107 protein-coding genes and 2 pseudogenes (2 of these 109 only partly in view) are annotated in these 111922 nt (G+C 72.7%); 56 read left to right on the forward strand and 53 right to left on the reverse strand.

Annotated elements, in window-relative coordinates:
- The 3 genes from HD595_RS44040 to HD595_RS44050 form a co-directional block, all read left to right on the forward strand.
- Positions 1-467, forward strand: partial view of a hypothetical protein gene (locus HD595_RS44040; RefSeq protein ID WP_253780379.1) — the 3' portion only. It extends 25 nt beyond the left edge of the window; the window shows 467 of its 492 coding nt (coding positions 26-492); the start codon falls outside the window, past its left edge; its stop codon occupies positions 465-467.
- Positions 468-487: 20 nt separating this feature from the next.
- A complete protein-coding gene (locus HD595_RS44045; protein ID WP_253780381.1) occupies positions 488-1411 on the forward strand; it encodes a hypothetical protein in 924 nt (307 codons plus the stop codon).
- Positions 1412-1859: 448 nt separating this feature from the next.
- Positions 1860-3485: a YfjI family protein gene (locus HD595_RS44050; protein ID WP_253780384.1), complete on the forward strand. Its 1626-nt coding sequence runs from the start codon at positions 1860-1862 to the stop codon at positions 3483-3485.
- Between the two features lie 99 nt (positions 3486-3584).
- On the opposite strand, the gene HD595_RS44055 is transcribed toward HD595_RS44050, so the two are convergent.
- The 8 genes from HD595_RS44055 to HD595_RS44090 all read right to left on the reverse strand — a co-directional run bounded on the left by HD595_RS44055 (position 3585) and on the right by HD595_RS44090 (position 9406).
- Positions 3585-3896, reverse strand: a complete 312-nt coding sequence (locus HD595_RS44055) for a hypothetical protein (protein WP_253780387.1) — start codon at positions 3894-3896, stop codon at positions 3585-3587.
- Positions 3897-4018: 122 nt separating this feature from the next.
- The gene (locus HD595_RS44060; protein ID WP_253780390.1) at positions 4019-4660 is read right to left on the reverse strand and encodes a hypothetical protein; all 642 of its coding nucleotides are present in this window, start codon (positions 4658-4660) and stop codon (positions 4019-4021) included.
- Positions 4657-5220 carry a hypothetical protein gene (locus HD595_RS44065; RefSeq protein WP_253780393.1) on the reverse strand — a complete coding sequence of 188 codons (564 nt, stop codon included), beginning with the start codon at positions 5218-5220 and terminating at the stop codon, positions 4657-4659. Before HD595_RS44065 ends, HD595_RS44060 begins: the two co-directional genes overlap by 4 nt.
- Before the next feature lie 96 nt (positions 5221-5316).
- Positions 5317-6225: a helix-turn-helix domain-containing protein gene (locus HD595_RS44070; protein WP_301309756.1), complete on the reverse strand. Its 909-nt coding sequence runs from the start codon at positions 6223-6225 to the stop codon at positions 5317-5319.
- The gene (locus HD595_RS44075) at positions 6162-6680 is read right to left on the reverse strand and encodes a DUF6879 family protein (protein WP_253780400.1); all 519 of its coding nucleotides are present in this window, start codon (positions 6678-6680) and stop codon (positions 6162-6164) included. Before HD595_RS44075 ends, HD595_RS44070 begins: the two co-directional genes overlap by 64 nt.
- Complete coding sequence (locus HD595_RS44080) at positions 6655-6885, reverse strand: hypothetical protein (protein ID WP_253780403.1); 231 nt, start codon at positions 6883-6885, stop codon at positions 6655-6657. Before HD595_RS44080 ends, HD595_RS44075 begins: the two co-directional genes overlap by 26 nt.
- 293 nt (positions 6886-7178) lie before the next feature.
- The gene (locus HD595_RS44085; protein ID WP_253780406.1) at positions 7179-7664 is read right to left on the reverse strand and encodes a nucleotidyl cyclase domain-containing protein; all 486 of its coding nucleotides are present in this window, start codon (positions 7662-7664) and stop codon (positions 7179-7181) included.
- 2 nt (positions 7665-7666) lie between these two features.
- Complete coding sequence (locus HD595_RS44090; RefSeq protein ID WP_301309757.1) at positions 7667-9406, reverse strand: ExeM/NucH family extracellular endonuclease; 1740 nt, start codon at positions 9404-9406, stop codon at positions 7667-7669.
- A 105-nt stretch (positions 9407-9511) separates the two neighbouring features.
- Here HD595_RS44090 and HD595_RS44095 point away from each other — a divergent pair, with 105 nt between their 5' ends.
- From HD595_RS44095 to HD595_RS44120, 6 genes are all read left to right on the forward strand, one after another.
- Positions 9512-10921, forward strand: coding sequence for a pentapeptide repeat-containing protein (locus HD595_RS44095; protein WP_253780408.1), 1410 nt, complete (start codon positions 9512-9514; stop codon positions 10919-10921).
- Positions 10922-11055: 134 nt separating this feature from the next.
- Entirely contained in the window at positions 11056-11838 is a 783-nt protein-coding gene (locus HD595_RS44100) for a class II aldolase/adducin family protein (protein WP_253780411.1), read from the forward strand.
- A 120-nt stretch (positions 11839-11958) separates the two neighbouring features.
- Positions 11959-12207: an SCO4226 family nickel-binding protein gene (locus tag HD595_RS44105; RefSeq protein ID WP_175591527.1), complete on the forward strand. Its 249-nt coding sequence runs from the start codon at positions 11959-11961 to the stop codon at positions 12205-12207.
- A gap of 123 nt (positions 12208-12330) precedes the next feature.
- Positions 12331-13200 carry a TIGR03619 family F420-dependent LLM class oxidoreductase gene (locus HD595_RS44110; protein WP_253780414.1) on the forward strand — a complete coding sequence of 290 codons (870 nt, stop codon included), beginning with the start codon at positions 12331-12333 and terminating at the stop codon, positions 13198-13200.
- 61 nt (positions 13201-13261) lie between these two features.
- On the forward strand, positions 13262-13591 hold the full coding sequence (locus HD595_RS44115) for a hypothetical protein (RefSeq protein ID WP_253780417.1): 330 nt from the start codon (positions 13262-13264) through the stop codon (positions 13589-13591).
- A gap of 156 nt (positions 13592-13747) precedes the next feature.
- Positions 13748-14854 (forward strand): threonine aldolase family protein, encoded by a 1107-nt coding sequence (locus HD595_RS44120; protein WP_253780420.1) that lies wholly within the window; start codon positions 13748-13750, stop codon positions 14852-14854.
- On the opposite strand, the gene HD595_RS44125 is transcribed toward HD595_RS44120, so the two are convergent.
- Positions 14829-15410 (reverse strand): NUDIX domain-containing protein, encoded by a 582-nt coding sequence (locus HD595_RS44125; RefSeq protein WP_253780422.1) that lies wholly within the window; start codon positions 15408-15410, stop codon positions 14829-14831. The two genes, HD595_RS44120 and HD595_RS44125, sit on opposite strands and share 26 nt — an antisense overlap.
- 408 nt (positions 15411-15818) lie before the next feature.
- Between HD595_RS44125 and HD595_RS44130 the strand changes: the two genes are divergently transcribed.
- The 4 genes from HD595_RS44130 (at position 15819) to HD595_RS44140 (ending at position 18974) form a co-directional block, all read left to right on the forward strand.
- On the forward strand, positions 15819-16694 hold the full coding sequence (locus tag HD595_RS44130; protein ID WP_253780424.1) for a universal stress protein: 876 nt from the start codon (positions 15819-15821) through the stop codon (positions 16692-16694).
- A 106-nt stretch (positions 16695-16800) separates the two neighbouring features.
- Positions 16801-16935, forward strand: coding sequence for a P-loop NTPase family protein (locus HD595_RS46500; protein WP_301309758.1), 135 nt, complete (start codon positions 16801-16803; stop codon positions 16933-16935).
- Between the two features lie 146 nt (positions 16936-17081).
- On the forward strand, positions 17082-18110 hold the full coding sequence (locus HD595_RS44135; RefSeq protein ID WP_420540741.1) for a fatty acid desaturase family protein: 1029 nt from the start codon (positions 17082-17084) through the stop codon (positions 18108-18110).
- 36 nt (positions 18111-18146) lie between these two features.
- Entirely contained in the window at positions 18147-18974 is an 828-nt protein-coding gene (locus tag HD595_RS44140) for a class I SAM-dependent methyltransferase (protein WP_253780427.1), read from the forward strand.
- A 335-nt stretch (positions 18975-19309) separates the two neighbouring features.
- Here HD595_RS44140 and HD595_RS44145 read toward each other — a convergent pair whose 3' ends face one another.
- Complete coding sequence (locus HD595_RS44145) at positions 19310-19690, reverse strand: hypothetical protein (protein WP_253780430.1); 381 nt, start codon at positions 19688-19690, stop codon at positions 19310-19312.
- Positions 19691-19884: 194 nt separating this feature from the next.
- Here HD595_RS44145 and HD595_RS44150 point away from each other — a divergent pair.
- Together HD595_RS44150 and HD595_RS44155 are read left to right on the forward strand one after the other, a co-directional pair.
- A pseudogene (locus HD595_RS44150) lies at positions 19885-19929 on the forward strand (hypothetical protein); the annotation flags it as partial.
- A 51-nt stretch (positions 19930-19980) separates the two neighbouring features.
- The gene (locus HD595_RS44155; RefSeq protein WP_253781469.1) at positions 19981-20550 is read left to right on the forward strand and encodes a UTRA domain-containing protein; all 570 of its coding nucleotides are present in this window, start codon (positions 19981-19983) and stop codon (positions 20548-20550) included.
- A 319-nt stretch (positions 20551-20869) separates the two neighbouring features.
- Here the strand turns inward: HD595_RS44155 and HD595_RS44160 are convergent, their stop codons facing one another.
- The gene (locus HD595_RS44160) at positions 20870-21490 is read right to left on the reverse strand and encodes a TetR family transcriptional regulator (protein WP_253780433.1); all 621 of its coding nucleotides are present in this window, start codon (positions 21488-21490) and stop codon (positions 20870-20872) included.
- 117 nt (positions 21491-21607) lie between these two features.
- Between HD595_RS44160 and HD595_RS44165 the strand changes: the two genes are divergently transcribed.
- The 5 genes and pseudogenes from HD595_RS44165 to HD595_RS44185 all read left to right on the forward strand — a co-directional run bounded on the left by HD595_RS44165 (position 21608) and on the right by HD595_RS44185 (position 29579).
- Entirely contained in the window at positions 21608-23116 is a 1509-nt protein-coding gene (locus HD595_RS44165) for an MFS transporter (protein WP_253780436.1), read from the forward strand.
- A gap of 94 nt (positions 23117-23210) precedes the next feature.
- Positions 23211-23519 carry a DUF7677 family protein gene (locus HD595_RS44170; RefSeq protein ID WP_253780439.1) on the forward strand — a complete coding sequence of 103 codons (309 nt, stop codon included), beginning with the start codon at positions 23211-23213 and terminating at the stop codon, positions 23517-23519.
- A gap of 148 nt (positions 23520-23667) precedes the next feature.
- Positions 23668-24650 (forward strand): annotated as a pseudogene (locus HD595_RS44175) (IS5 family transposase).
- 220 nt (positions 24651-24870) lie between these two features.
- Positions 24871-26646, forward strand: coding sequence for an RNA ligase family protein (locus tag HD595_RS44180; protein WP_253780442.1), 1776 nt, complete (start codon positions 24871-24873; stop codon positions 26644-26646).
- Positions 26646-29579 (forward strand): poly(A) polymerase, encoded by a 2934-nt coding sequence (locus HD595_RS44185; RefSeq protein ID WP_253780445.1) that lies wholly within the window; start codon positions 26646-26648, stop codon positions 29577-29579. The genes HD595_RS44180 and HD595_RS44185 overlap by 1 nt, the downstream gene beginning before the upstream one ends.
- Positions 29580-29618: 39 nt before the next feature.
- Here HD595_RS44185 and HD595_RS44190 read toward each other — a convergent pair whose 3' ends face one another.
- Positions 29619-30023 (reverse strand): hypothetical protein, encoded by a 405-nt coding sequence (locus tag HD595_RS44190; RefSeq protein ID WP_253780448.1) that lies wholly within the window; start codon positions 30021-30023, stop codon positions 29619-29621.
- A gap of 209 nt (positions 30024-30232) precedes the next feature.
- Between HD595_RS44190 and HD595_RS44195 the strand changes: the two genes are divergently transcribed.
- On the forward strand, positions 30233-30526 hold the full coding sequence (locus HD595_RS44195; RefSeq protein WP_253780450.1) for a YciI family protein: 294 nt from the start codon (positions 30233-30235) through the stop codon (positions 30524-30526).
- Between the two features lie 44 nt (positions 30527-30570).
- On the opposite strand, the gene HD595_RS44200 is transcribed toward HD595_RS44195, so the two are convergent.
- From HD595_RS44200 to HD595_RS44215, 4 genes are all read right to left on the reverse strand, one after another.
- On the reverse strand, positions 30571-30759 hold the full coding sequence (locus tag HD595_RS44200; protein ID WP_253780452.1) for a hypothetical protein: 189 nt from the start codon (positions 30757-30759) through the stop codon (positions 30571-30573).
- Positions 30760-31308: 549 nt separating this feature from the next.
- Complete coding sequence (locus HD595_RS44205) at positions 31309-31785, reverse strand: SRPBCC family protein (protein ID WP_253780455.1); 477 nt, start codon at positions 31783-31785, stop codon at positions 31309-31311.
- Positions 31778-32158, reverse strand: coding sequence for an ArsR/SmtB family transcription factor (locus tag HD595_RS44210; protein ID WP_253780458.1), 381 nt, complete (start codon positions 32156-32158; stop codon positions 31778-31780). The genes HD595_RS44205 and HD595_RS44210 overlap by 8 nt, the downstream gene beginning before the upstream one ends.
- Positions 32155-32508, reverse strand: coding sequence for a VOC family protein (locus tag HD595_RS44215; protein WP_253780461.1), 354 nt, complete (start codon positions 32506-32508; stop codon positions 32155-32157). The genes HD595_RS44210 and HD595_RS44215 overlap by 4 nt, the downstream gene beginning before the upstream one ends.
- Positions 32509-32608: 100 nt before the next feature.
- On the opposite strand from HD595_RS44215, the gene HD595_RS44220 reads away from it, so the two are divergent.
- The gene (locus HD595_RS44220) at positions 32609-33268 is read left to right on the forward strand and encodes a permease prefix domain 1-containing protein (protein WP_253780464.1); all 660 of its coding nucleotides are present in this window, start codon (positions 32609-32611) and stop codon (positions 33266-33268) included.
- Between the two features lie 33 nt (positions 33269-33301).
- Here the strand turns inward: HD595_RS44220 and HD595_RS44225 are convergent, their stop codons facing one another.
- Positions 33302-33634 carry a helix-turn-helix transcriptional regulator gene (locus HD595_RS44225; protein WP_253780467.1) on the reverse strand — a complete coding sequence of 111 codons (333 nt, stop codon included), beginning with the start codon at positions 33632-33634 and terminating at the stop codon, positions 33302-33304.
- 90 nt (positions 33635-33724) lie between these two features.
- Here HD595_RS44225 and HD595_RS44230 point away from each other — a divergent pair, with 90 nt between their 5' ends.
- From HD595_RS44230 to HD595_RS44270, 9 genes are all read left to right on the forward strand, one after another.
- Positions 33725-34888, forward strand: a complete 1164-nt coding sequence (locus HD595_RS44230; RefSeq protein ID WP_253781470.1) for a cytochrome ubiquinol oxidase subunit I — start codon at positions 33725-33727, stop codon at positions 34886-34888.
- A 12-nt stretch (positions 34889-34900) separates the two neighbouring features.
- Complete coding sequence (locus HD595_RS44235; protein ID WP_253780468.1) at positions 34901-35665, forward strand: cytochrome d ubiquinol oxidase subunit II; 765 nt, start codon at positions 34901-34903, stop codon at positions 35663-35665.
- Between the two features lie 6 nt (positions 35666-35671).
- The gene (gene cydD, locus HD595_RS44240; RefSeq protein WP_253780470.1) at positions 35672-37636 is read left to right on the forward strand and encodes a thiol reductant ABC exporter subunit CydD; all 1965 of its coding nucleotides are present in this window, start codon (positions 35672-35674) and stop codon (positions 37634-37636) included.
- Positions 37633-39315 carry a thiol reductant ABC exporter subunit CydC gene (gene cydC / locus HD595_RS44245; RefSeq protein ID WP_253780472.1) on the forward strand — a complete coding sequence of 561 codons (1683 nt, stop codon included), beginning with the start codon at positions 37633-37635 and terminating at the stop codon, positions 39313-39315. The genes cydD and cydC overlap by 4 nt, the downstream gene beginning before the upstream one ends.
- Positions 39316-39354: 39 nt before the next feature.
- Positions 39355-40317, forward strand: coding sequence for a D-2-hydroxyacid dehydrogenase family protein (locus HD595_RS44250; RefSeq protein WP_253780474.1), 963 nt, complete (start codon positions 39355-39357; stop codon positions 40315-40317).
- Between the two features lie 83 nt (positions 40318-40400).
- Positions 40401-41024 carry a hypothetical protein gene (locus tag HD595_RS44255; RefSeq protein ID WP_253780476.1) on the forward strand — a complete coding sequence of 208 codons (624 nt, stop codon included), beginning with the start codon at positions 40401-40403 and terminating at the stop codon, positions 41022-41024.
- Complete coding sequence (locus HD595_RS44260; RefSeq protein WP_253780478.1) at positions 41021-41347, forward strand: transcriptional regulator; 327 nt, start codon at positions 41021-41023, stop codon at positions 41345-41347. Before HD595_RS44255 ends, HD595_RS44260 begins: the two co-directional genes overlap by 4 nt.
- On the forward strand, positions 41344-42225 hold the full coding sequence (locus tag HD595_RS44265; RefSeq protein WP_253780481.1) for an ABC transporter ATP-binding protein: 882 nt from the start codon (positions 41344-41346) through the stop codon (positions 42223-42225). Before HD595_RS44260 ends, HD595_RS44265 begins: the two co-directional genes overlap by 4 nt.
- On the forward strand, positions 42218-42958 hold the full coding sequence (locus tag HD595_RS44270) for an ABC transporter permease (RefSeq protein WP_253780483.1): 741 nt from the start codon (positions 42218-42220) through the stop codon (positions 42956-42958). Before HD595_RS44265 ends, HD595_RS44270 begins: the two co-directional genes overlap by 8 nt.
- A gap of 86 nt (positions 42959-43044) precedes the next feature.
- On the opposite strand, the gene HD595_RS44275 is transcribed toward HD595_RS44270, so the two are convergent.
- The 7 genes from HD595_RS44275 to HD595_RS44305 form a co-directional block, all read right to left on the reverse strand.
- Positions 43045-44292, reverse strand: a complete 1248-nt coding sequence (locus tag HD595_RS44275) for a S1C family serine protease (RefSeq protein ID WP_253780485.1) — start codon at positions 44290-44292, stop codon at positions 43045-43047.
- Between the two features lie 150 nt (positions 44293-44442).
- Complete coding sequence (locus HD595_RS44280; protein ID WP_253780487.1) at positions 44443-45999, reverse strand: AMP-binding protein; 1557 nt, start codon at positions 45997-45999, stop codon at positions 44443-44445.
- A gap of 122 nt (positions 46000-46121) precedes the next feature.
- Entirely contained in the window at positions 46122-46949 is an 828-nt protein-coding gene (locus HD595_RS44285; protein WP_253780489.1) for a MetQ/NlpA family ABC transporter substrate-binding protein, read from the reverse strand.
- 35 nt (positions 46950-46984) lie between these two features.
- The gene (locus HD595_RS44290; RefSeq protein ID WP_253780491.1) at positions 46985-47641 is read right to left on the reverse strand and encodes a methionine ABC transporter permease; all 657 of its coding nucleotides are present in this window, start codon (positions 47639-47641) and stop codon (positions 46985-46987) included.
- Complete coding sequence (locus HD595_RS44295) at positions 47638-48588, reverse strand: methionine ABC transporter ATP-binding protein (protein ID WP_253780493.1); 951 nt, start codon at positions 48586-48588, stop codon at positions 47638-47640. Before HD595_RS44295 ends, HD595_RS44290 begins: the two co-directional genes overlap by 4 nt.
- A 344-nt stretch (positions 48589-48932) precedes the next feature.
- Complete coding sequence (locus tag HD595_RS44300; protein WP_253780496.1) at positions 48933-50195, reverse strand: alpha-amylase family protein; 1263 nt, start codon at positions 50193-50195, stop codon at positions 48933-48935.
- A complete protein-coding gene (locus HD595_RS44305) occupies positions 50179-51288 on the reverse strand; it encodes an FUSC family protein (protein WP_253780497.1) in 1110 nt (369 codons plus the stop codon). The genes HD595_RS44300 and HD595_RS44305 overlap by 17 nt, the downstream gene beginning before the upstream one ends.
- A 72-nt stretch (positions 51289-51360) precedes the next feature.
- Here HD595_RS44305 and HD595_RS44310 point away from each other — a divergent pair, with 72 nt between their 5' ends.
- On the forward strand, positions 51361-51840 hold the full coding sequence (locus tag HD595_RS44310) for a MarR family winged helix-turn-helix transcriptional regulator (protein ID WP_253780499.1): 480 nt from the start codon (positions 51361-51363) through the stop codon (positions 51838-51840).
- Between the two features lie 366 nt (positions 51841-52206).
- Here the strand turns inward: HD595_RS44310 and lon are convergent, their stop codons facing one another.
- Entirely contained in the window at positions 52207-54579 is a 2373-nt protein-coding gene (gene lon / locus HD595_RS44315; protein ID WP_253780502.1) for an endopeptidase La, read from the reverse strand.
- Between the two features lie 175 nt (positions 54580-54754).
- Positions 54755-55303 (reverse strand): YciI family protein, encoded by a 549-nt coding sequence (locus HD595_RS44320; protein WP_253780504.1) that lies wholly within the window; start codon positions 55301-55303, stop codon positions 54755-54757.
- 827 nt (positions 55304-56130) lie between these two features.
- On the opposite strand from HD595_RS44320, the gene HD595_RS44325 reads away from it, so the two are divergent.
- The 4 genes from HD595_RS44325 to HD595_RS44340 all read left to right on the forward strand — a co-directional run bounded on the left by HD595_RS44325 (position 56131) and on the right by HD595_RS44340 (position 59611).
- Complete coding sequence (locus tag HD595_RS44325) at positions 56131-56778, forward strand: biliverdin-producing heme oxygenase (RefSeq protein WP_253780507.1); 648 nt, start codon at positions 56131-56133, stop codon at positions 56776-56778.
- 66 nt (positions 56779-56844) lie between these two features.
- Positions 56845-57450, forward strand: a complete 606-nt coding sequence (locus tag HD595_RS44330) for a TetR/AcrR family transcriptional regulator (protein ID WP_253780508.1) — start codon at positions 56845-56847, stop codon at positions 57448-57450.
- 122 nt (positions 57451-57572) lie between these two features.
- Positions 57573-57884 carry a hypothetical protein gene (locus tag HD595_RS44335; protein ID WP_253780509.1) on the forward strand — a complete coding sequence of 104 codons (312 nt, stop codon included), beginning with the start codon at positions 57573-57575 and terminating at the stop codon, positions 57882-57884.
- Positions 57885-58342: 458 nt separating this feature from the next.
- The gene (locus tag HD595_RS44340) at positions 58343-59611 is read left to right on the forward strand and encodes a DUF6745 domain-containing protein (protein WP_253780510.1); all 1269 of its coding nucleotides are present in this window, start codon (positions 58343-58345) and stop codon (positions 59609-59611) included.
- A gap of 529 nt (positions 59612-60140) precedes the next feature.
- On the opposite strand, the gene HD595_RS44345 is transcribed toward HD595_RS44340, so the two are convergent.
- From HD595_RS44345 to HD595_RS44365, 5 genes are read right to left on the reverse strand one after another with little or no spacing between them, the layout of a single operon-like run.
- Positions 60141-61124 carry an STM4011 family radical SAM protein gene (locus HD595_RS44345; RefSeq protein ID WP_253780511.1) on the reverse strand — a complete coding sequence of 328 codons (984 nt, stop codon included), beginning with the start codon at positions 61122-61124 and terminating at the stop codon, positions 60141-60143.
- A complete protein-coding gene (locus HD595_RS44350; protein ID WP_253780512.1) occupies positions 61111-62502 on the reverse strand; it encodes an STM4012 family radical SAM protein in 1392 nt (463 codons plus the stop codon). The genes HD595_RS44345 and HD595_RS44350 overlap by 14 nt, the downstream gene beginning before the upstream one ends.
- Positions 62499-63296 carry an STM4013/SEN3800 family hydrolase gene (locus HD595_RS44355; protein WP_253781471.1) on the reverse strand — a complete coding sequence of 266 codons (798 nt, stop codon included), beginning with the start codon at positions 63294-63296 and terminating at the stop codon, positions 62499-62501. The genes HD595_RS44350 and HD595_RS44355 overlap by 4 nt, the downstream gene beginning before the upstream one ends.
- 25 nt (positions 63297-63321) lie before the next feature.
- Complete coding sequence (locus tag HD595_RS44360) at positions 63322-64533, reverse strand: STM4014 family protein (protein WP_253780513.1); 1212 nt, start codon at positions 64531-64533, stop codon at positions 63322-63324.
- Complete coding sequence (locus tag HD595_RS44365) at positions 64530-65468, reverse strand: STM4015 family protein (RefSeq protein WP_253780514.1); 939 nt, start codon at positions 65466-65468, stop codon at positions 64530-64532. Before HD595_RS44365 ends, HD595_RS44360 begins: the two co-directional genes overlap by 4 nt.
- A 58-nt stretch (positions 65469-65526) precedes the next feature.
- Between HD595_RS44365 and HD595_RS44370 the strand changes: the two genes are divergently transcribed.
- Positions 65527-66927, forward strand: coding sequence for an MFS transporter (locus HD595_RS44370; RefSeq protein ID WP_253780516.1), 1401 nt, complete (start codon positions 65527-65529; stop codon positions 66925-66927).
- On the opposite strand, the gene HD595_RS44375 is transcribed toward HD595_RS44370, so the two are convergent.
- The gene (locus tag HD595_RS44375; protein WP_253780519.1) at positions 66928-68172 is read right to left on the reverse strand and encodes a cytochrome P450; all 1245 of its coding nucleotides are present in this window, start codon (positions 68170-68172) and stop codon (positions 66928-66930) included. It lies immediately after the preceding gene.
- A 151-nt stretch (positions 68173-68323) separates the two neighbouring features.
- On the opposite strand from HD595_RS44375, the gene HD595_RS44380 reads away from it, so the two are divergent.
- Positions 68324-69778, forward strand: coding sequence for an FG-GAP-like repeat-containing protein (locus HD595_RS44380; protein ID WP_253780522.1), 1455 nt, complete (start codon positions 68324-68326; stop codon positions 69776-69778).
- A gap of 83 nt (positions 69779-69861) precedes the next feature.
- On the opposite strand, the gene HD595_RS44385 is transcribed toward HD595_RS44380, so the two are convergent.
- Genes HD595_RS44385 through HD595_RS44410 form a run of 6 tightly spaced genes read right to left on the reverse strand, consistent with a single transcriptional unit; the run spans position 69862 to position 75828 of the window.
- On the reverse strand, positions 69862-71364 hold the full coding sequence (locus tag HD595_RS44385) for a sensor histidine kinase (protein WP_253780523.1): 1503 nt from the start codon (positions 71362-71364) through the stop codon (positions 69862-69864).
- An 18-nt stretch (positions 71365-71382) separates the two neighbouring features.
- Positions 71383-72075 carry a response regulator transcription factor gene (locus HD595_RS44390; RefSeq protein ID WP_253780525.1) on the reverse strand — a complete coding sequence of 231 codons (693 nt, stop codon included), beginning with the start codon at positions 72073-72075 and terminating at the stop codon, positions 71383-71385.
- Positions 72072-72650 (reverse strand): hypothetical protein, encoded by a 579-nt coding sequence (locus HD595_RS44395; RefSeq protein ID WP_253780528.1) that lies wholly within the window; start codon positions 72648-72650, stop codon positions 72072-72074. Before HD595_RS44395 ends, HD595_RS44390 begins: the two co-directional genes overlap by 4 nt.
- A 36-nt stretch (positions 72651-72686) precedes the next feature.
- Entirely contained in the window at positions 72687-73934 is a 1248-nt protein-coding gene (locus tag HD595_RS44400; RefSeq protein ID WP_253780531.1) for an ABC transporter permease, read from the reverse strand.
- Complete coding sequence (locus HD595_RS44405) at positions 73931-74662, reverse strand: ABC transporter ATP-binding protein (RefSeq protein WP_253780533.1); 732 nt, start codon at positions 74660-74662, stop codon at positions 73931-73933. The genes HD595_RS44400 and HD595_RS44405 overlap by 4 nt, the downstream gene beginning before the upstream one ends.
- Positions 74659-75828, reverse strand: a complete 1170-nt coding sequence (locus HD595_RS44410) for an efflux RND transporter periplasmic adaptor subunit (protein WP_253780534.1) — start codon at positions 75826-75828, stop codon at positions 74659-74661. Before HD595_RS44410 ends, HD595_RS44405 begins: the two co-directional genes overlap by 4 nt.
- Positions 75829-76097: 269 nt before the next feature.
- Between HD595_RS44410 and HD595_RS44415 the strand changes: the two genes are divergently transcribed.
- Entirely contained in the window at positions 76098-77723 is a 1626-nt protein-coding gene (locus HD595_RS44415) for an efflux RND transporter periplasmic adaptor subunit (protein ID WP_253780536.1), read from the forward strand.
- A gap of 71 nt (positions 77724-77794) precedes the next feature.
- Here the strand turns inward: HD595_RS44415 and HD595_RS44420 are convergent, their stop codons facing one another.
- The 7 genes from HD595_RS44420 to HD595_RS44450 all read right to left on the reverse strand — a co-directional run bounded on the left by HD595_RS44420 (position 77795) and on the right by HD595_RS44450 (position 86307).
- Positions 77795-79327 (reverse strand): alkaline phosphatase D family protein, encoded by a 1533-nt coding sequence (locus HD595_RS44420; protein ID WP_253780538.1) that lies wholly within the window; start codon positions 79325-79327, stop codon positions 77795-77797.
- Positions 79328-79577: 250 nt separating this feature from the next.
- Positions 79578-80159, reverse strand: coding sequence for an HAD family hydrolase (locus HD595_RS44425; RefSeq protein WP_253780540.1), 582 nt, complete (start codon positions 80157-80159; stop codon positions 79578-79580).
- Complete coding sequence (locus HD595_RS44430) at positions 80156-80974, reverse strand: hypothetical protein (RefSeq protein ID WP_253780542.1); 819 nt, start codon at positions 80972-80974, stop codon at positions 80156-80158. Before HD595_RS44430 ends, HD595_RS44425 begins: the two co-directional genes overlap by 4 nt.
- A gap of 140 nt (positions 80975-81114) precedes the next feature.
- Positions 81115-81522: an alternative ribosome rescue aminoacyl-tRNA hydrolase ArfB gene (arfB, locus tag HD595_RS44435; RefSeq protein WP_175598835.1), complete on the reverse strand. Its 408-nt coding sequence runs from the start codon at positions 81520-81522 to the stop codon at positions 81115-81117.
- A gap of 147 nt (positions 81523-81669) precedes the next feature.
- Complete coding sequence (locus HD595_RS44440) at positions 81670-82257, reverse strand: NADPH-dependent FMN reductase (protein WP_253780545.1); 588 nt, start codon at positions 82255-82257, stop codon at positions 81670-81672.
- Between the two features lie 230 nt (positions 82258-82487).
- Entirely contained in the window at positions 82488-84674 is a 2187-nt protein-coding gene (locus tag HD595_RS44445; protein WP_253780547.1) for an ABC1 kinase family protein, read from the reverse strand.
- Between the two features lie 703 nt (positions 84675-85377).
- On the reverse strand, positions 85378-86307 hold the full coding sequence (locus tag HD595_RS44450; protein WP_253780550.1) for an acyl-ACP desaturase: 930 nt from the start codon (positions 86305-86307) through the stop codon (positions 85378-85380).
- A 73-nt stretch (positions 86308-86380) separates the two neighbouring features.
- Here HD595_RS44450 and HD595_RS44455 point away from each other — a divergent pair, with 73 nt between their 5' ends.
- Positions 86381-86854, forward strand: a complete 474-nt coding sequence (locus tag HD595_RS44455; RefSeq protein WP_253780553.1) for an NUDIX domain-containing protein — start codon at positions 86381-86383, stop codon at positions 86852-86854.
- Here HD595_RS44455 and HD595_RS44460 read toward each other — a convergent pair.
- Entirely contained in the window at positions 86811-87440 is a 630-nt protein-coding gene (locus HD595_RS44460; RefSeq protein WP_253780556.1) for a hypothetical protein, read from the reverse strand. The genes HD595_RS44455 and HD595_RS44460 overlap by 44 nt on opposite strands.
- Before the next feature lie 45 nt (positions 87441-87485).
- On the reverse strand, positions 87486-88265 hold the full coding sequence (locus tag HD595_RS44465; RefSeq protein WP_253780559.1) for an HAD-IIA family hydrolase: 780 nt from the start codon (positions 88263-88265) through the stop codon (positions 87486-87488).
- Positions 88266-88327: 62 nt separating this feature from the next.
- On the opposite strand from HD595_RS44465, the gene HD595_RS44470 reads away from it, so the two are divergent.
- The 8 genes from HD595_RS44470 to HD595_RS44505 all read left to right on the forward strand — a co-directional run bounded on the left by HD595_RS44470 (position 88328) and on the right by HD595_RS44505 (position 97317).
- Positions 88328-89560: a M20 metallopeptidase family protein gene (locus HD595_RS44470; RefSeq protein WP_253780562.1), complete on the forward strand. Its 1233-nt coding sequence runs from the start codon at positions 88328-88330 to the stop codon at positions 89558-89560.
- 149 nt (positions 89561-89709) lie between these two features.
- Complete coding sequence (locus HD595_RS44475; RefSeq protein ID WP_253780565.1) at positions 89710-90462, forward strand: aminotransferase class IV; 753 nt, start codon at positions 89710-89712, stop codon at positions 90460-90462.
- A 173-nt stretch (positions 90463-90635) separates the two neighbouring features.
- Positions 90636-92462, forward strand: coding sequence for an ABC transporter substrate-binding protein (locus HD595_RS44480; RefSeq protein ID WP_253780567.1), 1827 nt, complete (start codon positions 90636-90638; stop codon positions 92460-92462).
- Positions 92463-92469: 7 nt separating this feature from the next.
- A complete protein-coding gene (locus tag HD595_RS44485; RefSeq protein ID WP_253780570.1) occupies positions 92470-93477 on the forward strand; it encodes an ABC transporter permease in 1008 nt (335 codons plus the stop codon).
- Positions 93474-94391, forward strand: coding sequence for an ABC transporter permease (locus HD595_RS44490; RefSeq protein ID WP_253780573.1), 918 nt, complete (start codon positions 93474-93476; stop codon positions 94389-94391). The genes HD595_RS44485 and HD595_RS44490 overlap by 4 nt, the downstream gene beginning before the upstream one ends.
- Positions 94392-94397: 6 nt before the next feature.
- On the forward strand, positions 94398-95438 hold the full coding sequence (locus HD595_RS44495; RefSeq protein ID WP_253780576.1) for an ABC transporter ATP-binding protein: 1041 nt from the start codon (positions 94398-94400) through the stop codon (positions 95436-95438).
- Positions 95435-96445: an ABC transporter ATP-binding protein gene (locus tag HD595_RS44500; RefSeq protein WP_253780579.1), complete on the forward strand. Its 1011-nt coding sequence runs from the start codon at positions 95435-95437 to the stop codon at positions 96443-96445. Before HD595_RS44495 ends, HD595_RS44500 begins: the two co-directional genes overlap by 4 nt.
- Before the next feature lie 5 nt (positions 96446-96450).
- Positions 96451-97317, forward strand: a complete 867-nt coding sequence (locus tag HD595_RS44505) for a GNAT family N-acetyltransferase (RefSeq protein WP_253780582.1) — start codon at positions 96451-96453, stop codon at positions 97315-97317.
- 2 nt (positions 97318-97319) lie between these two features.
- On the opposite strand, the gene HD595_RS44510 is transcribed toward HD595_RS44505, so the two are convergent.
- Entirely contained in the window at positions 97320-98432 is a 1113-nt protein-coding gene (locus HD595_RS44510) for an exo-beta-N-acetylmuramidase NamZ family protein (RefSeq protein ID WP_253780585.1), read from the reverse strand.
- Positions 98433-98489: 57 nt separating this feature from the next.
- Between HD595_RS44510 and murQ the strand changes: the two genes are divergently transcribed.
- Positions 98490-99458: an N-acetylmuramic acid 6-phosphate etherase gene (gene murQ / locus HD595_RS44515; RefSeq protein WP_253780588.1), complete on the forward strand. Its 969-nt coding sequence runs from the start codon at positions 98490-98492 to the stop codon at positions 99456-99458.
- A 36-nt stretch (positions 99459-99494) separates the two neighbouring features.
- Positions 99495-100550, forward strand: coding sequence for a serine hydrolase domain-containing protein (locus tag HD595_RS44520; RefSeq protein ID WP_253780591.1), 1056 nt, complete (start codon positions 99495-99497; stop codon positions 100548-100550).
- A 68-nt stretch (positions 100551-100618) separates the two neighbouring features.
- Here the strand turns inward: HD595_RS44520 and HD595_RS44525 are convergent, their stop codons facing one another.
- Positions 100619-101521, reverse strand: a complete 903-nt coding sequence (locus tag HD595_RS44525; protein WP_253780594.1) for a TIGR03619 family F420-dependent LLM class oxidoreductase — start codon at positions 101519-101521, stop codon at positions 100619-100621.
- 98 nt (positions 101522-101619) lie between these two features.
- Between HD595_RS44525 and HD595_RS44530 the strand changes: the two genes are divergently transcribed.
- The 3 genes from HD595_RS44530 to HD595_RS44540 all read left to right on the forward strand — a co-directional run bounded on the left by HD595_RS44530 (position 101620) and on the right by HD595_RS44540 (position 103200).
- Positions 101620-101955: a DUF6225 family protein gene (locus tag HD595_RS44530; RefSeq protein ID WP_253780597.1), complete on the forward strand. Its 336-nt coding sequence runs from the start codon at positions 101620-101622 to the stop codon at positions 101953-101955.
- Between the two features lie 76 nt (positions 101956-102031).
- Complete coding sequence (locus HD595_RS44535; RefSeq protein ID WP_253780600.1) at positions 102032-102886, forward strand: phosphotransferase; 855 nt, start codon at positions 102032-102034, stop codon at positions 102884-102886.
- Positions 102887-102945: 59 nt separating this feature from the next.
- Positions 102946-103200 carry a TFIIB-type zinc ribbon-containing protein gene (locus HD595_RS44540; protein ID WP_175591454.1) on the forward strand — a complete coding sequence of 85 codons (255 nt, stop codon included), beginning with the start codon at positions 102946-102948 and terminating at the stop codon, positions 103198-103200.
- A 142-nt stretch (positions 103201-103342) separates the two neighbouring features.
- On the opposite strand, the gene HD595_RS44545 is transcribed toward HD595_RS44540, so the two are convergent.
- Positions 103343-104347 (reverse strand): hypothetical protein, encoded by a 1005-nt coding sequence (locus HD595_RS44545; RefSeq protein ID WP_253780602.1) that lies wholly within the window; start codon positions 104345-104347, stop codon positions 103343-103345.
- A gap of 139 nt (positions 104348-104486) precedes the next feature.
- On the opposite strand from HD595_RS44545, the gene HD595_RS44550 reads away from it, so the two are divergent.
- Positions 104487-106274 carry an AMP-dependent synthetase/ligase gene (locus HD595_RS44550; protein WP_253780604.1) on the forward strand — a complete coding sequence of 596 codons (1788 nt, stop codon included), beginning with the start codon at positions 104487-104489 and terminating at the stop codon, positions 106272-106274.
- Positions 106275-106367: 93 nt separating this feature from the next.
- On the opposite strand, the gene HD595_RS44555 is transcribed toward HD595_RS44550, so the two are convergent.
- The 3 genes from HD595_RS44555 to meaB form a co-directional block, all read right to left on the reverse strand.
- Entirely contained in the window at positions 106368-107459 is a 1092-nt protein-coding gene (locus HD595_RS44555; protein WP_253780606.1) for an acyltransferase family protein, read from the reverse strand.
- Positions 107456-108073, reverse strand: a complete 618-nt coding sequence (locus HD595_RS44560) for a TetR/AcrR family transcriptional regulator (protein ID WP_253780609.1) — start codon at positions 108071-108073, stop codon at positions 107456-107458. Before HD595_RS44560 ends, HD595_RS44555 begins: the two co-directional genes overlap by 4 nt.
- A gap of 113 nt (positions 108074-108186) precedes the next feature.
- Positions 108187-109146, reverse strand: coding sequence for a methylmalonyl Co-A mutase-associated GTPase MeaB (meaB, locus tag HD595_RS44565; RefSeq protein WP_253780611.1), 960 nt, complete (start codon positions 109144-109146; stop codon positions 108187-108189).
- 125 nt (positions 109147-109271) lie between these two features.
- Between meaB and HD595_RS44570 the strand changes: the two genes are divergently transcribed.
- Both HD595_RS44570 and HD595_RS44575 read left to right on the forward strand, forming a co-directional pair.
- Positions 109272-111680 (forward strand): serine/threonine-protein kinase, encoded by a 2409-nt coding sequence (locus tag HD595_RS44570; protein ID WP_253780613.1) that lies wholly within the window; start codon positions 109272-109274, stop codon positions 111678-111680.
- A 138-nt stretch (positions 111681-111818) separates the two neighbouring features.
- Positions 111819-111922, forward strand: the beginning of a protein-coding gene (locus HD595_RS44575) for a hypothetical protein (protein WP_253780615.1). The gene runs 460 nt beyond the window's last position; the window shows 104 of its 564 coding nt (coding positions 1-104); the start codon lies at positions 111819-111821; the stop codon falls past the right edge of the window.

Consider the following 111922-nt stretch of genomic DNA (forward strand, 5'->3'; position numbering starts at 1 on the left):
CCGAGGCCACCACCGAAATGGATCAGGTGGCGGAAGTGCCAACAGAAGGCTCTCAGATCAACTCTGAGACCGATAAGTGGAAGAGCCTCAGCCGGGCTAACGAAGCGCGGTGGAAGGCCGCCAGCGCCGAACTGGAAGCCGCAATGGCCAAGAGCGCGGAGCTGGAGCAGGCCCTTGCCGACACGCGTAGGGATCACGCACTCACGCTCGCCGACACCCATCTCCAGCACGCCGCTCAACAGCGCGGCATGAAACTGCCCCCGGAAGCCGTGTCCAAGCTCAACATGTCGGCCTTCCTCACCGAGGAAGGAACCGCCGACCTCGATTCGATCAACGAGTTTGTTAGTTCCCTGGGGGCTGCCGCCAAGAAGCCTACGTTCGCGCAGAACGTTGGCATCGGCCCGCAGGGCGGCACCGACACCCCTCCTGAGCGGCCCGTTCCCCTGGATGCGCGGGCACGCCGCTAGCCCCATCGAAAGGATTCTCTTTGGCAATCACCCCTATCCCCGCATACGCGCATGCGGGCACGCACACGTTCGTGCCCACCGAGTGGAGCAACGAGCTGCTGACCCAGTTCGATCCGCTGTTGGTGTGGGCCTCGCCCCTGGTGGTGAACCACGACTATGAAGGTCACATCACCGCTCAGGGCGACCGCGTGGTGATCAACGGCCTCATCCGGCCCAACGTCGGCAAGTACAGCGACGTGGCTGGGATGACGATCGAAGACCTCAAGACCGTCGAGCAGTACCTCGACATCTCCCAAGCCGATTACGTGGCCTTTTACGTCCGGGACATCGAGACCGTTCAAGTAGCCGGCGCTCTGGCGTCCCCGGCCTCTCTGGAATCCATCCGCGCTCTGGCGGCCTCCACTGACACGTTCGTCGGCTCCACCATCGCAGCCTCGGCCACCGCTCTGCCTCAGGTGGACGTGAGCGGCCTGGCCGCGAGCGTCGGCAAGGGTGAGGCACTGCTGGAAGCCATCTTCGACATGATGGAGAAGCTCGACACGGGCAAGGTTCCGGCAGACCGGTACGTGGTCGTCTCGCCGAAGGCCAAGCGCTACCTGCTACGCGCTCCTGACATCGCCAACGCCGCCGCTCTCGGCGAGGCCGGAGCTACGGCGAACGGTGTGGTCGCTCGCCTGGCCGGGTTCACGGTGGTGTCCACCACGGCCATGCCCACCGGTGTGGACATCCTTGCCGGGCATCGGACGTACACCACGTTCGCCAGCCAATTCACCAATTTCCGAAGCCAGCCGGTCGAGAAGTTCCGTCGCGACCAGATTGACGCGCTGCACCTGTATGGCGCTCGCGTGCTGTCCTTTCCTGGCGGCAAGCAGCCGACTAAGCCGGATGTTCCTGTGACGGATTCGGAAGGGCTGATCAAGGCCGCCGTGAAGTGGACCACTTAAGTTAATTCCACCGGCTCAAATATCCCCGAACAACTCACTCGGGTTCGGGGATTTTCTTTGTTTGCGGAGCTGTGGGTTTAGTTAATTTGTTCACCCTCGCGAAGGGTGACGCCCCAGTCCAGAGCATCTGTAGCCGCTTCACGAAAAAGTCCCAGACCCGTACTTGGTCGGAGGAAGGTACCCCCTGGCGGGGTCCGTAGGCGAATCGAAAGTGCATTACCCCAGGGTGCGGGTAGCGAACTAACAAACACCGATTTTCCTGCGGTTTCGTAGTTTTGTGTTGACAGACAAAACTCGGATGGCTAGCTTTCTCGGCGCTGGCTCCGATTCAACCGAGTTAACGAACAAACTCGGGACGGAGAAACCAGCTTCAGACATAGGACAGCCCTGAAGCGTCACAACCGCCAAGTCACGCGCTTCAGGGCCACCAAGGGAAGGCTATCAAGCCATGCAGAGCAACGCTCCTGTCATCTCCAACGAGGCGTTCCACGGGCTCTTTGGCCGCATCACCGATGCGCTCGACCCCTACACGGAGGGGTCCAAGGTCGGCGTCATGGTGTCCCTCATGTCGGCTTACAGCGCCTACATCGGCTACGGGCCGACCGTGGAGACGGGCAAGGGTTCCTCCCCGCTGGCCCTGTGGGGCGTCCTCGTGGGGCGCAGCGGTGTCGGCAGGAAGGGCACGGCTACCGGCATCGCCAGGCGCGTGGTCGACGCGGCGTTCGCGTCCTTCGCGGAGGAGAGCGTGGTGGAAGGGCTCCCGGCCACGGGCCTGGGGTTCATCACCGAACTGGCCGACCGCGCAGAGGGCACCCTGGCGAACCCGGTCTGGTTCATCGAAGAGGAGGGGGACGCGCTGCTGTCGAACGCGCGTCGGGATGCCAAGGTGGGCGTCTATCTCCGCAAGGCGTTCGACGCCCAGACCATCGCCCACAAGACCAAGATGGATGACCTAAGGGTGCGGCGTCCGCACCTGGGCCTCACGATGCACGTGCAGCCGAGAAACTGGGCAGCGGTCGCGGGCGGCAAGGACGCGACCGGGGGGACGTGGAACCGCCTCCTGCCCGTGTGGGTCCAGCAGTCCAAGACTCTGCCCGTGTTCGAGTCCTCCGATGCCCACGAGGCCATCCGGCAGGCGGCGCGAGCCCTGCGGCAAGCTGGCGACTACGCCCGTCAGGTGGACACCGTGACCGTGCCGGGCCATGTGGCCCGCGTGTTCGAGGCCAAGCACCGGCCCATCGTGGAAGCCATGATCTCCACCGAGGCCATGAGCCAGTACGCCGAACGCGCGATGGCATACATGATCCGGCTGGCCGGACTGTTCGCCCTGTCGGAGCGGAGAGACGAGATCAGCGAACGCGACTTCGACGCTGCCCTGGCCCTGGTCTGCTACTCCATCGAGACCATCGCCTACGTGCTACCCGAGGCAGAGGCATCGGAGGAAGCCAGCCTTGCAGTCAAGGTTGAGAACTTCGTTCGTGAAGCCGGACCCGAGGGGCGGACGGCCACCGAGATCTATCGAGCGCTGAACATCAAGGCGGCCGACCTTCGGGAGATCGTGGCGCAGCTCGACACGATCGAGGTGGTTAAGGGGCACAGCGCCAAGGGCACCGGGGGCCGTCCGAGCATGCGCTACCTCTACGTTGACGCGCCGACCGCCGAAGAAACGAACGAACTGGTGGAGGAGACTCCGGAGATTCTTACGAAGGAGCCTGCCGAATCACGCAGCCGAGAGGAGGAGGCCGTTCCAGTGGCGGAGACTCCCGCCTTCTTGCCGTTCCTCTCCGATGATGAGTGGGACGAGATCGACGCTGCGGAGAGCAACACGCCTGAGCCTGAGCCGGTGGCCCAGGCCGTCGAAGAGCCCACCGTCTCGGAGGAGGCCGTCAAGGCGTTCCTGTCTTCCCCGGCCGGGGCGGAGATGCTTCAGGAGATCGTGATGTCGATGATGGCCAAGCAGGCGGCTGCCGCCACCCCTGAGGCGGGCACGGCAAGCAAGGCCAGGGCTCCTCGGAGGGGCCGGGCCAAGAGCAGCGCGGAAGCGCTCTTCCAGGCTCCTGAGGTCGCGGCCTAACGTCCGACTGACAGAGGCTCCCGGCTTGCAAGTCGGGAGCCTGCCTCATCCGAACGTCACCTTTCCTGTGCTTCAACTCGGGAAGCAGAGTGGAAGTGTTCATTTGGCTTGGAGGACCCATTTCCCGCCTTTGCAGGCGGGCGGGCCGAAGGTGAAGCGCCGTCCACTGGCCGTCTCCGCCACGATCACGTCTTTGGCTCCGTTACGCAGGCAGGCTCCGGACACGACCGCAATCCGCGACGATTCTCCGGGAGGAACCTGTCGGCCGTAGTTCGTGTCGCCGAGCCATTTCACTGACACGGTCTCGCCCGTGCGGTTCTCGAGTTCGACCCACCGGCTGACCCGTGGTTGGCAGGCGGTAAGGGCGACAATCAACACCGCGAGTGTCGCTGACCACATGATGCTTCTCACAAGGCCCCTTGGTTGGCGGGCTGCTTGTCCCCAGAGAAGCACGTGATCCGCTAGGTGTCACTCGATGCCGCCATCTGACGAATGGACAAGAGTGCAGTTTTCTGATGGGGCGGTGCAGGGCTTCATGGCCGTTGCGCGGCCCAGGGCGCATCACCTTGCGTCACGGCCGGCTGCACGTCATGTAGCCGCACCACCAGCTCCCGTGCCACGCAATGGGTGATGTCATAGTCGGTGAATGGCACCAGCGCGTTGCGCTCGAACGGCACCACGGGCGGCAGGTAGGGCAGGAACACGTCCCCGCGCACGGCGTACGGGTAGTACGCCCCCACCGTGAAGACGGCCGCGTTCTGACGCAGATGCGAACACTGTGAGATCGCCGCCGGTATGCAGGCCCGGCACGTCGGCGGGGCGTTGGTGAAGCCGTCCCCCGCCTCCTCTCCGCTTGATGAAAGGAGCCACCAGATCCGGCTCGTCTCCTGATCCACGGCCGATCCAGCACACACCTGACACAGCCGCTTGTCCATGCACCGCCACTGCCGACGCGTGTTGACCGTCTTGAAGTCCGGACGCCCCGTCATCTTGTGCCCCTGCCGCAAACGCAGGACACCATGGGCGTAGTCGGACGGGCGGGAGGAGGTGTAGGCCAGCTTCTCCCCGCCGCGATGCGGCCTCCACGTCAACGCGTGCTGCTGCACCTCGCCGGACCATCCGATCACGTACGGGTAGCGAAAGCCTGTCTCACTCACCCTCGTGACCAGGCTCATGACTGGCTCCGCCTGTAACCGGGGAGCAGCGAAGCCACCCGTTCGGGACAGTCGCCCGGGATCACCTCAACCTTGTCCAGGCGCGGTTCGTTGTCCTCGCCCCACTGCGCCAGCTCCACCAAGTAGCTACCGGACCGGGGACCGATGCTGATCGTGGCGACCCGCCAGCCGCCATCCGCATAGACGACGAGGTGCGGCGGCTTACCTCTGAGCGGCTCATCGTCAGCGAGGCCGCCCGTGTGGAGCTGAGGCGTCAACTCTGAGCGCAGTAGCGGGACGACCCTGCACAGCGCGATCGTCGCCGCGCTCACCGGTTCGAGGACCGCCGTGTTCGGCCGCTTCTCCAGCAACCCAACCGACTCCGCCAGGTCGAGAAAGCTTTCGATCCCCAGACCACCCTCGACCTCGGTGATCCCGCTCTGAAGCATCCATGCTCGGTACTCGTCACGGGTCCACGACTCAGGCGCCGGCCGCTGCGGTGCGGCGTCAGGGCCGATCTCGTCCAGTTCCTCCGGCGCCAGGTCACCGACGAACACCTTGGGCGCGGCTGCGGTCCTCACGCACGGGAAGCTGGGGGATGTCTGTCCGGGAGGCATGCATTCGACGGTAGGAGCCGTCGCTTGATGCATCCAAGGAGTTTGCCGCTGTTTGCCGCGCTAACTCTGCCTGGTCTTCGCCTTGCTGATGAGCGCCTTGGCCTTCGTGCCGTACACAGCCGATGCCGCCAACTGATCAAAGGCACGCTCGTACAGCGCTACCTCGTGAGATTGGTTCAGAGCGAGGCTGGCGGCGAGGGTCTCGATCTGGACCACCCGGCGATCCAGAATCCAGAAGCCCGTCAGCGGCAGAGCCTTGTGCGGCGCGGTGGTGGGGATGATCCCCAACCTGACCGTGGGCAGATCCATGTCACGGAGGAGTTGGTCAAGTTGGCCCCGTAGCACATCAAAGGGCACCACTCCCGCCCTGAGGGCCACTTCGCAGATCACCGCATGAAAGCGATGGTTCTTACGGAAGAGGATGTGACGCCGCTCCATGCGAGCCTGGACGCCTTGGGCAACGTCATTGGGCACGCGAAGCAGCTCGACGACGCTTGTCATCACAGACGCCGCGTACTCGGGAGTCTGGAACAGACCTGGGACATAGAACGTCTCGAACATACGAAACAAACTCGTCTCGGCCTCCATCGTCAGCCGATCCCGCTGCCGCTTACGCGTTCCGACGCCGAGTTGCCTCCGCCATTCCATGTACATGGTCTCGATGGAGCGGAGAGTGGCCACCAAGTCGGCTAGCTGATCTTCGGCATGGCAGTGCTGGCACCACACCCGTAGGTCGTCCTCGGACGCGTTGCGCTTGCCGTACTCGATTCTGGAGACCTTGGAAGAGTGCCAGCCTGCCAGCATCGCCAACTCGACACCGGACAACCCCGCGTCCTTTCGGATGTCCCTCAGACGCACGCCAAGTGCCTCGCGTGCCTTCTGCGCTGGCGTAGACACCGGAGCGATTACGCGACGTACTGAGCGTAGGGAATGGCCCTCGCCCACACCTGGTCTCGCACCGCGCGGCATTGCTGAAGCAGCCCGGGATCAGCGATCTGTGCGAAGCCCCCCGAGGAGCCGTCCGGCATGAACAAGCTGAGGACCAAGGTGTCCTCGTCAAGCAGCCAGTAGTCCTCTCCGGGCAGGTGGATGTCGGCCGCCTGATGCCGGGGCAGATAGCGGATGTCCTCTCCTGCCTCGATGTTCTGCGGGTCGATGGTCATGGCCCATTTGATGTAGTCACTCAAGGGCTCGGTCACGATCCGGGCCCGCTGGATGGCTGTGCCTCGGCGGGTGGACCTCCGGGCGAAGGACAGCCAGGACTGGTGCCACTGGTAGTCGTCCGGCTCGCCCAGAAGCCACCTGCGAAATGGTCCCTCTTCGTCCTCGACGCCGTAGGAGTCCCTCAGCTCCAGATGGAAGGCCCGCCGACGCCTGAGCCACAGCGCCCGGAAGTCGTCACGGGTTAGGCGCCGCGTCTCCATGTTCGAGCCACTCCTTGGGTAGATGCCGCATCAGTTCCCTGGGAACCTCCAAGAACGTCTCGTGGTCCGGTACGTCCTTGAGCGTTTCGAGAGCCTCGCGATCCGTGATCTTCCATCCTTGCACCACTATGGTGCCTCGGTCGGTGGCGTACAGGGTTGGGGACTGATCTCCCGTGGTCTCCTTGCCGAGGAACGTCAGTTTCATGATCCTTACCTCCGCTGGGACTTTGCCGCCATTTGCTCGACTTCGTGATCGTCAGCCCAGGTCGAGGATGCGTCAACCCCTACCGGCAAAAGCGGTCTTGCTCGGCCGCGAAGCCTGCCATGGGAGTCTCTGCTGGCGCGGTCAAAGCCAGTGCTGCGGACATCCCTAACATCGCCTGGAACAGCAAGAAGCCCCAGCTCCCGGCATGCGCCACGAGCTGGGGCTTCCCTTCGGTTGCCGCTACGATCTCGGCCCTGATCGCCCGTCTGTGCGATCAGCGGGAGGTCTCTGCATCACTTCTCGGCAATGGTCTTCGCGAACTCCACGGCCAGCGAGAAAGCGTTTCGGTCGGCGGCCGGTGCATCTTCCCAGACGGGCCCGTCAACGGGTGCGTCTTGTGCCACGGACAGCACCAGCCGGGCGATCTGCTGGATAGCTTCGTCCGACGCTTCGTGAATCTGCAAGGCGTCCGCTACATCGCATACGCCGTCGAAAGAGAGGTCCGGCCGCACGCTGGCGGCCCGGAGCCCTCTGCGGAGCAGGGCCACGTCCGGCGTGGCGGGGTCGAGGGATAGACGGGCGATCACGTCCGGAGGAAGGTCCAGGACTCTCGCGGCGTGGTCTATGTCGCCGTCCACACACTCTTTCGCTGCGGCCATCAACTCGTCCCCCAACTGATCCACGACGGCGCGCATGGCCCGGTAGATCTGGGAAACTGACCGCAGCCGCTCCGCAGGAGGGAGGGACACGAGGTCCCGAGTGAAGGACTCGATGTCCACGGCTAGGACTTCCCTCCCGGCAGAGTCAGGCCGATGATCACCGGATCGTGGTCCGACGACCTGTAGGCGTTGGGTTCGTACAGGTCAGGGCGGGTGCCTTGACCTATCGCACTTAGGAACCTAGCCTCGTCGGCGTTGATGTGCCAGATCGTGGTGCTGGTGACCCGCTTGAGGAGCTGCTGGCCGGCGAGGGCGTGGTCGAGCTCGCCGGACATCCCGTCGAACAGGTAGCTGTAGCGCAGCGGCGCCGGCACGAACCGCTTGGTGAGGCTGGTCAGGCCGCCCGCCTCCAGCGTGTCGATCGGGTCCTCCTCGCCGTAGGCGTTGAGGTCGCCGAGGACGAGCGGGTTGGGCAGGTCCTCGACGAGCCCGAGCAGGGCCTGCGCCTGCTTGACGCGGGTGGCGTTCCAGCAGCCCTGCCCGTCGCCCTGGTCGGCGTCGGGCCCGCCGCCGGCGGGGCAGCTGCCCTTGGACTTGAGGTGGTTGACGACCATGGTGAACGGCTGGCCGCCGCCCGTGCGGCGGAAGGTCTGGATGAGCGGCGGCCGGCTGAACACCGGGTCCTGCGAGGCGCGCGGCTCGCCGACGGGCTCCAGCTTGGCGGGCTTGTAGATCAGGGCGACCTGGATGGCGTCGGTGCCGGGGTACGGGTGGGTCAGCGCCGCGTACGTGCCGGCGCCGACCTCGGCGTTGACGGCGTCCACGAGCGTCTGGAGGGCGGTCTGGCCGTTGTTCTCGACCTCCATGAGGGCGACGGCGTCGGCGTCGATGCCCTTGAGGGCCGCCACCAGCTTGGCGAGCTGGCGCCGCTGCTCCTCGGCGTTGCTCGCGCCGCGTGAGCCGACGGTGGTGAACCAGTTGAGCGTGTTGAACGAGGCGACCTTGACGTTGCCGACCACCGGGAACGGCTTGGGCAGCCGGGGGTTGGCGTCGAGGTAGGAGACCGGCCGGGTGGGCTGGAGCCGGTAGGTGTCGAAGCCGTAGCCGAGGACGCCGGTGAGGCCGACGGCCACCTCGCCGGTGCGCACGACGGGCGGCAGCGTGGCGGGGTTCTGCCGGGTGGAGCCGTCGTCGATCAGCAGCGTGCGGGCGCGCTGATCGGGGTCCACGCCGGGGCGGTCGGTGGGCTGGAAGAGCCGGCCGCCGGCCGAGACGGTGACCTCGCCGAAGCGGCCGAGGTTGTAGTGGTCCGTGACGGTGAGCGGCTGCGGGAACGTGAGCAGCATGTTCTCGACCCGCTCCAGCCCGTCGCCGGGCAGCGTGTACGGCCGGGCGGGCACGGTCCCGGTGCCGCAGACGTCCACGGCGGTCACCGGCGACAGCTCGGTCCAGCCGTTGTACTCGACGGCCTTGCCGGTGACGAGCACCCGGTCGCCGGGCTTGACGTCCTTGAACGTGTCGCGGGCGAAGGCGAACAGTCCCTCGGAGGTGGCCGGGTCGGCGTCGGGCTTCGGGTCCTGCAGGAAGAAGCCGCTGAGCTGGTCGGAGCGCTGGAAGTCGCCCGTGACGACGCCTTCGACGCGCACGGTCTGCCCGGCGAGCGGGGTGGCGTCGCCGCTGCCCTGGACCTGCGAGATCCGGTGGGTGGCGGGGGTGTCGCAGGAGGCGGCCGCGGCTTCCGGCACGGCGGGGGCGTCCGGCGTGGCGGGTGCGGGGGACGCCGCGACGGCGGGGACGGCCAGGACGGCGGACAGGACGGCCGCTCCGAGGGCGGCGAGAGTGGCCCGGGGTAAAACGCGCATGACCCGCACTTTAGAGGGACAGCGCTTGCATATTTCGACATAAATGTGGAGAGAGGATGAAATTAGTAAATCTTGACACGTGGGCGGCCGGGGTATGACGACTCCATGGACTGGGTCACCTGCGCGCACTCTGCTGCCTGCACGGGCATCGCACGCCGGCCGTACAACCTCTGCCTGGCGCATCTGCCCCCCGACCAGCTCGCCGCCGCGATCGGCGAGATGGCCCCCGGCCGCCTGCTCGACCTGCGCGGGACGGTCGTCGGCGGCGACCTGCTCTCCCGCCTGATCGAGGCCACCGGCGCCCGGCTGGGCCGGGCCCGCCTCGACCGGGTGCGGTTCACCGGTGACGTGCGCCTGTCCGGCGTCACCTTCGCCGGGGACGTGTCGCTCGACGGCGCCGTCTTCGAGCGACTCGCGTCGTTCTTCGGCGCCCGCTTCGAGGGCAACCTCTCCCTCGCCGACGCCCGCTTCTCCCGGGAGCTGTCGATGCACGGCGTGACCGTGCGCGGCCACGTGTCGCTGGACCGGGCCGTCATGGCGCGCGACGCGCTGTTCAGCCAGGCGTCGTTCGGGCGCGGCCTGTCGTGCGAGCGGGCCAGGTTCGACGGGTACGCCACCTTCGACGGGGCGCGGCTCGGCGACGGCGCGACGTTCCGGGGCGCCCGCTTCGGGCGGACGCTGTCGTTCCGCAAGGTCGTCGGCGCCGCCGGGTTCGACGCCGCGCACTTCGCCGCCAACGCCTACCTGTCGGCCACCGGCCGCCTGTCGGCCGCGCGCGCCCGCTCCGACGCCTCGCTCGACGTGTCGGTCACCGGCTGCGGGGTGGACCTGCGGCGTCTGGACGTCGCCGGGGCGACCACGCTGCGGCTGACCGGCTCCCACGCCGACCTGGAGGGCGCGGTGCTGCGCGGCCCGGCGACGGTGACCGGGCGCGGCGGCGCGGCGCTCACCTCCCTGCGGCACGTGGACGCCCGCAGCCTCGCGCTGTACGGGCTGGATCTGTCGGCCTGCCGCTTCGCCGGGCTGGCGCACCCGGCGGGGGTGCGGCTGAAGGACTGCCGGTTCGCGCTCACCGGGCGCGGCGTGCGGGTGAGCATGCGGCGGCCGATGCTGCGCTGGTTCTCGCGGCGCAGCCTCCTCGCCGACGAACGGGCCTTACGCGGCGGCCCCGGCCTGGAGGAGTCCGGCCCCTCGCTGCCGCCCGGTGAGCCGCGCGACGCCGCCGACCTGCGGGCCGGCTGGCTCGCCACCCTGTACGCGGAGCTCGGCCGGCGCGTCGACGACCGCGGCCTGTCCCTGGACTTCGCCTTCGCCGCCACGGAGATGCGCCGCCTGGCGGGCCACCGCTGGTGGGGCTCCGCCTCCTGGCCGCTGGTCACGGCCGGCGTCCGCGTGGGGCGGGCGGCCGGGTGGCTCGTGCTGATGACGGCCATCGCCGCGGGCGCCATGCTGCTGTCCACGGCCCAGCACGCCGCCCACGGCGCGCCGCACCAGCCCCCGGCCGTCCACCACTGACCCGCGCCCGTCCCGTACCTGCCTGCGCCCGCGCCCGTGCCCGCCCGGACCCTTGCTCCCGGCGGGCGCGGGCGACACCCTTGACGGGTCCACGTCCCGCGGGCGGGACACGTCCCCTCAGAGCTGGAGGCACGATGAACCTGGAGCCGATCCCCACCGACCGGCTGACGTTCCGGTTACCGCAGAAGTTCGAGGACGTGGCGGACGAGCGCCGTCACCGCCAGGAGCGGCTGGTGGCCGCGCTGCGCCTGTTCGGCCGGTTCGGCTTCGAGGAGGGCGTGGCCGGGCACATCACCGCCCGCGACCCCGAGCACCCCGACCACTTCTGGGTCAACCCGTTCGGCATGAGCTTCAAGCACATCAGGGTGAGCGACCTCATCCTGGTCAACCACGAGGGCCAGGTGGTCCACGGCTCCTACCACGTCAACCAGGCCGCGTTCGCCATCCACTCGATGGTGCACCAGGCCCGGCCCGAGGTGGTCGCCGCCGCCCACTCCCACTCGGTCCACGGCAAGGCGCTGTCCTCGCTGGGCGTCAGGCTGGAGCCGCTGACCCAGGACGCCTGCGCCTTCTACGAGGACCACGGCCTGTTCGACGACTACACCGGCGTGGTGGTGGACGTCGAGGAGGGCAGGCGCATCGCCCGGGCGCTCGGGTCGTACAAGGCCGTCATCCTGCGCAACCACGGCCTGCTGACCGTGGGCGACTCGGTGGACGCCGCCGCCTGGTGGTTCATCACGATGGAGCGCTCGTGCCAGGCGCAACTGCTGGCCAAGGCCGCGGGCCCGCCCGTGCGCATCGAGCACGAGCAGGCCAAGCTCACCCACGGGCAGGTCGGCAACGACCTGGTCGGCTGGATCAACTTCCAGCCGCTGTACGACCGAATCGTCCGCTCCGATCCGGACCTGTTCGACTGAGGCCGGGACGGCTTCGGCCGAGGGGCCCGGACGGCGTTGATCTTACCTGTTTGGGGATTGTTGGGTGTTTCGCGGCTTATGTCCGCCTTACGCTGGGTGGAGATGGCCCGAGGAGGACCCATGAGCAAGTTCATCGACGTCCATCACGGCATGGTCGGCATCACCGCCGACCAACTGCAGCAGGCGCACGACGCCGATCTCGCGATCCAGGGTGAGGAGAGGGTGACCTTCGAGCACGCCTGGGCCGACCCCGACACGGGCGTCGTCTACTGCCTGTCGGAGGCGCCCAGCGCCGAGGCGGTGCAGCGCATCCACGAACGCGCCGGCCACCCGGCCGACGAGATCCACGCCGTGCCGCTCGACGTCTGACCGGCCGCTCATCGCTCCCCCCGCAGTCCCGGCCTTCCCTGGCGGGCGTTTGCCTTGACGCCGGTGACAGGGTTCTAACCTGTCGCCGTCGTCAACGGCCGGCCCACCCCAGAGGAATGCCCCATGAAGTACGCCATCAGCTACAGCACGCCCCACTGCGGGGTGGACCCGGACGCGATCGCGGCGTTCGCCCGGCACGCGGAGGCGTGCGGCTTCGAGGCGCTGTACGTGCCGGAGCACGTCGTGCTGTACCGCGGCGCCAGGCTCGGACCCTGGGAGATCCCGACGTCGCTGCCGTACGCCGACCCGCTCGACACGCTGACGTTCGTCGCCGCGGCCACCCGGCGGCTCCTGCTGGGGACCGCCGTGCTGCTGCTGCCGTACCACCACCCCGTGACCCTGGCCAAGCGGCTGGCCACCATCGACCTGCTGTCCAAGGGCAGGATGCGGCTGCTGACCGTGGGCGTCGGCGCGCTGCCGGGCGAGGCCCGGGCCGTGGGCGTCGACTTCACCACCCGGGGGCGGCGCGCGGACGAGGCGATCGACGTGCTGCGGCTGCTGTGGGCGGGCGGGGAGGAGGGCGTCTCGTACGACGGCGAGTTCTTCTCCTTCGAGGACCTGTGCAGCTTCCCCAAGCCGGTCGGGGACGCGGGGCTGCCCATCCACGTCGGCGGGTCGAGCGACGCGGCGGCCCGCCGGGCCGGGCGGCGCGGCGAGGGCTGGTTCCCCGGCGGCCGGCTGAACGCGGCCGAGCGCGCCGCCCAGTGGGAGCTCGTCCGCTCCTCCGCCGCCGAGGCGGGCCGCGACCCGGACGCGCTCGACCACACCCGGTGGGGCACGATCGACATGACGCCCGAGCGGGCCGAGGAGCTCGCGGCGGCCGGCGTGACCCGCGTCGTCGTCTCGCCGGCCTCCCTCGACCTGGACGAGCAGTGCGAGCAGATGTCCGACTTCGCCCGCCGATTCGGCCTCGCGGGCACCGAATCCTCCTGAACGGGCATCGGATCCTCCCGAACGCGCCCACCGTCCGCGCTCGTCCGGCTACGGTTCCGGCATGGGCGACAGAAACGAGGACCCGGACCGGGAGGCCTCGATGGCCGGAGCGGACATCTGCCACGGCTGCGCGGGCCGCAAGGTGCAGCGGCTCGGCCGGCTGTTCCTGCTGTGCGTCGTGTGCCGGGGGCGCGGCTGGGTGGGCGGAGAGGACCCCGGGCCGTGGCCGGAGCCGGACAGCCCGCCGCCGGTGTGGGAGGACCCGCGGTGGCTGGACCCGATGGTCGCCGCCGCCTTCGCCTGCCGCTACTGCCTGGGCAACGGCTCGGTGCAGCACGTTGACCGCGGCCGGAAGCTCATGGTGACCATGCCGTGCGCGTGCGGCGCCTGAGGGGCTGACGGACGCAGACGTCCGGCCGGGGCGCGGCACCGGCCAGGAACCGGTCCACGTCGAGGTCCTGCCGGTGGGGGCGGGCGGTGGCGGGTCAGCCATCAAAGCACTTAGCATGCTGATGCAAATCACTCGCAATAGCCGGGCGGAGTTCCCATGCACGATGCGTCTGACGGCGGTGCGCCCGTGCGACGGTCGCTGTTCCTCCACGCGCCCCTCCGGCGCAGGCCGCGCGCGATGCTGGAGCAGATGCTCCGCCTGGTGGACGAGGACACCCCGCCCGACGGCCCCGACGGTCCCGTGGCGGTGCTGGAGCGCCGGCTGGCCGGCCTGCTCGGCAAGGAGAGCGCCCTGTTCTTCCCGAGCGGGACGATGGCGCAGCAGGTCGCGCTCCGCGTCCACGCCGACGCGCGCGGACGCCGCACCTTCGCCGCCCACCCGCAGTCACATCTGGACGTGTGGGAGGAACAGGGCTACAACGCCGTCCACGGCCTGCGGTTCCGCCGCACCGGCGACCCCTTCGAGCTGATGACGGCACGCGACCTCGCGGCGATCGGCGAGCCCCTCGCGGCGGCCGTCTGGGAGCTGCCGCAGCGCGACCTCGGCGGCCTGCTCCCCGAGTGGGACGACCTGTGCGACCAGGTCGCGCTCGTGCGGGCGTCCGGTGCCGCCGCGCACCTGGACGGCGCGCGGCTCTGGGAGGCGCAGACGTACTACCGGCGGCCCCTCGACCAGATCGCCGGCCTGTTCGACACGGTGTACGTCTCGCTCTACAAGAGCCTGCAGGGCGTCCGCGGCGCCGTGCTCGCCGCGGACGCCGACACGGTGCGCGCCGCCGCGGTGTGGCGGCAGCGGCTCGGCGGCGGCATCGCGGACGCCTGGCCGCTCGCCCTGGCCGCCATGGCCGGTCTCGACACGCTGCCGCCCCGCATGGCCGCCTTCCGGGACCACGCGATCGCCATCGCCGCCGCCGTCAACGCCGACGGCGCCGCGCGGGTCCATCCCGATCCGCCGCAGACGCCGATCTTCCACGTCCACCTGCCGGCCCCCAGGGCGGCCGTCGAGCGGGCTGGGGCCGCCATCCTCGCCGAGCAGGGCGTCCAGCTCTGGGGACGGGTACGGTCCGGGCCCGATCCGTCGCGCTGCAGCTTCGAGGTGACGGTCGGCGAGAACGCGATGGACTTCACCCCCGACGAGGTGGCCGCCCTCGTCCGCGACCTGCTGGCCCGGGCGGGGGTCACGGCCGGTCGCGCAGCAACCTGAGGTAGACCGGCGCCAGCAGGTCCGTCGACGTCTCCCTCAACGCCTCCTCCACGGTGACCAGACGGGAGCCCAGCTCGTACCCCTCGGTGTCGACCCACGCCGAGTCCGGCCCGCCCTCCCGCCCGGACGCCTCCGCCTGGCAGACGATCTGCAGGAAGTCGGGGTACGGGGTCGCGGGGTCGGGCGGCTGGGGAAGCAGGTGCGTCAGATGGAGCCAGCCCATGCGCCGGACGCTGCCGCGGTCCACCCACCAGCCGGTCTCCTCGCGCACCTCCCGCACGATGGTGTCCGTGTACGACTCCCCCGGCTGTCGCCGTCCGCCGGGCCAGGGGTGGGAGCCGTCGGCGTTCTCGCAGAAGACGATCGAGTCACCGACCCGGACGACGCACCGCACCGACGTGACCAGGTCGCTCGGCACCTCCGCGTGGGAGGTGTGGGCGCCGACGCGGAGCGGCAGCCGCCCGCCCGCCCACGCGATCTCATGGCTCTCGACCGGGGCATCGACCTCCAGGAGGCGGGCCAGGTCGGGGTGACGCTCACCGAAGCCGGGTCTCATCAGCGGGTCAACTCCTCTTCTCAGTGGGTCGACTCCTCTTCGATCTTGCCCTTCTGGGTCTTCCCGCTCCTGGATCTTCCCGCTCGTGGGTCTCCGCGCTCGTGGGTCTCCGCGCTCGTGGACCTTCGCGCTCGTGGGTCTCCGTGCTCGTGGACCTCCGCTCCCCTTGGGCCGCCCACCCCTTGAGCCTTCGCCCCGGGTGAAGATCGGCAGGCCCGGTGTGTCTCGGCAGGGCCCGGGGTCCGGGGCCGGGAGGCCCCGGCCGGGGGTGCGGGGCGCGAGCCCCGCTCAGGGCGTCCGAGCGGAGTGAGGGCCATGCCTTGGGGGTTCGAAGGGGGCGAAACGGCGATACCCATGACAAGAGCTCCGGCGCGACGGGGGGTCGCGGGAGCGGGTGAGGTGACGACCATGACAGAGCCGATCGTCGTCGGGTTCGACGGATCGCAGTCCTCGCAGCAGGCCCTGGCCTGGGCGGAGCAGGAGGCGGCCGTCCGTGACGCGCCGCTGCGCGTCCTCCACGCCATGGCGCGCTGGTCACCCGACGTCCTGCTGGTCCCCGAGCCGTCCGGCTGGGAGATCGAGGCGGACAAGGCCGCGCGCGAGCAGCTCACGCAGGTGGCGGCCGAGATCCGGTCACGGCGGCCGCGGCTGGAGGTCACCACGGACGTGGTCGGTGACCGGCCGGGGGACGCGCTCGTCCACGCTTCCGAGGCCGCGCAACTGGTGGTGGTGGGGAACAGGGGGCGCGGCGGGTTCGCCGAGCTGCTGCTCGGCTCGGTGAGCCGGCACGTGGCCACCCGCGCGCCGCGTCCCGTGGCGGTCGTCAGGGAGAAGCCGGCCGGCGAGCCCATCGCGCGGTACGGGGTCGTCGTCGTGGGGGTGTCGGGGCTGGCGGGCGAGGACGGCGTGCTGGAGTACGCGTTCCGGGAGGCGGTGCTGCGGGGATCGGTCCTGCGGGCCGTCCACGCCTGGACGCACCCCGGCACGGTCGAGCCCTGGACCGTGGAGCCCGTGGTCTTCGACACCGAGGCGACGGGACGGGACGAGGCGCAGCGGCTGGCGGGGTTCCTCGTCCGGACGGCCGAGAGGTTCCCGGACGTGGAGCTCAGCGCGCAGGTGGTGCGCGGGCATCCGGGCAAGGCGCTGGCCGCCGCCTCGGCGGAGGCCGACGTCGTGATCGTGGGGGCCGCGCACGGCGCGACGGGGGCGCTGCTGGGTCTCGGCGGTACGGCTCACGCGATTTTGCACCACGCGCGGGCGCCGGTCATCGTGGTCCGCGGCTGATCAACCACGACGCTCGTCCGCGCTGCGCCGCCTATTGACGTAGCGGCGCGGGGGCTGGCGCCGGCACGGCACGCGCCCCCAGCGTGACAGGTTCGGCGCCGAGGAGATGCGCCGCTGGTACGTCGAGCGGGACGCGCTGGACGGGGACGACATCGTCATCGGTGAGGACTCCTCGCCGGAGGAGACCGTACGGCGCATCCTGCGCGACACCGGCCTGCCGATCGGCCCGCCCCCGGTCTGAGGGGAGGCGGGCCCGCGGGGTTTCCTCGATGGTAGGGCTGGCACTACCGGAAGGACGGGCGGCAGCGGGGGTCCGCGCCTCCCCTCCCCCACGCGATGCTGACAAGCGATCACCCATGACCGACTTCGTCAGCATCGGAGACAGATGTGACTGTGGTGGAGGCGTCCCGCTCGCAGCGGGGCAGCGACTTCGCGAGGTTGTCGCGCCGTGTCGCGGAGGCGGGGCTGCTGGAGCGGCGGCCCGGCTCCTACGCGGTCCGGATCGGGCTGGTCGCGGCCCTGTTCGCGGGAACCTGGGCGACGTTCGCCGTGGTGGGCGACTCCTGGTGGCAGCTGCCGGTGGCGGCGCTGCTCGCCGTGGCCTTCGCCCAGGTGACGCTGCTGGCCCACGACCTCGCGCACGGCCAGATCTCCCGCTCGCGGCGGACCGCCCGGATCGCGGGACTGCTCGTCGGCAACCTGTCGGTCGGTCTGAGCTACGGCTGGTGGATGGACAAGCACACCCGCCACCACGCCAACCCCAACCACGAGGACCACGATCCCGACGTCGCCCCGGACATCCTCCTCTGGTCGCGCAAGCAGGCCGAGGCCGCGCGCGGGCTGCCGCGGCTGGTCGGGCGCTGGCAGGCGTGGCTGTTCTTCCCGCTGCTCACCCTGGAGGGCGTCAACCTGAAGGTGTCGAGCTTCCGCGCGCTGTGCCGCCCCTCACTGAGGAACCGCCCGGCCGAGGCTCTGCTGCTCGTCGCGCACGTGCTCCTGTACGCCGGTGCGCTGTTCGTGGTGCTGCCGCCCGGCAAGGCGCTGGCCTTCCTGGTCGTCCACCAGGCCTGCTACGGCGTCTACCTGGGCTGCACGTTCGCGCCCAACCACAAGGGCATGCCGGTGCTGACGGCGGAGGACGAGCTGGACTTCCTCCGCCGCCAGGTGCTGACCTCCAGGAACGTCAGCGGCGGACGCCTCATGGACATCGCGCTCGGCGGCTTGAACTACCAGATCGAGCACCACCTGTTCCCCGGCATGCCCAGCGCGAACCTGCGCAGGGCGCGGCCCATCGTGCGCGACTACTGCCGTTCGCTGGGCATCGAGTACGTCGAGTGCGGGCTGATCGCGTCGTGGGGCCAGGCCCTGCGCCACCTGCACGACGTGGGCCGGCCACTGCGCCGCGCCCGAACCTGATCGACGGCCGCGCGACGTCGGCTAGGGTCCCGGTGCGTGAAGGAGTTGTTCGGCGGCGCCGCGCCGTACTACGCCCGACACCGTCCCGGGTACGGGGAGGCGGCGATCGAGCACCTGGCCGGGGCGTTCGGCGCGGACAGCCGGGTGCTGGACCTGGGCTGCGGGCCGGGAACGATCGCCATCCCGCTCGCCCGCCGAGTCCGGGCGGTGCTCGCCGTGGACCCGGCGGAAGAGATGCTGGCGGAAGGCCGGCGCCTGGCGGCAGGCGTCCAGCCCGTTGACCTCGCGCCACGCGAGCCCGCCGTCACGTGGCTGCGCGGCGACTCGACCACGCTTCGGACGCTGCCGCCGTTCGACCACGTGGTGATGGGCCGGTCGTTCCACTGGATGGACCGCGCGGCGGTGCTGGCGGAGCTGGACGAGCTGCTGCCGCCCGGCGGCGCGGTGGCGCTGCTCGGCCCGGCCGGGCAGCCGAGCGAGCCGTGGGAGCAAGGTGAGCCGTGGGAGCCGGACGTCCAGCCGTGGCAGCCGGTCGAGCGGCGGGTTTGTGCCCACTTCGGCCTCGACATAGACGCGGCGGCCCTCTCCTTCCGCGCCACCGGCGAGTCCCACCACGCCGTGCTGGCCGCCTCTCCGTTCCGCCGCCTGGAGTCGCGCACGTTCCGGCGGCGGCTCATCTGGGACGTGGACGGGCTGATCGGGCTCCAGCTCTCCTACTCCTACAGCTCGCCCGCCGCCCTCGGTGATCGCTTGCACGCCTTCGTGGACGCGCTCCGGGAGGCGCTGCTCACCGACAATCCGACCGGACAGTGGGAGCAGAACCTGGCGACCGAGGTACTGATCGCCAGACGGACGGGACGCTGACCGCTCGACGCCATGCACCGGGGCGGCTCCGACCCTTCAAGGCGCCGGCTGGACGTGCGCACAGGTATGGCCCTCGACCAAGTCCTCCCATACCGCGTACGCCCTCGCGTACGCGCCGCGGCATGCCTCCTCGTAACGGACTCGCCTGGGCCGGGGCTCGCGCCCGCGCGAAGGGGCGCGCCGCAGGATGAGGAACTGACCTCCCTCGGCCGCCCATTCGTACGCGCCGCAACAGCACGTCTTGGTGACGCGGGTCCGGCCGCGCGGGACGTGCGGCTCCCAGGCGATCACGGTCGGCGGACCGGCCACGTATCCGTAGTCACAGGCCGGGTCACTCAGCCGCCGCGCGCGGTCGACTCACAGGGCACCCCGGACCACAGCTCGGCGTAGATCATGCGGCCGCCTCGGGTGGGCTTCTCGCCGTACGCGTCGGCCATATTCGAGACCATGCCGTGAACGTTCCGACCATGGGCGACGGTCTGGTCGTTCGGATAGTGCAGCTCGAACCGCACCCTGCCGGTGTTCGCCACCGTGATCAGGTTCAGCTTGCCGCCTGGCGCGGTCCGCTCCAGACCGATGGCGAACAGGCTCTCGACCACGGTGTAGGCGTCGGAAGCCCGCCCCGGCAGGTGCTGGTTGGTCACGGTATACGCGGCTCGGGAAGCGGCATCTGCGGCTTGAGAGAGCGCGGGGTAGTCCTGGATCCAGGTCGTCACGGTCACCACCAGACTGAAGAAGATCCTGTATATGCAGCTCGCTATCTGCACGTACAGCTTGCAAGCTGCATAGGCAGGACGTCAAGCTGTCCTAGTGGATCAGCCGTCATACGTCCGAATCGCGGATGACCTGAGGCGCCGGATTACCACGGGCGAGCTCGGCCCCCGGCACACGCCTGCCCGGCCGACAAGAATTGGCTGAGGAGTACGACGCCGCTCAGGGCGTCGTTACTGAGGCCACGAAGTTGCTCACCCGCGAAGGGTTCCTCGTATCCCGGCCGGGAGCGGGAATGTTCGTGCGACAGCGCCCGCAGCGCCGGTCGCTGGTCCGCAGTTGGTTCCGGGAGCGTCAGGGCGGCTCGCCGTTCCGCCGGCAGATGGCGGAGCAGGGTCGCCACGGCTCATGGGAGTACTCCTCCGACACGACACAGGCCCCGGCGGAGGTCCGGGAGCGGTTGGGTCTGGGCGAGCCGGACGGCGACCGGCACGATGTGATGCGCACCCACTACGTGTTCTCCTCCGACGACGAGGGGCCGTGGATGCTCTCCACGAGCTGGGAACCGCTCGCGCTGACCAAGGGCACGCCGATCGCCTTCCCGGAGGCCGGTCCGCACGCCGGTCAGGGCGTCACGCACCGGATGGCCGCCATCAACATCCAGGTGGACGCCTGGAACGAGGAAGTGTGGGCTCGGGCCGCCACGATCGAGGAAGCGAAGCAACTAGGCATCGGCGCCGGCAGCATCGTCATGGTCGTCGAGCGCTCATACTTCGCCGGCGACCAGGTCGTGGAGACGTGCGACATGGTGGTCCCGGCCGACAGCACGAAGCTGGTCTACAACGGACCGGTCGGCGACATCTGACAGAGCGCTGACCGGGGGCGCGGCGGACGGCAGTGCGGGCCATCACGCCCTCCATGCGCATTTGTCACTGCGCGAATGGCTTGACCAGCAATATCGGCCACAGGATCAGCCAACGCGCCGGCTCGCCGAGATGCCCCCTGCGCGGTGCCTCCGGGATGAGATGCGGGGTCGCCTTTCGAGCGGCAGCGCTCTCAATGAACGCACCAGGCCGGGCCCGGGGTCCGGGGCCGGGAGGCCCCGGTCGGGGGTGCGGGGCGCAAGCCCCGCTCAGGGCGTCCGAGCGGAGCGAGGGCCATGCTTTTTGTTGAAGCATCGCCGGCTAGGCGGGGGAAGTGAGCGCGGCGGGCAGGTCGGCGAAGGTCTCCTCGACCAGTTTCATCAACGTGTCACGCCCGCCGTGGCCGCCCTGCGCCGTCCACCGCAGGGAAGCCGTGCGCCAGGCGGCGACGAAGATCTCCACGGACAGGCGGAGGCGCCACGGGTCGACGTCGGCGCCGGGCCGGCCGCTCACCACCTCGACCAGGGCCCGGGTGGTGTCATGGCAGTAGCCGAGACTGTGCGCCTGTAGTGCGGGGACGGCGTCGGACAACTCGCGGGCGGCCAGGAAGCGGCGCTCCCAGTCGGGGTCCATGGCGCCCAAGGTGATGTCCAGGACCGCACGGAGAGCCTCGATCAGCGGGCCGGTCAGCTCCCGGGCGGCCACGTCGTCCAGATAGGCGGACCACAGGTCGCTGTCGGCGGCGAGCGCGACGTCCTCCTTGGAGCGGTAGTTGCGGAAGAAGGTGCGTCTGGACACCTCCACGGCGTCGCAGAGGTCGTCCAGCGTGGTGGCGTCGTAGCCGCGTTCGGTGAACAGGCGGAGTGCGGTCTCGGCCAGGGCGCGGCGAGTGCGCGCCTTCTTGCGTTCGCGTAGCGGCAGGTCCCGCAGCTCATCACTCACCTCGCCAGGCTACCACTGGGAGGCGGTTGCGCTTTGACAGCTAATGCCACTGAGTGGCATTGTCGCTCCAGTGGCTGATCGCTGCCCCTGTGCCATCCCCTCAAGGAGCCAGAACTCATGGCAAAAGCTCCCTCCAGACGCTCCCGTCCGGCGCTCACGCTGGCCGTGGTGCTGCTGGCCTTCGTCACCGTGCCGATGTCCATCTCCGGAGCAGCCGTGGCGTTGCCCGGCATCGGCGCGGACCTGCACACCGCGGGCGCCCCGCTGCAATGGGTCATGAACGCCTACAACGTGACCTTCGCCTCGTTCATGCTGGTGACCGGGTCCGCGGCCGACATGGTGGGACGCCGCCGGACCTTCGCGGCCGGCGCGGGGCTGTTCGCCATCGGCTCGCTGGCCGCGGCGGTCGCCCCCGGAATCGCCGTGCTCGACCTGGCTCGCGCCCTGTCGGGCGTCGGCGCGGCCGGGGTGTTCGCCAGCGGCGGCGCGATCCTGGCCACCACCTTCGACGGCGCCGCGCGCACCCGCGCGTTCGCGGCGCTCGGCAGTGCCGCCGGGCTCGGTCTGGCAGCCGGGCCGACCCTTGCGGGCTGGCTGGTCGGCGCGCTGGGCTGGCGCGCCACCTTCGGGCTGCATGCCCTCCTGGTGGCCGTCGCGCTGGCCGGGATCGGTCACGTCGCCGAATCGCGGGCCGAGCAGCGTCCCCGGCTGGACGTGACCGGTGCGGTGGTGTTCGTCGCGGGCCTGGGCGCCCTGGTCCTGGGCGCGGTCCAGGGCCCGGAGTGGGGCTGGGCGAGCCCCGGCGTGCCGGCGCTGCTGGTCATCGGCGTGGGGCTGCTGGTGGTCTTCGTCGTCCTGCAGGCGCGATCCGCCGCCCCGCTCCTCGACCTGTCGCTGGTGAAGGACCGCCGGTTCCTGGCGTTGTGCATGGTGCCCGTGGTCTCGACGTTCGGCTTCGTGACGTTGCTGACCTACCTGCCCACCTATCTGGTAGGGGCGAGCGGCTTGTCCCCGCAGCGCGCGGGAGCGGTGCTGCTTCTGATGACCGCACCGGTGCTCCTGGCCCCGCCGCTGGCCGGCGGGCTGGTGAACCGGGGTGTGCCGGCCCGCCTGCTGATCACGGTCTCCTTGGCGTTGTTCGCCGGGGGGAACGCCTGGCTGACGGTGATCACTCCGTCGGCTTCCGTCGCCGCCATCGCCGGGCCGCTGTTGCTGGTCGGGCTGGGCGCGGGGCTGTCGTTCGGCGTGGGCGACGGAGCGGCGATGAGCCTCGTCGAGCCCGAGCGGGCCGGGATGGCCACCGGGTTCCTCAACACCATGCGCATCGGCAGCGAAGCCATCGTCATCGCCGTGTACGGCGCCGTCCTGGTGAGCCTGATCAGCACGCGCGTGGGCTCGCAGGAACTGGCCGCGAAGGTCGCCGCGGGAGACCTGACCGGCGGCGCCCCGGGCGCGCCGGCTGCGGGGTTTACCGACGCCCTGCACATCGTGCTGTACGGGACGGCCGCCGTGTGCGCGGTCGGCACGGTGGCCATCGCGGCGGCGCTGGCCCGGCCACGCCGACGCCGGGACATCGCCGCAACCTCCGTTCCCGGCGATTCTCCACAATCCACCAAAGTGGCCTGACCGGAGATCTCAGGGTGCGTGAGCCGCCCACCGACGTCTCTCGCAGAGGCCGCCCTGCGCAAGGCCGCGGAGAGAGAGCGTGCATGATGGGCCGGTGGGGCAACTTCCTGTCGACGTGCGCGCATCGCTTCGGTTCTTCGCCTTCTATCTGGCGAATGGCACCATCGATGTCGACCTGCTCGACGGTATCGACTACCGTCCGGCTCTTTTCCAGTTCGGTTCGCCTCTGGAACAAGTCTTCGCCATCTACGGCAATGTGCTGCAGGTCGACGCGAGCGGGCAGGTGCTGAACGAAGCGGAGGCGCAGTACCGCGCCGCACAGTGGATTCGCTCCTATTGTGACCCCGGCTACCAGGTCGAGCCGCCGTTCCGAGCATGGGAGACCGAACTTCACGGTCCCTGACAAGCCGGTTCCCTCTTCGAACATCACGCCCACACATCCCCGAGTGACGGCTTTCCGAGTCCTCCTCTTCTGTGAACTAGGGCCTGTACGGAGTTGAGATCAGAGGGATCTGCCTGCCTGCTGTCCGCGATCCTGGTAGGTCTTCGCCATGGCACGTGGAGACCTCACCGACGAGGAATGGTCCTTGATCGAGCCTCACCTGCCCCTGGGTGAGCGAGGCCCGATTCCGGATCTGCGGCGGCAGTTCAACGCGGTGATGTGGCGGTTTCGCACGGGCAGTCCGTGGCGGGACCTGCCCACCGAGTACGGGCCCTGGTCCAGCACCTACGACCGGTTCCGCTCCTGGGCACTGAGCGGCGTATTCGAGCAGCTGATGCAGGCAATGATCGCCGAGGCCGCGGCCCGCGGGCAGACCGAGCTTGGCCTGGTCAGCGTGGATTCCACCACGGCCCGCGCCCACCATCACGCCGCCGGAATGGCACTCGACAGCGAGCTTGTCGAACTGCTGGAACAGGCAGCCGAGCAGGAAAAGGGGCTCCGCCAAAGGGGCAAAACCCCCGCGACGGCAACCCCGATGAAGACGGCCGAGACGAAGGGCGGCGGCTACGACGGCGGCGCAGGTTCCGGCTGACGGCGGCCAAGCTGGGCCGCTCGCGGGGCGGGCTGACCAGCAAGGTGCACCTGTCAGCTGAGCGGCGATGCCGTCCGCTGTCTTTTGTTCTCACCCCTGGCCAGGCGGGAGACAGCCCGCAGTTTCGCGCCGTGCTGGAGCGCATCAAGATTCGCCTGCCCCTCGGACGTCCGCGCACCCGCCCGGACGCGGTGGCCGCCGACAAGGCCTACTCCTCGCGCGGCAACCGCTCCTACTTACGTCGACGCCGGATCAAGGCGGTCATCCCGGAGAAGAGCGACCAGGCGGCCAACCGCAAGAAGCGCGGCTCCCGCGGCGGCCGGCCGGTCAGCCATGATCCCGATCTCTACAAGCAACGCAACACCGCAGAACGATGCATCAATCGGATCAAGGAGTGGCGTGGGCTGGCTTTCCGCTTCGACAAGACCCCCGATAGCTATCTGGCGGGTCTTCATCTACGCGGGGCCATCTTGTGGATCCGAAGCCTTCGACCGACCTGAAGATCCGAACTCCGTACAGGCGCTAACCGGCACCTGAAGCCGTGAGCGCGCCAGGTCGGGCGCGGGGTCCGGGGCCGCGAGGCCCCGGCCGGGGGTGCGGGGGCGCGAGCCCCGCTCAGGGCGTCCGAGCGGAGCGAGGGCCATGCCCTTGGACGTCTGGTTATTCGATGGAGGCGCTGACACGCCGCTTGTACAGTGACTCCCGCCGAGGGGAGGGATCATGCGCGTGCACTATCCGCGTACCCCTCACCTGCCCTGGTCCCCCGGTGTGACCCCGGACGACGTGCGTGCGGGAGATCTGTCCGGGCTGCGCGGGCGCGAGGTCGTGGTCACGGAGAAGCTCGACGGGGAGAACACCACCCTGTACGCGGACGGGCTGCACGCCCGGTCGCTGGACTCGGCGCACCATCCCTCCCGGGCCTGGGTCAAAGGACTGCAGGGGCGGATCGGCGGGCGCATCCCGGCGGGGTGGCGGGTGTGCGGGGAGAACATGTACGCCCGGCACTCCCTCGCGTACCAGGGGCTGGAGAGCTGGTTCTACGGGTTCTCGGTCTGGGACGGCGACCGGTGCCTGGACTGGGACCGCACCGTCGCGTTCCTGCGCGGGCTCGGCATCCCGGTGCCGCCGGTGCTGTGGCGCGGCGTGTTCGACGAGCGGGCGCTGCGGGCGCTGCGGCTGGACGTGGAGCGGCAAGAGGGCTACGTGGTGCGGACCGCCGCCGGGTTCGGGCGGGAGGAGTTCGCGGGACGGGTGGCCAAGTGGGTGCGGCAGGAGCACGTACGGACCGGCACGCACTGGATGCACGCCGCCGTCGTGCCCAACGCGCTCGGCCCGGGAGCGGCGCTGTGGTCGGTGCGCTCGGGCGCGGAACCCGACGTGGGCGCGCTGCTGGCCGCGGTGGGCGTCCCCCGGGCCGAGCCCGGAGCCGCCGTCGAAGCGGGTCCCGGGGTCGGGGAGGCGGCGGCCGAGGTGGCGGTCGCCGAGGTGGCGGCCCGGCTGGACGCGATCGGCCGGGACGGGGACGCCCGCCTGTCCGGCGTCCTGGCCACGGCGCTGCGCTCCATGCCGCGCGCCCGGGTCGCGGCCCGGCTGGCGGGACCGCTGGGCATGCGGGCGGCGCGGCGGATCGCGGATCTCGTGGGCCTGCACGGCGCCCTGCACCGGCCGTACCCGGACGAGGAACGGCGGGCCGGGCTCGGGCGCATGGCGCTGGCCGCCGACCTGGGCGTGCTGCACGCCGTGGCCGCCGCCGTACTCGCCGGGCGCGCGGACGACGCGGCGGGTCAGGGGCGTGAGCAGGTCGAATGGTCGGCCCTGCACGCCGAGGAGGCCGGGCTGCTCGGGCCGGCGCCGCTGGAGCCGTTGCGGACCGGTCTGCGCGAGGCGCTGGCCGGCCTCGGCGCGGAGGCGGCCGACCGGTGCTGGGCGGAGGCGCGCGACTCCTGGGCGAGAGGGCGCGTCGCCACGGTCGAGGAGGCGGTGGCGGCGACCTGGCGGTGGCGGTCCGGGCGGTTCCCCCGGCTGGTGCACCTGGTCGGGCCGTCGGGCAGCGGGAAGAGCACGTTCGGGGCCGGTCTGGCGGGGATCGACGCGTACCTGTCGCTGGACGACCTCCGCGAGGCGCGGGGCTCGCGGGCCGACCAGCGGGCCAACCGGGCGGTGCTCGGCGAGGCGCTGGACCGGCTCGACGCCGCCCTGGCGGCCGGCGGCGCCGTGGCGTGGGACGCCACCTCGCTCAACCAGCACCAGCGCTCCATGGTGAACACGGTGGCGCGCCGCCGCGACGCGCTGACGACGTACGCGGTCGCGCTGGTGGAGGAGGACGAGCTGGGCAGGCGCAACGCCCGCCGCGCCCATCCGGTGCCCGCGCACGTGCTGGCCGCGCAGTCGCGCCGGTTCGTCCCGCCGTATCCCGGTCAGGCCCATCGCCTCTGGTACGTCGGGGCGGACGGAGCCGTCGGCGACGTGGACGGCAGCCTGGAGGGGGAGGCGTGATGCGTACCAGCGAGGAGATCTACCACCGGGTCCGCTGGGATCCGCGGTTCGACCCGTCCCGTTTCGTCCTGGGGGTCGGCCAGCGCGGCGCGGAGCCCAAGCGCGTCCCGCTGCCCGCCTTCACGCCCGGGGGCGACATCCCGTGGCACCGGGTGCTGTTCGTCGAGGCGGACGGGCAGCGGATCTGGGACCGCGCCACGGGCCTGGACCTGGTGGACACCTGCGAGGCGGGCCGGGCGCGTGACCCGCGACTCCTGCGGCCCCCGTTCTTCACGGCCAGGACTCCATACGTCTGGGATGCGGCCGGTGGTGGATGGCGTCCCTCCGCGGGGCGGGCGTCGGCTGGGCACGGAGGCGCGGGAGGCGCCGGGGGTGCGCACGCCCGGCATGCGGCCGTGCGCGTGCTGACGTGGAACACCTTGTGGGACCGCTACGACAGTGACCGCATCGACACCGCCCGGCGCCGTCCCCTGCTGCTGGCGGCCATGGAGGAGGCCGGCGCGGACGTCATCGCCCTGCAGGAGGTCGAGCCCGCGCTGCTGTCGATGCTGCTGACCGCCTCGTGGGTACGGGCCGGTTACACGCTCGGCACCGACCCGTACGGTCCCGACGTCGAGGACGGCGGCCTGCTGCTGCTGAGCCGGCTGCCCGTCCGGGAGGCGGCCCGGCACGAGCTGGGCCCGCACAAGTCGGTGGCCGCCGTCGCCGTGGACACCGCTCGTGGCCCGCTCGTCGTCGCCGTCACCCACCTGACCAGCGACCATTCCCACGACGGCGCGGGAAGGCGGCGCGCCGAGCTGGCCGCGATCGCCGAGGGACTGGCGGGCGTGGACGGCGATCTGGTCCTGATGGGCGACTTCAACGACGGCACGGACACCCCCGCGTCCGCGCTCGGTCTCCGCGACGCCTGGACGGAGAGGCACGGATCCGACCAGACCCCCACGTTCGACCCGGCCGTCAATCCGCTGGCGGCGCTCTCGTCGCGGTCGGGCCGGGCCGCGCGCCTGGATCGGGTGCTGCTGCGGGGCGGGCCCCGGGTGGTGTCGGCGGCGCTGCTCGGCGACACGCCCACCTCCGAGGGGTTGTTCATCTCCGATCACTACGGCGTGGAGGCCGTCCTCGACCTGTCCGGTGACACGGCCGGCGACGCCCTCTCCGGTGACGCGACCGGTGGTGTGCTCGACGTGCCGCCGACGGCGCGGACGGCGGTGGCGTGGATACCGCCCCGGGAGCTGTGGCCGCCGATCCAGGACATGCGGCGCGCGTACGATCCGCAGATCGACCGCTGGCCGCCGCACGTGAACCTGCTCTTCGGCTTCGTGCCGGAGTCGGCGTTCGAGGAGGCGGCGCCGTTGCTGGCCGCGGCGGCCGGCGAGGTCGAGCCGTTCGTCGCCAGGCTGGAGGGGGTGCGGACGTTCCGGCATCGCGACCACGTGACGGCCTGGCTCGACCCGGCCGCCGGCGACCCGGCGCCCTGGGCCCGGCTGCGGCAGGCGCTCGAACGTCGTTTCCCTCGCTGCGCGGGACGACGCCCCGAAGGCTTCACCCCGCACCTGACGCTCGGCCGTACCGGGGATCCGATCCGCATGGCCGGGATGACGGCGCAGGTCGGGGAGCTCGTGATGCTGTCGCGCCGCGCGGACGAGCCCATGCGGCCCCGGGCCCGGATCGTCCTGGGCACCGGCGAGATCCACTGGCTGCCCGATCAGGCGGACGGCGGCGAGCGGTCGAGCGTCCCGGCGGACGGCTTCGAGGAGAAGGGACCGCCGGACCTGGCGGCGCGTGTGGTGCGGCGGGTGGAGGAGGCGCTGGCACCGGGGATCGTGCACCTCGCCGGATCCCGGCGCATGGGCTGCGAGCTCCCGGACGCCGACCTGGACCTCGTGGCCGCGCTACCCGGCCCCAACCTCCCGACGGCGCCGCCCGCCCGCATGGACATGGCCCAGGTCGAGGCCCGGGTACGCGCGGCGCTGCCCGGCGCGGACCGGCTGCGCCAGGTGGTGGGCGCCCGGGTGCCGGGCCTCCGGTTCCGTACGGCCGAGCTCGACGTGGACCTGACCGTGGTCCCCGTCGGCCCCCTCCCGCCCGAACAGGCGGTGGCCCGCCGCGCAGAACTCGGCCAGGCGGCGGCGCTCGCCCTGAGCGCGGTCAGCGACGCGGACGCGATCCGCGCCGCCGTCGGTCACGACCATGCCCGCTTCGCCGTCCTCGCCAGGCGGGTGAAGGCGTGGACGCGGGCACGCGGCCTGGACTCCGCGCCGTTCGGCGGGCTCCCCGGCCTGGCCTGGACGGTCATGGCCGCGCGCACCGTACGGGAGAGCGGCGACCTGCCCGCCGGCGACGACCTGCTGGGCCGCTTCTTCAGCACGTGGGCCGCCTGGGACTGGCGGGACCCGATCACCCTCGACCTCACCCCCGCCCATCCGGAACCGCCGGAAGCGGCCCCCGCGGTGGTGCTGACGCCCAGCTTCCCCGTGCGCAACTGCGCCCGCCAGGTCACGCCCGGCTTCCTGGACCTGCTCGCCCAGGAGCTCTACCGGGCCTGGGAGCTGACGGAGAACGGCCGCTCCGCCGAGCTGCCCGCCCCGCCGCCCCTCCACCGCCGCCACGCGGCCTGGGCGGTGGTGACCGCGCACTCCGAGCGTCCCGAGGAGCTCGACGCGGTGCTCGGCCGCGTCCGAGGACGGATGCTGGAGCTGCTCAGCATCCTGGAGGAGTACGGGATGCCGGACGTCCACGCCTGGCCGCGCCCGTTCGAGAGCAGCCCGTTCGAGAGCGGCCCACGGCAGGTCCGCCACGCGATCGGCCTGGGCCGCACTCCCCCGGGGGCGGCGCGGCTCGGCGAGCTCACCCGCCGGTGGACCAGGGACCTGCCCGGCGTCACGGTGGAACGGGCCGACTGCGGCGCCGTGCCCACCTTGACGTGCCCGTAGAGCGGCATCACCCCTCGGACGGTGGGCGTCCTAGATGCGCTATCTCACCCGGATCCACGTCCACATGCCCCGCTGGCGGTGGTGGTCCACCGGGCACCACAGCAGGTATCGGCCCTTCTTCAGGGACACCGTGAGCGAAGTCCTTCCCCCGGGCGGCATGACCGCGGAGGTGCTGTGGACCCCGGGCCCCGCGACCGACAGCGCGTGCCGGTGCCGGCCCACGTTCTTGATGCTGAAGTGCACGGTGCCCGCCCTGAAGCCATGCCTCGGGAGCGCGATGAAGAAGTTGCCCTCCCTCACCGGGACGACGGCTGCGCCGCTGGTACCGGCGGGGGCCTGAGGCGCCGCCATCGCGGCTGGACCGCCGACCGTCAGCGTCAGCGCGGCGGAGGCCAGCAGCGCCGCCAGACGGGTCGTGGGCCCGGAACTGATCGAAGTGAACATGATCGCCATCCCTTCATCGCTGTACTACCGATGCCGGCCATGGCGGAGGCCGCCTTACGTGCCTCTCCATACGTGGCGGTCACCCCACGAAAGTCTCTCGAAGTCCTCTGGTGTTCACCATTTCGAGCCGTCCTGCGGCCTCGCAGGAGCCGTCCCCGGAGCGGGAAATCGGGTCGCGGCGGTCGCGGGTGTCCCCCTAGGGTCCGATCATGTTCGTTGTCACAGTGACCTACACGGCACCGCTGGATGAAGTCGACCCGTGGCGGCCGGCCCACGGTGACTGGCTGAACGACCTCATCGCACGACGGTTGCTGCTGGTGGCCGGGCGCCAGGTGCCTCTGGTCGGGGGCGTCTACCTCGCCCCTCGGATGCCCGCCGAAGAGCTCGACCGCCTTCTTGCCACCGACCCGTACGTCCTCAACGGCGTCGCCAATCATGCCGTCGTGGAGTTCACGCCGATGCTGGTCGCGAGTGGTCTGGAGATCCTCAAGTCCGAGGAGTGAGCCGGGCGGGGCCCGCTGAATGGAGGGAGGTCCTTGCCGCTGCTTCAGACGGGCCGGGCGATGACGTCGTGACCCGCCCAATCGAGGGCGATCTCGCCGTTGGCCAGGAAGTCCAGCTCGACCTCCCCCTTCATCCTCGCGAAGAAGCGGGTCCGCGACATCGGACGCAGCTCCGTCCTCACCAACCCGCTCACCTCCACCATGAGCCGCTCGCCCTCCCGCGTGACGTCCATCGTGGAGGTACGTCCCGTGAAGGCGGGGTTGTCGCCGCTGGCCGACGCCCTGTTCGACAACGCCGAGGCGCACCTGGCCGCCGACGCGAAGCTCCTGGAGGACGTCCAGCGCCTGCTGGACGACTGAACGCCCGCACGCCGACGCGCTGCGGGCGGAACGAACCGATTGTCGTCTGTCGTGGACGACCACGAGGAACCCCCTCGGGCCGGCGACGAGGTCGAAGCCCGTCGGCGATACCGGCCCTCGTCTCGCTACCCTCGCCGAGCCTCGCCCGCCTGCTGACAGCCCTTGAACGCCGGTCCGCCTGTCGGCATCCTCCTCCGATCCCGACAGCTCCCCTCTGCGCCATGAGCGTGTCGGGCAGGGCCCGGGGTCCGGGGCCGGGAGGCCCCGGTCGGGGGTGCGGGGCGCAAGCCCCGCTCGGGGCGTCCGAGCGGAGCGAGGGCCTTGCCCTTGGGGGTCGAAGGGGGCGGAGCCCCCTGGGGGGCGCTGTCCGAACGTCTGTCGCGCGGAGCGCCCCCCATCGTGAGGGCCTTGCCTTGTGTGGGTCAGTTCGGGAGTTCGTCCAGGATCGTCGCGATGGCGCGGAAGTGGCCCGTACGCCAGCCGCTGCCCATGATGCGGCGCGACAACTGCTGCGTCGCGTCGTCCGGGTCGAAGCCCTCGTGGTCCAGGAAGAGCCGCGTCCCGGTGCCCTCCGGTTCCAGGCGCCAGGTGACCGTCCAGTCGGCGTCGCGGCCGCCCCGCCAGCTGATGCGCAGCAGGCGTTCCCGTACGACCTCCAGCACCTCGCAGCGCACGATCCCGTCGAAGCCGACGGCCTCCATGGGCTTGGTGGTGTAGGTGAAGCGGTGTCCCACCACGGGCTTGAAGTCGTTCGGCATGAGCCAGCGGGCCATCAGGTCCGGGTCGGTGATCGCGCGCCACACCTTGGCGGGCGGGTGGGCGAGGAACTGGTCCAGGTGGATGGAGCTCAGGTCGTCGCCCACGTCGGTGGCGCCGGGTGGCGGCGTCGGATCAGTCATGGGGTTGCTCACCGTTCCTCTCGTTCGGGTCTTCGAAGCCGTCCCGATCCGGGTCGAGGTCGTCCATCTCGTCCAGCAGGGTGCCGAGGGCGGACAGGCGTTCGCGCCAGAACCGCTCGTACGGCGTGAGCCACTCGCGGATCTCCATGAGCGGGGCCGCCTCCAGCCGGTAGTGCCGCTCGCGTCCCATGCGGGTCTCGGCCACGAGGCCCGCGTCCTTGAGGACCTTCAGGTGCTCCGAGACGCTCGGCCGGCTCATGTCGAAGCGTACGGCCAGCCGCCCGGCCGGCTGCGCGCCCTCGTCCAGCAGCAGGCGCAGCAGCCGGCGTCTGACCGGGCTGGCCAGGGCGGCGAAGACGTGGTCCGACGTCACGCCGCCACCACCACGAACCCGTTGCCGTCGGGGTCCTTGAACACGAGCTGCCGCCCCCACGGCTCGTCGACGGGGCCTTCGCAGTCGGCGCCGTGCTCGCGCAGGCGGGCGGCGAGCTCGTCCAGGCCGGGTGAGGCGACCACGAGGCCGCCGAGCGGCGCCATGTCGGGGAACCAGGAGGCGAGCAGCAGGGCGGTCTCGCCGCCCTTGGGGGCCACGGTCAGCCACCGGCCCATGGGGGCCGGGTTGTCGGTGCGGACCTCCATGCCGAGGACGCCGGTGTAGAAGGCGAGGGCGCGCTCCTGGTCGGCCACGGGCACGGTCACGGTGAGGATCGAGGAGATGTCCATGCCGGACACTATACGTAGGAAATTTCCTACATATCAAGCAAGGGCGACATCGGGGAGATCCCGGATGGGCCGCCGGACGCCCCGCCCGTACACTTGGGGCATGCTGATCGACGACTACGTGGCCGATCTGAGCAGGGCGCTGGCCGGGCCGGCCGGGCCCAAGCGCGATCTGGTCGTCGAGGCACGCGACAGCCTGGCCGACGCCGCCGACGCCCTGGAGGCGGAGGGGTTCGACCGCGCCGAGGCCGAGCGGCTGGCCGTCGCGGAGTTCGGCGAGGTGACGGAGATCGCCCCGGGCTTCCAGGACGAGCTGACCACCGCGGCGGGCCGGCGGCTGGCGGCGCTGCTGTTCCTCAGCCTGCCGGTCAGCGTGCTCATCTGGTCGGCGATCTGGCGGCTCTACCCCGACTCCGGCACCCCCTGGCAGGACCGCCCGGTCTGGTACGGAGCGGTCTCGCGCACGCTCGACTACGTGCAGGCGGGAGCGGGCGTGTACGGCGGGATCGCGCTGCTCGCGCTCGGCCGCGGCATGCGCTGGATCCGGCGGCCCCGGACGATCACGCGCTCGCTCGGGATGACCGTCATGATCGCGCTGCCGGTGTGCGGGCTGCTGAGCTCGGCGCTCACCCTGACCTCCGGCCTGCCCGGCGAGTTCGACCAGATGCTGCCGGTCGCGCTGGCCGAGCTGGTGACCTCGGCCTTCTGGGGGCTACTGCTGTACGGGGCCACCCGCTGCCTGCGCCTGACCCGTACGAACTGACCCGTACGAACTGACCCGGCGCGCGAGGCGCGGTCAGGGGGCTTCCGGGCCCGGGCTCAGGACGCTGCCGATGGCGCTGGTGAACTCGCGCCAGGCCGACCGCTCCCCCTCCAGTTGCCTGCGCCCGGAGTCGGTGAGCCGGTAGGTGCGGCGCTTGCGCCCGCCGACCGTGGCCCACTCGCTGGACAGGTGGCCGACGCGCTCCAGCCGGCGCAGCGCCGGGTACACGGTGCCCGTGGGCACGGACAGCGCACCCCCGCTCCGCTCCTGCAGCGCCTCGATGATGGCGTAACCGTGCAGCGGCCCGGCCTCGACCACGGACAGCAGCAAGGCGTCCATGTGACCGCGGAGCGCGTCGGGGTTCATGCCCACGATCCTAGGCAACCGTGCTTCATGTAGACAGTCTACATGTAGGCTCTCTATATGTAGGTAGCCAAGATGAAGGAGTTGACGCGCATGGACGCGCTGGACCTGGCGCGAACGCAGTTCGCGGTGACCGGAAGCCTGCACTTCCTGTTCGTCCTGCTCACCCTGGGGTTGGCGCCGCTGGTGGCGATCATGCACACCCGCTGGACGCTGTCCGGCGCGCCCGAGCACGAGCGGACGGTCCGGTTCTGGGGGCAGGTCTACGTCACCAACTACGCGGTGGGCATCGTGACCGGCCTGGTGATGGAGTTCCAGTTCGGGCTGTCGTGGAGCGGACTGTCCCGCTACGCCGGCGACGTCTTCGGCGCCCCCCTGGCCATGGAGACGCTCGTCGCGTTCTTCCTGGAGTCCACGTTCCTCGGCCTGTGGATCTTCGGCTGGGGCCGGCTGCCGAAGTGGCTCCACCTGGCCTGCATCTGGGCCGTGACGCTCACCGCGTACGCCAGCGCCTGGTTCATCATGACCGCCAACTCCTTCCTGCAGAACCCCGCGGGCGCCGTCGAGCGCGGCGGCCGGCTGGAGCTGGTCGACGCCGCGGCCCTGTTCACCAACAAGACCCTCGTGTTCTCCTTCCCGCACGTGCTCAGCGCGGGGCTGTTCACGGCCGGCATGGTGCTGGTCGGCGCGAGCGCCTACCGGCTGCGCCGCGGCGGCGAGGACGCCGCGTTCTTCACCCGCTCCATGCGCACGGGCATCGTGACGGCCGCCCTCGGCATCACGCTGACCGTCGGCTTCGGCTACGCCCAGTTCGGCGGCATCCAGGAGGGCAAGTTCAAGGGCGACACCGCCGCCACGCCGCTCGCCCTGATGATGGACGTCGGCAACCTGATGTTCTTCGTCGCGGTGTTCCTCATGCTGCCGCTGGTGCGTTTCCTGCCGCGCTGGCGGTGGACGCACCGGCTGCTGATGATCCTCACGCCCGTCCCGTTCGTCCTGGCGATCTGCGGCTGGCTGGCCAGGGAGCTGGGGCGCCAGCCGTGGATGGTCTGGAAGAAGCTGACCGTCGCCGACGCCATGTCCCCGGGCCTCACCCCGGGCATGATCACGGTGTCGCTGGTCGGCTTCACCGCCGTGCTCGGGCTGCTCGCCCTCACCGACTACGCGCTCATCGCCCGGCTGGTCCGCCGGGGCCCGCGCGACCTCGACCTGGGCGCCGCCGCCGAGGAGCGGCCCGCCCCCGCGCTGAGCTACTAGGAGCCACCCGCCATGGAACTGATCTGGTACGCCGTCTTCACGCTGCTCCTGTCCGGCTACTTCGCGCTGGAGGGCTTCGACCTCGGCGTGGGACTGCTCATGCCGGTGATCGGCCGGACCCAGGAGACCCGCGACCGCATGGTCGCGGCCATGGCGCCCTTCGTGCTGGCCAACGAGGTGTGGCTGGTCGCGGTCGCCGGCGCGCTCTTCGGCGTCTACCCGCATCTGGAGGGCGAGGCGCTGTTCGGGCTCTACCCGCTGGTGGTGGCCATGCTGCTGTCGTGGGTCGTCCGTGACGCCGGGCTGTGGTTCCGGCGCCGGATCGACGGACCGGGCTGGCGGCGGTTCTGGGACGCGATGATCACGGCCGGGTCGCTGGGGCTGTCGTTCGGGTGGGGCGTCACGCTGTACGCCGCCGCGACCGGCTTCGGCTCCTCGCTGCTGCACCCGCTGGGGCTGCTCCTGGGCGTGGTGGTCACGCTGCTGTTCGCCTGGCACGGCTGGACGTTCCTCGGCTGGCGCGCGCCCGAGACCGCCGGCATCACCCGCACCGGGCGGGCCCTGGCCCTGTCGGCGCTGGCCGCCGCCCTGCCCGCGCTGGCCGTGCTCGGAGGCTCCCTGCCGTACCTGCTGGACCACAGCGCCCCGGCGTCCACACTGGGTGTGATGGGTGTCATGGCGCTGCCGTTCGCGCCCGTCATGGTGCTCGCGCAAGTATGGGTGTGGCGGTTCTTCCGACCCGGGAGGAGCGCCGTCCGGACCCCCTCGTTCTTCTGAGGACACGTGCATCGAGATCTCCTCCGCCTCATGCGGGCCGAGCGGTCGGTACGCCGCCACCTGGCCGTCACCCTCGCGGCCGCGGTCGTCGCCGGCCTGCTCGTGCTGGTGCAGGCCGAGCTGCTGGCCGGCGTGCTGTCGGGCAGGTTCGCCGCGACGGCGCTGACCGGCCTGGTCGCCGTGGTGGCGCTGCGGGCCCTGCTGGCGTGGACGCAGGGCGCCTTCGCCGGGCGCACCGCCACCGGCGTGAAGTCCGCCCTGCGCCGCCGGCTGCTGGAACGGCTCCAGGAGCTCGGCCCGGCCCGGCTGAGCGATCACCGCTCGGGCGAGCTCGTGACGCTCGCCGGCCGCGGCCTCGACCGGCTCGACGCCTACCTGACCGGCTACCTGCCCGCGGTGGCCGTCGCCGGGGTGGTGCCGGTGGCGGTGCTGGTGCGGCTGTTCGCCGCCGACCTGGCCAGCGCGGTGATCGTGCTGGTCACGCTGCCGCTGATCCCGGTCTTCGGCGCGCTGGTGGGCATGACGACCAAGGCGGTCACCGAGCGGCAGTTCCACGCGCTGTCCCGGCTCGGCGGGCACTTCCTCGACGTGGTGCGCGGCTTGCCGACGCTGCGCGCGTTCGGCCGGGCCCGCTACCAGGCGACGGTCATCCGGCAGGTCGCCGACGCCCACCGCGCGGCCACCATGCGGACGCTGCGGGTGGCGTTCCTGTCGTCGCTGGTGCTGGAGCTGTGCGCGTCGCTGTCGCTGGCGCTGGTGGCGGTGCCGATCGGGCTGCGGCTGCTGGGCGGCACGCTGGACCTGACGACGGCGCTGCTGGTGCTGCTGCTGGCGCCCGAGGCGTACCTGCCGCTGCGCGCGATGGGCACCCGCTTCCACGCCTCGATGGAGGGGGTCGCGGCGGCCGACGCCGCCTTCGCCGTCCTGGACGGGGCCGCCGACCCGGAGCCCGCCACCCCCGCGAAGGCCGCGGCGAGCGCCGGGCCGGGACGCGGGGCGCCGCGGATCGAGCTGGAGAACGTCACCGTGCGCTACCCCGGCCGGGACGACCCGGCCCTGTTCGGCGTGTCCCTGACCATCGAGCCGGGCGAGCGGGTCGCGCTCGTCGGCGAGAGCGGCGGCGGCAAGAGCACGCTGCTCCACCTGCTGCTCCGCTTCGTCGAGCCGGCCGAGGGCCGCGTCCTCGTGGACGGCGCCGACCTGCGCGAGCTCGACCCGCGCGCGTGGCGCGACCGGCTGGCGTTCGTGCCGCAACGGCCCCACCTGTTCGCGACGTCCGTGGCCGGCAACATCCGGCTGGGCGCCCCCGAGGCCACCCCCGACGAGGTACGCCGGGCCGCCGCGGCGGCGCGCGCCGACGAGTTCGTGGAACGGCTCCCCGGCGGCTACGACACCCCGGTGGGCGAGCGCGGCGCCAACCTGTCGGCCGGCCAGCGGCAGCGGGTCGCGCTGGCCCGGGCCTTCTGCCGTCCGCACGCCCCGGTGCTGCTGCTGGACGAGCCGACCGCCCGGCTCGACGGGCGCAGCGAGGCCGCGGTGGTCGCCGCGACGGCCGAGCTGAGCGAGGGGCGCACGGCCGTCATCGTCGCGCACCGGCCCGCGATGATCGAGCTGGCCGACCGCGTCGTCCGCCTCCACGAGGGCCGCGTGGTCTCCGACACCGCCGCCCACCGCCGCGTCCCCTCCCCCGCTCCCCCGCCTCCGGACAACCCCTCTTCGGAGCCGCCCTCCTCGGGCACGCCCGTGGCCACCTCCTCCTCGGGCGCTTCCTCCGCAGGCGTGTCCTTCTCGGACGCCCGCCCCTCCCACTCCCCCTCTTCCGGCACGCCCTCCTCGGGCGCCCGGTCCCCGGACGGGCCGCCGCCGGAGCCGGGAGCGCCGGGAGACCGGACGGCGGACGACGAGCAGGCCAGGTCCGGCCGCGAGGAAACCGTGCGGGCCGGCCGGCAGGACCTCGGAGGTGATCGGTGAACCGGCGGATGGGACTCCGGCTGACCTGGGCCGTCCTGGCCGGGGCGGGCGCCGACCTGGCCGGGCTGGGCCTGATCGCCGCCGCCGCGTGGCTGATCACCCGCGCCGCCGAGCAGCCGCCGCTGGCCGCGCTCAGCGTGGCGATCGTGGCCACGCGAGCGTTCGCCACCGGCAAGGGCGTCCTGCGTTACGCCGAGCGCCTCACCGGCCACGACGTGGCCCTGCGCGCCCAGGCGGCCACCCGCGAGGAGCTGTACGAGGCGCTGATCCCGCCGCGCCCGCCCCGGCACGGCGGCGCCGACCTGCTGAGCCGCATGGTGGACGACACCGAGGCGGTCCAGGACCTGCTCGTGCGCGCCCTGATCCCGGCCGCCGCCGCGGCGCTGACCGGGCTGGCCGCGGTCGTCGTCGGGCTGTTCGTGCTGCCCGTGACGGCGCTGGTGCTGGTCGCCGGGCTCGCCGTGGCCGGCGTGCTGCTGCCGGCCCTCACCGCCGCCGCGGCGCGCCGCTGGTCGGCCCGGATCGCCCCGGCGCGGGCCGCGCTGGCGGGCTCGGTGGCCGACCTGGTGCACGGCTCGGCCGACCTGGCCGCGTACGGGGCGGAGGACAGGGCGCTGACGGCGGCGCTGGCCGCGGACGACGACCTGGCGGCCCTCGAACGGCGCCAGGCCCGCGTCCAGGCCCTCGCCCTGGCCGGCGGCACCCTCGTGCAGGGCCTGACCGTGGCGGCCATCGTGCTGCTCGCCCAGGGCGCCGAGGCCGGTCCGGTGGCCACGGCCGTGCTGGCGCTGACGGCGCTGGTGTCGTTCGAGCCGGTGCTGCCGCTCGCGGCGGCGGGCGAGCGCATGGCGGGCATCACGGCCGCGCTGCGGCGCCTCAAGGAGGTCCGCACGGCCCCGGCGGCCGTCGCCGAGCCGCGCGACCCCGCGCCCGTGCCCGCCCCGCCGTACACGGTGGAGGTCGAGGACCTGGTCGTGCGGCACGCGGACGCCGCCCGGCCCGCGCTCGACGGCATGTCGCTGACGCTGACGCCGGGCCGGCGGGTCGCGCTCGTCGGCCCCAGCGGCGCCGGCAAGAGCAGCCTGCTGTCGGCGCTGATGCGCCTGGTGGAGCCGGAGGCCGGCCGGGTGCTGGTCAACGGCGCCGACCTGCGCGCGTTCGCCTCCGACGACGCGCGGACGCTCATGACGGGCCTGACCCAGGACCCGTACGTCTTCCAGACCACCCTGCGCGACAACCTGCGCCTGGCCGGCCCCGAGGCGGGCGAGGAGGAGCTGGCCCGGGCGGTGCGCGAGGCGCGGCTGGAGCAGTGGGTCGAGCGGACCGGCTGGGACGCCCAGCTCGGCGAGGACGGCCGGACCGTGTCCGGCGGGCAGCTCCAGCGGCTGGCCCTGGCTCGGGCTCTGCTGCACGACCCGCCGGTGCTGCTGCTGGACGAGCCGGCCGAGGCGCTGGACGAGGAGACGGCCGACCGGCTCATGGCCGACCTGCTCGACGCGACCCGGGGCCGCACCACGCTGCTCGTCACCCACCGGCTGCGCGGCCTGGAGGACGTGGACGAGATCGTCGTGCTGGAGGAGGGCCGGGTGATCCAGCGCGGTACCCACGCCGAGCTGGTCGCCGCGCCCGGCTACTACCGTGACCTGTGGGAGTCGGAGGTCCTCACCCGCTCCCGCTGACCACGGAACGCACCATCTGACGAGAACCGGGATCCCCGCATGACCCTCCGCTGCGCTGTGCTGGACGACTACCAGGGCGTCGCCCTGTCCCTCGCCGACTGGAGTCCCCTCGCCGGGAAGGTCGAGGTCCGCGCGCTGCGCGAACACCTCGCGGACCGCGACCAGCTCGTCGCCGCCCTCGCCGACTGCGAGATCGTGGTGGCCATGCGGGAGCGCACGCCGTTCGACGCGGACCTCCTGCGCCGCCTGCCCCGGCTGCGGCTGCTGGTGACCACGGGCATGCGCAACGCCTCGATCGACCTCGCCGCGGCGGCCGCGGCCGGGGTGACGGTCTGCGGCACGGCCAGCGGCTCCACCCCGCCCGTCGAGCTGACCTGGGCGCTCATCCTGGGCCTGGCGCGGCAGGTGCCGGCCGAGAGCCGGGCGCTGCGCGAGGGCGGGTGGCAGTCCACCGTCGGCCAGGACCTCCACGGCCGCACCCTCGGCCTGATCGGCCTCGGCAAGATCGGCGGCCGCGTGGCCCGCGTCGCCACCGCCTTCGGCATGGACGTCCTCGCCTGGAGCCGGAACCTCACCCCCGAGCGGGCCGCCGAGGCCGGGGCCCGGCTGGCCGCCGGCAAGGAGGACCTGCTGCGCCGCAGCGACGTCGTGTCTCTCCACCTCGTCCTGTCCGAGCGCACCCGCGGCCTGCTGGGCGAGGCGGAACTGCGCGCGATGCGGCCGCACGCGTATCTCGTCAACACCTCCCGCGCGGGCCTCGTCGATCAGGCGGCGCTGCTGCGCGCGCTGCGTGAGGGCTGGATCGCGGGGGCCGGGCTCGACGTCTTCGAGACCGAGCCCCTGCCCGCCGGCGACCCCTTGCGCGCCCTGCCCAACGTGCTGGCCACGCCGCACCTCGGCTACGTCACCGAGGGGAACTACCGGACCTACTACACGGAGGCGGTGGAGGACATCGCCGCCTTCCTGTCCGGCTCTCCCGTCCGGGAACTGACCGCCCGCTGACCCACGTCTCCGGGGAGGGGGGTTGAGTTGGCGGCGCCATCTGGTTTACGATTCAAACCAGTTTGATGGTGAGAGAGGTTGAGATGACAGACGACCCTGAGGCCCCGCCCACCCCGGAGGAGACCCTCCGGCTCATCGAGCGGCAGCAGGCGGCCACCGTCCGGCAGCTCAAGGGCGAGCCGCTGCTTCTCTACCTCCCGTGGGGCGTCGCCTGGCTGATCGGCTTCGGCGCGGTCTTCCTGCACTTCGGGCTGGACGGCCGGGGCCTGGCCCCGATCTCGCAGATGCAGGCGGTCGGGGTGCTCCAGGGCGCGCAGGTCCTGGCGGGCGCCTTCGCCGGGTTCGGCATCGCGCGGCGCAGCCGGCTGGTGCGCGGCGACGCCTCGGCGCGCGGCGCCATGACCGGCTACAGCTGGGCGGCCGGGATGGCCCTCATGATCGTCATCTGCGTCCGGCTCTCCGTCGCCCTGCCGGAGGAGGAGGCGCAGATCCTCTGGACGGGCGCGTCGCTGCTCGTCGTCGGCCTGATGTACATGATGTCGTCGGCGGCCTGGCTGGAATGGCCGATGTTCTTTCTCGGCGCCTGGACCATCGCCGTCGACGCGACCGGCGTCATGCTCGGCGCGGGCTGGCAGGCTCTCCTGGTCGCGGTCCTCGTCGGCGGGGGGTTCATCGCGGCCAGCCTGTGGCTCCGGCGGCGCCCATGACCGCCGACGCCACCCCGCCGCCCGAGCTCGACCCCGTCATCCACGCCCAGGCCCGGCTGCGCGTGGTGGCGGCGCTCAACACCCTCGGCGACCGCGACGAGATGGCGTTCCCGGCGCTGAAGGACCTGCTCGGCATGACCGCGGGCAACCTGTCCGTCCACCTCACCAAGCTGGAGGACGCCGGGTACGTCCGGATCACCAAGACGCACAAGGGCCGCACCCCCGTCACCTACGTCGGGCTCACGAAGCGCGGGCGGCTGGCCTTCGACGAGTACACCAGGGCCATCCGCGCCCTCCTCGACCATGCTGGAGGCTCATCATGACCGTCCTCGCCCGCGCGGCGGAGGTGTCCCGCAGGTACGGCGACGTGCTCGCGCTCGACCGGGTGTCCCTCGACATCCGGGCCGGCGAGCTGGTCGGCCTGCTCGGCCCGAACGGGGCCGGCAAGTCCACGCTCATCAACCTGTTCGTCGGCCTGCGCCGGCCGACGTCCGGCACGGTGGAGCTGCTCGGCGGCTCCCCCCAGGACCCCCTGGTACGGCAGGGCATCGGCGTCACCCCGCAGGAGACCGGCCTGCCCGAGGCGCTGAAGGTCGGCGAGATCGTCGACTTCGTCTCGGCCCACTACCCGCGTCGCGCGGACAAGGGCGAGCTGCTCGAACGGTTCGGCCTCCAGGACCTGGCCAGGCGGCAGATCGGCGGCCTGTCGGGCGGGCAGCGGCGGCGGCTGGCCGTGGCGCTGGCCTTCGCCGGCGAGCCCCGCATGGTCTTCCTCGACGAGCCGACCACCGGCCTGGACGTGGAGGCCCGGCGCGCGTTATGGGACGGCGTCAGGAGCTTCCACGAGCAGGGCGGCACGATCCTGCTGACCAGCCACTACCTGGAGGAGATCGAGGCGCTGGCGCAGCGGGTCGTCGTCGTAGGCCACGGACGGGTGCTGGCCGACGACACCGTGACCGCCATCCGCGACGTGGTCGGCACGCGGCGCGTCTCGCTGACCGCGGCCGAGCTGCCCGAGCTGCCCGGCGTCCTCGGCAGCGAGCGCGCGGACGGCCGCGTCCACCTCCTCACCGCCGACCCCGACCGGCTGGTGGTGGAGCTGGTGCGCAGCGGCACGCCGTTCTCGGGGCTGGAGATCCGGCCCACCACGCTGGAGGAGGCGTTCCTCGCCATCACCTCGAAGGAGACCGCCGATGTCTAGTCTCGTCCTCGCCCACACCCGCTACCAGCTCCTGGAGCAGATCCGGGTGCCGCTCGGTCTGGTGGCCAGCGCGTTCTTCCCCGCGGCGTCGATGCTGGCGTTCGTCGTGCCGTTCGCGGGCGACGACCCGGTCGGCGCGACCCGGGCGACCGGGTCGATGATGATGGTCGGCGCGATGTCGGCGGCGGTGATGGGCCTGAGCATCTCGGTCGCGCAGGACCGCGAGCAGCCGTGGAACCCCTACCTGCGCACGCTGCCCGCCGGGCCGTTCCCCCGCTTCGCCGGGCGCATCGTGACCACCATGGCGGTCATGCTCGCGGCGGCCGTGCCGGTGCTGGTCATCGCGGCGCTGCTGACGAAGGCCAGCGTCACGGCGCCGAGGCTGGCGCTCGGGCTGGCGGCGCTGCTCGCGGGATCGCTGCCGTTCATGCTCATCGGGCTGTTCCTGGGGTTCCTGCTGCCGTCGAAGGCGGCCATCGGCGTGTCGCAGGTGGTGTTCTTCCCGATCGCGATCGTGGGCGGGCTGTTCATACCGCCACAGGTCATGCCGGGGTTCCTGCAGGCGCTCTCCCCGTACGTGCCGAGCCGCGGCGCGGCGGAGCTGGTGTGGAGCGCGGCCACCGGCTCGACCCCGAATGCCACCGGGATCGTCATGCTCGTGGTGTGGACGGTCGCGGCGGCGCTGGCCGCCGGCTGGGCCTACCGGCGCGACGAGGGCCGCCGGTTCTCCTGACGGCCCCCGCGCCGGAAACCTGAACGGGGGTGTGCCGCCGAGTCCGCAGCGATCTCGACGGCACACCCGTCCGTGAGGGGGTCCTGTTATTTCTTCTCTGCGAGAGTGACGGTGACGTTACTCGTCTTGCCGTCCCTCATATATGTGATCTGAACCTGTTGGCCCACTTTGAAACCTCTGACCTGGCCAAGTACCGTATCTCCGCCGTCCACCGGCTTGCCGGCGATCTTCGTGATGAGGTCGCCCTCCTGGAGCCCCGCCTTGGCCGCCGGGCTGCCCTCGATCACCTGGCGAACCAGGGCGCCCGAGACGTCGCCGGTGGCGTCGGTGACGCTGACGCCGAGGTAGGCGTGGCTGACCTTGCCGCCCTTGATGAGCTGGTCGGCCACCTGCTTGGCGGTGTTGATGGGGATGGCGAAGCCCACGCCGATGTTGCCGCTGCTGCCGCCGTTGGTGGCGATGGCGCTGTTGATGCCCACGACCTGGCCCGCGGCGTCGACGAGCGCGCCGCCGGAGTTGCCGGGGTTGATGGCCGCGTCGGTCTGGATGGCGCCGCCGATCGTGGTCACCTCGCCCCCCTGGCCGCCGGGCTGCTGGCCCCAGCCCGGCGGGACCTGCTGCTGCTGCTCGCCGCCGACGGTGAGCGTGCGGTCGAGGGCGCTGACGATGCCGGCCGTGACCGAACCCTGGAGCCCGAGCGGGCTGCCGATGGCGAGGACGGGCGCGCCGACCCTGAGCTGGTCGCTGTCGCCGAGCCGGGCGGGGGTCAGCCCCGACACGCCCTCGGCCCTGATCACCGCGAGGTCGGTGGCCGGGTCGGTGCCGACGACCGACGCCTTGGCGCTCTTGCCGTCGCTGAACTTGACCGACATCTGGCCGCCCTGCCCGGCCCCCACGACCACGTGGTTGTTGGTGAGGATGAGGCCGTCGGCGGTCAGCACCACGCCCGACCCCTCACCGGTGCTGCCCTCGATCATGACGACGGACGGCTGCAGCTTCGCGGCGACGTCCGAGACGGTCAAGGTGCTGGACGCCTGCTTGAACGAGGCGGGCGCCGGGGCGGCCGCGGCGATCGTGTCCGGCTGCATCGCGGTGGCGACGGCGGCCCCCGCCGCACCGCCGCCGATGGCCATGGCGGCCAGGGCGAGGCCGGCGATGGCCTTCTGACGGGTGGAGAGGCCCGGCTTGACGGCGGGCGCGGGCGGTGGAGGCGGAGGTACGGGCTGCCCCATGACCGTGGTGTCCCGACGGGGGAAGCCCCCGGCGGAGGGCGGCGTGGCACCGAACTGGCTCCAGCCGCCGTTTCCCTGCTCGCGAGGCTCGTTCGCGTTCATTGTCATCTCCTCAAGTCCCGATGACTCAAGAGTGCCAAGTAGCGCGTAAGTGCACGTTAAGCCGTTGATCGGAGGTTTCTGAGACGTCTGACACGGGCCTTATCGCCGCTGGTGGGGGCTCGGTCACGCGATCCCGGGAGCCGGAAAAATCTATCCGAGCTTTGCCGTCGCGGTGTCGGTGGAGGGCCAGTACTCGTCCCTGAGCAGCCGCTTGTAGAGCTTGCCGGTGGCGTGGCGCGGCAGCTCCGCGCGGAAGTCGACCGAGCGCGGGCACTTGTAGTGTGCCAGCCGCGAGCGGCAGTACGCGATCAGCTCGGCCGCCAGCTCCGGCCCGGCTCGTTCCATGGACGTCGGCTGCACCACGGCCTTGACCTGCTCGCCCATCTCCTCGTCCGGCACGCCGAAGACGGCGACGTCGGCGACCTCGGGGTGCACGGACAGGACGTTCTCCGCCTCCTGCGGGTAGATGTTCACCCCGCCGGAAATGATCATGTACGAGAGCCGGTCGGTGAGGTAGAGGAAGCCGTCGGCGTCGAGGTGGCCGATGTCGCCGAGCGTGGTCCAGCCGCGCCCCTGCGGGTCCTGGACGGAGCGGGTCTTGCCGGGGTCGCCGTGGTACTCGAAGCGGACGCCGCTCTCGAAGTAGATCACGCCGGTCTCCCCCGGCGGCAGCTCCCGGCCCCCCTCGTCGCAGACGTGGACGGGGCCGAGCAGGGAGCGGCCGACCGTGCCCGGGTGCGCCAGCCAGTCCTGGGGCGAGGCGTACAGGAAGCCGTTGCCCTCGGTGCCCGCGTAGTACTCGTGGATGATCGGGCCCCACCACTCCATCATCCGCTCCTTGACCGGGACCGGGCAGGGCGCGGCGGCGTGGACGGCGCAGGTCAGCGACGACAGGTCGTACGCGGCGCGGGTCTCCTCCGGCAGCTTGAGCAGCCGGCTGAACATGGAGGGCACGAGCTGCGTGTGGGTGACCGCGTGCTTCTCGACCAGCCGCAGGTACTCCTCGGGGTCGAAGCGCTCCATCACCACGACGGTCGCGCCGAGCCGCTGGAAGGTCATGCAGTAGCGCAGCGGGGCGGCGTGGTAGAGCGGCGCGGGCGACAGGTACACGCTGTCGGCGGACGGCGCGAACAGGCCGGCCACGAGCTTGTACAGCATGGTCGGCTCGGTGAGCGGGGCCCGCGGCAGGGGCGGTTTGACGCCTTTGGGGCGGCCGGTGGTGCCGGAGGAGTAGAGCATGTCGGCGCCCTGGCGCTCGCCGGGGATCGGCGTGACCGGCATGCCGGCGACCGCCCGCTCGTACGACTCGAACCCCTCGGCCGTGCCGTCCAGCATGAGGCGGCGCTCGACGCGCGGCGTGGCGCCGGTGATCGACGTGGCGACCTCGGCGAGGTCCGCGCCGGCGATGAAGACCCGCGCGCCGCAGTTGTCCACGATGTACGCCACCTCGTCGGCGAGCAACCGGGAGCTGATCGCCGTGTAGTACAGGCCGGAGCGGTGGGCGGCCCAGGCGATGGCCAGGAAGAGGGGGTGGTTGCCGAGCATGAAGGCGACGTGGTCGCCCGGCCGCAGCCCGGCGGCGCGGAACAGGTGGGCCAGCCGGTTGGACTCCTCGTCCAGCCGCCGATAGGTGACGATCTCCCCGGAACCCGCCATCACGACAGCGGGTTTGTCCGGGTTCGTTGCCGCGATCACTCCCGGGTACATGAACCGAACACTATTCGGTCATTGGCCGCCGCGCCAGCACCCAAGATCCGGACATGACGGAGCCGCGGCCTCTCACCGAGGCCGCGGCTCCGTCACGCGCTCACCGGGCGGTCACTGCGCGGTCACTGCGCGGGGATGACCGAGCCCTGGTACTTCTGCTTGATGAACTCCTTGACCTTCGGGTCCTGCAGGAGCTTGCCGAGGGTGACGATCCCGGCGTCCTTCTCGTGCCCGGCCTGCACGACCAGGCCGTTGACGTACGGGTTGCCCTCGCTCTTCTCCAGGGCCAGCGCCTGGGAGGCGGGCTTGAGCCCGGCCTCGATGGCGTAGTTGCCGTTGATGACCGCGGCGTCCACGTCGTCGAGCGAGCGCGGGAGCTGAGCGGCCTCCAGCGGCTTGAAGGCCAGGTTCTTCGGGTTGCCCGTCACGTCGCGCTCGGTGGCGGTGGTGCCGGCGCCCTGCTTGAGGGTGATGACGCCGTTGTCGGCGAGCAGCTTGAGCGCGCGGCCGAGGTTGGTGGCGTCGTTCGGGACGGCGACACTCGCGCCGGAGGGCAGCGCCTGCAGGCTGGTGATCTTCTTGGAGTACAGGCCCAGCGGCTCCAGGTGGACCGGGGTGACGAAGCTCAGCTTCGTGCCCTTGGAGGCGTTGAAGTCGTCCAGGTACGGCTTGTGCTGGAAGAAGTTGGCCGCCAGCTTGCCCTCATTGAGCTGCACGTTCGGCTGCACGTAGTCGGTGAACTCGACCACTTCCAGCTTCAGCCCGGCGGCGGGCGCCAGGTTGTCCTTGACGTACTTGAGGATCTCGCCGTGCGGCACCGGGGAGGCGCCCACCTTGAGCACGGTGTCGGCGGACTCGGTGCCCGCGTTCGTCGTCGCGGTCTGCGACGAGCCGCACGCGGCGAGCAACACCGACAGGGCAGCGACACCTACAATGTTCCGCAATTTCATGATTTTCCTTACTTATTCAGGTTGGTGGAGCTAAGTCAGCGGTGGGAGAGACGGCGGGCCACGGCGTCGCCGAGGCTCTGCACGACCTGCACGATGACGACGAGCAGCACGACCGTGACGATCATGAGCAGGGTCTCGAAGCGCTGGTAGCCGTAGCGGACGGCCAGGTCGCCGAGCCCTCCCCCGCCGATCGTCCCGGCCATGGCCGAGTAGCCGATGAGCGCGACGACCGTGACGGTCAGCCCCGCCACCAGGCCGGGGAACGCCTCGGGCAGCAGCACCTTGCGGACGATCGTCGTCCGGCTCGCGCCCATGGCCTGCGCGGCCTGGACCACGTCGGAGCCGACCTCGCGCAGCGCGGTCTCCACGAGCCGGGCGAAGAACGGGACGGCGCCCACGGTGAGCGGCACGACGACGGCCGCGGTGCCGATCGTGGTGCCGACCACGAGCCGGGTGAACGGGATGATCGCGATCATCAGCACGATGAACGGCAGCGACCTGCCGACGTTCACCAGCACGCCGAGCACCGAGCGCAGCGCGGGCAGCGGCCGCAGCCCGCCGCGGTCGAAGACCACGAGCGCCACGCCCAGCGGCAGCCCGAACAGCAGCGTGAACAGCGTCGACCAGCCGACCATCTGCGCGGTCTGCCCGGCGGCCTCCCACAGCAGCGGGGTCATCTCGTCCCAGGTCATGGGGTCACCTCCACGAGCAGTCCGCGCTCGCGCAGGAAGGCGAGCGCCGGGGCGGTGTCACCGGTGATCGAGACGCGCAGCCTGCCGACCGAGCCGCCGGCCAGCTCCTCGATCGAGCCGCCGAGGATGCTGATCTCGACGTCGAACTTGCGCACCGCCTCCGACACGACCGGGCGCTGCGGGTCGCCGGTGAAGGTGAGCGTGACCGAGCCGGACGGCGCGGGCTCGGGCAGCGGGAAGATCTCGCGGGTCAGGCGGGAGCCGGGCGTGCGGATGAGGTCGGCGATGGCGCCCGACTCCTCGATCCGGCCGCCGGACATGATGGCGACCGAGTCGCAGATGCTCTTGACGACGTTCATCTCGTGCGTGATGAGCAGGATCGTCAGGCCCAGCTCGGCGTTGAGCCGCTTGAGCAGGTCGAGGATCGAGCGGGTGGTCGCCGGGTCGAGCGCCGAGGTGGCCTCGTCCGACAGCAGCACCGACGGGTTGCCGGCCAGGGCGCGGGCGATGCCGACGCGCTGCTTCTGACCGCCGGAGAGCTGGTGCGGGTGGTCGCCGCCACGGCCGGACAGGCCGACGAGGTCGAGCAGCTCGGCGACGCGCCGGGCCCGCTCCGCCCGCGGCACGCCCATGACCTCCAGCGGGAAGGCCACGTTGCCGGCGACGGTGCGCGAGGACAGCAGCGCGAAGTGCTGGTGGATCATGCCGATGCGCTGGCGCGCCCGGTTCAGCTCGCGCGACGGCAGCGCGGTCAGGTCCTGGCCGGCGACCGTCACGGTGCCCGCGGTCGGCCGTTCGAGCAGGTTGACGCAGCGCAGCAGCGTGCTCTTGCCGGCGCCGCTCTGGCCGAGCACGCCGTGGATCTCGCCTTCGCGCACGTGCAGGTCGACACCGTCGAGGGCGACGGTGTCACCGTACAGTTTGCGCAGGCCGGAAACCTGGATCACGAGAAAACCCCACACTGGCAGCGGCCACGCCGCTGGGAACGAACGTCAGGAGAGAGCGGAGCGGGGCGCGGCTCAGCGGGTGCCGGGGTGGAAGGGCAGGTGGCTCAGCCTGCGCAGCACGTAGCTGGGTGCGATCATCGGGGAACCTTCGTGGGTGGGTGGACGGTCAGCGCATTCGCCGGGCGTGCATTCGCCGGGTACGCATGCGACAACAGCGCCCGCCGATGGGGGCGCCTCGGTTGCTCGCGTGTGCCTCGTCCACGATGAGGGCCAACGCCCCTTTTGCTTTCCTATATTCCCGACACTTTTGGTGATCTATATCACGCCGTCCCTGAGGCCGGCCGTCACGCCGGTCTCTCGGCGAGGATCCGCCAGGCGTGCGGGCCGACGACGGCGGGGTCGTGGGCGCGGCGGTCCGGGGCCAGCGGCGTCAGCCGGGAGACGTCGACCGGGAAGCGGTAGGCGCGGTCGTCGAGGTTGAGCAGGGTGACCAGCGCCTGCCCGCCGGCGCTCGACCTGAGCACGGCGGCCCGGTTCGTCAGGTGCTCGACGTCCGTGCGGGCCCGCACCAGCCACGGATGGCGGCGCCGCAGGCCGACGAGGTCCTGGTGCAGGCGGTAGACCGGCAGCCCGTACGGGGCCAGATCGGCGGGCGCGTCCGGGAAGGCGGGGCGGATGGCGTCGTCGCCGCCCTCGCGCTCCTCCTTCAGGCCCTCGAACGCCTGCTCGTCGCCGGAGTACAGGCTCGGGACCCCGCCCACCGTGAGCAGGATCGCCAGGGCGTGCCCGAGGTGGCGCCGGTCGTCGAGCCGGGTCGCGAGCCGGGTGACGTCGTGGTTGCCGGCGAAGGTGAGCGGGGTGAAGGTGGCGAGCAGGTCGTTGTGCCGGTCGAGGGCCCAGGCCAGCTCGAACAGGTTGCGGTCGTTGAGGGAGCTCCAGATCGCCTTCCACAGTTCGTACTGGGTGACGGAGTCGAGCCCGGACTCCTTGACGTACCCGGCGTAGTCGCCGTGGATGACCTCGCCGGCGAACCACGCGTCGGGGTGCCGCTCGCGGACGCCCGGCAGCACCTCGCGCCAGAACGCCGGGGGCACGGCATAGGCGGCGTCGAGCCGCCAGCCGGCCGCGCCGCGGTCGAGCCAGTGGTCGAGCACGGCGGCCACGTGGTCGCGCACCGCCGGCTGGTCGTGGTCGAGGGCGACCAGGCGCTCGTGGCCCTCGAACGTGTCGTAGCCGTCCGGCCCCTTCCTGAACCACGACGGGCCGCCGGTGAACGACCTGCCGACGTGGTTGAAGACGCCGTCGAGCACGATCCGCAGGCCGCGCCCGCGCGCCTCGGCGACCAGGGCGTCGAAGTCGGCGTCGTCGCCCAGGCGCGGGTCGATGCGGAAGTGGTCCACGGTGTCGTAGCCGTGGGTCTCGGAGGCGAAGATCGGGCCGAGGAGGAGGCCGGAGCAGCCCAGCTCGACGGCGTAGTCCAGCCATGGCAGGAGTCGCCGCAGCCGGTGCCGCACCGGCTCGCCGGGCGGCGGGGCGGCGGCCGGGGCCCCGGTGAAGCCGAGGGGGTAGACCTGCCAGAGGATCGCGTGGTCACTCCACGTCGGCACGGGTGCTCCTCACTTTGTCCGGCCGGCTCGCGGCCTGGCCTGCGCGGTGGTCTTCCTGGTCATGCTTGTGGGGGTTCCTTCGGCCGCGTACTGCCCACGGAAGGTAGCCGCAACCCAGGGCGAGCGCGCACCCGACGGCCGTGTCGGCGATCCGGAGGCCCGCCAGGCCGGCGGGGGCGCCTCCGGTGAGCAGCAGGACGAGGGGGGTCATCACGGCGGCGTACAGGGCCGGGCGGCGTTCCTTGAACGCCGGGCGCAGGGCGGCCAGCCCGGCCACGAGGAGCGTGAACGGCCACGCGGTCAGCGCCCACAGCGGCAGCGCGGCCGCCGCGAGGGCGCCCGCGGCGGTCCCGGCGGCCCGCTCGACGGCCCGCCGGGCGGCGCCGGCCAGCTGCCGCCGTACCACGATCACCACGGTGACCGAGATCCAGGACGCGGTCGGGTGCGGCCAGAGCAGGGCGATGACCTGGGCCGCGCCGAGGCAGGCGGTCAGGCACGCGGCGTAACGGCGGCTCGTGGCGCTCCACGCTCCCCGCCGGAGACGTCTCGCGAACGCCACCTTCGCCCGGGGCGACGCGCCGCTCGTCGCGCGCGCCGGGGCTTGGTGCGGCGCGTCACCCGTTCGGCGGGCCAGGGCCAGGGGCAGCGCGAGCACGACTCCCCACGCCACGCCCGCGGCCACGACGGCGGAGACCCCGAGCGGGTGACCGTGCCGGGCGGGGCCGGTCGTGATGACCATGAACGTGACGAAGCGGGTGGTGAGCTCCGCCATGGGCCGGCTGACCCCGCCGGCGAGGGCAGCCACGGCCGCGAGCAGGACGAGCGCGACGGCTCCGCCCCATCCGTGCCCGGTCACGGCGGCGCCCGCGAACCCGGCGGCGGCGACCGCGCACACGGTGCCCGCGGCCCCCCACAGGATGGACGCGGCCGGCACGGAGCCGCCTTCTCGTGGGCCGGGAGGCGAGGAGACGCCGGTGGCGGCCAGCGCCCCGACGGCGGCGAGCGCGCCCAGCGCCGGTCGCCCGGTGGCGACGCCCAGTGCCACCGGCCCGCCCACCCCAAGCGCGCCGACGGCCATCCGCAACCAGATCATACGCAGAGCGTACCAATATTCGCCGTGTGCTGCGGACAGGAGTGCATATTGCTAAGTGATAGCGTAGTAATCATGGAAGACGGAGAGCTGCACGCGACGGCCGCCTCGCTGCGGCGGGCCGCCGTCGGGCTCGCGAGGCGGCTGCGCGACGAGCGCACCGCCGAGGCGCCGGGAAGGCTGGCGCTGTCGTTGCTGGGACACCTGCGCAGGCACGGCGCGATGACGGCGGGCGAGCTGGCGGCGGCCGAGCACCTGCAGCCGCAGTCGATCACGCGGGCGCTCGCGTCCCTGGAGGAGGGCGGCCTGGTCCGTCGTTCCCGCGACACCGGCGACCGCAGGCGTCACCTCATCGTCCTGACCGACCTGGGCGCCGAGGCGCTCACCGACCAGGTGCGAGGCGGCGACGCCCGGCTGGCGGAGGCCATGTCCCGGGCGCTCACGCCGGAGGAGTGCCGCGTCCTCGGCGTGGCGGCCGACCTGATCGAGCGCCTCCTCGCCGACCACCCGGACGGTCCGCAGCCGCGCCGGTCCAGAAAGCCCGACGTCACGTAAGTCCGGGGCCCCAGGAGTCCGAGAACCCGCGACTCCCCAGACCGGCCCTGCTGGTGAGGCGTCCCGCACCTGTAGGCCCCTCCCCTTGGAGGGGCGCTCACCCTTGCGGGGCCGCTCACCCCTGACGGCCGCTCACTCCCTTGCGACCGCTCACCCCTGACGGCCGCTCACCCCCTGGGGGCCGCTCACCCCTCAAGACCCTCACCGCGTCCGGCTTCCCGGCCCCTCCTCCTCCCCCACCGGGGACGCCCGATCAGCGCGACCCACGTAGAACGCCTTGAGGACGTCGGCCCGCGACCGACATGGCGACGCCCGCCGTCCCCTGAGGGATCGGCGGGCGTCGGGCCCAGCCGCGGGAGCCGGGGGTCAGGCGGCGGCCGTGGAGACGACCTTGGCCGGGGTGAGGGCGATGTCCAGCACCTCGCGCACGTCGCTGACCGGGTGGATGGTCAGCTCGTCGCGCACCTCCTTGGGCACGTCGTCCAGGTCGGGCTCGTTGCGGGCCGGGATGAGCACCGTGGTGATGCCCGCCCGGTGCGCCGCGAGCAGCTTCTGCTTGACGCCGCCGATCGGCAGGACCCGCCCGGTGAGCGAGATCTCGCCGGTCATGGCCACGTCGCTGCGGACCTGGCGGCCCGACAGCAGCGAGGCCAGCGCCGTCGTGAGCGTGACACCCGCCGAGGGGCCGTCCTTCGGCACCGCGCCCGCCGGGAAGTGGACGTGGACCGAGCGGTCCTTCAGCGCGGTCACCGGCAGCTCCAGCTCCGCGCCGTGCGAGCGGAGGTAGGACAGGGCGATCCTGGCCGACTCCTTCATCACGTCGCCGAGCTGGCCGGTCAGCGTGAGGCCGGTCTCACCGGTCTCGGGGTCGGCCAGCGACGCCTCCACGTACAGGACGTCGCCGCCGGCGCCCGTGACGGCCAGGCCCGTCGCCACGCCCGGCACCGAGGTGCGCTGCGTGGACTCCGGCAGCGACGACTCCGGCACGAACCGCGGCCGGCCCAGGTAGCCGACCAGGTCGTCGGCGCCGACGGTGACCGGCAGCTCGTCCTTGGCGGCCACCTTGCGCAGGACGCGGGCGACCGACCGCTCCAGGGAGCGGACCCCGGCCTCGCGGGTGTACTCGGCGGCGAGCCTGCGCAGCGCCGGCTCCTCGACCTTGACCTCCTCGGCCGTCAGGCCGGCCAGCTCAAGCTGCTTGGGCAGCAGGTGGTCGCGGGCGATGGCGACCTTCTCGTCCTCGGTGTAGCCGTCGAGGGTGACGACCTCCATGCGGTCGAGCAGCGGCCCGGGGATGGCCTCCAGGACGTTGGCCGTGGCCAGGAACAGCACGTCGCTCAGGTCGAGCTCGACCTCCAGGTAGTGGTCGCGGAACGTGTGGTTCTGCGCCGGGTCGAGCACCTCCAGCAGGGCGGCCGTCGGGTCGCCGCGGTAGTCGGCGCCGACCTTGTCCACCTCGTCGAGCAGGACGACCGGGTTCATGGAGCCGGCCTCGCGGACGGCGCGGACGATGCGACCGGGCAGCGCGCCGACGTACGTGCGCCGGTGGCCGCGGATCTCCGCCTCGTCGCGCACGCCGCCGAGGGCGACGCGGACGAACTTGCGGCCCATCGCGCGGGCCACGGACTCGCCGAGCGAGGTCTTGCCCACGCCGGGAGGGCCGGCCAGGGCGAGGACGGCGCCGCTGCGGCGGCCGCCGACGACCCCGAGGCCCTTGTCCTGGCGGCGCTTGCGCACGGCCAGGTGCTCGATGATGCGGTCCTTGACGTCGTCGAGGCCGGTGTGGTCGGCGTCGAGCACGGCCCGCGCGCCGGTGATGTCGTAGTTGTCCTCGGTCCGCTCGTTCCAGGGGATGTCGAGGACGGTGTCGAGCCAGGTGCGGATCCAGCCGGTCTCGGGGGACTGGTCGGACGTCCGCTCCAGCTTGTCGACCTCCTTCAGCGCGGCCTCGCGCACCTTCTCCGGCAGGTCGGCGGCCTCGACGCGGGCCCGGTAGTCCTCCTCCTCGCTCTCGGAGGTGTCGCCGTTGAGCTCCTTGAGCTCCTTGCGGACGGCGGCGAGCTGCTGGCGCAGCAGGAACTCCCGCTGCTGCTTCTCCATGCCCTCCTGGACGTCCTTGCGGATCGTCTCGGCGACGTCGAGCTCGGCGAGGTGCTCACGGGACCACTCGACCAGCTTGGCCAGCCGGTCGGCCGGGTCGGCCGCCTCCAGCAGCTCGACCTTCTGGGCTGTGGTCAGCCAAGGGGTGTAGCCGGAGCTGTCGGCCAGCACCGACGGGTCGTCGATCTGGTTGACCTGGTCGACCACCTGCCAGGCGCCGCGCTTCTGCAGGATCGTGGTGGCCAGGGCCTTGTACTCCTTGGCCAGGTCCTGGGCGCGCTCGGTGACGGGGACGGGGTCGACCGTGATGGCCTCCACCCACAGCGCGGCACCCGGGCCGGTCGTGCCCGTGCCGACGCGCACACGGTCGACGCCACGCACCACGGCGGCGGGCTCGCCACCGGGCAGCCTGCCGACCTGCTCCACGACGGCCTGCACACCGACGGCGCCGTACCGGCCGTCGATGCGGGGAACGAGGAGGACTCGCGGCTTGTTGCGTCCGGATGCGCGGCTCGACGACTCGGCCGCGTCGATCGCCGCACGCACCTCGGAGTCGGACAGGTCCAGCGGGACCACCATGCCCGGCAGGACGACCTCGTCGTCGAGCGGCAGGACCGGCAGGGTCAAGCTTTCACTCATGCGAACTCCCAAGGGTTGAGTTATACAGACTCAATTCATCAGAGCCCGCTGGTGTTCCCTTCCTTGCCGATGTTCGCTCAGAGCGATCGTAATCATGTAAGCACGCGCGTGGACGGCGCGGTGGACGCCGCCGGGCGGGCCCGCGCCTCACCTCGGCGGCGCCGGCCAGGCGCTCCTACCGCCGCCCGCCGAACTCCCAGTCGTGGACCTCGATGTCGGCGTACCGGTCCGGGGTCAGGACGGCGCGGGCCGCGTCCGCGTCCGGGGCCCGGATCAGCAGCGCCGTGCCCAGCCAGGCGGCGCCGTCGTCGGACAGCAGCGGCCCGTACGCGATCAGCCCCTCACCGTCGGACGGCGGGACGAGGTCGGCGGGCTCCCCGGAGCCGAGACCCAGCACCAGATACCGGTTGCCGCCGTCCCGGCCGCCGGGGAAGTCCCACATGGTGCGCCCCAGCGCGTTGCGCCATCGCCGCAACACCACGTCCCGGTAGACGCCGGCCTGGTAGTTGGGCTCGTCGAAGACGAACGCCCGTGCGGCGGCGACATCCGGCAGGTCGACGATGTGCACGCTGCCGGTGGCCGCGTCGTCGTCACGGGTGAAGGTCGGACCACGGGCGATCAGCTCGGCCGCGAAACCGTCCATGTAGGACCAGTGCGCTTCGAGCAGCTCGTCGCGCAGCGCGCCGGAGCCGGGACGATCACGGTGATAACAGAAGAACTCCATGGCGGGTACCTACCATGGGCGTGGCGACGGCTCATCCCGTTATTTCCGGTCGATTCCTTCCCCATGTCGGTGGACGCGCCCACGCTCGACCGACGCGCAGGCGCCAAGGGAGTGGGGGCGGTCTTCAGGCAGTCGTTCAGCCGCCGGTGGGAGCCCCGCCCTCCTCCCCCTCGGCATCACTCCCCGCCGCAGGTTCGCCGGTTTGGTCCTGCGCCGCGGTTCGGCCGACATGCTGGTGACCGAGCAGATACGCTGAGTAGCTGTTCGCCATCGAGGAGGCGCCGGCCTCATGAGGGGTGACGAACATGGGGAATTGGTGTTGGGTCATGTCGAGTCGCCTTCGTTGTGCGTGACGGGGCGCCGACGGGACGAGGGGGACGACTCCTGCTGCAACAGGAGGCCGCCGTCCCCCTCGCCCCAGCCCGCGCCAGGGCGTGAATATTAATTGCTTTCACGTTCGACTCGGAGAGCGCGGAATCGCCCTGCCGATCGAAGCGTACATAACATCAACACCGCCTCGTGCGCGTACTCGTGAATCAAGCTCGGATCAATTTTCTTCCAGGATCGTACTGGTCCCGGGCCACTTCCTCATCCAACAACGCGCGCACCCGATGGCGAAAAGCGGCGATTATCCACATTCAAAGAAAAGGCGGCTTGCGCGACATCAATGCCGGTTCTCCTGGATCATTTCCGGTTTGAGGGGTCGGTGGCGGGGCAGGCACCAGGCAGTCACACGTTTCACGACACGGTGTCGTCATCCTCTTGACGGGACGGCCGCAGGTTTGTGACACTGTGTCGTGAAAGACTGGTACACGGTGGGGTGAAGTGTGACGTCGTTCTCCGAAGCGCTGAGGAACGCCACGTGGGGAGACCACGAGGCGGCCGAGGGCGAGAGCTATCTCAAGGAGCTCATGGGCGGGCGGCTGAGCGCCGCTGAGTACGGCGAGATGGTCGCGCAGCACCACTTCGCGTACGCGGCCCTGGACAGCGTGTCCCGCGAGCTGGCGGACCACCCGGTGGCGGGCAGGTTCGTGTTCCCCGAGCTGTACCGCGAACCGGCGCTGGAACGCGACCTCGCCACCATCTACGGCGACGGATGGCGCGACCGGATCGCCCCGTCCAAGGCGACCCGCACCCTCGTGGCCCGGATCGAGCAGATGGCCGGCTGGCCCGGCGGGTACGTCGCCCACCACTACACCCGCTACATGGGCGACCTGTCGGGCGGACAGTTCATCCGGATGGAGCTCCAGCGCATCTACGGGTACGCGAAGGGCGGCGGGGTCGACTTCTACGTGTTCGACCAGGTGGGCAGCCTGCCGAGGTTCAAGCAAGAGTACCGGTCGCGGCTGGACGCGTTCGGGGAGACCATCGACGAACGGGAACGGGAGCGCGTCATCCGCGAGGTGAAGCTGGCCTACCAGCTCAACACCGAGGTCCTGGCCGAGCTCCTCGACTCCGTCCGCGCCGTCGCCTGACCGAAGCCCCTCTCCGGCCGTACACACGTCCCCTCCCGGGACGTACCCGCGGCCTACGATGGCCCTATGCCCCGGATCTCCGCCGCCACCATCGGTGAGCACCGCGCCCGCACACGGGAGCGCATCCTCCAGGCGGTCTCCCGGCTGTCGCGTGAACAGGGCATCGACGCGCTCTCGATGACGGACGTCGCGCACGAGGCCGGCATCACCCGGACCGCGCTCTACAACTACTACCCCGACAAGGCGGCGCTGCTGCTCGCCTTCACCGAGCAGGTCACCAGCTACTTCATCGAGAGCTACGAACGAGAGCTGTCCGACGGGGCGACCCCGGCGGAACGGCTGCGCGCGTACGTGCGGCTCCAGCTCGCCGGCCTGGTCGCCCACCCGCACCCCGGCCCCGCCGACCTCAGCGCCGCCCTCGGCCCCGACGCCTACCAGCGGCTGGCCGAGCACGTGGCGCCGATGCAGCGGATCCTCACGGAGATCCTGGAGAGCGGGGCCGCGTCGGGCGAGTTCGAGGTGCCGGACGTGGCGGCGACGGCGCGCATGGTGCTGGCGGTGATCAGCGCGGAGCGGGTGCCGCTGGTCAGCGGGGCGGTCACCGTGGAGCGGGCGGGCGAGCTGGTGTCGGGCTTCATCCTGCGCGCTCTGGGCAGCCGCCCTCCGCGCTGACTCCCGCGCGCACTGGGCAGCCGCCCTCCGCGCTGACTCCCGCGCGCTCCCGTGCTGATCGCGGCCCCGAAAGTGTCGGTCCTTCTCGCTAGCGTGCGGGCAGATCATCGAGGAGGCGTGGCATGTTCCGTCAGGGAGACATCCTGGTCGTACCGGTCGCCGAGGTACCGGAGTGGGTGGAGTCGGCGCCGTCGGCGCCGCGTGACGGCCGGGGGCGTCTGGTGCTGGCGCTGGGCGAGGCGACCGGCCACGCGCACGCGGTCCCGGGGCCCGGCGTGCTCGTCCTCGACCCTCGCGGCGACTACCTCCACCTGCCGCAGGGCGGCCGGTTGGTGCATGAGGAACACGCCGCCATCTCGTTACCGCCAGGGTGGTTCCGGGTGGTCAGGCAACGCGAGTACGTGCCTGGCGCCTATCGTCTGGTCGCCGACTGAGTCCGTGCTTTCTGACCTCGGACGATGTCCTGGGCCCGTTCCGGGCTCCCGCCGGGCCTGAGCATCGGTGTCCCGTTCACGCTCGGGCATCTTCCTGGTGACCGGGTGCTTCGAGCGACCGTCCCGCCCGATCGGTGTGCCTTCAGGCGCCACCCGACCGGCTCTCGATCGCTTGGGGCGCTGTCCCGTCTGGCCTTTCGTGTGCCCCGCGGCCCTGCCGGGTCGACGGTCCTCCCCGGTCTTGGGCGTTCTCCACACCGAGGTCCGGTCGGGTGCATGTTCCGGCCGTGCCGTGCTCTCTTGTGCCTCGCGCCCTGCGTGAGGTCAGGCTCCGTGCCTACGGCTCTGCATTACGCCGTCCGGGCCTGTGCCCCGTGGCCTGCGTGATGTCAGGACCTGTGCCCTGCAGTCCTGCCCGAAGTATCCCCCCCTATCCCCCAGCCCGTCAGGAGCTCTCCATGCACGACCAGCAGCCGCCCACCTGGCGCGAGGTGGCGTTCACGACAGGCCCGGCCGACCGGGCGGAGGCTGAGGCCGGTGTCCGCGCCGCGTATCTGGCCGCCGGGCTCGCTCCGCCCGAGCGGGTCGTGTGGCTGTCCTCACCGGCGCAGGGGGCCGTCGCCGCCGCCCTGCTCGGCGGCGATGCCGGCGCCCGCGGCCTGCTGCGTTCCGCCTTGACCGCGAACGGGCCTGGCACGGGCGACCGCCGGCCGGACGGGCGTGCCGGGGTGGCGCCACAAGCGTTGAGGGACGGCCTGGCGGCACTGTTACGGGAGATGGCGGAGGTGGACGCCGGGGCTTCGGTGCGCGACCTCGTCCGCACGCGACCGTGGGCGCGAGCCCGGGCCGACACCGTGGCGCGATGGGGCGGCGCGGAGTGGGCACGGGTGTGGGCGCTCACCGGCGCGCCGCTCTGGACGGACGTCGAGCGGCTGGTGAGCGACATCCGCCAGGCCATCGGGATCCTCGCCGACTCCTCGGACGAGGCCACCCGGCTGCTGCGGCGCGCCACCCTGGACGCGGTGCACGGCCAGCACGACGCGCCGTGGCTCGCGGCGTTCGACGAGCCTCCGGGCTCGCCCGTCGAGGCAGAACAGTCGGGCTCACCAGCACAGGCCGCCGGGTCGGCGTCGCAGGGAGCATCAGTGGGTTCGCCGGCGCGGGAGCGGCCGAGCGCGGGCGATCATCACCTTGACGGGCTTCGGCGCGTCGCGAGGGCCGCCGGGTGGTGGTGGCCGTACGAGCGGCTGGTGCTGCTGTGCGAGCGGCCCACGCGCCATGACCGGGACGAGCTCGGCCGGCTGCACCGCGCGGACGGACCGGCCCTGGAGTTCCCCGACGGGTTCGCGTTGCACGCCTGGCGCGGCATGCCGGTTCCGGCCGGGTTCAGCGCCGCCATGGCCACGCTCGACGCGGACCGCATCCGACGCGAGGAGAACGCCGAGCTGCGCCGCGTCATGCTGGAGCACTACGGGTACGAGCGCTACGTCGCCGAGTCCGGCGCCCGGCCGGTGCATCGAGACGATACCGGGGTGCTGTGGCGGGTCGATCTTCGGGGCGACGAGCCGCTCACGATGGTGGAGGTGGTCAACTCCACACCGGAGCCGGACGGCACCAGCCGCACGTACTTTCTCCGGGTCCCGCCGTGGGTAAGGCGTGCGCGTGAGGGCGTGGCGTGGACGTTCGGTCTGGCCGAGGCCGAATACCACCCTGAACGCGAGAGCTGATCGTTCGGGGGGCTTGCCGGGCGTGACCGGCCTGAGGGGAACGCACCGCGTCCCTGACCGGCCTGGCGTTGGTTCCGGTCGCGGGCAGGCCCCAGGCTTGGACTGTCTCCAGATCGGGCCCGGTCTGCTCCGGCGTGGGCGCCGTTCGCGTCCGGGCCGCGCCCGGGCCCAAGGCGGGCCCGCGCCGCCCCGGGGCCTGGGCGAGGGCCAGGGGCCGGGCCGGGGCGAGGGCCAGGGTCGGGGTCGGGACCGGGCCAGGGTCGGGGCGAGGGCCAGGGTCGAGGGCCGGGGTCGGGACCGGGCTAGGGTCGGGGCGAGGGCCAGGGTCGAGGGCCGGGGCCAGGGTCGGGACCGAGGCCAGGGTCGGGGTGCGGATCAGCGGCAGGCTGGGCCGGCGCCGGCAAGCCCGGAAGGGCCCGAGCCGGATCCAACCGACTCCGGAGCCCAAGTCGGAGCCCGAGCCGGAGTTGGAGCTGGAGACCGGGCTGGGCCGGGGGCGGGTCGGGATGGTGTTCGGGTCGGATCGTTCTCAGGCCGGGGGCGGGGCTGAGGTCGCGGTCCGCTGCCCGGAGGATTCGGGACCCCGCAAGCGGTGCGGCCATCCCGCGGGGATGCGCTCCAGGATTCCACCCGCGAAGGTGTCGTACAGACCGAGCGGCTCCAGGTGCACGTAGCCGATGTGGCAGTCGCACATCGCCAGCGGGCACGGGCGTGGGCGGAGCGCCGCCAGCGCCGTTCCGTCGTACAGGTTGCCGAGGCGTTGCCGCACGAAGTGGCAGCGCCGCACGTCGCCCTCCCCGTCCACGGAGATGACGGTCTCACCGGTACGGCACGGCAGCCCCAGGCTCGGATGCGGGTCGCGGCTCACCCCGAAGAGAGGGTCCAGCGCGGCCCAGACGGCCGCCTCCTCGTCGGTGTAGAGGTGGCCCTCGGCGGCGTTCACCCACAGGTACACGCCGCCGGGCAGGTCGGCGCGCAGGCGGCGGGCGGCGTCGAGGTGCTCCGGGAGGCCGACCACGCCGACGCTGTAGCGCACCCCTCTGGCGGACAAGTCGTGACATTTCCGGATGAAGCGGTCGTGGGTCACCTGGCCCGGGTGGTAGGTGGCCCACAGGGCGAGCGTGTCGAGATCCGCCTCGTCGAGCCAGGCCGTCCGGCCGCTGAGGTTCGTCTGGATGGCGACCCGGGGCACGTGGGCGAGCCGGCTGAGCCGGACCATGGCACGCCGGTACCACGACCGCACGAGACCTTCGCCCCACGGGGTGAACAGCACGGAGACGGTGAAGTCCCGCTCGGCCACCCACTGGACGAAGCGCTCCAGCGCCACCCGGTCGGCGCGCAGTCGCTCGGGCGTGTCGCGCCGCTTGGCGAACGGGCAGTACGGGCAGTCGTAGTCGCAGCTCGCGAGGGGGCCGCGGTAGAGGATCGTCAGGCGTGCGGGTCCGGCGGCGGCGGAGGAGTGCGCGGGCGGGGCGCCCGGCGGGCGGGGCGGGAGGTGGTCAGCGGTGGTCATAGGTGTCCATCAGCTCCCGTACGCGGGCGGAGAACAGCGCGGGCCCGACGGCGTCGGAGTGGGCGAGCCCGTCGGGGGTGAGCCGGACGCGTTCGGCGTCGTCCTCCAGCCAGCCGCGCGCCGCGTAGCCCGACAGGTCGAAGTCGTCCAGCACGTCGGCGCCGAAGCGCGTCTTGTAGGCGGCACGGTCGAGGCCCGCCGCCTGGAGGAGCGACTGGAGGAGGTGCCTGCGGCGGCGTTCGGCGGCGTCCAGCTCGAAGCCGGCGTTGGCGTGGGCGAACTCCTCGCGCGGCAGCCGCACGTAGTCGTCGATGATGGCGCGGACGTGGCGGACGGCGACGGCGTACTCGAACGAGTAATGCAGCCGCTCGGTGTAGGAGCGGGCGCCGCAGCCGAGCCCGACCATTCCGTCGCGCTGACAGGTGTACTCATCCCCGGGCGGGGCGTCATGCGAGCCTCCGGGCGCGGTCTCATGCGAGCTTCCGGGTGCGATCTCATGCGAGCCCCCGGCCGCCGTGTCGTTCGGGCTTCCCGGCGCACGGGAGGAGGAGGCGCGGCGGCGGAACATGCGCATCGACACCTGCTCGTAGCCCGCCCCCAGCAGGTGGTCGCGGCCCGTCCGGTACAGGCGCAGCCGCTGGTCGTCCCACGCGCCAGGCCGCAGGCCGAGCCCGGTGAGCGGCCGCACGTACAGCGGATACAGGTACAGCTCCTCCGGCCGCCACGCCAGCGCCGCGTCGAGCGAGTACAGCCAGGACGTCTCCGTCTGGCCGTCGATGCCGTAGATCAGGTCGAGGTTGAGCATGGGCGGCCCGGCCGCCCTGATGGCGGCCAGCGCGGTCTCGACCTCGGCGCGCCGCTGGGGGCGCACCGCGGCCCGCGCCTCGGCGTCGAGGAAGCTCTGCACGCCGATCGAGACGCGGGTGACGCCCCGGCCGGTGAGGACGGCCAGCCGGTCGGGGGTCGCGGTGGCGGGCGAGGTCTCCACGCCGAACGGGACGGCCCGCAGGTCGGCCCCCATGACGTCCTCGGCGATGTCGAGGAGCCTGGCCAGCTCGCCCGCCTCCAGGTAGGTGGGCGTGCCGCCGCCGATGGCCGCCGCCGCGAACCGGGCCTCGGGCAGCGCCTCGCGGGTCACGGCCGCCTGGCGTTCGAGCGCGTCGAGGTAGGCCGCCACCAGGTCGGCGGGCGCGCCGGTCCGGGTGAACAGGTTGCAGAATCCGCACCGCATCTCGCAGAACGGCACGTGCAGGTACAGGAAGAGCGCTTGGTCCGGCTCCTGCGCCCACACCTCGCGCAGCGCGGGCCGGGGCTCCAGCGGCCGGTAGGCGGTCTTGTGCGGGTAGGAGTAGACGTATCCCTGGTAGGGCGAGGTCACCGCCAGGATCCCTTCTCGAGGACGAATTCGCCGTAGGGGACGGTCCACACGACCTCGTGGCCGATGCGGTGGCCGGTGTGCCCGTCCTCCCCGTACGCGGTGCCGTGGTCGGAGCAGACGATGGCCAGGCACGGCCGTCGCTCGCTCATCAGGGCGAACAGCCGTCCGATGTGCCGGTCGACGTAGCGCAGGGCGGCGGCGTGCGTGGCCGGGTCGTCGCCGGTGGCGCCCGGCAGGTGGAACCAGTTGGGCTGGTGCAGCGCCGACACGTTCACGAACAGGAACACGGGCCCGGCGGCCCCCCTGACGGCGGTCTCGGCCCGGTCGAGCTGCCGTTCGAAGGAGTCGGGCGCGGTCACGCCGAACCCGGGCTCCCAGTGCGACTCGGCGAACAGCCCCGGCAGCGCCGATCCGAGCGGTGTGAGCTTGTTGAAGAAGCCCACGCCGCCGACGCAGATCGTGTGGTAGCCCGCCTGGGCGAGCCCGGTGGGCAGGTCGGCGGCGTCGAAGCGCCAGGTGCCGGGCGCGGTGGTCTCGCTGCCGGGGAAGGCGGCGGCGAACAGCCTCGGGTGCGGGCCGGGGCTGACCGGCGTGGGCAGGAAACCGGCCAGCATCGCGGCGTGCGCGGCGTAGGTGAAGCTGCCGGGCGTGTGCCGGCGTTCCCACCGGCCGCCGGGCAGCGCCCGGGCCAGGGTGGGCAGCCGGCCGGCGGCCAGCTCACCGGCGGCGACGTCGTACCGCAGGGTGTCGAGTGTGACCAGCAGCAGGTCGTGCGTGCCGATCACCGAGTGCATGTCCCTCATGTCCTTCGCGTCCTGGTCATCGGTGGCCCGCCGTGCGTGCGGCGCCCAGCAGCAGCTCCACCTGCGCCTCGTACGTGTCCAGGCCCTCCGCCCCGCCCCCCGGCAGCCCGGTCAGGCCCGGCAGCAGGTCGCCGAACGCGTTGACCTCGGCCACCGCCGGCTCCCACCGGCCGGCCCCGAGCATGAGGTCCACGCCGACGGCCGGGCTCCCGGGAAAGCAGGCGGCGGCCGCCGCGCAGACGTCCATGGCCCGCACCCAGCCGGGCTCGCCCAGGAGGGCGCGGACCGCGGCGAGGTCGCCCCGCCGTCCCCCGAGGTGGAGGTTCGTCATGGGGACGTGGCTGGTGCGCGCGACCGCGTGGGTGGGCCGGCCGCCGATCACGACGACCCGCAGGTCGAACACGCGACCGCCGACGGACGCCTTGGGGAACCAGCGTTCGACGTGCAGCCCGTCCGGCGCCAGGGCGTCGACGATCGCCGCGACGTCGGCCTCCCGCTCGTACGAGCGCACCCGCAGGGAGTTGTGCAGCGTGCCCGCAGGCCCCAGCTCCACGGAGGTGGTGGCCTTGATCCGCGGGCCGCGCGCCTGCAGCGCCACGACTCCCGAGGCGGACGAGCCGTGGGCCGGTTTGACGAACACCCGGGCCCAGCCCGCCTCGCGCATCGCGGCCCGCAGGCCGGCGTAGCCGCCGACGGGGCCCGGCAGGGCGGGCGGGACCGGCACGCCGGCCGCCGCGAGCCGGGCGTGGCACAGCCGCTTGTCGAACATCACCGCGATCTCGCCGACGTCGTTCGCCAGGCGCGCCCCGGGGGTGCGGCCGACCGCGTCCCGGACCGCCTCCAGAGCGCGGACGAAGCGGGCGTGCCAGGTGGCGCCGCCGCCGACGCGGGTCGGGTCGCCGGGCCCGCGCAGCAGCGCGTCGGCCGCCGCGTCCTCCCCCGGCGACTCGACGCGGACGAGCGCCCCCTCGGGAAAGCCGGGAAAGCCGGGAAAGCCGGGAAAGCCGGAAGGACCTTGATTGCCGGAAGAAGCCGGAATGACGGCGGGGACGGGAACGCGCGGCGCCCGCGTGGCCCCCGTGTCGGCCCCGCCGAGCACGTCGCGCCAGGCGATCACGTGCGGCTCCGGCAGGCCGTGACGGCGCAGCGCGGCGGCGAACAGGGTGACCCGCCGGTCGCCCGGCGTGCCGACGACGGCGACCGGCGGCCCCACCGGGACTCGCGTCACTCGGACACCGCGACGTAGCGCCAGTCGTTGCCGCGGACCTGCTGGATGTCGGACAGGTCGAGCTGCACCCCGGGCAGCGCGGCGCGCAGCCGTTCGATCATCGGCCCGCTCAGGTAGTGGTGGCTCAGGTCGAGGCTGGTCAGGTGGGTGAGCGGCTGGCCGGACAGCAGCGCCTCGGCCCCGGTGTCGGTCAGCACGCCCATCGACAGGTTGAGGGACTCCAGGCGGGCGACGATCGGGGCGGCGGCCACGGCGGCGCAGACCTCGTCCTGGATCTCGCTGTCCTGCAGGCCGAGGTGGCGCAGCGCGGGCAGGCCGGAGCCGTCGAGGACGCCCGCCCAGTCGGCGGGCCGGGAGTCGCCGGAGTAGTTGGTGGTGCCGAGCCAGAGCTCCAGGTGCCGCAGCGCGGGCAGGGAGCTCTCCCCGACGGCCCGCACCACCGACGCCGGCAGGCCGCCCGTCTCGAACCTGAGCACCTCCAGCGCGGCGTGGGTGACGGGCCGCAGGTGCAGCCCGGTGCCGCCGCGCACCTCCAGCCGGCGCAGGCGCGGATAGGCGTCGAGCAGCGGCGTGATGTCGTCCTGCTCGATCCAGGAGATCTCGGACTCCTCCATGACGATGTCGCCGAGGAAGATCGCCTCCAGCGCCGGCAGCCGGCCGGCGGCGTCGGCGAGCATCCGGACCGGGATGTCGCCGCGCATGCCTTCCCAGCCTGGGCCCCACCAGCCGATGACCAGCGCCCGGATCCGCGTGGGGTCGACTCTGCCGAGCAGTTCCTCGAAGCCCTGCTGGAGCGTCGGCTCGTCCTCGTCGTAGGGGGCACCCGCCACGCGCCAGGCCACGGTGTCGGGTGCGGCCGACGACGTCGCCGGGTCGAGGCCGACCCAGCGGACCGGCAGGCCGTGGAAGGTGTCGAGGTGCGCGTGGATGGTCATCGGTTCTCCAGGTAGGGGGAGATCAAGGTCTACCAGAGGGCGGTGACAGGATGGGCCCATGGAAAACGGCCATATCCGGCTCGCGTCCGCCCGGGGGCGGTGGATCCTCGCGGCGACGGTCCTCGGCTCCGGCCTGACGATGCTCGACAGCACCGTCGTCAACGTCGCGCTGCCCTTCCTCGGCAAGGAGCTCGACGCCGACATGTCGGGCCTGCAGTGGACGATCAACGGCTACACGCTGACGCTGGCGGGGCTCATCCTGCTGGGCGGGTCGCTGGGCGACCGGTACGGCCGGCGCAAGGTGTTCCTCATCGGGACGGTGTGGTTCGCGATCGCCTCCGCGATGTGCGGGCTGGCGCCCGACGTCGGTTTCCTCGTGGCGGCGCGGGCGTTGCAGGGCGTCGGCGGTGCGCTGCTCACGCCGGGGTCGCTGGCGATCATCCAGGCGTCGTTCGAGAAGGCCGACCGGCCGCGCGCCGTGGGCGTCTGGTCCGGGCTGGGCGGGGTGTCGGCCGCCGTGGGCCCGCTGCTCGGCGGCTGGCTGGTGGAGTGGGCGGGCTGGCGGTGGGCATTCCTGATCAACCTGCCGTTCGCGGCGCTGGTGGTGCTGGTCGCCCTGCGCCACGTGCCCGAGAGCCGGGACGAGCAGGCCGCCGGCCGCTTCGACGTGCTCGGCTCGGTGCTCGCGGCGCTGGCGCTGGCCGGGATCACGTACGGGCTGATCGACCTGAGCGCCCCCGTGCCGCTGATCGTGGGCGTGGCGCTGGGCGTGGCGTTCGTGCTGGTCGAGCGGCGGCGCTCGCCGGACGCGCTGGTGCCCGTGGGGATCTTCCGCGACCGGGTGTTCACGGCGGTGAACGTGGTGACCCTGATCATGTACGCGGCGATGGGCGTGGTGTTCTTCCTGCTGGTGGTGCAGCTCCAGGTGGTGTCCGGGTTCTCGCCCATCGCGGCGGGCCTGGCGCTGCTGCCGACGACCGTCCTGATGCTGGTGCTGTCGCCCACGGCCGGCGAGATCGCCAAGAGGTACGGGCCGCGCCTGCCGATGACGCTGGGCATCGTCGTGGCGGGGCTGGGCTTCCTGTGGATGAGCACGATCTCCACCGGCGCGTCGTACGCGCTGCAGGTGCTGCCCGCGGTGGCCGTCTTCGGCCTCGGCCTGTCGGCGGCGGTGGCGCCGCTGACGGCGACCGTGCTGGCCAGCGCCGACGAGCGGTACGCGGGCACGGCCAGCGGCGTCAACAACGCGGTGGCGCGGACCGGCAGCCTGCTCGCGGTGGCCGCCGTGCCGCCCCTGGTGGGCCTGGTCGGCGACGCGTTCAAGCGGCCGGTGGTGTTCGACGCGGGTTTCCGGACCGCGATGGTGGTCAGCGCGGTGATGATGTTCGTCTCCGCGGCCATCACGTTCCTGACGATCAGGACGAACGTGCTCGCCGCGGAACGCGCCGGCCAGAGCTAGCTAGAAGGTGAACGCCTGGCTGCGGACGCTGTTGTCGAAGTTGGACAGCAGCAGCTCGGGCTCGCCCACCGCCCGCACGCCGGGCAGCCGCGTGAGCAGCTCGCGGAACATCGTGCGCAGCTCCTGGCGGGCCAGGTTGGCCCCGAGGCAGAAGTGCGGCCCGGGGCCGCCGAAGCCGACGTGCGGCTTGGTGTCGCGGGTGATGTCGAAGGTGTCGGGGTCGGGGAAGACGCTCTCGTCGCGGTTGGCGGAGCCGTAGAAGAGCACGACCTTGTCGCCCTGCTTCAGCTCCAGGCCGCGCAGCGAGTAGTCCTGGGTGACGGTGCGGCGGAACTGCATGATCGGGGAGACGAAGCGGACCATCTCCTCGATCGTGTTGTTGATGTGGCCGTCGAAGTCGCTCGTCAGCAGCTCGCGCTGGGCGGGGTTGTCGGTGAGCAGCTTGATGCCGTGGGCCATCGTGTTGCGGGCGGTCTCGTTGCCGGCGACCAGCAGCAGGGCGAAGAACGAGCCGAGCTCCTTGTCGGTGAGCTTCTCGCCGTCGGGGTTGGCGGTGACCAGCAGCGAGATGAGGTCGCCCCGCGGGTCGGCGGCGCGCTCGTGGCCGAGTTTGATCACCATGCGCTGGAGGGCCAGCAGGGCGAGCATGTTCTGGCCGGCGAGCTGGACGCTGCGGGCCAGGCTGGGCCGCACGCCGGTGTAGGCGGTGGAGACGTCCACGTGCTCGTGGACCTTCTCCCGCTGCTCCTGCGGGATGTCGAGCATGTCGCAGATGACGTGGATGGGCAGCCGGGCGGCGACCTGGTGGACGAAGTCGCGGGGGCCGTCCTTGACCACGTCGTCGACGATCCGGGCGCAGGCCGCCTCGATGTCGCTCTGCAGCCCGGCCAGCATGCGCGGGCTGAAGGAGCGGGTGACGATGCGGCGCAGGCGGGCGTGGCGGGGGTCGTCCATGTTGACCATGGACTCGCCGAACACCTGCTTGACCCAGCCCGGCGGCTCGGGGTTGGTGACGGCCGGCTCGCTGGAGAACACCTTGGCGTTGCGGCTGGCCTCCACCACGTCGGCGTGCCGGACGAGGGCGTAGAAGCCCTTGCCGGAGCGCAGCAGCGGCACCCGCTTCTCCTCGAAGAACACCGGGTGCTCCAGCTGGCGGAGCCGGGCGAACGCCTCGTGCCGTTCCTTGAGGGGCTTGCGCCAGAAGTCCAGGTCCGCGAGATCGATGTCCGCCACGTCGATAGCCACGCGTCTATCCTGGCACGTTCCCGGTGCGGTCCACCCATGGATCCCCGGCGGCGCCGGGGCTGCCGCGTCTCAGCCGATGTGCATCCGGACCTCTCGGGGCATTCCCATCCCGTTCAGGCGCGGTTCGTCCTGGGCGGTCATCACTGGAGGCATGAAAGCGCTGCTCGCCGCCTGTCTGATCCTCCCCCTTTCCTCCGGGGCGTCCCCTGGGACGACCCACGCCGCGGCGCACGCCGCGATCGCCCGGTCGTGCGCCGGCGGGCCGTCCGACTTCGACGGCGACGGCCGTCCCGACCTGGCCGTGGCGGCGCCGTACGACGACCGCCGCGCCGGGTCCGTGACCGTCCTGTACGGGGACGGGCGCAAGGTGCGGCTCACGCAGGACGACGCCGAGCCGGGCGACTCCTTCGGCTCGGCCCTGGCCGTCGGCGACTTCGACGGCGACCGGTGCGCCGACCTGGCCGTGGGCGTGTCGGAGGAGTTCGCCGGCGAGCGGGTGCCGGGCGGCGACGGCAACGGCGTGGTCCAGGTCTTCCACGGCTCGCCGCAGGGGCTGCGCGCGGGCGGGCGGCTCGCGCCGCGCAGGCCGTCCAGCGACCGGTTCGGCGCGGCGCTGGCGGCGGGCGACCTGGACGGCGACGGCCGCGACGAGCTGGCCGTGGGCGCGCCCACGCGGGGGCGGGGCGGTTCGGTGGTCGTCTACTGGATGAAGGGGCGCGGCCCGTACGAGGTCACCCAGCGGACCCGGTGGGTGCGGCAGGCCGCGAACGTCACCGACCAGTGGGGCGCGGCGCTGGCCACGGGCGACTTCGACGGCGACGGCCGCGACGAGCTGGTTGTGGGCGCCCCGGCCGACAGCGTCACCCAGGACGGCCAGGGCTCCGTGACCGTGCTCGACGTCGCGCGCGGCCGGGCCCTGGCCCTGACGCAGAGCAGCGCGGGGATCAAGGGAGCGGCGGAGAAGTGGGACGCGTTCGGCGCGGCGCTGGCCACGGGCGACTTCGACGACGACGGCCGCGACGACCTGGCCGTCGGGGTGCCCGGCGAGGGCCTGGACGCCAACCAGCGGGCGATGGACTACGGCGACGGGGCCGTGCACGTGATCTACGGAGGCCGCTCCGGGCTGCGCGGCGCCCGCAGCGAGATGTGGACGCAGCGGCTGCTGAAGGGCGAGCCGCGCTACTACGACCGGTTCGGCGCGGCGCTGGCGGCCGGTGACTTCAACGGCGACGGCGACGACGAGCTGGCCGTCGGGGTGCCCGGCGAGAACGCGGTGCAGGTGCTGGCCTCGGACCGCTCCGGCGGCCTGACCCGGCACGGGGACGTGCTGGTCAAGGGGCGCGGCGCGGTCCCGGCGGTGCTGCCGGCGGTCCGGCGCGGCCCTGCCCTGGCCGCGCCTCCGGCCAAGGGCGCCACGGGGGCGGTGGCGGCGGACGGGCGTCCGGCGGAGGGCCGGGTGGACGGGCTGGTGGTGGCCGAGCCGGAGAAGGGCGCGGTCTGGCTCGTCCCGGGCGCCCGCAGGCCGGGGCCGTACCCGGGGGTGCGTCCGGGGCGGGCGCGCGAGCTGGGCGAGGGGCCGGGCCTGTACGGCTACGCCCTGGGATAGCCCCGCCGCGCGGTCACTCATGCGGGTACGCGCTCAGCGGGGCGGCGCGGTCACTCGTGCGGGCACGCGCCGGGGCGGCGCGGTCACTCGTGCGAGTACGCGCCCGGCGGGGCGGCGGGCAGGACGACGCGGAACACCGCGCCCTTCCCCGGCTCCGACGAGGCGGTGATCGTGCCCCCGTGCGCCTCCACGAGCGTGGCCGCGATCGACAGGCCGAGCCCCGACCCACCGGCGCCGCGCGCCGGGTCGGCCCGGTAGAACCGCTCGAACACCAGCTCCGCCACCCGGGGCGGGAAGCCCGGCCCCTCGTCGGCCACCTCCAGCTCCGCCCGGTCGCCGGCCAGGCCGACCCCGACGCGGAACGGCGTGCCGGCCGGCGTGTGGGCGAGGGCGTTGCCGACGAGGTTGCCCAGCACCTGGGACAGGCGCGGCTCGTCGCCCACCACCGGCACGGGCCCCTCTCCCCCGTCGAGCCGCACCAGCTCGATGACCCGGTCGGGCGCGAGCGTCTGCGCGTCGATGACGGCCGTCGCCGCCAGGCTCAGCAGGTCGACGGGCCGCCGGTCGAGGGCGCGGCGCTGGTCGAGCCGGGCGAGCAGCAGCATGTCCTCCACGAGCAGCCCCATGCGGGCGGCCTGGCCCTCGATCCGGCCGAGCAGCCGCACCGCCTCGTCCAGGCTCCGCTCCTCGTTCAGCCGGTACAGCTCGGCGAAGCCCCGGATGGAGGTGAGCGGAGTGCGCAGCTCGTGCGAGGCGTCGGCCATGAACCGGCGCATCAGCTCCTCGGAGCGCCGGGCGGCCGTGGCCGAGCGGCGCGCCTCCTCGGCCGCCGCCTCGCGTTCGCGCACCGCGACCTCGATGCGGCCGAGCATGCCGTTGAGCGCCCGGCCGAGCTTGCCGACCTCGGTGGTGGCGGCCCACATCGGCACGCGGCGCGACAGGTCGCCTCCGGCGATGTCGCGGGCGGTGCGGGCGATCTCGCCGAGGGGACGCAGGCTGCGCCGTACCACCCAGTGGCAGGCGACGCCGAGGACGGCCAGCGTGCCGCCGCCGCCCACCACGACGATGAGCATGAGCTGGGTGACGGTGGCGTCCACGTCGCCGAGGTTGATCGCGATGACGCGGCTGGCGCCGTCGCGGGCCGGCACGGCGATCACCCGCCACAGCGGCCCGTCGGCCGGCACCGACTCGACGGTGAACGGCCGGCCGGCCAGGCGGGCGACGTCGGCGCTGGTCAGGCGGGGCAGGTCGGGGGTGTAGGCGTCGGTGGACTCGGAGTAGCGCCGCACGACCGTGCCGCCCGCGTCGACGAGCACGCCGTGGAACAGCCCGTAGAAGCGCTCCGGCGCGCGGCTGCCCGGTGTGGGGTCGGGCGGCGGGGGCACGCGTGGCGGGCGGCTGGCGGAGTGGAGCTGCTGGTCGACCCGCTCGACGAGGTAGCCGCGCAGCAGCCGCACGGCGAACAGCCCGGTCAACGCGATGGCCAGCGTGACCATCAGCAGCGTCGCCGAGACCAGCCGCAGCCACAGCGGGGTGCGGGCGAGCCGCCGCCGCACCTGCCGCACGGCCTCACGCCCGCGCCTCATGCCTCACGCTCCCCCTGGTCAGTCCTTGGGCGGGCGAAGGATATAGCCGACGCCGCGCAGAGTGTGCAGGTGGCGGCGCTCGCCGGTGTCCAGCTTGCGGCGCAGGTAGGAGACGTACGACTCGACGAGCCCGACGTCGGTGCGCCAGTCGCCGTTCCAGACGTGGTCGAGGATCTGCGTCTTCGACAGGACGCGGCCGGTGTTGAGCATGAAGTAGCGCAGCAGCCGGAACTCGGTGGGCGACAGCCGCACGGGCAGGCCGTTGCGCCACACCTCGTGCGTCTCCACGTCGAGCTCCAGGTCGCCGGCGCGCAGCCGGTTGGGCAGCGGCGCGCCGCGCCGGGTGCGGCGCAGCACCGCCCGGATGCGGGCGATGACCTCCTCCAGGCTGAACGGCTTGGTGACGTAGTCCTCGCCGAGCCCCAGCCCGGCCAGCCGGTCCTCCGGGGTGTCCTTGGCGGTGACGAACAGCACCGGGACGCGCCGGCCGCGCGAGCGCAGCCGGGTGGCCACGGTCAGGCCGTCGAGGTCGGGCAGCATCACGTCCAGCATGACGAGGTCGGGGGCGCGCTCCTCGGCCACCCGCAGCGCGCTCCTGCCGTCGGCGGCGGTGAACACCTCGAAGCCGGCCATGCGCAGGCTCGCCGAGAACAGCTCCCTGATGTTGGGCTCGTCGTCGACGACCAGGAGCCTGGCCTCGGGCGCCCTCATCGGGCGCCGCCTCCCTGGCTGATCGACACGGCGGCGACCGAGCCGTCGGCGGCCTTCTGGCCGCGCACCACGACGGTGGAGCCGGTGGCCAGGTCGGCCACCTTGCCGGGCTTGGAGATCTGCACCGTGGTCGAGCCGGTGGTCGTGACGGTGACGGTGGAGCCGTCCATGGCCTTCAGGTATACCTTGCCGTCCTCGACCTTCTCGACGGTGCCCACCGTGCCGCCGCCGAAGCCGCCCGCGCGCTGCCCGGGCTGCCCGCCCGGCTGCCCGTCCCCTGGTTGCCCGCCGTACCCGGGAGGCGTGCCGTTCCCGGGCATGCCGCCCATGCGCCGGCCGTACCCCTGGTAGCCGTCGCCGGACTGCCGGCCGCCCGCGGCGGCGGCCGGCGCGGCCTGGCCGTCCAGCGTCTTGTGCGCCTGGATGCCGATGAGCACGCCGGCCACCAGCACCACGCCGGCGCCGAGCGCCAGCGTCAGCCTGGACGGCCCCTTGCGGGGCTGGACGGCCAGCTCCTCACGCAGGTCGTCGTCGCGGAACGGCGAGGAGTCGAGCGGGTTGTCACGCTCGGCCATGTCGGTCTCCTAGGGGGATACGGGGATGGGGAGGCGTCACTCGTGGCGCAGGGCCTGGATCGGCCGCAGCTTCGCGGCCCGGTTGGCGGGGTAGCCGCCGAAGAACAGCCCGATGCCGACCGACACGCCGAGGGCCAGCGCCACGGACGACGGGACGAGCACCGGCTCGATGCCGGCGATGGTGAACCGGGTGCCGGCGAACGCCACCAGCACCCCCGACAGCCCGCCGACGAGGCTCAGCAGCGTGGCCTCCATCAGGAACTGGCCGAGGATGGCGCCCCGGGGCGCGCCGATGGCCTTGCGGATGCCGATCTCCCTGGTCCGCTCGGTGACGGTGACGAGCATGATGTTGGTGATGCCGATGCCGCCGACCAGCAGCGAGATCGCGGCGACCGCGCCGAGCAGCACGGTGAACGTGCCGGTCGCCGCGCTGACGGTCTCCTGGAGGGTGGCCTGGTTGAGGATGCGGTAGTCGGCGGCGGCGCCGCCGGTGACGCCGTGCCGCTGGTTGAGGATGGCCGTGACCTCGGCCTGCGCGCTCGCGGTGGCGGACGCGCCGGTGGCCCGCACGACGATCGAGCCGAGCGGGCCGAACCCGGTGAGGCTCTGCTGGACGGCCGGCAGCGGCGCGAGGGCCACGTCGTCGGCGTCCTGCATGCCGGTGGAGCCGCTCTCCTTGAGCACGCCGACGACGGTGAACGGCACCCCCGACACGCCGACCTGCCTGCCGATCGGGTCGAGGTCGCCGAACAGCTCCTCGGCCACGGTCGTGCCGAGCACCATGACCTTGCGGGCGGCCAGCACGTCGTCGTTGAAGAAGTACGTGCCGCGGGCCACCTGCTTGTTCATGGCCTCGAAGTAGCTGGGGTAGGTGCCGACGAGCTGGCCGATGTCGTGGCTGGCCGCCTCGTAGGTGGCGGTGGCCGAGCCGGCGGTCACGACGGGCGAGACGGACGCCACCGACGGGGCGGCGGCCCGGTCCGCCAGGGCCTCGGCGTCGGCGAGGGTGAGCTGCCGCGCCTGGGTGCGGGGCCCGGTGTTCTGGCCGCCGCCCGCGGGCCCGCCCCGGCCGCCCCCGCCGGTGAAGGACGGGGAGATGGTCAGGGTGTTGGCGCCGAGCCGCTGGATGTTCTTCTGGATGCTCTGGGAGGAGCCCTCGCCGACGGCGACGAGCAGGATGACCGCGGCGACGCCGATGAGGATGCCGAGCGTGGTCAGGGCGCTGCGCATCTTGTTGGCCAGCAGGCCGCGCAGCGCGAAGCGGAGGATCTCCAGCCGGTTCACCTGGCCGCCTCCGCGAGCCTCGGCGGCGGGCCGTCCACCGGCGCCCGCCTGCGGTCCTCCACGATCGCGCCGTCCACGAGCCGGATGACCCGCTTGGCGTGCGCGGCGACGTCGTCCTCGTGGGTGATGACCACGATCGTGCGGCCGGAGGCGCTCAGCCGGTCGAGGATGTCGAGCACGTCGCGGGTGGAGGCGGTGTCGAGGTTGCCGGTGGGCTCGTCCGCCAGCAGCAGGGCGGGGGCGGTGACGAGCGCGCGGGCGACGGCGACGCGCTGCTGCTGGCCGCCCGAGAGCTGGTTCGGCTCGTGGTGCAGCCGGTCGGACAGGCCCACCTGCTCCAGCGCGGCCAGCGCCCGGGAGCGGCGCTCGGCCTGGCCGACGCCGCCGTACACGAGCGGCAGCTCGACGTTGGCGAGGGCGCTCATGCGCGGGATCAGGTTGAACGACTGGAAGACGAAGCCGACCCGGCGGTTGCGCAGCAGGGCGAGCCGGTGCTCGTCGAGCAGGCCCACGTCGGCGCCGTCGATCTGGTAGCTGCCCGAGGTGGGGACGTCGAGGCAGCCGAGGATGTTCATGAGCGTGGACTTGCCGGAGCCGGAGGCGCCCATGACGGCCACGTAGTCGCCCTTGTCGACGTCGAGGTCCACGCCGCGCAGGGCGCGGACCCGGGCGTCGCCCTCGCCGTACTCCTTGACGAGGCCGCGCACGCGCAGGACGGGGGCGGTCATCGCGCGCCCCCGGGCACCCCGCCGGGGCCGCCGCCCGGGAAGCCGCCGCCGAAGCCGCGCTGCTGCTGGCCGTTGCCCGTGCCCGTCCCGGTGGCGACGGACGGCAGGACGACCACGTCGCCCTCGGACACCCCGGAGGTGATCTCGGAGGTGGCGGTGCCGCGCACGCCCACCTCGACCGCGGTCCTGACCTGGGCGCCGTCGCGCAGGAGGGTGACCGTGCTGCGGCCGCCGGTGGTGGAGATCGCGGCGGTGGGGACGGTGACGGCGTTCTCGGCGCTGCCGACGACGACCTCGACGGTCGCGGTCTGGCCGAGCCGGACCTGCGCCGGCACGCTGCCGAACGTGATCGTCACCGGGTACTGGACGACGTTGTCGCTGGTGGAGGCGACCGGCTGGATCTGGCTGACCTTGCCGGTGGCGGTGACGCCGGGCAGCGCGTCGAAGGTGACGGTGGCGCTCTGGCCGACCTTGAGCCGGCCGGCGTCCGACTCGGTGAACGAGCCGACGAGCTGGAGCTTGCGGGTGTCGGCCAGCTCGACGAACCCGGTCGCGCCCGAGCCGCCCTGCTGGGCCGGCTGGCCGCTCTGCCCGGACTGGCCGCTCTGGGTCTGGCCGGAGCCGGTGCCGGACGAGGAGCCGCCGACGCTGCCGTTCACGGCGGTGACCGTGCCGGCGAAGGGCGCCCTGATGACGGTGCCGTCGACGGCCCGTCTGGCCTCGCGGTAGGCGTTGCGCGCCTTGACGTAGGCGGCGTAGAGCTGCGCGGTCGAGGTGCCGTCGGCGGTGGCGGAGGCGAGCGTGGCCTCGGCCGCCGACAGTGTCTCGCGGGCGGCGGCGTCGTCCACCTCGGCGAGGATGTCGCCCTTGCGTACCTTGTCGCCGGCCTTGACGTTGACGCGCTCGACGGTGCCGCTGGTGCCGAACGTCAGCGCCCTGCTCCTGGCGCTCTCCACGGAGCCCGACGCGGTCACGGACGCGGTCACGGCGCCCCGGCCGGCGGTCGCGGTCCGCGGGGCCGTCTCGCCGGCCGCCTCGTCCGTGCCGAGCTGGGCGTAGGCGAACGCGGCGCCGCCCAGGAGGAGCACGGCGAGCGCTCCGTTGGTCACCAGCGTCCTGCGGCTGGTCGTGGTCGTCAGCGCTCTGCGCCGGGGGGACACCTTCACAGGCGGTGACCCTGGCACACCAGCCTGCGCCCGAGCCGGGAGCTTGCTGAAGGTTCGCTGACAACGGCCGCCGTCCGCGCGGCACACAGCGAACTCGGAGCCGGCTCGCAGGGGGGCGTGAACGTGCCGCGCCAGGATGGGCCGCCATGAGACCGACTTCGCGGCCCCGGCCGTCCTCGCGGCCCTCGCCGTCTTCGCAGCCTGGGCGGCTTTCGCGGCTTTCGCGGGTACCTCGGCTGCCTCGGCTTTCGCGGCCGAAGGCGCTCGCGGTGGGCGCGCTGGCGCTGGCCGTCCTGGCGGCCGGCTCGGGCCTGGCCGTCGCCCTGCGCGACGACGCCCCGGCCACCGTCCGGGTCCGGCTCGCGGCGGCCAGGCGGGGCGTGGTGACCGCCTCGGTCACGGCCGCGGGCAGCACGGTCGACGGCTCACGCCGCGACCTGGCCTTCGGCGGCTCCGGGACGGTGACGCGCGTGTACGTCAAGGTCGGGGCCAAGGTGCGCAAGGGCCAGGTGCTGGCCCGCATCGACGGGCGGGCCGCGAGGGAGCGGTACGAGGCGGCGGAGGCGGACCTGGCGGCGGCGCGGGAGGCGCTGGAGGAGGCGTCGTCGCCCACGACCGCCCCTTCGGCCTGCTCCCCCACCACCTCGGGCAGCACGTCGGCCGCCCTCCAAGGCGCTTCCCCTTCCCCGGGTCTCACGGGCGCCACCGTCCAGGACATGGCCGCCGCGCTCGGGGGCGCCGGGGCGTTCGGTGTGCGGGCGGCCGTCGCGACCCGCGCGCCCGCCTCGCCCGAGGGCGTGGCCTTCTCCCCCACGCCTTCCTCCGGGTCGTGGCCCTCCGGCGACCCCGAGCCGGACCCCACGCTCCCGGAGCCGCGGCCCACGGTCACGGTCACGGTGACGGCCACGGCCACGGTCACCGCGACGGTGACCGCCACTCCCACCAGGCCCTCGACCGCCGAGCCCACGGCGGGACCCACCACGGGCCCCACCACCGGCCCCGCCGACCCCGGGACGAGCCCCGCCCCCACCTCCTCGCCCACCGGCCGCCCCACGACCGCCCCGACCGGCAAGGGCACGCCCACCCCCACCGGCAGGACGACGGGCAAGCCCACGGCCAAGCCGTCCGGGCAGCCCTCCGGCCGTCCGTCCGGCGGGGCCCGTCCGTCCAGCGGAGCGCGTCCCTCCAGCGGGGCCCGTCCCTCTCAGGGCGTGTGCCGGCCGGGCGGCGGCGCGAAGGGCGGCATCAGCGAGGAGCAGGCGCAGGCGAACGTCGACCGCGCCGAGGCCGCGCTGGAGCAGGCCGCCGACGCGGTGCGGGGCACCCGCATCGTGGCGCCCGCCGCCGGCACGGTCCTGTCGGTCGCGGGCCGGGCGGGCGACGCCGCGGGCGGCGGCACGTTCGTCAGCCTCGGCGATCTGGACGAGCAGCAGGTCGAGGCCATGGTCACCGAGTCCGACGTGAACCGGCTCAGGATCGGCCAGAAGGCGCGGATCACGCTGGCCACGCGCCCCGGGCAGCGGTACGCGGGCCGGGTGACCCGCATCGCCCCGACCGCCACCGCGGACGGCAGCCTGGTCCGCTACTCCGTCGCGCTGGCCTTCGACGAGCCGCCCGCGGGCATCATGCTGGGGCAGACGGCGTCGGTGGTGGTGACGACCGGCACGGCGGCGGACGCCGTCTACGTGCCCGTCGCGGCGGTGCGCGGGCGCGCGGACGGCACCTCGGTGGTCACCGTGCGCTCGGACGGCCGGGACGCCACCCGGGTGGTGCGCACGGGCGTGCGCGGCGACCAGTACGTGCAGGTCACCTCCGGGCTGAGCGAGAGCGACCAGGTGGTGCTGGAGGGCGGCTCGGCGGGCGGGTTCCCCGACGGGTCGTGGCCGGGACGCTGAGCGAACCCTCAGTGTCCTCCCAGCGAACGGTCAGGCACGGGCGCACGCGGGAGGACCGGCATGACAGGTGCTCAGGCGCGGGCCTGGGCGGAGGACGGGATGGTGACGCGGTGCGCCGTCTTCGCCCGGGCGCCCCTGCGCGAGATGTAGTCGAGGGTCCGGTAGTCGACCGACAGCTCGTCGCGGCCGAGCCGGGCCATGAGGTAGCCGCGCCGCTGGTCGATGAACGAGATGTGCGGGTTCTCCGCCACCGCCTCGGCGATCCACGTCCTGTCGCGGTAGCCGTCGCCGTCGCTGGCGATCGAGGAGGCGATGAGCTCCTTGGCGATCACGGGCGCGTCGGGGTCGTCGAAGTCGGTCTTGAGGTCGGCGAGGTGGTGCATGTGCGCGTCGCCGGTCAGGACGACGGGGTTGGAGGTGGCGGCGAGCGAGCCGAGCAGCCGCGTGCGCTCGGGGGCGTAGCCGTCCCAGGAGTCGAGGTTGACCTCGCGGCCGGGCCCGACCTTGTAGTCGCGCTGCGTCATCATGATCTGCTGGCCGAGCAGGTTCCAGCGGGCGTCCGAGCCGCGCAGGCCGCTCTCCAGCCAGCTCCACTGGCCGGAGCCGAGCAGGGTCCGCTTCGCCGACAGCCGGTCGTCGCAGCCGGCCCGTACACCGTCGAGGCACGCCTGGTCGTCGCGGAACTGGCGGGTGTCGAGCAGGTGGAAGCGGGCCAGCGGCCCCCAGGAGACGCGCCGGTTGACCCGCAGCACGGCGCCCTGGAGGCTGGCGCGGCGCAGCGGCATGTTCTCGTAGTAGGCGCGGAAGGCGTCGGCGCGGCGGCGGGCGAACCCGGGCGCGCCGGTGCTGGAGACGGGGCCGGCCCAGTTGTTCTCGATCTCGTGGTCGTCGAAGGCGACCAGCCACGGGGCGGTGGCGTGGGCGTGCTGGAGGTCGGGGTCGCTCTTGTACTGGGCGTGGCGCAGCCGGTAGTCGGCCAGCGTCCGGCACTTGCCGGGCGTGTGGGTGCGGACCCGGCCGGCGAGGGCGGTGTAGCCGCTGGGGCCGTACTCGTACATGTAGTCGCCGAGGAAGACGACGAGCTCCGGCTCGTCCTCGGCCAGGCGGCGGTAGGCGGTGTAGTAGCCGTGCTCGTAGTGGGCGCACGCGGCGACGGCGAATCTCAGCGGCCGCTCCACGGCCGGAGTGGTCCTGGTGCGGCCGGCGGGCGACAGGCGGCCCTGGGACCGGAAGCGGTAGAAGTACTCGCGGCCCGCCTCCAGGCCGTCCACCTCGACGTGGACGCTGTGCGCGGCGCCCGCGCGGGCCGTCGCGGTGCCGGTGCGGACGACGGAACGGAAGCGCTCGTCGGTGGCGATCTGCCAGTCGACGTCCACGTCGCGGGCGGGCATGCCGCCGCGGCCGTCGCCGCCGAGCGGGTCGGTGGCCAGGCGGGTCCAGAGCACGAAGCCGCCGGTGGAGGGGTCGCCGGAGGCGACGCCGAGCGTGAACGGGTCGCCCTTGAGCGCCCGGGAGGCGGAGGCCCGGGCCGGGGAGGTGAGAGGGCCGCCGGCCTGGGTGACCAGGCCGGCGGCAGCCGCGGTGAGGAAGGATCTGCGGTTCACGCCTCAGGTATGTCCGGCGCCGCTGACCCGGTCATGACAGCGGCGCCACGTACGAGTGAACAGCTCCGGTCGGAGCGGCGTGTGCGGTGGTCAGAGGCGCCGACGGGCGGCCTGAGGTGAAGACCGCGGTGGTGAGAGGCGCGAACCGGCCGCCTGAGGGGGGACCGCGACGCTCAGAGGCGCGAACCGGCCGCCTGAGGGGGGGACCGCGACGCTCAGAGGCGCGAACCGGTCGCCTGAGGGGCGGGGTTCACAGGCCCAGGTCGGCGCGGAGGGCGGCCGCCGTGGTGAAGGCCAGGGCGGTCATGCCCGCCGCCCGCGCCCCGGCCACGTTGTCCGGTCGGTCGTCCACGAACACCACGTCGGCGGGGTCGGCGTCCAGCTCGCGGGCGAGGTGGTCGTAGATCGCGCGATCCGGCTTCACCAGGCCGATCCGGCCGCTGTAGACGCGGTGCGGGATGGCCGCGATCCAGGGCAGCGCGTCCAGGCCGTCGGCCACGCAGGCGGGGGCGTTGGACAGCAGGCCCACCGGCCGGCCGGCGGCGAGCAGCTCGCCGAGGAGCGCGACCGTCCCCTCGTCCGGGTGCGACCAGCTCGCCAGGTCCAGGGCGTTCAGGCGGGTGACCTGCTCCGCGGCGACGGACCGGCCCAGCGCCGCCGACCAGAACTCCTCCGGCGTCAGCGTGCCCCGGTCGAAGTCGAGGCGGTGCTTCCAGTAGCCGTCCAGGAACGCCTCGGGGTCGGCGCCGGACCCCCTGATCATCGCCTCAACGTCGGCCTCGGGCTGGTCGAGGGACAGGACGTTGCCGTAGTCGAACACGATCCACTTCATACGAGAAAGGGTCGCAGATGCGGGTCGAGCGCGGGGCAGCCCAGATACTTCTCGGCCGTGTGGAAGTCGATCCAGTCGAGGTTGACCAGCTCCTCGACGTCCACCCCGGTGAAGCTGTCACACAGGTCCGGCGGGATGGCCGCGATGTCGTCCTTGTCGGCGATGTTCACCCAGCGCCGCACGCCGGGCGGGCGGCCGCCGCGGCCGTTGACGGGCGCGGGCAGGAGGCGTTCGAAGATGACGTTGCGCATGCCGAGGGGGCTGCCGAGGGTCAGCAGCAGGTCCACCTGGAGCGTGGGGTCGGACCAGAGGGCCTCGTAGGCGACGACGCTGCCGAGCGAATGGGCGACGACGACGCGCGGCCCGTTGCGCCGGATCGTCGCGGCGACGGCCTGCCGCACCCGCTCCCGCCGGACGGCGTCGGTCAGGTACGCGGCCACCTCGGGCGCGAACAGCCCGGCGAACGCCGCCGAGCGGGCGTCGAGCCGGGTCAGCAGCCATCCCGTGAACGTGCGCAGCGCCCCGGTGACGTGCTCGCCCCAGCCGCGCTGCCGGGCCCATTCGGCGAGGACGTGGTGGGCGTCGGCGCCCATGGCGGCGAACGCCGTCGGCCCCTGCTCGGGGGCGCGGTCACGCAGGAGGTGGGAGAAGTAGGCGACCTCGGTGAAGTACGGCCGGGGCTCGCCGCCGAGCGCCGCGTGTAAGTAGCGGTCCCACTTGAGGCGCATCGCCTCGGCCGCGCCGCTCGCCGAGTTCCCGGCGTTGACGTAGTAGTCGTACTTCCCGATTCCGTGCACGCCGACGATGCCCGCCACAGCGCCTCCCCACTAGACCGGCAGATTCCCGGCGATGGTCGCACATGTCGCTTGCATCACACCATCAAGCCGCGAAACGGCCGGGGCGCGGGCGCCTGCGGTCCGCATGACGCGCCCGCGGGATGGGGCAGGCGGGGCGGTCAGGGGTCGCGGCGCAGGCGTTTGAGGTCGGCGCGCTGCTTCTTGGCGGCGATGCGCCGCTCGACCGACCCGCGGCTCGGCTTGGTGGGGCGGCGGCGCTTGGGCGGGGGCGCGATCGCCTCCCTCAGGCGCTGCGCCAGCCGCTGGCAGGCCGCTTCGCGGTTGCGCAGCTGCGAACGGTACTCGGAGGCGGCGATCGTGATGGTCGCCGTGCCCAGCCGGTCGAGGGCGCGCGCCTTGAGGGCCGGCGGGAACGCGGTGCTGGCCGCCAGGTCGAAGCTGAGCTCCACCCGGCTGTCCGTGGTGTTGACGCCCTGGCCGCCCGGGCCGGAGGAGCGCGAGAAGCGCCACACGAGCTCGGCGTCGGGGATGACGACCGCGTCGTTGACGACCAGCGGGCCGGGCATCGTGGTCAGCTCCTGTCGTGGTGTCCGTTCTGTTCCTCAACCGTACCGATCGGACGGGCGCGGCGGCCAACGGCTTTTCGCCCCGTACACGGGTCCGGCCCGACCGGGTGTCGGTCGGGCCGGAGAGGCGGGTGGTGAGCGGGGCCGTCAGGCGGTGAGGGCGGCCTGCCGCTTCAGCGCGGGCGGCCTGAGTGGTACGGGTTCCATGACGGGCACGGGCTCGCCGACCGCGGCCGGGCACAGGCGGCTCACCACGTCCCGCACCTGCTCGCGCAGCCGTCCCACGGTGAGGCGGCCCCGTTCGTCGAAGTGCGGGCTGAGCGGCGAGATCACCAGCTCGGCCCCCATGACCACGGCCCCCGCCTCGGTGAGCTGCCGGTACAGCTCGGCCTGCGCCCACATGGCGCCGCAGGGCCGCGCGCTGGCGCTCATCACCGCGACGTGCTTGCCGGTCAGCGCGCCGGAGGCGGACAACCACCGCAGGGCGTCGCCCAGCTCGACGGGCAGCAGGCTGTGCTCGGGCGCGATCAGCAGCAGCGCGTCGGCGTCGTCGACCAGGCGGAGCAGCCCGGAGGGCGGGTCGGGCACGGGTCCGGCGGTGAACGGCGGCACGGCGGCGAGTTCCGTCCAGGGCGTGAAGTCCACGCCGGACGGGAGCTCGCCGCCGACCGCCGTCAGCAATCTATTGATGAAGGATCCTGCGTGGAGGCTCGCGGCGATCCCGATGATTCTCACCCTCTGCTCCCGAAGGATCTCGATGTGGTGCCCATGGGCGGGAACCTGCCCGATGTCGGGGATGTCCAACACCAGTCGAGGGTCAAGTTGCCGCCGGAGCCGGAGGGCCGCGCGCGCAGGGCTGTGACCTGGGCGAACGGCCGCCGGAGCGAGATCTACAGAATAACATTCTGGTGCTGGTGGGATCAGGGTGACGATCAAGAGATCGCCTGGTCACCCGCCGTGAGCGGCTACGGGCGGGCGTCGCGAGGCCGCCGGAACACGACGATCAGCACCCGCAGCACCAGGATGGCGCTGATCACCAGCAGGTTGTAGCCGATGAGCTGGAAGAGGCTGATCGCCGGGGTGACCTGCGGCCCGCCGTCGAGGCCGAGGAGGATCGCCGCCATCAGCCCGGCCGTCGCCCCGAGGACGGTCAGCAGCACCTGGTGCAGCAGCCCCGTCAGGAAGCGGCGGTCGCGGTCGTCGGCGAGCAGCCGGACGTTCACGCCCAGGCGGCCGTGCTCGGCGGCGCTCGCGATGCGCTCGATCCGGCGCGGCAGGCGCCGCAACATGGGCAGCAGCGTGGCCACCTCCTGGACGACCGTCTCCTTGACCGTGCCGGCGTCGAGCCGCTCGGACAGGTGGCGGCCGGCGAACGCGCGCGCCTCGGCGACGAGGTCGAAGCCCGGCGCCAGCCGCTGCAGCGTCCCCTCCAGCGTGGCGAGGGCGCGGAAGACCGCGGCGACCTCCGGCGGCACGGACAGCCCGTGCCCGGAGACGATCCTGAACAGGTCGGTGAACATCTGGACGCTCGCCGATCCCGGCACCAGGTGCCTGGCCATGAACTGGCCGAGCGCGCGTTCCAGCGCCGGCTCGTCGACGTCCTCCGGCCTCGGCATGACCTCCAGCAGCGCGTCGGTGACGGCCACCGGGTCCTGCCGGTTCATGGCGAGCAGGAAGCGCTGGAGCGCCGAGCGCACGGCGGCGTCCAGACGTCCCACCGAGCCGAAGTCGAGCAGCGCGAGCGTGCCGTCGTCCAGCAGCATGAGGTTGCCCGGGTGCGGGTCGGCGTGGAAGACGCCCTCCACGAGCACCTGCCTGAGCAGGCAGTCCAGCAGGGCGCGGGCGCGTTCGAGACCGCGGGCGCCGTCGTCGGCGGCGGCCAGCGGGCGGCCCGTCAGCCGCTCCATGACGAGCACGCGCTCACCGCACAGGGACGGGACCGGCGCCGGGTACGTGACCGTGACGCCCCCGGCCTCCCCCGGAGCCCCGGGGGCCGAGCCCGGCGCCGGGAACGCGTCGATGAGCGGGAGCGCGCCCGAGGCCGCTGACGCATCGGGGCCCCAGGACCCGCCGTCCGGCACGTCAGATGTGCCGGGTGTGCCGGGTGTGCCGGGTGTGCCGGACGCGCCGGAGTCCCGGGACGCGCTGAACGGGTTGACCGGGCCGGACGATCCGCCGGACGACCGGTATCCGATGACGGCCGCCATGTTGGCCGCCTCGACGCGGAAATCCAGCTCCTCGCGCAGCGCCACCGCGAACCCCTCGGCCAGCTCCCGGACCCCGAGCGAGCGGCCCCAGCGGGTGCGGGTCTCCAGGGTGGCGGCCAGGCGGCGCACGATGTCGAGGTCCCTGGCCACGACCCGGTCGATGCCGGGCCGGCGCACCTTGACCACGACGCTCTCCCCGGTGCGCAGCCGGGCGGCGTGCACCTGGGCGATCGACGCGGCGGCCAGCGGCGTGCGGTCGAACTCCGCGAACACGCTCTCGGGCGGGCCGCCCAGCTCGGCCGTCAGCACCGGCTCGATCTGCTCCCACGGCGCGTGGGCGACCCGGTCCTGCAGCAGGCCGAGCTCCTCCACGAACTCCGCCGGCAGCAGGTCGCGGCGCGTGGACAGCACCTGGCCGAGCTTGACGAACGTGACGCCGCCGTCGTCGAGCGCCTGGCGCAGCGACGCCGCGAGCCGCCGCCTGCCGGGCCGGTCCTCGACCCGCGCCCCACGTCCGCGCAGGTACGGGCCGAGGCCGTGGCGGATCGCGATGCGGGTGATCTGGGAGTACCGCCTGGCCCGGGAGACCCGGCCGCGCATCGAGCGGGCCAGCTCCAGGGGGCCGGGGATGGAGCCGGGCGGGACCAGTGCCTCGGCCAGCACCAGGAGCACCATGGGGATGAGCACGACGCACATGCCGACGAGCAGGAGCACCCAGAGGGCGCCGATGCCGGGATCGACCGGCCTCCCGCCGGTGGTGGGCCGGGGGAAGGAGTTGAGGATCGGCGAGAGCAGCGGGGCGGACAGGGTGAAGGCCAGCAAGCCGGCCAGGAACGTCCGGATCGCCCCGAACCTCACTCCCAGCAGTCGCCGGGCGGCACCCGCCAGCAGGAGGATCATCACCAGGGCGGCGACGGAGACGACCAGCGTCACGGGGAAGTCCATGGCTCTGGATCATCCCAGACAAAACACCCCACACATCTCAGGTAGACGAGGTCACGCCAGGCCCGTAGGGGCGAGCGACCCTTCGGGGAGAGAGGGGACAATCCCCCACACATCTCACGTAGACGAGATCACCCCAGGCCCGTGAGGGCGAGCGACCCTTCGGGGAGAGAGGGGGACGATCCCCCACACATCTCAGGTAGACGAGATCACGCCAGGCCCGTGGGGGCGAGCGATTCTTGAGGGGCGGGACATTCCCTCACACCACCCTAGGTAGAGAGCCACGCCGGGCCCCGACCGGGGCGGGCGACTCCTCGGGGGCGGGCACTCCCATGCACCACGCGCGGTGAAGGCGGGCGGTGCTCCGGGGAAGCCTCAGGGGCGGCCGCGCCAGGCTCCGCGAGAGCGGGCGACATCACAAGAGCGGGACACTCCCCCGCCCCACCCGTGGCGAAGGCGGGCGGTGCTCCGGGGAAGCCTCAGGGGCGGCCGCGCCAGGCTCCGCGAGGGCGGGCGGCATCGCAAGGGCGGGACACTCCCCCGCGCCACCCGTGGCGAGGGCGGGCGCGCTTCGGGGAAGCCTCAAGGACGGCCGCGCCAGGCTCCGCGAGGGCGGGCGGCAGGTCGAGGGAGCGAGAGGGAGGCGGGGGATGCCGGGCCCGGCGGGGGGTGGCCGGGCGGGCGGGGGTGGGTCGTCGCGGTGGGGTCAGCGGGCGGCGGCGGCGCGGGCGCGGCGCTCCTCGCGGCGCTCCACGAAGCGCGCGGCCGTGGCCTCGGTCTTGGCGAGGAACGCCGACAGCTCCTCGCGGGCCTGCTCGCCCTCGGCGTCGAGACCGGTCTTGTCGAAGACCGACCACTGCCGCAGCACCGGCATGAGCACGTCGTCCAGGTGGAGGCGCAGGTCGTAGATGCCCTCGTTGGCGATGATCATCGCCTTGCGGGTGAAGCCCTCGATGCTCGATCCCGGCATCTGGAAGGTGGTGACCACGTCGGTCACGGCCCGCATCGTCTGGTTGGGGTCGAGCTCGAAGGCCGCCTTGAGCAGGTTGCGGTAGAAGAGCATGTGCAGGTTCTCGTCGGCGGCGATGCGGGCGAGCAGCCGCTCGCAGCCCTCGTCGCCCGACGCCCGGCCGGTGTTGCGGTGCGCGATGCGGGTCGCGAGCTCCTGGAAGGAGACGTACGCGAGCTGCTGGAGCATCGTGGTGTACTCGCTGGCGAAGCCGTTCTCCATGTGGGTCATGCGGGCGCGCTCCAGCGCGACCGGGTCGACCGCGCGCGTGACCGTGAGGTAGTCGCGGATGGCGGTGCCGTGGCGGTCCTCCTCGGCGGTCCAGCGGTGGACCCACGTGCCCCACGCGCCGTCGCGGCCGAACGTGGTGGCGATCTCGTGGTGGTAGCTGGGGAGGTTGTCCTCGGTGAGCAGGTTGACGATCAGGGAGACGCGGGCCGCCTCGGGCAGCTTGGAGTCGCTGTCCTGCCAGGCCTCACCACCGTAGACGCCGTCGAAGTCGCGGCCCTCGCTCCACGGTACGTACTCGTGGGGGAACCACTCCTTGGCCATCGTGTGATGGCGGTCGAGCTCTCCCGCGACCACGGGTTCGAGCTCGTGCAGAAGCTGCGTCTGCGTCATCGCCATAAGAACGTTCTCCTTTGTTACGGGACCGTAGGTTAGGGTACCCGAAGCCCGCTCCCGTCCCGTAAGGAGAGTCATGCGTCCCAGCGTGCGTGGCCTGCTGCTCGACCGCGAGGAGCGGCTGCTGTTGTTCCGGCGGACGGTCCCGGGGCGCGAGGTCTACTGGTCGGTGCCCGGCGGCCACGTGGAGCCGGGCGACGCCACGCTGGAGCACACGCTGCACCGGGAGCTGCTGGAGGAGCTGGGCGCCACGGTCTCGGCCGTGACGCCGCTGACCACGGTGCGCTATCCGTGGCAGGGCGGGGTGAAGGTGCAGCACGTGTACGGCTGCCGGCTGGTCGCCATGGACTGGGCGCTGCGCCACGGCCCGGAGGTGGACGACGCGGCGCGCGGCCGCTACGAGGTGGAGCGGGTGCCGCTGCGCCGCTCGGAGATCACCTCCCGGCACGTGGTGCCGGAGGCGGTCGCCGGCTACCTGTCGGAGCACATCGCCGCCCTGCCCCGGCTCATCCCTCGCGACGGTCCTCGATCTCCCACAGGTGGTCGATGACGTGCCAGGCCAGCCGGCGGGTGGCGTAGCGCGGCGTCCAGCGCGTGCCGCCCGGCGGCTCCCAGGGCCGGGCCAGCACCTCGGCGAGCTCCTCGCGCATCGCGTCGCGGTCCTCGCGCGAGCGGTACGGCTTGTGCCGGACGTCGAGCTGGCGGGCGTAGGAGCGCTCGGCCTCGACGACGTGGTCGTAGATCCTGGACGTGTCGCGCCCCCCTCCCCTGGGCCCCTTGCGCAGCTCCTCCGGCGAAACCGCCACGGTCTCGTCGAACAGCTCCCACGCGGCGCGCAGCAGCGCCACCTGCCTGCGCGCCTCCTCGGCGTCCAGCGGCTCCAGGTCCAGCTCGGGCATGGTCGAGGGCGCGCCGAAGTCGGTGGTCGCGTCGCCGGGCACCCGCTCGGCGACGACGGGATCGCCCGGCTCGAACGCGAGACCGGCCCGCTCGGCGATCACCCGGTAGCGGGGCACGTAGTCCATGAGCAGGTCGAGGGCCGCCTCCTCGCCCTTGGTGACGCGGCACCAGCCGGGCCACTCCAGCGAGCAGGCGAAGACCTTCTTGGAGCCGAGCTCCAGGTAGACACGGGTCATGGCGCCCAGCCTGCCACGCGTACCTGTCAGCCCGCGTCAGGTACGTCAGACGAGGTCGACGAGATCCGCGACCGACTCGACCACGAGCGAGGGACGGTAGGGGAAGCGGTCGATCTGCTGGGGCTGGGTGACGCCGGTCAGCACGAGGATCGTGTAGAGACCGGCCTCCATGCCGCACACCACGTCGGTGTCCATGCGGTCGCCGATCATCGCGGTCGTCTCGCTGTGGCCCTCGATGGCGTTGAGCGCGCTGCGCATCATCCGGGGGTTGGGCTTGCCGACGAAGTAGGGGTCGACGCCCGTCGCCTTGGTGATCATCGCGGCGACCGCGCCGCAGGCCGGCAGGGAGCCCTCGGTGGAGGGGCCGATCGGGTCGGGGTTGGTGGCGATGAAGCGGGCGCCGTTCTCGATGAGCCGGATCGCGCGGGTGATCTGGGTGAAGCTGTAGGTGCGGGTCTCGCCGAGCACGACGTAGTCGGGGTCGAGGTCGGTGAGGATGTAGCCGACCTCGTGCAGGGCCGTGGTCAGGCCGGCCTCGCCGATCACGTACGCCGAGCCGCCGGGCCGCTGGTCGTCGAGGAACTCGGCGGTGGCCAGGGCGGAGGTCCAGATCGACTGCTCCGGCACCTCCAGGCCCGCCGCCGCGAGCCGTACGGACAGGTCGCGGGGCGTGTAGATCGAGTTGTTGGTCAGCACCCTGAACGGCTTGCCCGAGTCGCTGAGCCGCTTGATGAAGATGTCGGCGCCGGGAACGGGGCGGCCCTCGTGCACGAGGACGCCGTCCATGTCGGAGAGCCAGTAATCGATCCGTTTACGCTCGGTCACCCGGTCATCGTACCGAGGGGGTCTTGTCGACTTCGCGACCGGTCTATGAGCGAATAGGGGCTATGTCGCTCACGTCGTTCACCGAATCCGCGCAGGACCTGCGCGACGAGCTGGTCGCGCTGCGCCGCTCGCTGCACGCCACCCCCGAGATCGGCCTCACGCTGCCGCGCACCCAGGAGAAGGTCCTGGAGGCGCTCGACGGGCTCCCTCTGGAGATCTCGACGGGCACCGCGCTCAGCTCCGTCACCGCGGTGCTGCGCGGCGGCGGCCGCCCGGCCGGCGGGGATGCCCCGGTCGTGCTGCTGCGCGGCGACATGGACGGCCTGCCGGTGGCCGAGCGCAACGACCTGCCGTACCGCTCTGAGATCGACGGCCGGATGCACGCGTGCGGCCACGACCTGCACACGGCGATGCTGGCGGGCGCGGCGCGGCTGCTGAGCGGGCGGCGCGAGGAGCTGGCGGGCGACGTCGTGTTCATGTTCCAGCCCGGCGAGGAGGGGTTCGAGGGCGCCAAGGTCATGATCGACGAGGGGGTGCTGGAGGCGGCGGGGACCCGCCCGGTCGCCGCGTACGGCCTGCACGTGATCTCCTCCATGCTGCCGCCGGGCCTGTTCACCTCGCGGCCGGGGCCGATGATGGCGGCGGCCGACGTGTTCCAGGTGCGGGTCAAGGGGCGCGGCGGCCACGGCTCCAGCCCGCACCGGGCGCTGGACCCGGTGCAGGCGGGCTGCGCGATGGTGACCGAGCTGCAGACGATGGTGACGCGCACGTTCGACGTGTTCGACCCGGTGGTGGTCACGGTCGGGCAGTTCCACGGCGGGACGGCCGACAACGTGATCCCGGACGAGGCGTACTTCGAGGCGACGCTGCGCACGTTCAGCGCGGAAGCGCGGGCCGTGGCGAAGCGGCGGCTGGTCGAGGTCGTGGAGGGCGTCGCGGCGGCGCACGCGCTGGGCGTGGAGACCTCCTTCGGCATGGGCTACCCGGTGACGGTCAACGACGCCGACGAGGCGGGCTTCGCCGAGCGCACGGCCGGCGACCTGTTCGGGCCGGGCCGGTTCCTGGTCACGCCGCAGCCGGTGATGGGGTCGGAGGACTTCTCGTACGTGCTGGAGCGGGTGCCGGGGGCGTTCCTGTTCCTCGGGGCGTGCCCGGCGGACCGCGACCCGGCGACGGCGCCGTACAACCACTCCCCCGAGGCGCTGTTCGACGACGCGGTGGTGCCGGACGGCGCGGCGCTGCTCGCGACGCTGGCCCGCGACCGCCTCACCGCGGCGGCGGCCCTGGACGCCTGAGCGACCAGGAAGACGCCTGAGCGACCCGGAGAGTCGCCCGAGCGCCCGGAGGGATGCCTTCCCGGGCGCCCGGAGAGACCCGGGGCGCCCGGAGGGTCGAACGCCCGGAGGGTCGAACGCGCCCGCCCGCGTTCCCTAGGCTGGGACGCGTGATCGATCGTGTAGCCGTCGACGGCCGGCCCGCGGGCGCCGGCGACCTCGGGCTCGCCGCGGCGGCCCGCTACGGGCACTTCACCGCCATGCAGGTGCGCGGGGGCCGGGTGCGCGGCCTGGCCCTGCACCTGGCCCGCCTCCGTGCCGCGAACGAGGAGCTGTTCGGCGCGGGCCTCGACGAGGAGCTGGTCCTGGCCACCGCGCGGCACGCCCTGGACGGCGCGTCCGACGCGAGCGTGCGGGTGATCGTCGCCGAGCGCGACGGCGTGCGGGTGATCGCCACGGCCGCGCCCCCGCACGCCTGGCCGGACACCCCGCTCTCGCTGCTGCCCGTGCGCTACGCGCGCTACCTGCCGCACATCAAGCACCTCGGCGGCTTCCCGCAGGCCCACCTGGCCCGCAGCGCGCCGGCCGAAGGCTTCGACGACGTGCTGTTCGTGGACGCGGACGGCTTCGTCTCCGAGGCGTCGATCGCCAACCTGGGCTGCTTCGACGGCGAGCGGCTCGTCTGGCCGGACGCCCCGATGCTGCGCGGCATCACCATGGCGCTGCTGGAGGAGGGCGAGCTGCCGAGCGAGCGCCGGCCGCTGAAGGTCGCCGACCTGGTGGACCGTCCGGCGGTCTTCATGACGAACTCGTGGGGCGTCGTGCCGGTTTCGCAGGTCGGTGACCTGCGGATACGCTCGGACGAGGCTGCCCTGGCCCGGGTGCGGGACGCCTACGAGCGGGTGCCCTGGGACGTGATCTGACCCGCTCTTCCCGGCCCGCCGGCGATGGAGCCGAGCGCCATTGCGGACACCCATGAAGGAAAGTTACATTAGCCTCACAACCCCTGGAGATTATTGACGCGCCCTTGGCGCGACCGTAGGGTCCGGTCAATCCTGCAGATCCTGAACAGGTCAGACATCCCCCGGAGCGGAACATGAAGCGACTAGCAGCGGCAGCGGCGTTGCTGGGCCTTGCAGCCACCGTGACAGCGTGCAGCGGTGGTTCCACCAACAAGTCCGGTTCGGGCGGAGGTGGCGGGCTCTTCACCACGATCGACGTGAACAGGCCCGGTCTGGACGCGTCGGCCCCGGCCAACCCCTACAACCCGAAGGGGAACTCGTTCCCCGCCTTCAACTCGATGAAGCTGGGCTGGGTCAAGAACCACCTGACGGACCCGAACCAGGCGCTCCCGGGCATCGCGGCCAGCTGGGAGGTCGCCCCCGACAACTCCGCCATCACGCTGAAGCTCCAGCCGAACGCGAAGTGGTCGGACGGCCAGCCGGTCACCGCCGAGGACGTCAAGATGTCCATCGGGATCGCGTACACGCAGGGCAGCACCGCCTTCTCGGTCACCCCGGGCGCGGCCGGAGTCGCCTCGGACGTGACCGTGGTCGACGACAAGACCCTGAAGATCACGCAGGAGATGGCCAACCCGAGCCCCAAGTTCGTGCGCGGCGTGCTGGACACCACGGTCCTGCCGTCCCACGTCTGGAAGGACGTCCTGCCCGCGACGTTCTGGGACACGCTGAAGGCCGCCCGCGGTGACGACGCCGCCGCCGAGAAGGCGCGCGCCGACATCACCGCCCTCGGCCAGAAGGTCCTCACCTTCGCCCCGCCGAAGGACGTCTCGGCCGGCCCGTTCGTGCTGGAGCGGGTCAACCCCGCCGAGGCGCTGCTGGTCAAGAACAAGAACTTCTACAACGCCGCCAACGTGGCCCCGGCCCAGGTGAAGTTCCTCAACTACACCGGCAACGAGCAGATCTGGAACTACCTCACCGCCGGCAAGCTCGACCAGTCCGGCTTCATCGCGGCCCCCACGGACGTGATGAACCGGATCAAGCAGGCGCCGGGCAACGAGGTCATCAAGGGCTACTCGCCGGTGGCCGTGAGCATGGCCTTCAACCAGTCCAAGAAGCCGTACGACAACGTGCACGTGCGCCGCGGCCTGGCCTACCTCATCAACCGCGACGAGGTCACCAAGGTCGCCTCGCCCGAGGGCGGCACCCCGGCCGTCACCACCAGCGGCATCCACCAGAAGGCCGCCCAGGCGTGGATCCCCGACACGCTGCCCAAGCTCGACCCGTACAAGCCGGACCCGGCCAAGGCGGAGGCCGAGTTCAAGCAGGCCGGCCTGGCCAAGAAGGACGGCAAGTGGACCCTCGCCGACGGCACGCCGTGGAAGGTGTCCATGCACGCGCCCTCCGGCTTCTCCGACTGGCTGTCGGCCCAGGAGAACATCAAGAGCCAGCTCGTCAAGAACGGCATCGACGCCGAGGTCGTCACCACCACCGACTACCCGCTCTACCTGGAGGAGCTGGCGGCCGGCAAGTACGACGTCGGCTTCTGGCTGATGGCGCTCGGCCCCGCGCCGTACGACATCTTCCAGCGCCTCTACGGCGCCTCCAACGGCTGGACGAACGTGGCCGGCAAGGTCACGCACGCCGCGCCCGGCAAGAACGGCAACTGGATGGGCGGCCCCGAGCAGATCGAGGTCGACGGCGCCAAGATCAACCCCGGTGAGCTGACCGGCAAGCTCAACACGGCCACCGCCGACCAGGCCAAGCCGATCATGGCCCAGCTCGCCACCGCCGCCAACCAGGACCTCCCGGTCATCCAGCTCTGGGACTACGTCAACAACCAGTTCGTCAACAACACCCGCTTCACCGGCTGGCCGCACGACGACGAGATCCTCCGCCTGGGCACCGGGGTGCTCCCCGCCGGCGTGTGGATCCAGCTCGGCATGGTCAAGGCGAAGCAGTAAGGCCCATATGACGGTCATCGCACGGCGACTCGCGGGCCACCTGGCCCGCGGGCTCGTCATGATCCTCGTGGTCGCCACGATCAGCTTCTTCATCGTCAACAACATCCCGGGCGACCCCATGGCCGCCCGCTACGAGAAGCTCATCGAGGGCGGCATGTCCCCGGAGGCGGCCGCGCAGGCCGTCAAGGTGCTCTACGGCTTCCAGCCGACCGGCACCCTGTGGCAGCAGTACACCGACTACATGGGCGGCCTGCTCCACCTCGACCTCGGCGTCTCCGTCAGCAGGCCCGGCACCCCGGTCCTCGACGTGCTGGGCGAGGCGGCGAAGTGGACGGTGCTGCCCGTGCTGGCGGGCACGCTGCTGAGCTTCCTCGTCGGCGTCATGCTCGGGGTGTTCGCGGCGATCAGGCGCACGAGCAAGCTGGGCGACGCCCTGGCGATCTCCGGCTCGCTGCTGCACGGCATCCCGCAGTACGTGCTGGCGATGCTGCTCGTGGTGATCTTCGCGACGCTCATCCCGATCCTGCCCGCCGACGGGCCGGTGGACATCCTCTTCGAACCCGGGTTCAACGCCGGCTACATCGGATCGCTCGCCGAGCACGCCGTGCTGCCGGTCGTCACCTACGCCCTGTCGGCGTACGGCGGCTGGATCCTGGCGATGAAGTCGAGTGTGGTGACCGTCCTGGGCGACGACTTCATCCTGGCCGCCGAGCTGCGCGGGATGAAGCGCTCGATCGTCTTCCGCTACATCGCGCGCAACGCGATCCTGCCGCTGTTCACGATCCTGGCGCTGTCGCTGGGTCTGCTGCTCGGCGGCGCGGTGTTCATCGAGAAGATCTTCAACTACCCGGGCCTCGGCCTGATGCTCATCGACGGCGTCAACGACCGCGACTACGCGCTGATGAGCGGGGCGTTCCTGCTCATCACGGGCGCGGTGATCGTGGCCAACATCGTGGCCGACCTCTTCTACAGCACGATCGACCCGCGGGTGCGCAGCGGCGAGGAGGCGGCATGAGCGCCACGGTCATCCCCGAGACCTCCGGCGGCGGCATCTCCACGGCCTCGGCCATGCGGCGCAACTTCTGGCGCGGCGTGTGGCGGGTCATGAGACGCAAGCCCAGCCGGCTGGCCGGCGCGGTCATCCTGGTCGGCTTCGCGTTCATGGCCGTCCTCGGGCCGATGTTCTACCCCGACAACCTGCCGGGCGACGCCAACGCCATCACGCGCCCGCCGAGCTGGGAGCACTGGTTCGGCACCGACCCGCAGGGCCGCGACGTGCTCGCGCTGGTCATCACCGGCTCCCGTTACGTGCTGCTCAGCGCCGCCGTGACCGCGCTCATCACCGTGGTCTTCGGCACCGGGCTCGGGCTGTTCTCCGGCTTCAAGCGGGGCCGCTGGGACACCGTGCTCATGCGGGTCACCGACATGAAGCTGACGATCCCCGGCCTGCCCCTGCTGCTCGTCCTCGCGACGGTCTGGAAGTTCGGCAACCCGCTGCAGATGGGCCTCGTGCTCGGCCTGCTCGGCTGGGGCGGCGTGGCCCGCGCGGTGCGGGCCCAGACGCTGTCGCTGCGCGAGCGCGGCTTCATCGAGGCGGCGCGCGGGCTGGGCCTGTCCACCGGCCACATCATCGGCAAGGAGCTGCTGCCGAGCATGGCGCCGTACATCGCGATGAACATGCTCATCGCGGTCACCGGCGCCGTCTACGCGCAGGTCGGCCTGTTCTTCCTCGGCGTGCTGCCGTACGAGTCGAACAACTGGGGCGTCATGCTCAACCTGGCCGTCTTCCAGGCCGGCGCGATGATCACCCCGTACGCGCTCGGCTACCTGCTGGCGCCGCTGCTCGCGATCCTGCTGCTGACGCTCGGCATCGTGCTCGTCGTCGACGCCATGGACGAGATCTTCAACCCCCGGCTGCGTGAGGAGTAACCACCGGTGGCCCAGCCAGAGACGGCACCCCCGCAGACGGCACCCGCGCCTGTCCCGGCGCCGGTCACGCCCGCGCCCGGGGTGCGCATCGACGGCCTGACCGTCGTCTACAAGACCACCGCGGGCGAGCTGCCGGCCGTTCGCGACGTCAGCCTCACCCTGGAGCCCGGCTCGATCACCGGCATCGTCGGCGAGTCCGGGTCCGGCAAGTCCACGCTGGCGCTGTCGCTGCTCAACGCGGTGCAGCCACCGGGGCGGATCGCGGCCGGCAGCGTGGAGATCGACGGGCTCGGCGACGTCGTCGGGCTCGCGGGCGAGCGGCTGCGCAAGGCGCGCGGCGCGCACATCGGGTACGTCTTCCAGGCGGCCCAGAACTCCCTGAACCCGCTCAAGACGGTCGGCAAGCAGCTCCTCGACCTGGGCCGCTCCCACGGCGTGGACGACCTGCGCGGCCTGGTGCGCGAGGCGAAGGAGCTGCTCGGCCGGATGGGGCTGGACGGCGCGCGGGTGCTCGACTCGCACCAGCACGAGCTGTCCGGCGGCATGCGGCAGCGGGTCGGCATCATGCTGGCGCTGGTGCTCAACGCCCATCTCGTCGTCCTCGACGAGCCGACCACCGCCCTCGACATGATCACCCAGGCCAACATCCTGAAGATCGTGCGCGAGGTCCACGCCGAGCGCGGCCTGACCACGCTGGTCATCACCCACGACATCGGCGTGGTGGCCGAGGTGGCCGATCGGCTGGCCGTCATGTACGGCGGGCGGCTGGTGGAGCAGGGACCCACGCGCGAGGTGCTGCACGCGCCCCGCCACCCCTACACCCGGGGCCTCATCCAGGCCATCCCCCGCCTGGTCGGCGACATCGACGAGGCGCGGGCGCTGCCCGGCCGGCCGCCGACGCTGGCGACCGTGCCGAAGCAGGGCTGCGTGTTCCGGGAACGCTGCGCCCTGCGCATGGACATCTGTGAGACCGACGATCCGGCGGCCCTGGCCGACGGGCCGAGGATCGTGGCCTGCCACGCGGTGGGCGTGAAGGAGCGCGCGTGATCACGGCTACCGGCATCACCAGGACCTTCAGGCAGCGGGGCGGCGTGCTCGCCGGGCGCGAGGTGCAGGCGCTGCGCGGCGTCGACTTCTCGATCGCCAAGGGCGGGGCCGCCTCGTTCATCGGCGAGTCGGGCTGCGGCAAGACCACGCTGGGGCGGATCATCGCGGGGCTGGAGTCGTACGACGGCGGCGAGATCGCCATCGGCGGCACGCCGATGACGCCGCTCAAGCCCAAGCAGCGCCAGCCGCACTTCCGCAAGATCCAGATGATCCACCAGGACCCCTACTCGGCCCTGAACCCCACCCGCACCATCCACCAGACCCTCCAGGCGCCGCTGGCGCTGCGGGCCCGCCAGACCGGCCGCTCGAAGCAGTGGATGGAGGAGCGGGCCGCCGAGGTGCTGTCGCTGGTCGGCCTCGACCCGGGCAGCGTGCTGTCGCGCTACCCGCACCAGCTCTCCGGCGGCATGCGGCAGCGCGTCGTCATCGCCCGCGCGCTGACCGTGGACCCCGAGATGCTCGTCGCCGACGAGGCCGTCTCGATGATCGACGTGTCGCTGCGGCTCGGCATCCTCGCGCTGCTGAAGGACCTGCGCGAGCGGCTCGGCGTGGCCGTGCTGTTCATCACCCACGACGTGGCCACCGCCCGCTACATCGGCGACGACGGCGAGCTGTTCGTCATCTACCGGGGCCAGGTCGTGGAGCGCGGGCCGGTGGACACCGTCATCGCCGACCCGGTCCACCCGTACACGCAGTCGCTGCTGTCGGCCATCCCCGTGCTGCACGGGCTGGAGGAGCCGGGCGAGCAGCCGGTCGTGCCGCTGGAGTCGCTGGACGAGTCGCGGGCCGACGCCGGCTGCCTGTTCGCCCGCCGCTGCCCGTTCCGGAGCGAGCGGTGCGAGAGCGAGCTGCCGCTGCTCCAGGTGACCGACGGCGTCCCGCAGGAGCACGCCTGCTTCCACCCGGAGCGCCGCAGCGTGATCGCCCGCCCGCTGAGCGGCGTGTGATCCGCGTGCGCGAGGGTTCCGCTCTGGGCGGGGAGGACCTGGAGCGGGCCGTCCGGGCCGCGGAGGCGGCGCTGACGCTGGACGCCCCCGAGGCGGGCGCGCTGGTGCGGCGGCTGGCCGCCCCACCGCCGGACCGCGTCTGGGGCGCGCTGGTGACCGACGGCGGCGTGGTCCTGGCGTCCCTGTCGTCGCGCGAGCCCACCGTGGGCCACCTGGACCTGCTGGCCGTCCATCCGGAACGGCAGGGCCGCGGCCTCGGCCGGGAGCTGGTCCGCGCGGCCGAGGAGTGGCTGCGCGGTCGCGGCGCGACGCAGGTGCGCCTGGCCGGCAACCCGCCGTGCTACGCCTGGCCGGGCGTGGACGTCCGCTACACCGCCGCCGCCTGCCTGGCCGAGAGCCTCGGCTACGAGCGCTACCACGTCGCCTGGAACATGACCGCCCCCCTCGGCCCCGGCGCCGACCTGTCCACCGAGGCCGACGAGGCCCTGCTGGCCGGCCAGGGCGTGGCCGTGCGCCGGGCCGGCGACGACCGCGACCGGGTGGCCGCGTTCGTGGCGGAGCACTGGAACGAGCGCTGGGCCTGGGAGGCGGCCAACGCCGCCGGCCTGCACTACGCCGAGCGCGACGGCCGGGTGCTGGCGTTCGCGGCGTGGGGCGCGCGGCCCGCGTGGTTCGGGCCGATGGGCACGGCGCCGGAGGCGCGCGGGCTCGGCGTGGGCCGGGTGCTGCTGCGCCGCTGCCTGGCCGAGCAGCGCGCCGCCGGGCAGGACACCGCCGAGATCGGCTGGGTGGGGCCGCTGCGGTTCTACGCGCGCGCCGTGGGCGCGCGCGCCGAACGCGTCTTCTGGCTCTACCGGCGCGACCTGGCGTGATGTCACGCGTAGAGCAACGGTCCTCCTGGGGGCGCGGGCTCGGGGCACAGCGCCCGCGGGTCCTCGCCCTTGTCCAGGCACGCCGTGAGCGTGTCCGACCCCCACAGGTGGTCCTCGAAGCCCTCGGGCCCCCACCAGCCGAAGCCGTCCGGGTGGAGCGTGCGGGCCACGTGCAGCATGGACACGCCGGTCAGCACCGGCCGGAACGCGGCCCGGTCGTGGACGTGGAGCTGGACGCCGCGCACGGCCGCCCCCGCGTGCTTGTGGAAGGTGGGGGTGAACCAGGTGTCGCGGAAGCGCACCCCCGGCAGGCCGAGGGCGTTCAGCTCGGCGGCGAAGCGCTCGTCCACGAACGGCGCGCCGACCAGCTCGAACGGCCGGGTCGTGCCGCGCCCCTCCGAGAACGTGGTGCCCTCGAACAGCGCGGTGCCCGGGTAGGCGAGCGCGGTGTCGGGGGTCGGCATGTTGACCGACGGCATCACCCACGGCAGCCCGGTCGCGGCGGCGTCCATGTCGCGCCGCCAGCCCTCCATCCGCACGACCTCCAGGTCGAGGTCGAAGCCGAACAGCAGCGCCAGCTCCCCCACGGTCCTGCCGTGCCGCACCGGGATCGGGAAGCGGCCGACGAAGCTCGCGAACGCCGGGTCCAGCCCCGGCCCCTCGGTCACGGCGCCGCCGAGCGGGTTCGGCCGGTCGAGCACCACGAACCGCAGGCCCAGCCGCTGCGCCGAGGCCATGAGGTCGTACATCGTCCACACGAAGGTGTAGAAGCGGGCGCCCACGTCGGCGATGTCGAAGACCAGCGTGTCCACCCCCGAGCGGGCGACCACCTCGTCCAGCGCCGCGCCGGACCGCTTGTGGGTGTCGTAGGCGGGCAGGCCCGTCCTCGGGTCGGTGGTGTCGGGCTCGCTGGAGTCGGCCTGCGCGGTGCCGCGCACACCGTGCTCCGGCCCGAACAGCGCCACCAGCGGCGCGCCGCCGGCCAGCAGCGCCTCGGCCGTGGGTGTCAGATCGGGAAGGACCCCGGTGGGGTTGGTGATGAGGCCGAGCCGCCGTCCACCCGCCAGAGAGGGATCCGCGGCCAGCCGTTCGGCTCCGGTTCGCACGTACGTCATGAATCCATAGTCTGAAAGATATTTACAAGAGAGAAGGAGAAGGTGGAAATTAGCGTCATGATTGATCCGCTACCCGAGCCCTCCACCGATGCGTCCACCGGGTCCTCCGCCGGATCTTCCGGCGGGCCCGCCGTGCCCGCCGGGGAGCTGGCCACCGAGCAGAGCGACCCCCGTTACGCCCAGATCGACCGGCTGCCGACCGAGCAGATCGCGAGCCTGATGAACCAGGCCGACGCCGCGGTGCCCGCCGCGGTCGCGGTGGCGGTCCCCGCCATCTCGGCCGCGATCGACGCGATCTCGGCGCGGATGGGCTCGGGCGGCCGGCTGCTGTACGTCGGCGCGGGCACCTCGGGACGGCTCGCCGTGCTCGACGCCTCGGAGTGCCCGCCCACGTTCGGCACGGACCCCGAGCTGGTCCAGGGCGTCATCGCCGGCGGCCCGGACGCGCTGACCCGGTCCGTGGAGGGCGCGGAGGACGACGCCGAGGCCGGCGCCGCGGACATGGCGCGCCTGGAGGTGGGACCGCTCGACTCGGTGGTGGGCGTGTCCGCCAGCGGCCGTGCCCCGTTCGTGCTGGGCGCCCTGGCCGAGGCGCGGCGGCGCGGCGCGCTGACCGCGGCCCTGTCGTGCAACGACGGCGCGCCCCTGTCGGCCGCCGCCGAGCACGCGATCGAGGTCGTCGTGGGGCCCGAGGTGGTGGCCGGCTCGACCCGCCTCAAGGCGGGCACCGCCCAGAAGCTCGTCCTCAACATGATCTCCACGATCGTGATGGTGCGGCTCGGCCGCACGTACGGGAACCGGATGATCGAGATGTCGGCCATGAACAGCAAGCTCGCCGACCGGGCGGTGCGCATGGTCGTCGACATCACCGGCGCCGACCGGGAGACCGCGGCCCGGGCCGTGGACGAGGCCGGCGGCCAGGCCAAGACGGCCGTGGTGATGATCCAGCACGGGCTCGACGCGGAGGGCGCCCGGGCGCTGCTGGAGTCGCACGGCGAGCGGCTCAGCGACGCGCTGAGCGGCTGACGCCGGGGACGCCGGGGACGAGGGAGAGGGGGGAAGGTGGCGGAGGGACTCAAGGAGGTCCTGGCCGGCGCGGTGCCGCGCGTGTGCTCGGCGGCTGTCGCGCTCGTCGCCGTGGACGGCGAGGTCGCGGCGGCGGCGGTGGCCGGCGAGCTGGTCAGGTACACCGACGGCGAGGGCACCCTGGCCGGCGAGCGTCCGCCGGCGCGCCGCGACTCGATCTTCGACCTGGCCTCGGTGAGCAAGCTGTTCACCACGGCCGTCGTGCTGTCCCTGGCCGAGGAGGGCCGCCTCGATCTGGACGAGCCGGTGGCGGCCTGGCTGCCCGGGCGCGACCCGCGGATCACGCCGCGCCGCCTGCTCACCCACACGGCCGGGCTCCCGCCCACCCGCCGCGTGGACCTGGAGCTGCCGCACGCCGGCCACGCCGAACGGCTGGACGCGATCATCGACACGCCCGTCACCGGCCCCGTCGGCGGGCCGTACCTCTACTCCGACGTCGGCATGATCACGATGGGCCGCGTGGCCGAGCTCGCGGGCGGCGCGCCGCTCGACGAGCTGGTCCGCGCCCGCGTCACCGGCGTGCTGGGGCTGGACGGGACCGGCTACCGGCCCGGTCCCGGGCGACTGGCACGCGTGGCGGCCACCGAGTGGAAGCCGGAACGGCCCGGGGCGGGGTGCGTGCGCGGCGAGGTGCACGACGAGACCTGCCACGGCCTGGGCGGCGTGGCGGGCCACGCGGGGCTGTTCGCCCCGGCCGACGACCTGCTGGCCTTCGGCGAGGCGCTGCGGCGCGGCGGCGGCGCGGTGCTGCGGCCGGAGAGCGTGGCCGAGATGGTCCGCGACCAGGGGGCCGAGGGGGCGGCGTTCCGCCACGGGCTCGGGGTGCGGATCGGCGACCCGGGCATCGTGGGGCCGCTGGAGGGTGCGTACGGGCATTCCGGGTTCACGGGGACGTCGCTGGTCGTGGACCCGGCGCGCGGGCTGACGGTGGTGCTGCTGACCAACGCCGTGCACCCGCTGCGCGGCCGGGAGGGCATCCGCGACCTGCGCCGCGCCGTGGCCGCCGAGGCGCTCCGCCTGTCCCGCCCCTGACCGCCGCTGGGACGCCCGGGGCTCGGGCGTCCTGAGACCGGACGTCTTCGGGCTCGGACGTCCAGGGCTCAGGCGTTGGGGGCGAGGGCCTCCAGGGCCTCCTCGGCGCGGCGCATGGCCTCCTCCGGCTCCGCGGTGACGATCTCGGGGTCGAAGTTGAGGTCGTGGAAGACCTCCGTCACGCCGCGCGCCCCGAGGTCGTCCACGTCGCGCCGGATCTCCTCGTACGTGCCGGACAACGGCGGCCGGTCCCCCTCCTCCGCCCCCGCCGGGCGCACCCGGGTGACGCCGCGGCACACGATGCGCAGCGCCCCGGGGTCACGGCCGGCCTCCCGGGCGGCGTCCTTGACCGCGGCCACGCGCGGCGCGATGCCCGCCAGGTCCTCCCTGCTGGAGCTGATCCAGCCGTCGGCGAGCCGGCCCGCCCGGCGCAGCGCCGGCTCGGCCGCGCCGCCCAGCAGGATCGGGGGCGCGTGCTCAGGGCGCGGGTCGAGATGGGACGGCGGGACCCGGTAGAACTCGCCCGAGTGGTCGATCACGTCCTCGGTCAGCGCCGCGCGCAGCAGCCGCGTGAACTCCTCGACCCGCCGGCCGCGCCGCTCGAAACCGACCCCCGCGGCCTCGAACTCCTCGCGCAGCCAGCCCAGCCCCAGCCCCGCCGTCAGCCGCCCGCCGGACACGATCTGCAGCGAGGCGAGCTGCTTGGCCAGCACGACCGGCTGCACGTAGGCGTTGACGACGGCCACGCCGAGCCTGATCGTCCCGGTGACCCCCGCCAGGTACGACAGCGTGACCACCGGGTCGTGGACGCTGCGGTACACCGGCCCCATCGGATGGCCCACCGGGTACAGCACCCGCTGGAATGTCCACAGCTCCGCGTAGCCGAGCTCCTCGGCCCGGGCGGCCACGCGGCGCATGTTGGCGGGCGTGGCCCAGGCGCCCGACTGCGGCACGGCGAAACCGATTCTCATGCCTTCAGTCTGACCTACCCGCATTCCCTCCATGAGAGGGCAGTGGCAAGATCGGGGCGTATGCCACGTTTCAGGCTGCTCGACCAACGAGGAGAGTCATGACGAGCCAGGACGTGCCGCAGGCGACCGTCGTGCCGTGGAAGGGCGTCACCGACTCCCTGGGCCGACGCGCGTGGACGATCGGGCAGCTCAGGGCGGCCATCGCGGACCTGCCCGACAAGGCCCCGTTCGTGATCCACGTGGAGGTCGACGACGACGGCGAGTACGACGAGTACGAGGACCAGATCGTCGTGGGCGCCGGCTACGGCGAAGTGGACTGGGAGGACGGGTACGGCGCGGAGGCCGACCCGCTGTTCGGCCTGGTGTCCACTCGCCCCCTCGATCCCGCCTTGCTCATTCAGCCGGACCGGCCTCGTCGCGATGGCGGCGGCTAGCGGTCACGCGGCCGGCCCGATCCGGTGATCGCGTCCGGCGGCGTAAACCGCACGTACTGCCGAATACTCTGTACGAGTGGATCTGGAGGCCGAACTCGGGGTCATCGCCGCCGCGCACGGCGGCACGGGAGAGCCGGTGCTCCACCCGACCCGCACCGACGTCGTGGTGTTACGCAGGGGCGAGGTCGTGGTCAAGGCGCACTCCCGGCGCGACGACGCCGAGGCGCTGCGCCTGCGGGTGCGCGCCGCGGCCTCGGCCGCGCTGAGCGGCGTCCTGCTGCCCCCGCTGCGTCCCGACGTGCTCACGGTGGCCGGTCGCGCGGTCACGCTCTGGCCGGCGGGCGCGCCCGTCGCGCACGACGAGCTCGACTCCGCGCCCTGGGAGGAGGGGGCCCGGCTGCTGGCGCGGCTGCACGCGGTGCCCCTGCCGCTGGTGCCGCCGCTCCCCGAGGCGGGCGGCCCGGAGCGGGCGGCCCGCGCGGTGCGCCGCATGCCGGGCGACGGCCCGGTCGAGCGGCTGCTGCGGCGGGCGTTCGAGGAGCTGCCGGAGCCGGAGCCGGTGCCCGGCCTGCTCGCCCACGGCGACTGGCACCTGGGCCAGCTCGTGCGCCGCGACCGCTGGCTGCTCATCGACGTGGACGACCTCGGCGTCGGCGATCCGGCGTGGGACCTGGCCCGGCCGGCCGCCTGGTACGCCGCGGGGCTGCTCGACCCGGCCGTGTGGGAGCGGTTCGTGGGCGCGTACCTCGCCTTCGGCGGGCCGGCGCTCGGTGACGGCGCCGACCCGTGGCGGCGGCTCGACCTCCCGGCCCGCGCGGTGACCATCCAGCTGGCCGCTGTGGCCGTCGTCAACGCAGGTCGCGAGGGCCGGGAACTCGACGAGGTCGAACAGTCGTTAGTGGAGGCGTGCAACAGAATCGTCAGAGCGTGACGGGGTTGCGCGCGGTAGGTTTTCCCTCACATATCCGAGGCCAAGGAGACCGACGAGAGATGCAGTGCCCCAAGTGCCGCGGCACCATGCGGACTTATGAGCGCAACGGCGTTCACATCGAGCAGTGCGACAACTGCCGGGGAATCTTCCTCGACTACGGCGAGCTGGAGACGCTGACCCGGATGGAGGCCAGCTACCACGCCGCTCCCCCGCCCCCGCCCGCGCCGGGTCCCGCCTGGGGCGCCCCGCACGGCGGCCACCACTACGGCCACCACCGCCAGCGCAGCTGGGTGGGCATGCTGTTCTCCTCCTGACGGCCTGATCCTCCCCTGACGGATTGATGGACCGCTGGTCGTGCCGGCGAACACGGCACGACCGCGACACGGCAAGGGCCGCGCACCGCTCGTGCGCGGCCCTTGCCGTGTCGGGGGTCTCGGCGGGTGTCGAGCCGGGGTCTCAGCCCGGGAAGTCGTCGGGGTCCACGTCGGCGGTGCGGGCGTTGCCGCCGGCGATCGCGTGCAGCGTGATCCGCCAGTCGTGCCAGCGGATCTGGGTGGCGGTGAAGGTGGTCTTGAACTTCACCGACTTCTGGAAGCGCTCGAAGCTGCACTGCCGGGTGAAGGCGCGGGCCCTGCCGTCCCAGTCGACGCCGTGCGTGAAGTAGATCTTGTACGTGCCGTCCCGCACGCCGCTGATCTTGAACTTGGCCTTCTTGCGCACGTACACGCTGACCACCTTGGAGCCGCCCTTGACCAGCGTGACGACCGCGTCGCGGGTGCCGCCGTTGTCGATCTGCAGCGAGCTGCGGCCGGTGAGGGAGCCCCTGCGGATGAACGAGCCGTTCTTCAGGCGCCGGTTCTTCTTGCCGCCGGCCTTCACGCTGACCACGTCGGCCGGGTAGTCGCCGGCCCGCTGGAGGGCCTGGCCGGCCTGGTCGAGGGACTTCAGCGCGCCGCCGACGTCGGTGAGCGCGGCCGAGGAGGTGCACAGGTCGCGGGAGCCGACCTTGCCGGCGGTGCCGCCGAGCGCGGTGGCGAAGTCGCGCAGGCTGGCCACGTACGCGTCGTGCTGGGAACGCACCTGGTCGGGCGGCGTCACGGCGGCCAGCGCGGCGGCGCCGCTCTCGACCGCCTCGGCGGCCTTCTGCGCCCGCTGGCCGAGCGTCTTGACCGTGCGCGCCCCGGCCATCGAGCCGATGGCGCCGGCCATGGCCTTGCGCCGGGACTCCAGCTCGGCCTTGTACGCGGCCGGGTCGAGCGCGGAGGCGCTGGGGGCGGCGGTCCCGGGAGGCGCGGCCGCGGTGCCGGAGGGCGGCCCGGCGGAGGGGGCGGCGCCGGAGCCGCCGGCCACGCCGCTGACCACGGGTTGCCCGCCCGAGGGCCGGTCGGTGGCGGCCGAGCAGGCGCCGAGCGTCAGGGTCGCCAGGGCGAGGACGCAGGAGATCATCCGGGGGGCTGCCACCTGTCACACTATCGCCCGGTTGATCCTTACCGTCAATCGCGACGGCCACGGCGGCGGGCCGACACGAGACGATCACGAATATCGACTCCCGCCGGGCCCGCGGCCTAGAGTCGGCTGCATCACACCCAGGAGGACAGGCATGTCGAGCATTCCCTCCCTGCTGCGCGACCGGATCGCCGCCACCCCTGACGCCGAGGCCTACCGGACGCCCTCGGACGACGGCTGGACCTCACTGTCCTGGCGCGAGGTGGGCGAGCGCGTCCGCCGGCTGGCCCTCGGCCTGGCGGAGATCGGCGCGGGCCCCGGCACCCGGGTGGCCATCCTCGGCTCCACCCGCCTCGAATGGATCCTCGCCGACCTCGCCGTGCTGGCCACCGGCGCGGCCACCACCACGATCTACCCCTCCAACACGGCCGCCGAGTCGGCGTTCATCATCACCGACTCGGGCAGCACGATCGTCATCGCCGAGGACGACGACCAGGTCGCCAAGCTGCGGTCGGTGCAGAAGGAGCTGCCCGACGTCACGCGCGTGGTCGTCATCGACGGCACGGCCGGCGACGACGGCTGGGTGGTGACGCTCGGCTCGCTCGGCGGCGACAGCGACAGCACAGGCGACGACGACGGCAGCGCCCGGTACTACGCCATGGTCGACGCCATCGCCCAGGACGACCTGGCCACGCTCATCTACACCTCCGGCACCACCGGCCGGCCCAAGGGCGTGGAGCTGACCCACGACAACTGGCTCTACGCCGGCGCCGCGGTCCGCGAGCTGGACCTGATCTCGGGCGACGACCTGCACTTCCTGTGGCTGCCGCTGTCGCACTCGTTCGGCAAGCTGCTCCAGGTCGTGATGATCGACATCGGCGTGCCGACGGCGGTGGACGGCCGGCTCGACCGGATCGCCGAGAACCTGGGCGCGCTCAGGCCGACGTTCATGGCCGCCGCGCCGCGCATCTTCGAGAAGATCCACAACACGGTCGCCGCCACCGTCCGGCGCGAGGGCGGGGCCAAGCTGCGCATCTTCGAGTGGGCCCGCCGGACCGGCCTGCGGGTGGTGCGGGCGCGCCAGCGCGGCGTCGCGATCCCGCTCACCACGCGCGCCGAGTACGCGCTGGCCGACCGGCTCGTCTTCGCCAAGCTGCGCGAGCGGTTCGGCGGCCGGATCCGCTTCTTCATCTCGGGCTCCGCCCCGCTCTCGCGCGACATCGCCGAGTTCTTCGACGCCGCCGGCCTCACGATCCTGGAGGGGTACGGCCTGACCGAGACCTCGGCGGGCAGCTTCCTCAACCGGCCGGAGACGGTGAAGTTCGGCACGGTCGGCCCGCCGCTGCCGGGCACGCTGGTGCGCATCGCCGACGACGGCGAGGTGCTCGTCGGCGGCCGGGGTGTCATGCGCGGCTACCACGGCCTGCCCGAGGAGACGGCCGCCGCGCTGGAGGACGGATGGCTGCACACCGGCGACATCGGCGAGATCGACTCCGAGGGCCGGCTGTCCATCACCGACCGCAAGAAGGAGCTGATCAAGACCTCGGGCGGCAAGTACGTGGCGCCCACGTACCTGGAGGGCCGGATCAAGGCGGCCTGCCCGTACGTGTCGCACGTGTTCGTCCACGGCGACCGGCGCAACTACTGCACGGCGCTGGTGACGCTGGACATGGACGTGGTCAGGCCGTGGGCCGAGGCCGAGGGCCTGCCCGCCGACGCCGAGGCGCTGCGGGAGCACCCGCGCATGCGCCAGGAGGTCGCCAAGGCCGTCGACCAGGTCAACGCGGGCGAGGCGAGCTACGCGACGGTCAAGAAGTTCGCCATCCTGAGCGAGGACTTCTCCGTCGAGTCCGGTGAGCTGACGCCGAGCCTGAAGATCAGGCGCAAGGTCGTCGAGGAGCGCCACGGCGACGTCCTCGACGCCTTCTACGACGGGGCGTGAGCCCGGCCGCTCCCCGGCGCACCCCCGCGCCGGGGACCTGGAGGCTCCGCCGCGCCGGGCCCCTGGAGGATCCGGCGCGCCGCCGCACCGGCCCTAGAGGATCCGGCGGGCGCCGGGGAGCGACCGGACGAGGTAGGCGAGCCCCCAGCACAGCGGCAGCGAGAGCACGGCCACGACGGCGAACTTGACGACCGCCGCCGCCTCCAGCCACCGGAAGGCCAGCGACACGGCGACGAGCACGATCGGGTGGACGATGTACACCGTGTAGGCGTGCGCCGACAGGAACCGGCCGAGCGGCCCCTGCCGGTCGAACCGCTCCCGGAAGATCACCACGAGCCCGGCGACGAGGCCGACCGCGAAGAAGGACTGCCACGCCGCCATGGCCGCCGACGACAGCACGCCGTCGGTCATCGCCCCCAGCGGCAGCAGCGTGGCCGCGGCGACGGTCGCGGTGATCAGCCCGGCGCGGCCGGTCGCCCGCGGCAGGGTCTCGAACCATCGGCGCCGGAAGGCCACGGTGCCCGCCGCGAACATGGAGACGTACTGCGGCAGGTAGTCGGGCGAGGGCAGCCCGAGGACCGGGACGTACGTGCCCGTCGGCACCGCCAACCGCCACACGAACGTGGCCACGGCCAGGCCGGCGGCGAACAGCAGGAGCGACCGGAACCGCGGCGGCGCGGCCGGCGCCTCCTCCTCACCCCCGCGGCGCAGGCCGCGCCACACCGCGTACGCCACCGCGAAGACGATCAGCACCTCGGCGAACCACATCGGCCCCGGGTCCCAGGTGCTCAGGTAGAACTGCGCGTACGGCACCTTCCGCTGCTGGGCCAGGTACTGCGGGAGCGTCACCAGCGGCCGCAGCAGCAGCAGGAAGACGAGCAGCGGCACGCCCAGCCGCAGCAGCCGGTCGCGCACGAACGCCCGCCCGCCCTTGCGGTCGAAGGAGGCGGGGGTGAAGAAGCCGGAGATGAGGAAGAAGAACCCCATGAAGAACGCCTGGTTCACCACGACGAGGACGTCGAGGGCCACGCCGGAGGAATCGTGGGCGGACTCGACGTAGTACCACATCGGGATGTCGCCGTAGGTCACGGCGACGTGGTGTAAGACGACGAGCGCGGTGAGGGCGACGCGCAGGTTGTCCACGGCGAGGAGCCGGGTGCCGGTCCGGGGGTGTTCGGTCTTCACGTGCACGCCCTTTCGAGGAGGTCGGCGAGCTGCCTGGCGTGGGCCTCCAGGTCGTGCTCGGGATGGGTCTGCCAGTAGGCGAACATCGCGTCGATGGCGGCCTGGTGCGTGACGGCCATGACGCGGACGTCGAAGGCGCGGAACTCCCCGCGGTCCTGACCGCGGCGGTAGATCGACTCGAGGGCCTGGTAGAGCCCCTCGCTCGTGTGGACGCCGTAGCGGGGTTCGCCGTCGGTCGTGCGCAGGTTGTTGAAGATCTCGCCGAGCGCGGTGAGCTGGACGCGGTTGGCCCGCATGTGCTCGGCGACGGAGACGATGTGCGTCCTGAGCAGCTCGGCGGCCGACTCGGCGCCCTCCATACGGGCGACGACGAACTCCCCGATCTGTGCGTAGACGCGGTCGACGACCTGCTCCATCAGCTCCTCCTTGCCGGCGAAGTGGTAGGAGATGACGCCCTTGCTGATGCCGGCGCGCTGGGCGATCCGGGCGAGCGACGCCCGGGCGAAGCCCACCTCGGCGATCACCTCGACGGCGGCGCGCACGATCTGGTCGCGCCGCGCCTCCTCGATGAACGACCGCGCCTTCTGGCCCCCTGGCTGAATTTCTGACCGCATGGCCAAAATTTAGCACACGCGGACAGAAGGCGGGGATCATGGATGTGTTCAGGCGTGAGCGAGCGCGTGGGTGAGGGTTCCCGCCCGATGACGGGCGGACGGAATGAGCGCGTTCAGGGACGGGTGAAGGCGGCCAGGAGGCGGTCGGCGGCCAGCGACGGGGTGAGGGTGCCCGCGAGGACCTCCTTCTCCACCTCCTCGGCGATGGCCGCGACCCGGGGATCGTGACGCAGTTCCGCCAGCAGCCGGTCGCGTACCAGCGTCCACGTCCAGCCGACCTGCTGGCGGCGGCGCTTGCCGGCCAGATCCAGGCCGTCCTGGTGCCGCAGCACCTGGTCCCACAGCTCCGGCAGGCCGTCGCCCGTGAGGCCGCTGCACGTCAGCACGGGCGGCGGCACGCTGTCGGAGCGCAGCATGCGCAGCGCCCCGGCCAGCTCGCGGGCCGCCTTGCGCGCGGCGAGCGCGTACTCGCCGTCCGCCTTGTTGACCGCGATGACGTCCGCGAGCTCCAGCACGCCCTTCTTGATGCCCTGGAGCTGGTCCCCGGTGCGGGCCAGCGTCAGCAGCAGGAACGTGTCCACCATGTCGGCGACCGCCGTCTCCGACTGGCCCACGCCCACGGTCTCGACGAGCACGACGTCGTAGCCGGCCGCCTCGACGACGACCATGGCCTCCCTGGTGGCCTTGGCGACGCCGCCCAGCGTGCCGGACGTGGGCGAGGGCCGGATGAACGCGGCCGGGTCGGCCGCCAGGCGCGACATGCGGGTCTTGTCGCCGAGGATGCTGCCGCCGGTACGGGTCGAGGACGGGTCCACGGCGAGGACGGCCACCCGGTGACCCCGGCCGGTGAGCATGGTGCCGAGGGCGTCCACGAATGTGGACTTCCCCACACCCGGCACGCCCGAGACGCCCACGCGGCGGGCCCGGCCGGACAGCGGGGTCAGCGCGACGAGCAGGCGCTGGGCGAGGGCGGCGTGGTCGGGCCGGGTGGACTCGACCAGCGTGATCGCGCGGGCGATCCACGTGCGGGAGCCGTCGCGCACGCCCTTGGCGTAGTCCTCCAGCGACCGCACGGGCCCTCCCCTCCCAACCTGCTAGGAGTTTCCCACTTGATCAGATTAACCCCCGCCAAGTCATAACTTTTGACGCTAAGGTGCAGAGCGTAGTCGTCCCATCCGTCACAGGAGTCACTCCCCTCATGCCCCACGTCGAACCCCTGCGCGAGGGCGACCCGGCAGCGGTGGGGCCCTACCGGCTCGCCGGCCGCCTCGGCGCCGGCTCCCAAGGCGTCGTCTATCTCGCCAAGGCGCCGAACGGGGCGCCGGTGGCGGTCAAGGTCCTGCACGAGGGGCTGGCCGGCGGCGACCGCCTGGCCCGCGAGCTGGCCGCCGCCCGCCAGGTCGAGCCGGTCAACGTCGCCCAGGTGCTCGACGCCTCCGTCAGCGGGCGGCCGTACGTCGTGAGCGAGTACGTGGACGGGCCGTCGTTGCAGCAGGCGGGACGCCGGACCGGCGCGGAGCTCCAGCGGCTGGCCGTCGGGACCGCCACGGCGCTCGCGGCGATCCACCGGGCGGGGCTCGCGCACCGCGACTTCAAGCCGGCCGGCGTGCTGCTGGGGTCGGGCGGGCCGCGCGTGATCGGGTTCGGCGTGACGGGGGCGCTCGACTCCAAGCTCTCGGCCACGAGCAACGTCGTGGGCACTCCGGCGTACATGGCGCCCGAACAGCTCGCGGGGCAGGCGGTGGGGCCGGCGGCCGACGTGTTCGCGTGGGGCTCGGTGATCGTCTTCGCGGCCACGGGGACGCCGCCGTTCGGCGACGACTCGCTGCCAGCGGTGATCAACCGGATCCTGCGGGCCGAGCCGCGGCTCGGGGAACTGCCGCAGGCGCTGCGTGCGGCGGTGACCCGTTGCCTGGCCAAGGACCCGGCGGCGCGTCCCGCCATGCACGAGGTGCTGCTTCACCTGCTCGGCGCCCCGGCGTCCCCGGCACCGTCCGGGAGCGTGCCGTCCGCGACGCCGCCGCACGACTTCTCCTCCCCGGCCGCGCCGCATGCCGCTCCGGTCTTCCAGGACCGCTCCCCCGCGCCGTCGCGGTCCGACCGGCCGGGCGCCGAGGGCGCTGCGGAGCAGTGGCACACGGCGCCGCGGTCGGCGGCCTGGCAGGAACCTGTCCCGCAGTCCACGGACCCGGTCCGGCCCGTGACGGGACCGCGCGGCGCCACCTGGCCGCCCGCCGCCGGGGGCTGGGAGGACTCCTACGACTACGACACGCCCCAGCCCACCGCCGCGCCACCGTCTCCCGGCCCTGGGACGTTCGGCACGAGTGGCGCAGGCGTGGGCGGCCGTGAGGCGGACGACGAGTGGGCGTTCGAGGACGGAACGTCAGGACGGGGCGCGGGCGGGCCCGGCATGGTGGCGGGCGGGCCCGGCGCGGCGGCCGACGGGCAGACGTTCGACTCGGGCACGTTCGGCCCGGGCGCGGGCAACCGTGAGCCGTACGAGGAGCAGGTCTTCGAGGTGCAGGCGTTCGGACCGGGCATGCCCGGTCCGGGTGCGGCAGCCGGGCCGGGCACACCGGCGGGGCACACGCCCGACTCGGGCGCGCTCTCCCAGAACGCGGGCGGTCGTGAGGCGTTCGACGAGCGCGCCTTCACCCCCGGTGCGGGGGGTCGTGAGGCGTTCGACGAGCGGACCTTCCCCCCGGGCGCGGGCGGTCGTGAGGCGTTCGACGAGCGCGCCTTCACTCCCGGTGCGGGGGGTCGTGAGGCGTTCGACGAGCGGACCTTCCCCCCGGGCGCGGGTGGCTCAGCGCGTGGTGAGCAGGTGTGGCCGCCGGTCGAGCGTCCTGACGACGTCCGGCGTCAGGACGGGGCGCGGCCCGAGCCGTGGGCGCGCGACGACACGCGGCCCCCGGCGGCCGAGGCGTGGACGGGCGGTGAGGCGCGGCCCGCGCCCGCCGGGCCGGAGCAGTGGGACGAGACCCCCGCCGGTGAGCCCGCCCGAGCGAAGCCGCGTGGGCGGCGCGGCAAGAAGGTGGTCATCGCCGTCGTCTCCGGTCTCACCGCGGTCGCCCTCGGCGGCGCCATCGTGTGGCTGACCCCCTCCTCCCCGCAGCCGAAGTCGCAGAGCCTGGTCAGCGCCTCCTCCGGCGCCTCCCCCAGCGCGTCGCCGACCCCGTCGCGCAAGCGGCCCACCCGGACCCGAACCCCCGCCCCGGCCGACCACGGCTCCGCGGACCCGGCCGCCACGCGCTCCGCCGACCCCGACGGCACCGCCTCCCCCACCGCCGGGCCGGTCACGGGACGGCTCAGGCTCGCGTCCGTGCGCGCCCTCGGCACCAGGAACGGCACCTGCTGGGCCGGCGACCAGGTCACGCTCGCCGCGCAGGTGGAGCGCGGCGGCGAGCGGCTCCCGTTCGGCTACGTGTGGACGGTGGACGGCCGGACCACCGGCCGCGGCTCCACGGTCGTCGAGGAGAACGGCCGGCTGGTCGTGAACGCCCCCCGCCCCCTGACGGCCGACGGCGCCACCCACCTCGTCACGTTCAGGATCACCACCCCGGTCCCCCGTCAGCGCACGCTCTCGCTCACGTTCTGTCAGTCCTGAGGCGGCGGGAGGCGCTGCGGCGCGGGTGGATCACCGTAGAGGCGGACCCGCGCTCACCCCGCAGGCGGACGACGGGTGCCTCCGGCGACGGCGACCATGAGTCCCGTTCGCCGCAGGCTCTCCTCGAAGGACACGCACATGCTGAAGAAGTCTCTGCCGGCCGCGCTGGCGGCGGCGGCCGTCGCCGCTCTCACCCTGGTCCCCGCCGGCCCGGCCTCGGCCGCCACGATCGAGATCCGTCC

Origin of the sequence: Nonomuraea roseoviolacea subsp. carminata (genome assembly GCF_024172185.1) — a bacterium.
Classification (GTDB): Bacteria; Actinomycetota; Actinomycetes; order Streptosporangiales; family Streptosporangiaceae; genus Nonomuraea; species Nonomuraea roseoviolacea.

Excerpts from the sequence above, each read along its gene's own strand:
- HD595_RS44050 (WP_253780384.1), top strand. The coding sequence starts at position 1,860 with ATGCAGAGCAACGCTCCTGTCATCTCCAACGAGGCGTTCCACGGGCTC.
- HD595_RS44060 (WP_253780390.1), bottom strand. The coding sequence starts at position 4,660 with ATGAGCCTGGTCACGAGGGTGAGTGAGACAGGCTTTCGCTACCCGTAC.
- HD595_RS44070 (WP_301309756.1), bottom strand. The coding sequence starts at position 6,225 with ATGCCGCGCGGTGCGAGACCAGGTGTGGGCGAGGGCCATTCCCTACGC.
- HD595_RS44075 (WP_253780400.1), bottom strand. The coding sequence starts at position 6,680 with ATGGAGACGCGGCGCCTAACCCGTGACGACTTCCGGGCGCTGTGGCTC.
- HD595_RS44080 (WP_253780403.1), bottom strand. The coding sequence starts at position 6,885 with ATGAAACTGACGTTCCTCGGCAAGGAGACCACGGGAGATCAGTCCCCA.
- HD595_RS44090 (WP_301309757.1), bottom strand. The coding sequence starts at position 9,406 with ATGCGCGTTTTACCCCGGGCCACTCTCGCCGCCCTCGGAGCGGCCGTC.
- HD595_RS44095 (WP_253780408.1), top strand. The coding sequence starts at position 9,512 with ATGGACTGGGTCACCTGCGCGCACTCTGCTGCCTGCACGGGCATCGCA.
- HD595_RS44100 (WP_253780411.1), top strand. The coding sequence starts at position 11,056 with ATGAACCTGGAGCCGATCCCCACCGACCGGCTGACGTTCCGGTTACCG.
- HD595_RS44105 (WP_175591527.1), top strand. The coding sequence starts at position 11,959 with ATGAGCAAGTTCATCGACGTCCATCACGGCATGGTCGGCATCACCGCC.
- HD595_RS44110 (WP_253780414.1), top strand. The coding sequence starts at position 12,331 with ATGAAGTACGCCATCAGCTACAGCACGCCCCACTGCGGGGTGGACCCG.
- HD595_RS44115 (WP_253780417.1), top strand. The coding sequence starts at position 13,262 with ATGGGCGACAGAAACGAGGACCCGGACCGGGAGGCCTCGATGGCCGGA.
- HD595_RS44120 (WP_253780420.1), top strand. The coding sequence starts at position 13,748 with ATGCACGATGCGTCTGACGGCGGTGCGCCCGTGCGACGGTCGCTGTTC.
- HD595_RS44125 (WP_253780422.1), bottom strand. The coding sequence starts at position 15,410 with ATGAGACCCGGCTTCGGTGAGCGTCACCCCGACCTGGCCCGCCTCCTG.
- HD595_RS44130 (WP_253780424.1), top strand. The coding sequence starts at position 15,819 with ATGACAGAGCCGATCGTCGTCGGGTTCGACGGATCGCAGTCCTCGCAG.
- HD595_RS46500 (WP_301309758.1), top strand. The coding sequence starts at position 16,801 with ATGCGCCGCTGGTACGTCGAGCGGGACGCGCTGGACGGGGACGACATC.
- HD595_RS44155 (WP_253781469.1), top strand. The coding sequence starts at position 19,981 with ATGTTCGTGCGACAGCGCCCGCAGCGCCGGTCGCTGGTCCGCAGTTGG.
- HD595_RS44165 (WP_253780436.1), top strand. The coding sequence starts at position 21,608 with ATGGCAAAAGCTCCCTCCAGACGCTCCCGTCCGGCGCTCACGCTGGCC.
- HD595_RS44180 (WP_253780442.1), top strand. The coding sequence starts at position 24,871 with ATGCGCGTGCACTATCCGCGTACCCCTCACCTGCCCTGGTCCCCCGGT.
- HD595_RS44185 (WP_253780445.1), top strand. The coding sequence starts at position 26,646 with ATGCGTACCAGCGAGGAGATCTACCACCGGGTCCGCTGGGATCCGCGG.
- HD595_RS44190 (WP_253780448.1), bottom strand. The coding sequence starts at position 30,023 with ATGTTCACTTCGATCAGTTCCGGGCCCACGACCCGTCTGGCGGCGCTG.
- HD595_RS44195 (WP_253780450.1), top strand. The coding sequence starts at position 30,233 with ATGTTCGTTGTCACAGTGACCTACACGGCACCGCTGGATGAAGTCGAC.
- HD595_RS44200 (WP_253780452.1), bottom strand. The coding sequence starts at position 30,759 with ATGGACGTCACGCGGGAGGGCGAGCGGCTCATGGTGGAGGTGAGCGGG.
- HD595_RS44205 (WP_253780455.1), bottom strand. The coding sequence starts at position 31,785 with ATGACTGATCCGACGCCGCCACCCGGCGCCACCGACGTGGGCGACGAC.
- HD595_RS44215 (WP_253780461.1), bottom strand. The coding sequence starts at position 32,508 with ATGGACATCTCCTCGATCCTCACCGTGACCGTGCCCGTGGCCGACCAG.
- HD595_RS44220 (WP_253780464.1), top strand. The coding sequence starts at position 32,609 with ATGCTGATCGACGACTACGTGGCCGATCTGAGCAGGGCGCTGGCCGGG.
- HD595_RS44225 (WP_253780467.1), bottom strand. The coding sequence starts at position 33,634 with ATGAACCCCGACGCGCTCCGCGGTCACATGGACGCCTTGCTGCTGTCC.
- HD595_RS44230 (WP_253781470.1), top strand. The coding sequence starts at position 33,725 with ATGGACGCGCTGGACCTGGCGCGAACGCAGTTCGCGGTGACCGGAAGC.
- HD595_RS44235 (WP_253780468.1), top strand. The coding sequence starts at position 34,901 with ATGGAACTGATCTGGTACGCCGTCTTCACGCTGCTCCTGTCCGGCTAC.
- HD595_RS44250 (WP_253780474.1), top strand. The coding sequence starts at position 39,355 with ATGACCCTCCGCTGCGCTGTGCTGGACGACTACCAGGGCGTCGCCCTG.
- HD595_RS44255 (WP_253780476.1), top strand. The coding sequence starts at position 40,401 with ATGACAGACGACCCTGAGGCCCCGCCCACCCCGGAGGAGACCCTCCGG.
- HD595_RS44260 (WP_253780478.1), top strand. The coding sequence starts at position 41,021 with ATGACCGCCGACGCCACCCCGCCGCCCGAGCTCGACCCCGTCATCCAC.
- HD595_RS44265 (WP_253780481.1), top strand. The coding sequence starts at position 41,344 with ATGACCGTCCTCGCCCGCGCGGCGGAGGTGTCCCGCAGGTACGGCGAC.
- HD595_RS44270 (WP_253780483.1), top strand. The coding sequence starts at position 42,218 with ATGTCTAGTCTCGTCCTCGCCCACACCCGCTACCAGCTCCTGGAGCAG.
- HD595_RS44275 (WP_253780485.1), bottom strand. The coding sequence starts at position 44,292 with ATGAACGCGAACGAGCCTCGCGAGCAGGGAAACGGCGGCTGGAGCCAG.
- HD595_RS44280 (WP_253780487.1), bottom strand. The coding sequence starts at position 45,999 with ATGTACCCGGGAGTGATCGCGGCAACGAACCCGGACAAACCCGCTGTC.
- HD595_RS44285 (WP_253780489.1), bottom strand. The coding sequence starts at position 46,949 with ATGAAATTGCGGAACATTGTAGGTGTCGCTGCCCTGTCGGTGTTGCTC.
- HD595_RS44290 (WP_253780491.1), bottom strand. The coding sequence starts at position 47,641 with ATGACCTGGGACGAGATGACCCCGCTGCTGTGGGAGGCCGCCGGGCAG.
- HD595_RS44305 (WP_253780497.1), bottom strand. The coding sequence starts at position 51,288 with ATGATCTGGTTGCGGATGGCCGTCGGCGCGCTTGGGGTGGGCGGGCCG.
- HD595_RS44310 (WP_253780499.1), top strand. The coding sequence starts at position 51,361 with ATGGAAGACGGAGAGCTGCACGCGACGGCCGCCTCGCTGCGGCGGGCC.
- lon (WP_253780502.1), bottom strand. The coding sequence starts at position 54,579 with ATGAGTGAAAGCTTGACCCTGCCGGTCCTGCCGCTCGACGACGAGGTC.
- HD595_RS44320 (WP_253780504.1), bottom strand. The coding sequence starts at position 55,303 with ATGGAGTTCTTCTGTTATCACCGTGATCGTCCCGGCTCCGGCGCGCTG.
- HD595_RS44330 (WP_253780508.1), top strand. The coding sequence starts at position 56,845 with ATGCCCCGGATCTCCGCCGCCACCATCGGTGAGCACCGCGCCCGCACA.
- HD595_RS44335 (WP_253780509.1), top strand. The coding sequence starts at position 57,573 with ATGTTCCGTCAGGGAGACATCCTGGTCGTACCGGTCGCCGAGGTACCG.
- HD595_RS44340 (WP_253780510.1), top strand. The coding sequence starts at position 58,343 with ATGCACGACCAGCAGCCGCCCACCTGGCGCGAGGTGGCGTTCACGACA.
- HD595_RS44345 (WP_253780511.1), bottom strand. The coding sequence starts at position 61,124 with ATGACCACCGCTGACCACCTCCCGCCCCGCCCGCCGGGCGCCCCGCCC.
- HD595_RS44355 (WP_253781471.1), bottom strand. The coding sequence starts at position 63,296 with ATGCACTCGGTGATCGGCACGCACGACCTGCTGCTGGTCACACTCGAC.
- HD595_RS44365 (WP_253780514.1), bottom strand. The coding sequence starts at position 65,468 with ATGACCATCCACGCGCACCTCGACACCTTCCACGGCCTGCCGGTCCGC.
- HD595_RS44370 (WP_253780516.1), top strand. The coding sequence starts at position 65,527 with ATGGAAAACGGCCATATCCGGCTCGCGTCCGCCCGGGGGCGGTGGATC.
- HD595_RS44380 (WP_253780522.1), top strand. The coding sequence starts at position 68,324 with ATGAAAGCGCTGCTCGCCGCCTGTCTGATCCTCCCCCTTTCCTCCGGG.
- HD595_RS44385 (WP_253780523.1), bottom strand. The coding sequence starts at position 71,364 with ATGAGGCGCGGGCGTGAGGCCGTGCGGCAGGTGCGGCGGCGGCTCGCC.
- HD595_RS44390 (WP_253780525.1), bottom strand. The coding sequence starts at position 72,075 with ATGAGGGCGCCCGAGGCCAGGCTCCTGGTCGTCGACGACGAGCCCAAC.
- HD595_RS44395 (WP_253780528.1), bottom strand. The coding sequence starts at position 72,650 with ATGGCCGAGCGTGACAACCCGCTCGACTCCTCGCCGTTCCGCGACGAC.
- HD595_RS44405 (WP_253780533.1), bottom strand. The coding sequence starts at position 74,662 with ATGACCGCCCCCGTCCTGCGCGTGCGCGGCCTCGTCAAGGAGTACGGC.
- HD595_RS44425 (WP_253780540.1), bottom strand. The coding sequence starts at position 80,159 with ATGAAGTGGATCGTGTTCGACTACGGCAACGTCCTGTCCCTCGACCAG.
- arfB (WP_175598835.1), bottom strand. The coding sequence starts at position 81,522 with ATGCCCGGCCCGCTGGTCGTCAACGACGCGGTCGTCATCCCCGACGCC.
- HD595_RS44445 (WP_253780547.1), bottom strand. The coding sequence starts at position 84,674 with ATGGACTTCCCCGTGACGCTGGTCGTCTCCGTCGCCGCCCTGGTGATG.
- HD595_RS44450 (WP_253780550.1), bottom strand. The coding sequence starts at position 86,307 with ATGGCGATGACGCAGACGCAGCTTCTGCACGAGCTCGAACCCGTGGTC.
- HD595_RS44455 (WP_253780553.1), top strand. The coding sequence starts at position 86,381 with ATGCGTCCCAGCGTGCGTGGCCTGCTGCTCGACCGCGAGGAGCGGCTG.
- HD595_RS44460 (WP_253780556.1), bottom strand. The coding sequence starts at position 87,440 with ATGACCCGTGTCTACCTGGAGCTCGGCTCCAAGAAGGTCTTCGCCTGC.
- HD595_RS44470 (WP_253780562.1), top strand. The coding sequence starts at position 88,328 with ATGTCGCTCACGTCGTTCACCGAATCCGCGCAGGACCTGCGCGACGAG.
- HD595_RS44480 (WP_253780567.1), top strand. The coding sequence starts at position 90,636 with ATGAAGCGACTAGCAGCGGCAGCGGCGTTGCTGGGCCTTGCAGCCACC.
- HD595_RS44485 (WP_253780570.1), top strand. The coding sequence starts at position 92,470 with ATGACGGTCATCGCACGGCGACTCGCGGGCCACCTGGCCCGCGGGCTC.
- HD595_RS44490 (WP_253780573.1), top strand. The coding sequence starts at position 93,474 with ATGAGCGCCACGGTCATCCCCGAGACCTCCGGCGGCGGCATCTCCACG.
- HD595_RS44510 (WP_253780585.1), bottom strand. The coding sequence starts at position 98,432 with ATGACGTACGTGCGAACCGGAGCCGAACGGCTGGCCGCGGATCCCTCT.
- murQ (WP_253780588.1), top strand. The coding sequence starts at position 98,490 with ATGATTGATCCGCTACCCGAGCCCTCCACCGATGCGTCCACCGGGTCC.
- HD595_RS44525 (WP_253780594.1), bottom strand. The coding sequence starts at position 101,521 with ATGAGAATCGGTTTCGCCGTGCCGCAGTCGGGCGCCTGGGCCACGCCC.
- HD595_RS44530 (WP_253780597.1), top strand. The coding sequence starts at position 101,620 with ATGACGAGCCAGGACGTGCCGCAGGCGACCGTCGTGCCGTGGAAGGGC.
- HD595_RS44540 (WP_175591454.1), top strand. The coding sequence starts at position 102,946 with ATGCAGTGCCCCAAGTGCCGCGGCACCATGCGGACTTATGAGCGCAAC.
- HD595_RS44550 (WP_253780604.1), top strand. The coding sequence starts at position 104,487 with ATGTCGAGCATTCCCTCCCTGCTGCGCGACCGGATCGCCGCCACCCCT.
- HD595_RS44560 (WP_253780609.1), bottom strand. The coding sequence starts at position 108,073 with ATGCGGTCAGAAATTCAGCCAGGGGGCCAGAAGGCGCGGTCGTTCATC.
- HD595_RS44570 (WP_253780613.1), top strand. The coding sequence starts at position 109,272 with ATGCCCCACGTCGAACCCCTGCGCGAGGGCGACCCGGCAGCGGTGGGG.